Here is a 110,646-nt window from a genome sequence, read left to right on the forward strand (position 1 = left end):
CCGCTCGGGGTCGGTGGTGACGAAGACGACCTGGAGCTTGTCCTGGTCGGCCTTGGGGAGCTGCTTCTTGGCGATGGCGATGTTGCTCATCGTCATGGGGCAGACGTCGGGGCAGTGGGTGTAGCCGAAGTAGATGAGCGTCGGCTTGCCCTTGGTGCGTTCCCGCAGGTCGTACGGCTTGCCCTTGGTGTCGGTGAGGACGAGCGCGGGCTTGGTGAACGGCCGGTCGAGGACGGTGGCGGCCTTGGTGGGGTCGCTGCCGCCGGAGATCTCGGCGATCGATCCGGTGCCCTGGCCCGGGCTCTTGCCGTCGTCGCCGCCGAACCCGACGGCCGCGGTGATGCCGATCGCGGCGACGATCGCGGCGGTGGCGATGACCAGCGGGGTGCGCCGCCCGGGACGGGCCGTACCCGCCCCGGGCGTCTTCTCTGCAGACATGGTGCTTCTTTCGGGATCTCTGGTGGGTGCGGTCGTCAGAGCGAGCGGCGACGGCCGGCGAGGACACCGAAGGCGACACCCGCGCCACCGACGAGGATGCCGAGGATGCCGAGGACGCGGGCCGTGGTGTCGGAGGAGTCGGCGTTGGCCGCCTCCTTGTGCGAGGCCGTCTTGTCCTCGTGCCCGGCCTTCTCGTCCGCGGAGGGGGAGGTAGACGCGGATGCGGAGGCGGACGGGGCGGCGGCACCGCCGTGGTGGTCGGCGGAGGCGGCGGAGAGCTTCAGGACGGGGGCGGGGTTCTGCGGCTCCTCCGCGCCCTCCTTCTGCTCCTCGATCCAGCGCACGACCTCCTTGTTGTCGTACGTCTGGATCGCCTTGAGGACCAGCTGGTCGGTGTCCTCGGGCAGCTGACCGAGGGAGAGCGGGAACTGCTGGAACTGGCCGGGTCCGATCTTCGAACCGTCGGCGGTCCAGGTGACCTTGGAGACGGCCTCGTTGATCGTCCTGCCGTGCAGCTCCAGCGGCTTGTCGAGCTTGCTCCTGGTCACCTCGGCCTTCCAGCCGGGGACGGGCTGCGGCATGACGGAGGCGAGCGGGTGGTCGAGCGGGAAGTTGACCTCGACCTTCACGGTGGAGGCGTTGTCGCGCTCGTTCGGGACCTTGATGTTGACGGTCGCGTAGCCGCCCTTGGCGGCCTCGCCCTCCGGCTGCACGCTCACGTGCGCGAAGGCGGTGCCGGAGAGGGGCACGACGGAGGAGAGGGCGATACCACCGGCGAGGGCGACCCGGGAGAAGGGCAGACGGGAAACGGTCATGGCAGAAGACACTCCAGCTCGGAGAAGGACGGTGGGGTCCGGCACGCCGGAGGAAGGAGAACCTCGACGGACGTGCCGACGGTCGCGGTCCCCGCTCCCGTGGAGCGGACCGCGGCGGACTGCGTCGACCCGCGTCGGCCTGAGCCGGCCTGTGGCAGACCTGTGTCAGGCGGCGAGCACGCAGTCGGCGGCCGGCGGGCCGCGCCTGATCACCGTGTTCCTGAGCGCCTCGGCCACCGCCGGTGGCGAGGAGTCGAAGGCCGTTCGGACCGTCCGCTGCGGCCCGGTGCGGGGAGCCGTCGAGAGCCCGGCGAGCAACGCCCGTACGAGACGGAGCGCGGCCCGCAGCGAGCGGACGAGGGCGCACTCGGCGAGCTCCGTCGCGCCCTGTTCGGAGAGTTCGACGAGGCGGCTGAGGGCGAGGTCCCCGCGGCGCAGCAGCCACCCCGCGGCGAGGGCCGCGAGCAGGTGGCCGAGGAGCATGGGAAGCCCCGGCAGCAGCTCGGCGGGCGCGGCCGCGCCGACGGCCGCGTGTCCCGCGTGGGCGCCCGTCCCCGCGTCCGCCGGGTCGAGTCCGGCCTCGCGGATGACCCGGGCCGCGTCGGCGGAGCCGAGGGACGTGGTCCCCGCGCCGCAGACGAGCCGCGCCGCCATCCGGATGAGGGCGTCGTCCGCCTCGGCGCCCAGGCCGAGCCTGCGCTGTCCGAGGCCGAAGAGGACGTGCAGACCGAGCTGGCCGCCGGCGAGGGCGCCGACGACGAAGCCGAGGGAGCGCTCACGTCCGGTGAGGAGAAGGGTGACGCCGAAGACGCCGAGGAACCCGGCAAGGAGGGACCACAGGGCGATCCCCGCGCAGGCGGCGAGGGCGTGCCCGAGCGCGGACAGCACGACGCAGACCGCGGTGAACACCGCGGCCCTCAGCAGCCGTGGAGCGAGCGCGGGGGCATTCATGGCGGGCCCATCATCGCACCAGCGGACCCACCGGCATGAGGCAGGTCCATAAGGTCGCTCTTGGGGGCCTTCGGGGTGACATACACCGGCCGGAGGGCCCGTTGTATCCGCCGAACGAGCGCTCTTGACGCCTCCGGGGGCTTACGAGGGGTTCCGTCCGGCAATACCTACCGGTAGGTCGGACCGTTGCCGGGAGGCTGGAGCATGAGCATTCTGTGGTCACTCCATCTGCGGCGCGAGGCTGCGAGCGTGCCCCTCGCGCGGCGGCTCCTGATGGGCACGATGGAGACGGCGGGCGTCGATCCGGACGTGTCCTACGAGCTGTCGGTCGCGCTGACCGAGGCGTGTGCGAACGCGGTGGAGCACGGCGGCGGCGCCGGGAGCGGCCGGCCGTACGGGGCGCCGACGGGGGCGTACCGGGTGACGGCGTACCTGGACGGGGAGACCTGTCGGATCGAGGTGGCCGATTCGGGGCCGGGCTTCCCCGGCGCCGAGCTCCCCGCGGCCTCGGCGGACGCCGAGAACGGCCGGGGGCTGCGGCTGATCGAGGAGCTCGCGGACCATGTGCACTTCGGTAACCGGTCGGGCCGGGGCGGCGCGGTGGTCAGCTTCGACAAGATCCTGAAGTGGAAGGACAGCCCTTCCCTGCTCATGGCGTGATCGCCGGAGCACGTACGGGACCTGATCTCCGGAGGGCGTACGAGCGGGATCTCCGGAGGGCGTGCGGGAAGGGGAAGGGCCCCCGCCGGTCGGTCGACGGAGGCCCCTCGTTTCCAACGTACGCGGAGATCAGCCCTTCAGCGCGGCCATCCACGCCTCGACCTCGTCCGCACGGCGCGGCAGCGCGTCCGAGAGGTTCCGGTTGCCGTCCTCGGTGACGAGGATGTCGTCCTCGATCCGGACGCCGATGCCGCGGTACTCCTCCGGCACGGTCAGGTCGTCGGCCTGGAAGTACAGACCCGGCTCGACGGTCAGGCACATGCCCGGCGCGAGGGTCGTGTCGACGTAGGCCTCGGTGCGCGCGGCGGCGCAGTCGTGGACGTCCATGCCGAGCATGTGACCGGTGCCGTGCAGGGTCCAGCGGCGCTGGAGGCCGAGCTCCAGGACGCGCTCGACCGGGCCCTCGACGAGGCCCCACTCGACGAGCTTCTCGGCGAGGACGCGCTGGGCGGCGTCGTGGAAGTCGCGGTAGGCGGCGCCGGGCTTCACCGCGGCGATGCCGGCCTCCTGCGCCTCGTACACGGCGTCGTAGATCTTGCGCTGGAGCTCGGTGTACCGGCCGTTGATCGGCAGGGTGCGGGTGATGTCGGCGGTGTAGAGCTCGGTGGTCTCCACGCCGGCGTCGAGCAGCAGCAGGTCGCCGGAGCGGACGTCGCCGTCGTTGCGGACCCAGTGCAGGGTGGTGGCGTGCGGTCCCGCGGCGCAGATGGAGCCGTAGCCGATGTCGTTGCCCTCGACGCGGGCGCGCAGGAAGAAGGTTCCCTCGATGTAGCGCTCGCTGGTGGCCTCGGCCTTGTCGAGGACCTTGACGACGTCCTCGAAGCCGCGGGCGGTGGAGGCGCAGGCCTTCTCCAGCTCGGCGATCTCGAAGGAGTCCTTGATGAGGCGGGCCTCGGAGAGGTAGACGCGGAGTTCCTCGTCGCGCTCGGCGGTGACCTTGTCGGTCAGCGCGGCCTCGATGCCGGCGTCGTGGCCGCGGACGGCGCGGACCGGTCCCGTGGCCTCCTTGAGGGCGGCGGCGAGCTCGCGGACGTCCTTCGCGGGGACGCCGAGGAGCTGCTCGGCCTCGGTGAGGGAGTGGCGGCGGCCGACCCACAGCTCGCCCTGGCCGTCGAGCCAGAACTCGCCGTTCTCCCGGTCGGAGCGCGGCAGCAGGTAGACCGTCGCCTGGTGGCCGTCGGCCGTGGGCTCCAGGACGAGGACGCCGTCCTGCGTCTGGTCGCCGGTGAGGTACGCGTACTCGGTGGAGGCGCGGAAGCTGTACTCGGTGTCGTTCGACCGGGTCTTCAGGTTGCCGGCCGGGATCACCAGGCGCTCGCCCGGGAAGCGGGCGGACAGCGCGGCACGGCGCGCGGCGGTCTTGTCGGCCTGCGCGATCGGCTCGAGACCCCGCAGCTCGGTGTCGGCCCAGCCGGACTTCATGTTCTCGGCCAGCTCGTCGGACACGCCCGGGTAGAGGCCGTTCTTCCGCTGCTTGATCGCCTGCTGCTCGTCGGTCTCTTCCGGGGTCTCCGGCGTGAGCTCCTCGGCCACGGGTCTGCCTCCTCTTGGTACGACACTGAACCCCCACCATCGTACGGTCGTACGGAAGGGGGCCCAGGGCCGGAAGACCCATTACCGCTGAGTCACCGCGGGTTCACGTGCCGCTCACTCGAAGCGGGCGGCGAGCAGGACCACGTCCTCTCCGTCCACGGCGGTGTCGAGGCCCTCGGGCAGCAGGGTCCGCAGGACGTGGTCGGCGACGGCGCCCGGGTCGCCCCGGTCGGCCTTCGGCACGCTCGCGGCCGCCGCGTGGAGCCGGGCGAAGGCGCGGTCCATGGCGTCGCCGGTACGGCGCAGCAGCCCGTCCGTGTAGAGAAGCACCGTTTCTCCGGGTGCGGGGGACAGCTCCACGCTCGGTGCCTCCCAGCAGGAGAGCATCCCGAGCGGGGCCGAGAGCGAGGTTTCGACGTACTCGGTGCGCCGCTCACCGACGATCAGCGGCGGGGCGTGCCCGGCCCCGGCGAGGACGATCCGGCGCTGCGCGGGCTCGGCGTACGCGAAGAGCGCGGTCGCCGAGCGGGCGGGTTCGGTGAGGCGGAGGAGGAGTTCGAGGTCGGAGAGGACGGCGACGGGGTCCTCGCCCTCCATCACCGCGTACGCCCGCAGCGAGGCGCGCAGCCGGCCCATGGCGGCGAGCGCGCTGGGCCCGGTCCCCGAGACGGAGCCGACGGAGAGACCGAGGGCGCCCTCGGGCAGCGGCAGCGCGTCGTACCAGTCGCCGCCGCCCCGGGGTCCCGTGCGGTGGCGGGCGGCGAGCTGGACGCCGGGGACGCGGGGGAGCCGGCTCGGGAGCAGCTCCTCGGCGACGGTGGCGACCTGGACGCGGGCCCGTTCGACCTGGAGGAGGCGGGCGAGGTGCTCGGTGGCGAAGCGGCCGTAGAGCCCGATGAGGTGGCGCTGGCGGTCGGTGGGTTCGGCGGGCTCGTCGTAGAGCCAGACGGCCGCGCCGAGCCGGCCGGCCTCCTCGGTGGCGAGGGGGAGGGCGTAGCTGGCGGCGTAGCCGAGGCGGGCGGCGACCTCGCGGTGGCGGGGGTCGAGGCCTTCCTCGGTGCGTACGTCCCGGATGGCGATCGGATCGGGGACGCGCTCGGGGTGGACCGGGTCGGGGAGGCCGTCGAGGAGGCGGCCGTAGCTGCTGGTGCCGCGCGGGACGGTCTCGATGGTGCCGAGGTCGGAGTGGGCGAGGCCGAGGCCGATGGTGGCGGCGGGGCCGAGCCCGTCGGCCGGTTCGAGGACGGCCATGCCGCGGCGGGCCCCGACGAGGGCGGCGCCGGCGCCGAGCACCTCGCGGAGGGCCTCGTCGAGGGAGGCGGTCCTGATGAGGCGCTCGGTGAGTTCGTGGAGGGTGGTGAGGTCGGAGACCCAGGTGGCGAGCCTGTCCTGGATCAGCGCCCCGGGCGGGGGGACCGGATCGGAGGGGGGCGCCGCCGCGGGGACCCCGGGGAGGGGCGGCGTAGTGTGCGGTGGCCCGGGAACCGTGGAATCGATTCCAGCCACTTTCGGGATCTGTGGGGCGCTCATGTCAGTCGGCTTTCCGACCGGTGCGTTTGACGCCATAGCATCGCAAACCCCCATGTCATTCTGAGCCGCTCGATGCATCCACATGTACACGCACAAGAGGAACGATGTCCAGCATTGTCCCCACGGGACTTGTGGTGTCCGTGAGGTTGCGCGAGAGGGTTGAAGTGCGCGGCAAGTTGGCCGAAAATTGTCCCCGGTGTGCACCTTTTGGGGTCGACTGGCGTCGTTTCACAGCGCGTCATTCCGAGCGTGCTGGGTACGTAATCGGTGACAGGCAGGGGCAGTTGGAGCTGCCCCGGAACGCGACGCGGAACCCCGGCGTCTTATCTGCCGCAGGCCGCAGCCCGTCACCGAGTGGCGGGGAACGTGTTCTGGCCCGCCCTGGTTCCGTCCCGGCTCCATCTCGTTCTGACCTGGCTCCACCCGGTTCTGGTCCCCGCTCCACTCCGGTTCCGCGTGGCTCCACCTGATGACGGCCCGGCCGGCCCCGCTCCGACGGGGGCCGCACCCCCGCCGACCCGGTACGCGCTGATACGCACGGTGAAGTGTCCTGCACATGGTGTGAAGTGGATTCGGCGTTCAACGGAAAGGAACGAGCGCTCATGCGCGAGATCCTCGGAAGGCGACGCAGGTTCCGGTTCCGGCGCAAGGCGAGGACGGCCCGGCTCGACGCGGCGGTCACCTTCGCCGTCGAGTGGAACTGGCCCGTCCTGCCCGGAGCAGGCCTGAGAGCGACGACCCGTACGGGCGCGGGGGCCGTCTGCCGCTGCCCCGACCCCGACTGCGTGGTGCCGGGCGCCCACCCCTACGACCCCGGGCTGCTCGCGGCCACCACGGACGAGCGGATGATCCGCTGGTGGTGGACCCGGCGCCCGGACGCCCCGGTGGTCCTCGCCACGGGCGGCGGCGCGCCCTGCGCGGTCAGCCTGCCCGCGGTGGCGGGGGCGCGGGCGCTCGCCGCGCTCGACGGGACCGGCATGCGGCTCGGCCCGGTGGTGGCGACCCCGACCCGGTGGTCGATCCTCGTCGCCCCCTACGGCCTCGAACGGCTCGGTGAGCTGCTGTACGCGAAGGACAGCGTGCCGAGCTCCCTGCGGTTCCACGGCGAGGGCGGCTATCTGCTGCTGCCCCCCTCGCTCGCCGGCACCGGACAGGTGCGGTGGGAACGGGCGCCGCTCGCGGGCTCGGCCCGGCCGTGGCTGCCGGACGTGGAGGCGGTGGTCGACGCCCTGGTGGAGGCGAGCACGAGCACACCGGGCGGCGGAAGCCGGCTCGCGTACTGACGGGCGCGGGGCGCCCGCGACCCCGAGGCTCCGGCCGTTCACCCGAACGGGTGTGCCGCGGTCCCACTTCTCCGGGAAACGGGCGCGCGGCCGACCGGGCGCCCGCCGCCCGCCGCTATGTTCACCCCACCGTTCGAGATCTCCAGCCGAGCAGGAACAGGTGGGCCATGAGTCCGGTGAACCTCCGCGTGGTGGGGCTGGGGGCCGCCGTCACGGTCGCCGTCCTGCTGCCGCTCGTCGCGGTGGCGGGGCAGACGGGCGAACCCGTACGACCGGCCGGGGCGGCGGGGGCGGGCGACGCGAAGTCCAGGGATCTGCTGACGGGGCTCGGCCTCGGCTCCCGTACGCCGACCTCCCCGGCCCCCACCGCCGTTCCGCGCGCTCCGGCCGCCGTCTCCCCCACTCCGGCTGCGGCTTCTCCGGTCCCCGACTCTCCCGCCCCGATGTCTCCGGAACGGGTCTCCCACTGTGGGCCGGAACTCGCCTCTCCCGAGGGGGTCGAGGCGCAGACCTGCGTGCTGGCCGAGGGGCCCGACATCTGGGCGCGTACGTACTACCGGAACGCGACCGGCCAGGAAATCGACGCGTTTCTGACCCTCATGGCCCCCGGCGGGCGCACCGTACAGGTCCGTTGCGCGGTCCCCGCGCAGGACGAACCGGGTGCCTGTGAAACGCCCGTGGAGCGTGCTCGGGACAAGGTCACGGCGTATACGGCGGTCGCGGAATTCGCGGGCACGGGCGAGGGTGACAGCACTCCGCTGCTGCTGCGGGCCGGGAGCAACACGGCGGAGCGCGAAGGAAGTTGAGCGTCGACGCCCCGGTGTCTTCCGGAAGCGGACATGGAAAGGCCCGGTCGCTGGCGACGGGGGATGCACCAGCGACCGGGCTTCCAGAACGGTAACAAGAGATCTGCTGTTCGCAAATTCGATCTCGGTTATTCGGACAGGGATTTACCCGCCCGAAGACGCTCTTGTGGCCGAAGTCACCGACCGGTCGGTCTGTCAGTCACCGATACCACCTGGGGTATCAGCTGAGAGTGACCTGACGGTTCGTGAGGCCGCCGCGCGCCCGCCGCTCCTCCGCGGTGAGCGGGGCGTCCGATGCGAGCGCCCCGGCCAGCCGCTCGGCGAACTCGGCGGCCGGCTTCTCGCACTCCTCGGCGGTCATCGACGTCGGCAGGTCCCAGACCGGCACCATCAGACCGTGGGCGCGGAACGAGCCGACGAGCCGGGTGTCCTGGCCGAGGGAGGTGCCGTCGCCGGCCTGGAGGCGGGCCAGCGCGTCCAGGAGCTTCTCCTCCGGGTGCGGCATGACCCAGCGCAGGTGGTTCTTGTCCGGGGTCTCGCACCAGTACGCGGAGTCGACGCTCGTCAGCTTCACGGTCGGGATCGCGGCCGCGTTGGCCCGCTCGAGGGAGGCGGCGACCTCCGGGTCCGCGCCGTCGGCGGACTGCGGGATCCAGAACTCGAAGCCCGAGTGGACCTCCGGGGCGAACGGGGCGTCCGCGTCGAGCAGGTCCTGGAGGCGCGGGCCCTCGGCCGGCACGCGGCGCGCGGGGACCGGGCTGCCCGGCTCGGTCTCCAGGGCGCGCTGGAGCGTGTCGGCGAGGTCGCGGGCGAGGTCGCCGGAGGTGGAGTCGTTCTGCAGGGCGAGCAGGACGGAGCCGTCGTCGCGGCGCAGCGCGGGCCACGCCATCGGCAGCACGGTCGCGAGCGTCACGGAGGGAACGCCCTCCGGCAGCCCGCCCTTCAGGGTGAGCGGCACGGTCGCGGCGGGCACCAGCTCGCGCAGCGCGACCCAGTCGCACTCGCCGGGCAGACCCTCGAAGGGGCGCTGGACGAGCTCGGTCACGGCGTGCGAGGCGGCCCGGCCGTGACACGCCTTGTATCGGCGGCCCGAGCCGCACGGGCACGGCTCGCGCGCGCCGACGACCGGGATCTCCCCGTTCGTGACCTGTGCCTGGCCGGCCTTGCCGGCCTTCGTCTGGGGGCGCTTCTTGGCCATGGTGTGGCTTTCTCCCGATCGCGGCGGTGCGGTGCTTGTTCCGGGCGCGAGCCTAGCCGCACCGACCACCGCCACTCTTCAGGCGGGCCGCGCTGCCGTACGCGGGACACCGGGCCACGGCGCCCCCCGTCAGTCGAGATCGTCGTACGCGTCCAGGATGTCGAAGCGCGAACCGCCACCGCCGCCGACGCGGGCCGCGAAGTCCTCGCGGCGGTGCCCTTTGGTCACCACCACCCAGACCGTGACCTCGCCGGTCGCGCTGTCCCGTACGCCCCAGTCCTGGGCCAGCGCGCTGATGATGTTCAGCCCGCGGCCTCCCCGTGCGGTGACCGAGGGCGTCGACGGCACGGGCCGTGTCGGCCCGCCTCCGTCCGTGACCTCGACCCGGAGCCCGCCCGCGGAATCCACCCGCCAGGCAGCCCGTACATCCCCGTCGCCCCGATCCGCGCGCCCCAGCGGCCTGCCGTACCGACAGGCATTGCTGAGCAGCTCGGAAAGGATCAGCACCGCGTCGTCGACGACCGAATCGGACACCCCGCTGCGGTACAGCTCGTCCCGCATCCGGTGTCTCGCCTCACCCACGCCCGCAGGGCCATGGGGTACGGCCATGCTCGACGACGTGGGCACCTCCTGTGCCACCACCAACGCCACCCCCGAGACCTCCTTTGCCCCACGCCACCGTGTGGATGCCCCAATGGCCTGGACCGGAAACCGGCCAATCCGCGTTCGATGAGGCACTCGTGACGATCGCGTAGGTACGGAACGCGCCGGTGCACGCCCCGTAATCCCCGCGAACCCTTGTGACGTAAGGGAAGGAAGGGGCTGAGCGGGCGGCGAGGGGTCAGCCGCGGCCCAGTTGGGAGAGCACCTGCTTGGGCCGGTTCGTGATGATCGCGTCCACGCCGAGGCGCTCGCAGAGCTCGACGTCCTCGGCGTCGTCCACCGTCCAGACGTGCACCTCGTGCCCGGCCTTCCGCAGCCGCAGGATCACGGCGGGGTGGTGCCGGACGATCCGGATGGAGGGGCCGGCGATGCGCGCGCCCGCGGGAAGCCGTCCGTCGCGCAGCCGCGGCGAGACGAACTGGGCGAGGGAGACGGTGGGGAGCGTCGGCGCCGCCAGGGCGATCCGCTGCAGCGAGCGGGCCGAGAAGCTCATGACGCGTACGGGGGAGTCCGCGGGGGACGCGGGCGCGTCGAGGCCGAACCGCTTGAGGAGCTGGAGGAGCCGCTCCTCGACCTGGCCCGCCCAGCGGGTCGGGTGCTTGGTCTCGATGGCCAGCTCGACCCGGCGCCCGGCGTCGGAGACCAGCTCGAGGAGGCGCTCCAGGGTGAGGACGGAGGTGTACCCGGGGTCTCGCCAGTCGGGGCTCTCACCGGAGTCGTCGCGGCCCTTCCAGGTGCCGAAGTCGAGGGCGGTGAGATGGGCGAGTTCGAGGGCGGAGACGGCGCCGCGGCCGTTCGACGTGCGGTCGACGCGGCGGTCGTGGACGCAGACCAGATGGCCGTCGGCGGTGAGCCGGACGTCGCACTCCAGGGCGTCGGCGCCGTCCTCGATGGCCTTCACATAGGCGGCCAGGGTGTGTTCCGGTGCGTCTTCGGAGGCTCCACGGTGGGCGACGACCTGGAGGGGGACGCGGTTCGGGTGCTGCCGTGCGTGAGTCACGGCGTCATGGTGCCATTGGCGGGGTGCGGCGGGCACACCGGAAGGCGTCCGTTCTGTCCGTATATAAAGGAAGGAGTGCGAACGCACAGCTCCGCCTTACAGCGGCCTGACGTCCTGTGGGAAAAGCTGGTGGAGCACCCTGGACCCAGCAGGTGACCCTGAGGCACCACATCCGCTTGTCGACGAGGAGAGAGAGCTGTGAGCACCGAGAACGAGGGCACGGCGGTTCCGGCGGACCCGACTGCCCCGTCCGCCCCGCCGACACCTCCCTCGACAACGACCCCGCCGGACCCGACGCCATCCTCGGCCCCGGCGACGGACCCGGCGACCGCCCCGACGGCGGCTCAGACCCCGCCTCCGTCGACGCCGCCCTCGGCCACCCCCGACGACGCCCCGACGGCGGTCCAGGCCCCCGTGTCCACGCCCGCCCCCACCCCTCCCCCGGCCCCCGCCCACGCCGGCGCGGCGGGTGGCTGGCCGCCTCCTCCCCCGGCCGTGCCGGCCTGGGGCGCCCCGCCGCCGCCCGCGCACCCCGCCCCCGGGGCGCCGCGCGGGCGGACCGGCGGCCTCGTGGCGGCCGTGCTCGCCGCGGCGCTCGTCGCGGGCGGAATCGGCGGCGGCGTCGGCTACTGGGCGGCGCAGCGTGGCGACGACGGCGTCAGCTCGACGACGGTCTCCTCGGGCGACACCCCGGCGTCCTTCAAGCGGGACCCGGGCACGGTCGCCGCGGTCGCGGCGCGGGCGCTGCCGAGCGTGGTCACCATCCAGGCGAAGTCCGGCGGTTCGCAGCCCGAGGGCGAGGGCGGCACGGGCACCGGCTTCGTGTACGACCAGGAGGGCCACATCGTCACCAACAACCACGTGGTGGCGTCGGCGGCGGACGGCGGCACGCTCTCCGTGACCTTCCCGGACGGCAAGGCGTACGACGCGGAGGTCGTCGGCCGGGCCGAGGGCTACGACGTGGCCGTACTGAAGCTCACGAACGCGCCGAAGGGCCTGAAGCCGCTGCCGCTCGGCGACTCCGACAAGGTGGCGGTCGGCGACTCGACGATCGCGATCGGCGCGCCCTTCGGCCTGTCGAACACGGTGACCACGGGCATCATCAGCGCCAAGAACCGCCCGGTCGCCTCGGGCGACGGTTCCGGCGGCGGCAACTCGTACATGAGCGCGCTGCAGACGGACGCGTCGATCAACCCGGGCAACTCCGGCGGCCCGCTGCTCGACGCGAGCGGCGCGGTGATCGGCATCAACTCGGCCATCCAGTCCACGGGAAGCGGCTTCGGCCAGTCCCAGGCGGGCTCGATCGGGCTGGGCTTCGCGATCCCGGTGAACCAGGCGAAGAACGTGGCCCAGCAGCTGATCAAGACGGGCAAGCCGGTCTACCCGGTGATCGGCGCGACGGTGAACATGAACGAGCGGGGCGAGGGCGCCACGATCGCCTCCCAGGGCTCGGGCGGCACCCCCTCGGTCGTCCCCGACGGCCCCGCGGCGAAGGCGGGCCTGAAGGCGGGCGACGTGATCACGGGCTTCGGCGACCGCCAGATCGACAGCGGCCCGACCCTGATCAGCGAGATCTGGACCCACAAGCCGGGCGACACCGTCAAGATCACCTACGAGCGCGACGGCAAGACCTCCACGGCCACCGTCACCCTCGGCGAACGCACCGGCGACAACTGACCGGCTAGGCTGTCCCCCGCGCGCCCGTGGACACACCGGCGCGCGGGGTGGGTTGCCCGAGCGGCCTAAGGGAACGGTCTTGAAAACCGTCGTGGCGAGAGTCACCGTGGGTTCAAATCCCACACCCACCGCAGGTGAACGGCCCCTGACCAGGTACATCGGTCGGGGGTCGTTCTCGTGTGCGCGGGGTTCCCGCTGCCCTGGTCCCGGGGGCGGGTTCCGGGGCGTCGGGGGCCGGCCGCGGCTCTGCGGATGCGGGACTCGGGTGATGCCGTGATGCTGGAAGGGCTGGAACAGCGGCTAGGAGGGCCAGGATGTCTGTGTTCGACAAGCTCAAGGGGATGCTCAAGGGCCACGAGGATCAGGCCTCCAAGGGCGTCGACAAGGCCGGCGACTACGTCGACGGCAGGACCCAGGGCAAGTACAGCAGTCAGGTCGACACCGCCCAGGAGAAGCTCAGGCAGCAGATGGGCGGTACGCCCCCATCGACGGACCAGGGGCCGGACGCCCCACGGCCGGACACTCCGCCCCGGCAGTAGCGCGGAGGCGTACTGCCCGTCAGGGGCGCCCCGGATGTTAATCCGGGGCGCCCCTTCGGCTCCCCCGGTTCAATGGCCTCCGGGGAAGGGTTGCCGGAGAAAGGGTTCTGTCGTGGTGCGGATCGTGCTCGTGCAGGGGGACATCACCGCCGAGCCGGCGGACGCGATCGTCAACGCCGCGAACTCCTCGCTCCTCGGCGGAGGGGGAGTCGACGGAGCCATCCACCGGAAGGGCGGCCCCGAGATCCTCGCCGCCTGTCAGGACCTGCGCCGCTCGCACTACGGCAAGGGGCTGCCGACGGGTCGGGCCGTGGCGACCACCGCGGGGCGGTTGCCCGCCCGGCACGTGATCCACACGGTGGGGCCGGTCTGGTCGACGGAGGTGGACCGCTCGGAGGAGCTGGCCTCCTGCTACCGGGCGTCGCTCCGGGTCGCCGACGAGCTGGGCGACCGTACGGTCGCGTTCCCCGCCCTCTCCACCGGGATCTACGGCTGGCCGATGGACGACGGGGCCCGGATCGCCGTGGAGACGGTACGGGCGGCCCGTACCGAGGTGGAGGAGGTGCGGTTCGTGCTCTTCGACGCGCAGGCGTACGCGGCCTTCGAGACGGCTCTGGGGCAGGAGGCCCCGTAGGGCCTCCCCGGTCGAACTCGCCTTCCTCTCGGTTCGCTTGTTCGGTGGACCCGGCAGGGGGACTCGCCGTCACGATCTTCCGAGGGAGAGGTTGGCGGAAAATCTGCCGAAACGCTTCCTCCCTTGGGGCGCACCGGTTCTGCCTGTCCTGAACCTGCTCCGCCTCCGGTGAGCTGGGCCTTTCCTCGTACTGACCGGGTTTATCTGCTTGTCCTCACGCTTGCGGGGGAATAAGCCGCTCCGAGGTGGTTCGCCGGGGATTCGGTGGGCAACTCTGGATTCGCGACGTCGAGCAGAAACAACCGGGGCGGTCGGCCAACCGCCTTGAGAACGGCCGTAGTTCAGAGCAGTTCAGAGACCTTCAGAGCAGTTCCGTGCACCAGCACCAGCTTTCAGTTCCCGGAGGAACACACATGGCAAGCATCCGTACCGCCCGCGTCCTCGCCGCTGCCGCCGCCCTGCCCCTCGCCGCCGCGCTCTTCACCGGGGTGGCCCAGGCCGACAACGGCGGGTTCGCGGACGACGGATCGAACACGAGCGTCGCCACGATCATCGGCAGCGGCGTGGGCGGGGACAACTTCGGCAACTCGACCACGACGCAGCAGGTGGCGACCGGTTCCGGTGCCTCGAACCAGAACAACACGGCCAGCGTGAACGGCTCCGCCTTCACGCACATCGCTCAGAACAACGCGGTGGTCAACTTCTACCCGTGGTGGTGACCCCAGCACGGCAGCCGGCCCGACGGGGGGCGTGACCGCGGTGTGAACGACGGCCTGTGCGCCGGTACTTCGGTACCGGCGCACAGGCCGTCCCGCTTGTGCGCGCTCGGGGCGCGGACGGCGTCGGGCTGCGCGCCCCGGGTGTCTCGCGGCCGCGGTACGGGGGCGCGGCCGATCGGTCGCCGGCCTTGACAGGGATCCCGAATCTGACGGACAGTCAGAAAATCTGAGCCGTACCCCTCGCCCCCGGGAGGCCGTCGCCGTGCACCTCGCCCCGACCGAGCGGCAGCTGCGGCTGCGCGCAGAACTCCGCGCGTACTTCCGCGAGGTGATGCCCGAAGGGCCGCCCCCCGCCGCCGACACCGCCGCCCAGCGCCGGCTGCTCCGCCGGATCGGCGCGGACGGGCTCCTCGGACTCGGATGGCCCGAGGAGTACGGGGGGCAGGGCCGCGGCCCCGACGAGCAGTTCGTCTTCTTCGACGAGGCGTACCGCGCGGGTGCCCCCGTCTCGATGGTCACGCTCAACACCGTCGGCCCCACCCTCATGGCCTACGGGACCGAGGAGCAGAAGGCCTTCTTCCTGCCCCGGATCCTGCGCGGCGAGACCGTCTTCGCCATCGGCTACAGCGAGCCCGAGGCGGGTACGGACCTCGCCTCACTCCGCACGAGGGCCGTACGCGAGGGGGACTCCTGGCGGATCGACGGCCAGAAGATCTTCACCTCGAACGCCCAGAACGCCGACTGGATCTGGCTCGCGTGCCGCACCGACCCCGACGCGCCCCCGCACCGGGGGATCTCGATCGTCCTCGTCCCCACCGACGCCCCGGGCTTCTCCTGGACCCCGATCGCGACCGTGGGCGGGCTCACGACCACGGCCACCTACTACGACGGGATACGCGTGCCGGCCGGCCATCTCGTGGGGCCGGAGCACGGCGGCTGGGGGCTCATCACCAACCAGCTCAACCACGAGCGGGTCGCGCTGGCCGCGATCGGCATGCAGGCCGAGGACTTCTTCGCGGCTGTGCTCGACCGCGCTCGCACCCCCGATCCGGTGACGGGCAGGCGCCGTGTTGACGAGCCGTGGGTCCGGATCCGGGCCGCCGAAGCACACGCCCGGCTGGCGGCGACACGCCTGCTGAACTGGCGTTTGGTGGGCGATGTGGGGGCCGGCCGGCTGGCCCCGGGGGACGCGAGCGGCGTGAAGTTCATGGGAACCGAATCGGCGGTGGAGGTGTATCGAATATGTCAGGAGATCGCGGGCGGGGCGGGGACGGTGCGAGCGGGATCGCCGGGGGAGTTCGACGGCGGTGAGCTGGAGCGCATGAACCGCGCCGCGCAGATCAACACCTTCGGGGGAGGGGTGAGCGAGGTGCAGCGCGAGATCGTCGCGAGGATGCGGCTCGGCATGAAGGGGAGGGGTCGGCGATGACCCTCACGGAGCGGAACGGGACAGCGGGACAGCGGGAGACGAGGGACACCCAGCCGGACACCCAGCCGGGCAGGGTGGACGCCCAGCGGGATACGACGGACGCGCTGCCGGACACTTCGCCGGGCACGGCGGACGCGCGGGATACGACGGGCGCGCTGCCGGACACTTCGCCGGGCACGGCGGACGCGCGGGACGCGACGGGTGCGCTGCCGGACACTTCGCCGGGTACGGCGGACGCCCTGTACGAGCGGCTCGCAGGGTTCGCGGGGCGGCCCGCCGCCACCACAGGCATCGGCAAGGATCCGGTGAACCTGCCCATGATCCGGCACTGGTGCGAGGCCATGGGGGACTCCCACCCGGCCTACCGGGGACCGGAGGCCGTCGCACCGCCGACGATGCTCCAGGCCTGGACGATGGGCGGCCTCTCCGGGCACACCGGCCGCTCCTCCGCGTACGAGGAGCTGTTCGCCCTGCTCGACGGGGCCGGATACACGTCCGTGGTCGCGACCGACTGCGAGCAGGAGTACCTGCGTCCGCTGCGGCCCGGCGACGAGATCACCTTCGACACCGTCATCGAGTCCGTGTCGCCGCGCAAGACCACCAAGCTCGGGTCGGGGCACTTCGTCACCACCAGGACGGACGTGCGCGCCGGCGGAGAGCTCGCCGGCACCCACCGCTTCCGCATCCTGAAGTACGCACCGGCCGCCAGGCCCCCGAAGCCCGCCGCACCGGCCGCCAGACGACCCCGGCCCGTGATCAACCGGGACAACGCCGGGTTCTGGGAGGGGGTGGCCGCCCACCGGCTGCTCATCCAGCGCTGCGGGGAGTGCGCCGCCCTCCGCTTCCCCTGGCTGCCGGGGTGCGCCGACTGCGGCTCGCGGGAGTGGGACACGGTCGAGGCGAGCGGCGCCGGGACGGTCTTCTCGTACGTGGTGATGCACCACCCGCCCTTCCCGGCCTTCACCGCGTCCGATCAGGCCGCTGACGCGGCGGGGCCCTACGCGGTCGGGCTGATCGAACTCGCCGAGGGCGTGCGGATGATCAGCAACGTGGTGGGGGTGCCGTACGACAAGGTGCGGATCGGGATGCCGGTGCGGCTGGAGTTCCTGCGGGCCGACGAGGAGCTGGAGCTTCCCGTCTTCCGCGCCGGAGGGGAGGACTGACATGGACTTCACCCCCACCGAGGAGCAGGAGGCCGCCCGCGAGCTGGCCGCCCGGATCTTCGCGGACCTCTCCACCCACGAGCGGCTCAGGGCGGCCGGCACCGGCACCGACGCCGAGCTCTGGAAGGCGCTCTGCGCCGCCGGTCTCCCCGGCGCCGTCGAGGAGACCGGCCTGCTCGGCCTGGTACTCCTCCTGGAGGAGCAGGGCCGGGTGACGGCCCAGGTGCCCTTCGCCGCGAGCTGCGCCTACGGGATACTCGCCGTCACCCGGCACGGTACGGACGGGCAGCGGGCCCGGCTCCTGCCGGGCCTCCGCGACGGTACGACGGTGGTGACGGGGGCCTTCCCGGCGACCGGCGCGGTCACCTCGCGCGAGGGGCGACTCACCGGGGCCGTGGACTGGGTGCCGTGGCTGAGGGACGCCACCCACGTCCTCGTACCGGACGAGGACCGCGCCCTGTGGCTGGTCCGCACCGAGGACGCCCACCGTGTCGATCCCGTCGAGCTCACCGCGCCCTGGTCCGCCGGCCGGCTCGTCCTCGACGGAGCGGTGGCGGAGCGGCTCGGGAGGTCCGCCACCGGGGCGGAGGCCGGTGCCTTTGAGGACGTGCTCGCCGGCGCTCGGATCGCCTTCGCCGGGCTGCAGGCGGGGGTGTGCGCCGGATCCCTTGCCAGGGCCGTGGAGTACACCTCCGTACGGGAGCAGTTCGGCCGCCCGCTCTCCACCCATCAGGCCGTTCAACTGCGCGCGGCCGACGCCCATATGGACACCGAGGCCATCCGGGTCACCGCCTACGAGGCGGCCTGGCGCTTCGACGAGGGTCTGGACGCCGCCGGGGCCGCCCTCACCGCCGCCTGGTGGGCCTCCGAGGCGGGGAAGCGGGTCGTGCACGCCGGGCAGCATCTGCACGGCGGCCTGGGCGCGGACCTCGACCACCCCGTCCACCGGCACTTCCTGTGGGGCCGGCAGCTCGACGCCTATCTCGGCGCCGGGACCGAACTCCTCGCCGAACTCGGCGGGCTGCTCGCGGAAGGAGACCTGTCATGAAAGCCGGGGACGAACTGCCGCCGCTGACCATCCCGGTCACCCGCACCCTGATCGTCGCCGGGGCCGTCGCCTCCCGCGACTACCAGGACGTCCACCACGACGCCGAACTGGCCCGGGAGAAGGGCTCCCCGGACATCTTCATGAACATCCTCACCACCAACGGTCTCGTCGGCCGGTACATCACCGACCACTTCGGCCCCCGCGCGGTCCTCCGCAGGGTCGCCATCCGGCTCGGCGCCCCCAACCACCCCGGCGACACCCTGGTCCTGACCGGCACGGTCACCGGCGTCGAGGGGGACACGGCACACGTCCGGGTCGTGGGTGCCAACGGGCTCGGGCACCACGTCACCGGGACGGTCACCGTGGAGGTGCCCCGATGAGCCTCCGCCACCGGGACGGACTCGGCGGCCGGGCGGCAGTCGTCGGCATCGGCGCGACCGAGTTCTCCAAGGACTCGGGCCGCAGCGAACTCTCCCTCGCCGTCGAGGCGGTGCGGGCCGCCCTCGACGACGCGGGACTCGCCCCCGCCGACGTCGACGGCCTGGTCACCTTCACCATGGACACCAACCCGGAGATCACCGTCGCCCAGGCCTCGGGCATCGGCGAACTCTCTTTCTTCTCCCGGGTGCACTACGGGGGCGGGGCCGCCTGCGCCACCGTGCAGCAGGCCGCACTCGCCGTCGCCGCCGGGGTCGCGGAGGTCGTCGTCTGCTACCGGGCGTTCAACGAGCGATCCGGGCGCCGCTTCGGCTCCGGAGTCAAGCAGCGTGAACCCTCGGCCGAGGGTGCCGCGCTCGGCTGGCAGCTTCCCTTCGGGCTGCTCACCCCGGCCTCCTGGGTCGCCATGGCCGCCCAGCGGTATCTGCACACCTTCGGGTTGACCCCGGACGCCTTCGGTCATGTCGCCGTCACCGACCGGCGGCACGCGGCCCGCAACCCCGCCGCCTACTTCCACGGGAAGCCGATCACCCTCGCCGACCACGCCGCCTCGCGCTGGATCGTCGAACCGCTCCGGCTCCTCGACTGCTGCCAGGAGACCGACGGCGGCCAGGCGATCGTCGTCACCTCCGTCGAGCGCGCCCGCGACCTGCCGAACCCGCCCGCCGTGATCCTGGCGGCGGCGCAGGGCGCCGGGCGGAAGCAGGAGGCGATGACCAGCTTCTACCGGGACGGGCTGACCGGGCTCCCGGAGATGGGCGTGGTGGCCCGTCAGCTCTGGCGGACCTCCGGGCTCGCCCCCTCGGACATCGACGTGGGCATCCTCTACGACCACTTCACCCCGTTCGTGCTCATGCAGTTGGAGGAGTTCGGCTTCTGCGGGCCGGGCGAGGCGGCCGACTTCGTCGCGGCCGACGCGCTCCCGCTGAACACGCACGGAGGGCAGCTCGGCGAGGCCTATCTGCACGGCATGAACGGCATAGCCGAGGCGGTACGGCAGCTGCGCGGCACCTCGGTGAACCAGATACCCGGCGCGGAGCGGAGTCTGGTCACGGCGGGTACCGGGGTTCCCACGTCCGGGTTGATCCTGGGCACGGACGGCTGAGGCGACGGCCCCAGCGGTGGCCGGGCGCGACAGGCGGACCTTCACTCGCGCCATGAGCACACACGCCACGAGCACACACGCCACGAGCACCCATGCGTCGCCCGCCCCCGCGTCAGATCCCGAACGCACCCCCACCTCCACCACGACACCCACCCCCGTACCTTCGTCCGAGTCCCCGGCGCCGACACCGGAGCTGACCCGCTCGCCGTCCGCTCCTGCTCCCGGGGCGGCTCCCGCGCCTGCTGCCGGGGCGCGGGCCGTGGTCGCCGCCCTCCTTGCCGTACTGGCGGGGGCGGCACTGCTGACGGCCCCCGCCCCGGCGTGGGCGGCGAGGGCAGGGGGAGGCGACCCGGCGGTGCCCGCCGCCCCGGTGCGCTTCACCGGCCGGGCCTTCGACACCTGCGACGCCCCCTCCCTCGCGGTGATGAAGGCGTGGCGCAGTTCGCCGTACGGGGCAGTCGGGATCTACTTCGGCGGCCGGGGACGGGGCTGCCCCGTCCAGCGGGAGCTGAACCCCGCCTGGGTCGCGTCCGCGCACGCCATGGGGTGGCGTCTGCTGCCGCTCTTCGTCGGCTCCCAGGCTCCCTGTGTCCTCTCCGCCGCCAAGCGGCCCTTCGCCATCGGCGGCAGCCCCTGGAGCCAGGGCACCCGGGAGGGCGGCGAGGCGGTACGGGCGGCGCGGGCTCTGGGCCTCGACGCGAGCAGCCCGCTCTACCTCGACATCGAGGCGTACCGGCCAGGTGACGCGGACTGCGCCGCGACCACCCTGTCCTTCGTCCGCGCCTGGAACCGGGAGGTACGGCGACTCGGCTACGTCCCGGGCTTCTACAGCAGCGCCGACACGGGGGTGCGGGACATCGAGGCGCAGCGGCGGGCGGGTACGAAGGACCTGCCGGAGGTGATGTGGTTCGCGCGCTGGCTGGGGCGGCCCGCGCTGTACTCCGAGCCGGAGCTGCACCCGGAGGCGTGGATGCCGCACGGCCGGATCCACCAGTACGCGGGGAACGTGGCGGAGTCGTACGGCGGTCACCGTCTCCTCATCGACCGGAACGCGATGGACGCGCCGGTGGCCCGCGTCACGACCCCCGCCCGCGTCACGACCCCCGCCCCGTGACGGCCCCCCAGCCACCCGTCGGCCCCAGCTCCCCGGCAACCGCCGCCCACCCCGGGCCCCAGCCCGTCCGGGCCCCAGCCGTCCCCGGCCATCCCACAGACCGCCACCCAGATGCTCACGCCCCCGCCCCCGACCCTGAGCCGTCCCCGAAGGGTCTCCACCCAGAGGAGGTGCGGCGGTCCCCACCCCTACAACCTGAGGCGGACGGCGGGTCGGGACCTGGGGCCGATCCGCCGGGTACCCCGCCCCTCCTAGCGTGGAGCCATGACTCCGCCACCCTCTGGCCCCGTCTGCGCCGGTGCCTCGCAGTACGCGTCGTACCCGACCTTCTCGTCGTACGTACGGGCGCGCGGGCCCGTGCTCCTGCGCACCGCGCGTTCCCTGACCGCCAACCCCTGCGACGCCGAGGACCTGCTGCAGACCGCGCTGGCCAAGACCTTCGTCGCGTGGGAGCGCATCGAGGACCACCGCGCCCTGGACGGCTACGTCCGCCGCGCGCTCCTCAACACCCGTACGTCCCAGTGGCGCAAGCGCAAGGTCGACGAGTTCGCCTGCGAGGAGCTGCCCGAGCCCGCAGGTCTCCCGGAGCCGGACCCGGCCGAGCGGCAGGTGCTGCACGACGCGATGTGGCGTGCGGTGATGAAGCTGCCGGACCGGCAGCGTCAGATGGTGGTCCTGAGGTACTACGAGGACCTCAGCGAGGCACAGACCGCCGAGGTGCTCGGGGTGTCGGTGGGTACGGTGAAGAGCGCGGTGTCCAGGGCGCTCGGCAAGCTCCGCGAGGACCCGGAACTGACGCCCGTACGGTAGGCGAAGCGGGACGGGCCGGCGCCCGCGCCAGTGAACGCCGGCAATTCCCGTACTCCCGGGTAGTGACATACCGCGTGGTATGTGCGCAGAATCTCCACACCCTTTCTGCCACGTAGCGCCCACCGGGAGGACGCCCCGTGTACAGCACCATGCAGGACGTACAGCTGACCGTGAGCCGCATCCTCAAGCACGGGATGACGATTCACGGGAAGTCCATCATCACCACCTGGACGGGCGAGCCCGAGCCGCACCGCCGCACGTTCGCGGAGGCCGGAGCGCGCGCCCACCAGCTGGCCAACGCCCTGCGCGACGAACTCGGCGTCACCGGCGACCAGCGGGTCGCGACCCTCATGTGGAACAACTCCGAGCATGTCGAGGCGTACTTCGCGATCCCCTCCATGGGCGCGGTGCTCCACACCCTCAACCTCCGTCTGCCCCCCGAGCAGCTGGTGTGGATCGTCAACCACGCCGCCGACCGGGTCGTGCTCGTCAACGGCTCGCTGCTCCCCCTCCTCGCCCCGCTGCTTCCGCACCTGCCGACGATCGAGCACATCGTGGTCGCGGGCCCCGGGGACCGTTCCGTCCTCGACGGCGTCGCCCCCCGCGTGCACGACTACGAGGAGCTGATCGCCGGCCGGGCGACGACGTACGACTGGCCCGAGCTCGACGAGCGTTCGGCCGCCGCCATGTGCTACACCTCCGGCACCACCGGTGACCCGAAGGGAGTCGTCTACTCCCACCGCTCGATCTACCTGCACTCGATGCAGGTGAACATGGCCGAGTCGATGGGCCTCACCGCCAAGGACACGACCCTCGTCGTCGTCCCGCAGTTCCACGTCAACGCCTGGGGCCTGCCGCACGCCACCTTCATGACCGGCATCAACATGCTCATGCCGGACCGTTTCCTCCAGCCGGCCCCGCTCGCCGAGATGATCGAGCGCGAGAAGCCGACCCACGCGGCCGCCGTCCCCACCATCTGGCAGGGACTGCTCGCCGAGGTCACCGCCAACCCCCGCGACCTCTCCTCGATGGCCCAGGTCACCATCGGCGGCGCGGCCTGTCCGCCCTCCCTCATGGAGGCGTACGACCGGCTCGGTGTCCGGCTCTGCCACGCCTGGGGCATGACCGAGACGTCCCCGCTCGGCACGATGGCCCACCCGCCGGCCGGTCTGACCGCCGAGGAGGAGTGGCCGTACCGGATCACGCAGGGCCGTTTCCCGGCCGGCGTCGAGGCGCGCCTCGTCGGCCCCGGCGGCGACCACCTGCCCTGGGACGGCGAGTCGGCCGGTGAACTGGAGGTGCGCGGCACCTGGATCGCGGGCTCGTACTTCGGCGGCATCGACGGCGAGGCCGTCCGGCCGGCCGACAAGTTCAGCGAGGACGGCTGGCTGAAGACCGGCGACGTCGGCGTGATCAGCCCCGACGGCTTCCTCACCCTCACCGACCGCGCCAAGGACGTCATCAAGTCGGGCGGCGAGTGGATCTCCAGCGTCGAGCTGGAGAACGCGCTGATGGCCCACCCGGAGGTCGCCGAGGCCGCCGTCGTCGCCGTGCCCGACGAGAAGTGGGGCGAGCGCCCGCTGGCGACCGTCGTGCTCAAGGAGGGGGCGACGGCCGACTACGAGACGCTGAGGGCCTTCCTCGCCGACGAGGGCGGCATCGCCAAGTGGCAGCTGCCGGAGCGCTGGGCGATCGTGCCGGCGGTGCCGAAGACGAGCGTGGGCAAGTTCGACAAGAAGGTCATCCGCAGGCAGTACGCGGAGGGCGAGCTCGACGTGACCCAGCTCTGACCCACCGGTGGCGACCAGTCGGCACCAACCGGCCCCAGGGGGCTAGTTGGTGCCGATCTTCGCGAGCAGGTCGACGATCCTGGCCTGGACCTCGGCGCTGTTCGAGCGCTCGGCGAGGAACAGGACCGTCTCGCCGGAGGACAACTTCGGCAGCTCCTCCTCGACGAGGTCGGCCGAGGTGTAGACGACCAGCGGGGTGCGGTTCAGCTGTCCGTTCGCCCGCAGCCAGTCGATGATCCCGGCCCTGCGGCGGCGCACCTGCATCAGGTCCATCACCACCAGGTTCGGCCGCGTCTCGGTCGCGAGCGCGACCGCCTCCGTGTCCGTGGCCGCCCGCGCGACGTGCATCCCGCGCCGCTCCAGGGTCTCCGCGAGCGCCTCCGCGATGTCCTCGTTCTCCTCGATCACCAGGACCCGTGACGGGTGCTGCTCGCTGTCGCGCGGCGCGAGCGCCTTGAGGAGTACGGCCGGATCGGCGCCGTACGCGGCCTCCCTGGTCGCCTGGCCGAGCCCCGCAGCGAGCAGGACGGGCACCTCGGCGGCGACGGCGGCCTGGCGCAGCGACTGGAGCGCGGTACGGGTGATGGGCCCGGTCAGCGGGTCGACGAAGAGCGCGGCAGGGAAGGCGGCGATCTGGGCGTCGACCTCCTCACGGGAGTGCACGATCACCGGCCGGTAGCCCCGGTCGCTCAGCGCCTGCTGCGTGGAGACGTCGGGCGCGGGCCAGACGAGCAGCCTGCGCGGGTTGTCGAGGGGCTCCGGGGGCAGCTCGTCGTCGACCGGCCGCGGAGCCGGCCGGTTGGCGACCTCGACGGCGCCACCGGGGCCGTCGAGCGGCTCGGGACCCTCGGCGGAACCCTCCGCGGGCGCTCCTATGGCGTAGGCACGTCCCTCGGACGCCGCGGGACCGAGCCCGAGCGCGGTCTCGGACGGCGGGCCGGACGGTTCGGCCTGCTGCGGGTGCGGCCTGGCCGCGCCGGGAGCCGGTACGGGAAGCGCGACGGGGGCCGGCGGGTCGACCTCCGGCGGGGTGGCGAGCTTACGCCGCCGCCCGGAGCCGTTGGAGTGCGCGCCGGGGGCCTGGGGGGCCGCTGGGACCGATGGGGCCGGATGGGCGGCGGCAGGAGCGGCGGGCGGGGCCGGAGGGGAGGCCGGGGGGACGAAGGGGACGCCCTGCCCGAGGGTACGGACGCTGAACGCCCGCCCCTGAGTGGAGTCCTTGGGCATCGGCAACTCGGGCGGCAGCGGCACGGAACCGGTACCGGTTCCGGAAGCCGTGCTGCTGCTACGAGTTCCGGGCTGCGACTGCGGCCCCGACTGCGACCGCTCCGTCTCCGGCGGCGGAGGCGTGACGGCCCGGCGACGCCCGGTCGGCTCGACGGGAGGCATCGCGGCAGGCATCACAGGCGGCATCGACGGCGGAACGACCGGCGGAACCTGCCCCTGCGGCTGCGGCTGCGTGGGGGTCTGCGTGTGCGGCGGCGCGTGCGGATGGGGCTGCGGAGGCGTGTGGTCGGCGCCCGGGACACCCCGTACGGCCTCGTGCTGTCCCTCGTCGGAGACCGGCAGCGGCCCGGCGGCCGGGGTACTTCCGGGAGCGGTGAACGGACCACCGGCGGAAAGGCCCTCGGGCCCGGCGACGCCCGGCTCAGGCCGGTCCGCGTCGGCGGGCGGGAGCGCGAACGGCGTCCGGGGACCGGCCTCGGCGGCGGCAGCCCGCTCCTGGGCGGCGGCGAGCGCACGCCGCCGACGCCCGCTCGGCTGCCCCTCGGGCACACCCTCACCGGAACCGGAACCGGAAGCGACGGCAGGCAGGGCACGGGCCAGGGCGGGAGCGCCCGAGGGTTCGACGGGGACACCCTGCGGCGGCACGGCGGCGCCGAGCGCGGCCCGCCCCTGCGCGCCCTCGGCCGCGGTCACCACGGACCCCTCGGCGGGCCGGCCACGCCGCCGCCCGGTCGGCTCGACACCGGAGACACCGGAGACACTGGAGGCACCGGAGGTACCGGCCCCGGGACTCACAGCGGTGCCGGGAGTGGCAGGAGGAGCGGACGGGACGTCGACGGCGGCGTTCTGCTGGGCCGGGATCAGCTCGGCGGCACCGGTGGCCTCACCCGTACGGGCACGGCGGCGCCCGCTGGGCTCCGCACCGCCCTCGCGGGCGACCGAACTCTCCAGGAAGGCGTCCGTGGACCCCCGCCGGGCCCGCCGCCTGCCCCCACCGGTGGTCTCCGAACCGTCAACCGAAGGCGCGGTGACGGGCGCGCCGGGGGTCGGAGGCACGGTCACGGGCGCGCCGGGCGCCGGAGGCACCGTGACGGGCGCGCCGACGGCGGGAGGCGCCGTGACAGGCGTACCGGCCTGCATGGGCAGCGCGAGGGCCTCACGGCCTCCGCCGGCCGGTGCGGGCGCCCTGGTCTCCGCCGGGACGGTCCCACGCCCGGCGCCGACCGGCACTTCGACGACGTACGCGCCGCCGCTCGTCCCCGGCACCTCATGGGTCTGCACGACACCGCCGTGCGCCGCCACGATCCCGCGCACGACGGGCCCGTGGACGGGGTCACCGCCGGCGTACGGGCCGCGGACCTCGATCCGTACGACCTCACCGCGCTGGGCGGCCGCGACGACGATCGTGGAGTCGGCGGGTACGGAGCCCTGGGCGCCGGCACGGTTCTTGCCGGTCGCGTCGACGCCGGCGACGTCCGCGACGAGGTGCGAGAGCGCCGTCGCGAGCCGCGCCGCGTCGACCTCGGCCTCGATGGGCGGCGCGTGCACGGCGAACTGGGCGCGGCCGGGTCCGATGAGCTCGACGGCCCCGTCGATGCCCGCGGTCACGACCCCGTCGAGGAGCGCGACGCGCCTGTCGAGCGTCTCCGTGCCGGCGTCCAGGCGCTGGTAGCCCAGGACGTTGTCGACGAGCGTCGTCATCCGGGCGTACCCGGCGGCCAGGTGGTGCAGGACCCGGTTGGCCTCGGGCCACAGCTGCCCGGCGTCGTCGGCGGCGAGGACGCCCAGCTGGGTGCGCAGCTCCTCCAAGGGGCCGCGCAGCGACTCGGCGAGGACGGCCGTGAGCTGTTCGTGGCGGGCGGCGAGGGAGGCGTACCGCTCCTGCTGGGCCTCCCGCTCGGCCGCGTGCCGCTCGGCGCGGTCGGCGAGTTCGGCCGCGCTCCGCTCCTGGAGGTCGGCGAGTTCGGCCGCGTTCCGCCGCTTGATCTCGGCGAGCTCGGCGGCGTGCTCCTCGACGAGCTGCTCGTACGGCCTGCGGTCGGTGAAGGTCATGACGGCGCCGACGAGCTGGTCGCCGTCGCGCACCGGAGCGGTCGTCAGGTCGACCGCGACCTGCTCGCCCTTCTTCGACCAGAGGACCTGCCCGCGCACGCGGTGCTTGCGGCCCGACTTGAGGGTGTCGGCGAGCGGCGACTCCTCGTACGGGAAGGGCTCGCCGTCGGCCCGCTTGGCGAGGATCAGCGGGTGGAGCTCCTGGCCGCCGAGTTCGCCGGCGCGGTAGCCGAGGATCTGCGCGGCGGCGGGGTTGACCAGGACGACCCGGCCGTCGGTGTCCGTGCCGACGACGCCCTCGGCCGCGGCGCGCAGGATCATCTCGGTCTGCCGCTGCGAGCGGGCGAGTTCGGCCTCGGTGTCGAGGGTGCCGGTGAGGTCCCGTACGACGAGCATGAGCAGCTCGTCGCCCGTGTACCCGCTGTACGAGTCATAGGCCTCGCGCCCGTCCTCCAGGCTGGCGCTGGTCACCTCGACGGGGAACTCGCCGCCGTCCGTGCGGCGGGCGATCATCCGGGTCGGCTTGGTGCGGCCGCGCTCGTCGGTGCCTTCGGGGCGGCGCATGGAGCCGGGGATGAGGCGCGAGTCGAAGCCGGGCAGGAGGTCGAGAAGGCCGCGCCCGACGAGTGCGGTGCCGGGTGTCTCGAACATGCCGAGGGCGATCGTGTTGGCGTTGACGACCGTGCCGTTGCAGTTGACGAGCACGAGGCCGTCGGGGAGGGCGTCGAGTATGGCTGCGAGGCGAGCAGCGCCTCGGGATGGCCTGCTGCTCACGAGACGCTTCCTCCCTGACCCACTGCACTTGCCTGTCGCACTTGCCTATCGGCGGACCGGCCCCATCTTGCCTCTCGGGCCGCAGCCTGTCACTGAGGGGAGTCTAAGGGAGCCCCCGGGGGTGGCCCCTGCCTCATCTCCTCCATGTCCCCTCCATGTGCCCTCCTCATCCTCCGACAAGGGGAAGGACGGGCTCCAGGTTCTCCCAGCGGTCGATCTCGCAGCCGTCGGCGCGGGAGAAGCGGGCGTCGACCGTACGGCCCTGCCAGGTGCCGGTGATGTGCGCGACGGCGGGCCCGCCGTACATCTGGGTGCAGAACCGGTTCTCGGGCGCGGCCGTGAACGGGTTCGCGCCCGTCTCCGCGAGCCGGTCGAGCCGCTCGCAGGCGCGCTCACGGTCGGGGTGGTTCCCGCCGGCCCCGCCGTCACACGTCAGCTCGAAGGTGCCGTCGACGTTCGAACGGCCGGTCTCGGAGACCGTCACCGTCAGGGTGTCCGGCGCCGAGAACAGCGGCAGCGAGGGCAGCGGGCCGAGCCCGGCGGCGCCGACGGCGGTGGTGGCGAGGGTCGCGAGGACGAGACTGCGCAGCATGCGGATCTCCAGGAGCGGCGGTGGACGACGGACGGGGGAGCACGTCGTGCCCCGCCCCGTCTAACGCTCCGGGCGCCACGGCGTTGCGCAACCGGGGTGCGCCGGGTGGGCGGCGTCCCGGACGCGGCGCGGCCGCCCCGGGGCTTTGCCCTCGACCCCGAAGGGCTAGTACGGTGAGAATCGATTGGTGACAGCCGGTTCGCCTGTGTCATCATCTGCACGCACACCGCATACGCGCGGGGTGCATGGAGGCGTCGCCTAGTCCGGTCTATGGCGCCGCACTGCTAATGCGGTTTGGGTCTTAAAGCCCATCGAGGGTTCAAATCCCTCCGCCTCCGCCCCTACCGAAGCCCCGGCCCCCAGGCCGGGGCTTCGGCCATTTCCCGACCACCGCTCACCCCACCCCCCCACCCGTGTGACCCCGGTCTCTTTCCCCGTGTTTCCGCCCCCGGGGCCCGGTCGCCGTCCCCTGCCACTGGCCCACCCACCGGGTCGTTTTCGCAGGTCACAAGGGGTGAGGCCAATGGATTTCACATGGCGGCGGCAGTCATGTAATGTTCTTCCTGTCGCCGCGAGCGGGCCGAAAGGCCGGGGAGCGAAGGCAAGAAACAAAAGAACAAGCACTCGTAGCTTAACGGATAGAGCATCTGACTACGGATCAGAAGGTTGCAGGTTCGAATCCTGCCGAGTGCACATGGACAAGAGGCCCGGACGAGAGTCCGGGCCTTTTGCGTTGTCCCGGCCGTCGCGTCGGACAGTCCTCGTACCGGGGCCGTGGGCGCGGTGCTGCCCCGGACGAGAGTCCGGGTGGGGTCAGCCCTGTTCTGCTGGGTTGACGCCGTAGAGGGTGGCGGCTGACCTGGCCTCGTGGGATTCGCAGGATTCCTGTTCGTCGGCCGGGGTCGGCCACAGTGGGATCAGGTCTCGCGCGGTGGGCGAGGGGTCCATGCGGAGGTAGTGGCAGGCGTCGTTGATGCGTAGGGCCAGGGCGTAGACGCCGTCACCCGCCGGCGTGCCGGAGACCGCGGTCACGCTGTCGCCCGCGGCGATCAGGTGCTTCTCCTTCAGGAAGCCCTCGGCGCCCTGCGCGGTGTGCGCGTAGCCCGCGGTCGTCATTGGTCGGTAGAGGTCGGCGGGCTGTTGCGCGAGCAGCACGCCCAGCTGGGCCACGAGGCTGCCGGGTCTGCCGTCGGTCCGTGCGGCCGGGCACGGCATGCCGGACTGCTTCACGCTGTGCGTACCGATGGCGAAGGTGTAGCGGTAGCAGCGGACCGGATAGGCGTCCGCTGCGACGGTCCCGTGGGCCGGGGGGACGAGACCCAGCATCACCTCCGCCGTGTGGACGACGCCGGCGGTCCGGTTCCGCTCGGTGTCGGCGCTCAGGAGCACTCCGCCGTGGGCCTCGACCTGGGCGACGATCGTGCCCTCGGTGAACTGTCCCCCGTACGGCCGGCCCCCGGAGTAGAAGCCCGCGTTCAGGTCTCCGCGCAGGTCCTCGGCGATCTCGGCTGCCTGGGCGTCGACCGCGGACGTGTCCGGAGCGGCGGTCCTCTGGTACAGCAGGGTGCCCGCCACTCCCGTCGCCGCGGCGACGAGCGCGGTCACCGAGAACAGCAGCCCCCGCAGCCTGGCGCCGCGGCCCCGCTCCCGTCCCGAACCGGGCCCGGGCCGGTGGTCCTGTCGGGATTCGGCCACCGGTGTCGTCATGTCACTCCCCCTGTCGGCACGACGTCCCCGGATACCCCGGAACGCCTCGCGCCGCACGATCCTACGGACCTGCCGAACGCGTCCGGAGAGAGAGGCCCCGGGCCGGAGTCCGGGGCCCCTCCCGTCAGGCCGGGACCCGGGTGGGGGCTTCCGTGCGGGGCCGCTGGGGCAGGACCCGGCGGCGGCGGGACGGGAGGCCGAGTGTCGGCTTGGTGACGCTCCAGGCCGCGCCCTTGCAGACCAGTTCCTTGTAGGTGGCGGCCAGTCGGCCCGTCAGGGCCCCCCGGACGGCGCGGTCGTCGGCCGTGACGTACTGGATCAGTCCGTCCTTGCGGCCGAGCGAGATGCACTGGTTGAAGTAGCGGAGCGGAATGTTCGGGAGCTTCCCGCCCGTGAGGCGGGCCGCGATGGCGTCGGCCGCCTGCCAGGCCATCGGGCCGCCCGTGGCGCACGACATCCGCAGCGGCTTGTCGCCGGGGCCCATGGCCATGCCGGCGTCGCCGACGGCGTACACGTCGGGGTGCGAGAGCGAGCGCATGGTCTCGTCGACCACGATCTGGCCCGTGTCGGTGACCTCGAGGGTGGTGGCCCGCGCGATCGGGTGGGCCGCGAAGCCGGTGGTCCACACGGTGACCTCGGCCGGGAGGGACCTGCCGTCGGCGATCGTGACGTGGTCGGCCGCCACGCCGGTGACGGCGGCCTCCTCGTGGACGGTGATCCCGAGCCCGTCGACGACCTTCCGCAGGTGCCGGCGGCCCTTGGGCGAGAGCCAGTCGCCGAGGCCACCGCGGACGGCGAGGGCGACGTCGAGGTCCGGGCGGGCCTCGGCGATCTCGGTCACGGCCTCCAGGCCGGTGAGGCCTCCGCCGACCACGACCACGGTCCCTCCGGCGCCCAGCCGGGCCAGGCGCTCGCGCAGCCGGAGCGCTCCGGGGCGGCCGGCGACGTCATGGGCGTGCTCGGCGGTGCCGGGGACGCCCTGGCTGTTCCAGCCGCTGCCGAGGGCGTACACGAGGGTGTCGTAGGCGAGTTCCTCGGCTTCGTTCGTGCCGGAGGCGGTGACGGTGACGGTCCTGCGGTCCACGTCGACGCCGGTCACCCTCGCGATCTTCAGCTCGACACCGGGGTCGGTGAACATCTCGCTGAGGGGCCGGGGCGGGAGGTCCTGGCCGGCGGCCAGCTGGTGCATCCGGACGCGCTCGACGAAGTCCGGCTCGGCGTTGACCAGGGTGATGGCGACGTCCTCGCGGTGCAGCCGCTTGGCGAGGCGCCCGGCAGCGACGACTCCGGCGTATCCGGCTCCGAGAACGATGATGCGGTGCTGCATGTCCGTGCTCCTGTCTTCCGCTCTTCCGCGGGTTCGCCACCTGAACCGGGCAGCCCGACGATTCCTGACAGGAACCCGGTGTGAAGCAGGTCACACCGCGATCAGAAGGCGTGGAACAGCGGCTCCCCGTGGTCGGCGGCGGCCCACTGGCGGGTCGCGCGCTCGAGCTTGTCGGGGTTGACCTGGCTGCGGAAGGCGACGATGCCCTCGGCGTCGATCTCCGGGCACATGATGCCGATCACCAGGCCGTCGACGACCGCGACCACGGCGGGTGCGCCGTTGGCCGTCGTCATGTGGATCTCGGCGGGCCCGCCGACGAGGGCGCGCTTGGCCGGGCTGGGCTTGAACATGCCCCGCATGAACTTCGCGACCGCGAGGGCGCCCTCGAACGCCTTGGCGCGGGCCGGGACCTTGCCGCCGCCGTCGCCGATCGCCACGGCGTCGTCGGTGAGCATCCGTACGAGCAGATCGGTCTGCCCGCTGGTGGCCGCCGCGAGGAACTCCTCGACGATCCGCCGGGCCGCGGCCTCGTCGATCTCGGTGCGGGACCTGCCGTCCGCGACGTGCTTCTTGGCGCGGTGGAAGATCTGCTGGCTCGCGGCCTCGGTGAGGTCGAGGATCTCGGCGATCTCCCGGTGCGAGTAGCCGAACGCCTCCCGCAGCACGTAGACCGCCCGCTCGTTGGGGGAGAGGCGTTCGAGCAGGGTGAGGACCGCGTACGAGACCGATTCGCGCTGTTCGGCGGTCTCGGCCGGGCCGAGCATCGGGTCTCCGGAGAGCAGCGGCTCGGGGAGCCACTGGCCCACGTAGCTCTCGCGCCGCGCGCGGGCGGAGGTGAGCTGGTTGAGGCAGAGGTTGGTGAGCACCTTCGTCAGCCAGGCCTCGGGGACCTCGATGCGGTCCACGTCGGCGGCCTGCCAGCGCAGGAAGGTGTCCTGCACGGCGTCCTCGGCCTCGCTCGCGGAGCCGAGGAGGCGGTAGGCGATGGCCTGCAGGCGGGGCGCGGCGGCGGTGAACCGGTCCATGTCGTTCACGGTCAGGGCCATGCCCAGGATCCTAACTCCCGCCCCTGCCGCTCGACCGGTGGGCGCACGGCGGGAGTTGATCCGACGGTGTCCGGTCGTGCGGGTGCCGGTGCGGTGGTCGTGCGGGGCCGGGTTGTCGCGTGTCGGTGCCGGCTTCGTCCCAGGTGGGTGCCGGTCTGGTCGAGCGCCGGTCGGGCGCCTTGCCTTGGTGAGCATCCGGGTCGGATGATCGTTCTTTCACTTCGAACGTGGGGGTTGGGGCATGGCACTCTTCGGGAACGCGCACGCGATCGATCCGGCGCAGGCGCAGCAGGACTACGCGCGGCTGCTCGGGCAGGGGGAGCAGGTGCACGCCGCGTACCTGCTGATCCGCGACACCATCTTCTTCACGGACCGGCGGCTCGTGCTGGTCGACAAGCAGGGCATCACCGGCAAGAAGGTCGAGTACCACTCGATCCCGTACCGGAGCATCACGCACTTCGCCGTCGAGACCGCCGGCACCTTCGATCTGGACGCCGAGCTGAAGATCTGGATCTCGGGCAGCCAGCTGCCCGTGCAGAAGACCTTCACCAAGGGCGTCGACATCTACGAGGTGCAGGCGATCCTCACGCAGTTCGTCGCGAAGTAGGCGTACGCACGCACGCGCGGAGCGTCGTCGTGGGGAGGGTTTCTCGGGGGTCATTCCCGGGAAACCCTCCCCTTTTGGGTGAACCTGTCTGATTTGCATGTCAGTTGAATATGCCCTCGGCCTAACTTGCGTGGCGGAGGTGATGATCGATGGATGCGATCGACATCGATGACATGGTGCACGCCGCCACCGGAGCGCCCCTGCGGAGGCTGACCGCCCCCGACGGGACCCACTGGTTCCCCGTGGTGGACGTGGCGAAGCGGCTGGGGTACGCGGGGACACGGGAGGCGCTGCGAACGGTGGCGCTGCCAGGCACGTGCCTGGCGTCCGCGCGCGAGCTCGCCGGAGACGAGGAGTTCCCCGGCCGGAGCGGGATCAGGGCGTCGACGCGGATGGTGAGCCTCCAGGGGCTCGTCCAGCTCGTCGGCGCGTGCCGCAGACCCGAGGCCGGGCCCTTCCAGGCGTGGGTGGCGGAGGTCGTGGCGGCGATCCAGCGGTACGGGGGCTACGGTCTCGAACCCTCGCCCGTGCACTCCGGTTTCGTGCTGCCGCCCGAGCTCGTCGACGTCCTCGTGCGACTCGAGGGCCGGTTCGACGAGCGCTCGCCCGCGTACGCCGAGCACACCCAGTACGCGGAGCTGCTCCGCGAGACCCGGAGGAGCCTCTCAAGGGTCGCCGACTCCCTTGAGCGGCTCTCCGTGCCCCGCCAGCGCACCGGCGCAGCCGTCGCGCTCACCCCGCAGGAGCTCGTCGAGTCCTGGGCCGTCACCGGGGACGTGCGGACGGTCGCCAGCTGCCTCGCCCCCGCCCTGATCCGGGGCGGGGTCCGCTACCGGACGCAGGACGTCACCCGGTGCACCGGGCTGTCCCGCGAGCGCGTCCGGGACTGCGTACGCCTCCTCATCGAACGCGGCCGCATACGGGAGGTCGGCGGGCCGGACGCGGACGGGACGCGGATCTACGTCCTGCCGTGAGGCGGCGGGGGCGGTGGCGCCGCCGGGGGCGCCACCGCCACCACCTGGTACGGGTCCGCGTAGACGATCCTGCCCGGCCGGGCCGACTCCAGGCGTACGCAGGGCACGCCGTGGTCACGCAGGATGCGCAGGTACGGGGCGACCCGGGCCAGCGCCTCGGTCGCCGTCGGGCGGAACCAGGCCGCCGCCCCCGGGTTCAGCCGCGGGTCGTAGACCGTCGGGTCGACCGTCGACGGGTTCGGGAAGTGGGCGTCGTACCAGTCGTTCGAGGAGCGCCAGACCGCGTACTCGGCGGGGGAGAGCCGGCCCTCCCGCGCCAGCGCGTTGGCCAGCCCGAAGACGCCCGGGTGATGGCCCCGGGGGCTCCTCTCCGGGGACTGGAAGCGGATGTGGCGGAGACTGGGTGGCAGGGGAGCTCGCACAGAGGGAGCTTGCACCAGATGCGCCCGAGGGGTGGGTGCGGAGGAGGAACGGCGTGGAGTGGCGGTGTCGGGGGATCACCTGGAACGGAGGGGCGCCCGGCCTGCGGTGGCGGGGCGGCAGGGTCAGCACCCTCGCGTACGGGCAGGAGCTCGCCTTCCGGGCCGTGGGGGCGCGGCGGTGTCCCGGGGCCCGCGGCAACCCCTGTCCCCTGGAGGCGGTCGTGCCCGGCCGGGCCACCGGCGGACGGTGCGCGGAGTGCGCGCGGCTCGACCGGGCCCACTCGGTCGCCGCCGACACCTTCCTGGACGATCCGCAGCCGTACCGCGTGTACCTCGCCTGGTTCGGGCCCGCGATGACGAAGGTGGGCATCACCGCCGAGGCCCGGGGAGAGGCCCGGCTCCTCGAACAGGGCGCCGTCACGTTCAGCTGGCTCGGCCGGGGTCCGCTGATGGCCGCCCGGCGGACCGAGGAGGTGCTGCGGCAGGCGCTTGGCGTTCCCGACCGGGTGGCGTACGAGCGGAAGCGGGCCGCCCGGCACACCCTGCCGCCCGCCCCGGTCCGGGCCGGGGAGGTCGAGGAGCTGCACCGGCGCGCGGGTGCGGTGGGCGGCTGGACGGAGACCCTGGAGCCGCTGGAGTTCGCCCCGCGCGACCACGTCGAGGTCTTCGGCCTCGACGGGCTGCCGCCGCTCGACGGCACCGTCACCGAGCTGGTCGACGGGGGTGTCGTCAGCGGGCGGCTGCTCGCCGCCGCCGGGCCCGATCTGCACCTCCTCGACCCCGGCGGGCGTTGTCTCGCCCTCGACACCCGGCTGATGGGCGGCTGGGTGCTCCAGGGCGCCGGGGCGGGGGACGCCTTCTCCGTGCCGGTGGCGGAAGCGGCGCCCGCCGTCGACCCGAGTACGCAGGGGGAGCTCTTCTGAGGTCGGCGCGCAGCCGAACGTGGGCAGCAGTCGACTCAGGGCAGCAGCCGAAACGAGGCGGCCGGCCACAGCGCACGCGCAGCCACCCCCAGAGCACCGCACACCCCCCGCGCCCCGCGCCGCGCTTCGTAAAGTCTTGGATCCCTTTGCCCTCGGGCCGTGGACAGCCCCGCCCGGCCCCGGCGAGGGTGATCACATGACTCCCCAGCTGGTGGCGGGCATCGAACCGCCCTACTACACCGCCGTGTTCACCTCCGTCCGCCCCGAAGCGCCCGAGGGCTACTCCGCGACCTCCTCCCGCATGCAGGAGATCGTCAAGGAGATCCCCGGGTTCCTCGGCTACGAGACCGCCCGTACCCCCGGCGGCATCGGCATCACCGTCGCCTACTTCCGCGACCTGGAGTCCCTCGACGCCTGGCGGCTCGACACCGAGCACCAGGCCGCCAAGGCGTACGGCCGGGAGCACTGGTACGAGAGCTACAGCGTCCACATCGGCAAGGTCGAGCGGAGTTACAGCTTTGAGCGGGAGTGATACCCCGGCGGACATCCCCGCGCTGCTCGCGCGCCTCGGGATTCCCGGCCTCGTCGACGTGCACACGCACTTCATGCCGCAGAACGTCCTCGACAAGGTCTGGGCCTACTTCGACGCCGTCGGTCCGCTGACCGGCCTGGAGTGGCCCATCACCTACCGCGAGGAGGAGGAGCGCAGGCTCGCCCTCCTGCGTGGCTTCGGGGCGGTCGCCTTCACCGCGATGCTCTACCCCCACAAGCCCGGCATGGCCGCCTGGCTGAACTCCTGGGCCGTCGACTTCGCCGCCCGTACCCCCGACTGTCTGCACACCTCGACCTTCTTCCCCGAGCCGGGTGCCGACCGGTACGTCCGCGAGGCGCTCGACGCCGGGGCCCGGGTCTTCAAGGTGCACCTCCAGGTCGGCGGATTCGATCCGAACGACGCCCAGTTGGACAGCGTCTGGGGAGTCCTCGCCGACAGCGGCACCCCCGTGGTCGTCCACTGCGGCTCCGGTCCCGCCCCGGGCAGGTTCACCGGCCCCGGGCCCATGGGGAGGCTGCTCGCCCGTCACCGCCGCCTGAAGGTGATCGTCGCGCACATGGGGATGCCCGAGTACAGCGACTTCCTCGACCTCACCCAGCGGTACGAGGGCGTCCACCTCGACACCACCATGGCCTTCACCGACTTCAGCGAGCGGCTCGCGCCCTTCCCCGAGGGGGAGCTCAAGCGGCTCGTCGACCTGGGTGACCGGATCCTCCTCGGCTCCGACTTCCCGAACATCCCGTATCCGTACGCGCACCAGCTCCATGCCCTCGAACGTCTCGGGCTCGGGGACGACTGGATGCGGCGGGTCCTCTACGAGAACGGAGCCGCGTTGTTTCACGTGAAACGGTGAGGTCTTCCCTTTCTCAGGGAATTCACAGGAAAGGGAAAGAGGGCTCTCAGCGGCGGCGGCGAGCGTGGGTGCCATGACCGTCACCACACGCCGCCCCGGCACCCGCGCCGACATGTTCCGTGCCGACGGCACCGCCGTCCGCGTCCTCGTCGTCGACGACGAGGCCTCGCTCGCCGAGCTCCTCTCCATGGCCCTGCGGTACGAGGGCTGGCAGGTGCGGAGCGCGGGCGACGGCGCCGCCGCCCTCCGCGCCGTACGGGAGTTCCGGCCCGACGCCGTGATCCTCGACGTGATGCTCCCCGACGCCGACGGGCTCAGCCTGCTCGGCTCGATCCGCCGCGAACTGCCGGACGTCCCGGTGCTCTTCCTGACGGCGAAGGACGCCGTCGAGGACCGGATCGCCGGACTCACCGCCGGCGGCGACGACTACGTCACCAAGCCCTTCAGCCTGGAGGAGGTCGTCGCGAGGCTGCGCGGCCTCATCCGCCGGTCCGGGGCGGCGCAGGCGCGCAGCGAGTCGCTGCTCGTCGTCGGGGATCTGACCCTCGACGAGGACAGCCACGAGGTCACCCGGGGCGGAGAGTCGATCCATCTCACCGCCACCGAGTTCGAGCTGCTGCGCTATCTCATGCGCAATCCGCGCCGGGTGCTGAGCAAGGCGCAGATCCTCGACCGGGTCTGGTCGTACGACTTCGGCGGCCAGGCCAACGTCGTCGAGCTCTACATCTCCTATCTGCGCCGGAAGATCGACGCGGGCCGCTCCCCGATGATCCACACGCGGCGCGGAGCCGGGTACCTGATCAAGCCGGGGGAGTAGCGCCGGTGTTCCGACGTGCACGTCGGCGGCCGTGGTCGCTGCGGACCCGGCTCGTCGTCTCGGCCGTCGCGCTGATCGCGGTCGTCGCGGCCGTCATCGGCACGGTCACGACGATCGCGTTCCGCTCGTACCTGTACGACCGGGCCGACGAACAGGTCCGTACCGTCTCCAACCGGGCCGCGGGCCCGCCGGTCCCCAGGGGCCTCGGCCCCGCCCCGGGCCCGGGCCCGGACCAGGACCTGCTCAGGTTCGTCGAGACCGTACCGACCGGCACCCTCGGCGCGGTCCTGGTGAACGGCCGGCTGACCTCGGCCGGATACTCGGCCGAGGCGGAGACCGAGGACGGCGGTCTGTACGGGGCGATTGTCCGTACCGAACTCGACGCGGCCCAGCGGGCCGCGCTCGCCGCCGTTCCGCGCGACGGGAAGCCGCACACCGTCGACCTGCCCGGCGGGCTCGGCTCGTACCGGGTCGAGTACGCCGAGGGCAGCAAGGGCACGTTCCTCACCGGCATTCCGCTCACCGAGGTCGAGGACGCCCTCTCCACCCTCGTCGTCGTCGAGCTGAGCGTCACGGGAGCCGGTCTCGTCGCGGCCTCGCTCGCCGGGACCGTACTCGTCGGGGTGGCCCTGCGTCCGCTGCGGCGGGTTGCCGCCATCGCCGGCCAGGTCGTCAAGCTGCCGCTGCACAGCGGAGAGGTGGCACTCCATCAGCGGGTCCCGGAGCGAGCGGCCGATCCGCGCACCGAGGTCGGTCAGGTCGGCGCGGCCATCAACCGGATGCTCGACCACGTCCATTCGGCGCTCGACGCCCGCCAGCAGAGCGAGACCCGCGTCCGGCAGTTCGTCGCGGACGCCAGCCATGAGCTGCGCACCCCGCTGGCCTCGATCCGGGGGTACGCGGAGCTGACCCGTCGCGGCGGGGAGGAGTGCGGGCCCGACACCCGGCACGCGCTCGGCCGGATCGAGTCCGAAGCCACCCGGATGACGGGCCTGGTGGAGGACCTGCTGCTGCTCGCCCGGCTCGACGCCGGACGCCCGCTCGCGTACGAGGCCACCGACCTCGTCCCCCTCGTCGTGGACGCGGTCAGCGACGCCCGCGCCGCCGGGCCCGAGCACCACTGGCGGCTCGAACTCCCCGCGGAACAGGCGGCCGTACGGGCCGACGCCGCCCGGCTCCAGCAGGTGCTCGTCAATCTTCTCGCCAACGCCCGTACCCACACCCCGCCCGGTACGAAGGTCACCGCGCGCGTCCGGGCGGAGCGGGGCGTGGCGCTCGTCGACATCGAGGACGACGGGCCCGGCATCCCGCGCGAGCTCCTGCCCTCCGTCTTCGAGCGGTTCGCACGCGGCGACGCCTCCCGCTCCCGGCACGCCGGATCGACCGGCCTCGGACTCGCCATCGTGCGCGCGGTCGTCCTCGCCCACGGCGGCGAGGTGACCGTCACGAGCGCCCCCGGCCGGACCGTCTTCACCGTCCGGCTCCCCGTGGACAAGGCCTCCGGCACGCACTCACAGGCAGGGCACAGGCGCATCACACAGCCGTGACAGCGGCTCCCGCGAGTGTCGGTGTCATGCGAACCCCAACGATCGCGGGGACCCCGTCGGTGGCCTCCGGAAGGTCCGACGCCCTCCCCGCACGGGAACACCTGCCGGTGAACATCGCGGGACGGCCCGTCCTCGACGTGGTGGTCCCCGTCCACAACGAGGAGAAGGACCTGGAGCCGTGCGTCCGCCGGCTCCATGAGCACCTCCTCCGGACCTTCCCGTACGGCTTCCGCATCACGGTCGCCGACAACGCCTCGACCGACACCACCCCCGCCGTCGCCGCGGGCCTCGCGGCCGAGGTGCCCGAGGTGCGCTTCGTACGGCTCGAACAGAAGGGGCGCGGCCGGGCGCTGCGGACGGTGTGGTCGGACTCGGACGCGCCCGTCCTCGCCTATATGGACGTCGACCTGTCCACCGATCTGAACGCCCTGCTCCCGCTGGTCGCGCCGCTCATCTCCGGCCACTCCGACCTGGCCATCGGCTCCCGGCTCGCCCGTTCCTCGCGGGTGGTGCGGGGGCCGAAGCGGGAGTTCATCTCGCGGGCCTACAACCTGATCCTGCGCGGCTCGCTCGCCGCCCGGTTCTCCGACGCGCAGTGCGGGTTCAAGGCGATACGGCGGGACGTCGCCGAGCGGCTGCTGCCGATGGTCGAGGACACCGGCTGGTTCTTCGACACCGAGCTGCTCGTCCTCGCCGAGCGGGCCGGGCTGCGCATCCACGAGGTGCCGGTCGACTGGGTCGACGACCCGGACTCGACGGTGCACATCGTCAGCACGGCGACCGACGACCTGAAGGGCGTCTGGCGGATCGGGCGGGCCCTCGCGACGGGTTCGCTGCCCCTCGACCGGCTGGCCAGGCCGTTCGGGGACGACCCCCGGGACCGCGAACTCAGCGGGGTGCCACGCGGTCTCGCCCGGCAGCTGGTCGGCTTCTGCGTGGTCGGGGTGCTCTCCACCCTCTGCTATCTCGCCCTGTACTCGGCCTTCCGGCTCGGTGTCGGCCCGCAGTTCGCCAACGCCGCCGCTCTCCTCGTCTCCGCCGTCGCCAACACGGCGGCCAACCGCCGCCTCACCTTCGGGGTACGGGGCCGGGACCGGGTCGTCCGCCACCAGGCGCAGGGGCTCGTGGTCTTCGCCATCGGCCTGGCCCTGACCAGCGGTTCGCTCGCCGCCCTCGGGGCGGCGACCGGCGATCCGGCGCACTCGACCGAGCTCGCCGTCCTGGTCGTCGCCAACCTCGCCGCGACCGTCCTGCGTTTCCTCCTCTTCCGGCTCTGGGTCTTCCCCGAGCGGTCCGCCCCGCAGACCTCAGCAAGGAACGAACGATGACCACCCTGTCCCCCGCGGCCCCGGCCGCCCCGGGAAGCGGCCGGCCCCGGCTCACCCGGCTGTGGCGCGGGCGGGCCGAGGACGCCCCCTGGGTCCGGCCCGCCTTCCTCGGCCTGCTGGCCGTGACCACCGTGCTCTACCTCTGGAACCTGAGCGCGTCCGGCTACGCCAACTCCTTCTACTCCGCCGCCGTCCAGGCGGGCGGCGAGAACTGGAAGGCCTTCTTCTTCGGCTCGCTCGACGCGGCCAACGCCATCACCGTCGACAAGCCGCCGGCCGCCCTCTGGCCGATGGCCCTCTCCGTCCGCCTCTTCGGCCTCGGCTCCTGGCAGATCCTCGTGCCCGAGGTGCTCATGGGCGTCGGCACCGTCGCCGTGCTCTACGCGGCCGTACGGCGCCGGTTCGGCGCCGGCGCGGGCCTGATCGCGGGCGCGGCGCTCGCGCTGACCCCCGTCGCCGCGCTCATGTTCCGCTTCAACAACCCGGACGCGCTGCTCGCGCTGCTCATGACGGTCGCCGTGTACTGCGTGCTGCGTGCCCTCGAGCAGGAGCGAGGGGCGGCGAAGTGGCTCGTGTGGGCCGGGGTGGCCTTCGGGTTCGCGTTCCTCGCGAAGACCCTGCAGGCCTTCCTGATCCTGCCGCCGCTCGCCCTCGTGTACGGGGTGTGCGCACCGGGCACGATCGGCCGCCGGATCGGCCGGCTGGCCCTCGCCGGGCTCGCGCTCCTCGTGTCGGCGGGGTGGTGGGTGGCCGTGGTCGAGCTGTGGCCGGCGTCCTCCCGCCCGTACGTCGGAGGCTCGCAGAGCAACAGCTTCCTGGAGCTGACCTTCGGCTACAACGGCCTCGGCCGCATCAACGGCAACGAGGTCGGCAGCATCGGCGGAGGCGGAGGCGGAGGCGGGGGCGGCGGCCGGTGGGGCGAGACCGGGATCGGCCGGATGGTCAACGACTCGGTGGGCGGCCAGATCTCCTGGCTCCTGCCGGCCGCGCTCATCCTGCTCGCCGCGGGGCTCGTCGTCACCTGGCGGGCGCCCCGGACGGACACGGCCCGCTCCGCGTTCCTGGTGTGGGGCGGATCGCTGCTGATCACCCTTGCCGTGTTCAGCTTCATGGCCGGCATCTTCCACGAGTACTACACGGTGGCCCTGGCCCCGTATCTCGCGGCGCTCGTCGGCATGGGTGCGGCCGTGCTGTGGGAGGAACGCTCCCGGTGGCCTGCCTCGGCGACCCTCGCCGTGACGGTGGCGGTGACGGCCTGGTGGGGCTGGACGCTCCTCGGGCGTACGCCGGAGTGGCTGCCGTGGCTGCGCTGGACGGTCCTGGCGGTGGGCGCGGTGGCCGCGCTCGGGCTGCTGTTCGCGGGCCGGGCGGACCGGCGGCTCGGGCTCGCGGCCGCGGGCCTCGGCCTGGCGGCGGGACTGGCGGGGCCGTGCGCGTACACCCTGGCGACGGTGGACGCCGGGCACCAGGGCTCGATCGTGATGGCGGGCCCGGCGGGCGCGGGCTTCGGCGGAATGCGCGGCGGCCCCGGCGGAGGCCGGGACGACGGCATGCGGATGGCGTACGCCTTCCCGGGCGGCGGCCAGGCCCCCGGTGGCCCGGGGCAGGGCATGCGGCCCCCGGGCGGCGGTCAGATGCAGCCCCCGGGCCAGGGGCAGGGCCAGATGCCTGGGACCGGCACCGGCGCGGCCGCCGGCCCCGGCACCCCGACAGGCCCCGGCGCCGACGGTGAGCGGGGAGGCACGGGCGGCGGCATGGGCGGTCTCCTCAACGGCGCCGACGTCAGTGCCGAGGCGACGGCGGCCCTGCTCAAGGACGCCGACGACTACACCTGGGTCGCCGCCGCGGTGGGCGCCCAGAACGCGGCCGGATACCAGCTCGCCACCGAGAAGCCGGTCATGGCGATCGGCGGCTTCAACGGCAGCGACCCCTCCCCGACGCTCGCCCAGTTCAAGCAGTACGTCGCCGAGGGGAAGATCCACTACCTCGTCTCCGCCGGCGCGGGCGGTGGCGGTAGGGCCGGCGAAGGCGGCGGCATGGGCGGAAACGGCACCAGTGCCCAGATCATGGCCTGGGTCCAGTCCACCTTCGAGCAGGTCACTCTCGGCAGCTCCACCTTCTACGACCTGACCCGGCAGAAGGAGCCCGCGCAATAATCCCTATACACCGTACGAGAGCCCTTGTACGGTGTACGAGCCCCAGTCCCGTACACCGTACAAGGAGCCCTGCCCATGACGGCGACGACCGCCGCGACCGAACCGGCCGCCACCGGCGGCCACCCCCACCGCTGGCTCATCCTCGGCGTCATCTGCCTCGCCCAGCTCACCGTGCTGCTCGACAACACCGTGCTCAGCGTCGCCATCCCCTCGCTGACCTCGGAACTCCACGCGACCACCACCGACATCCAGTGGATGATCAACGCGTACTCGCTCGTCCAGTCCGGCCTGCTCCTCAGCGCGGGCAACGCCGCCGACCGCTACGGCCGCAAGAAGCTGCTCGCCCTCGGTCTCGCGCTCTTCGGCCTCGGCTCGCTCGCCGCCGGACTCTCCGAGTCCACCGCCCAGCTGATCGCCGCCCGCGCGGGCATGGGCGTCGGCGGCGCGCTCCTCATGACCACCACCCTCGCCGTCGTCATGCAGATCTTCGACGACTCCGAGCGGGTCAAGGCCATCGCTCTCTGGTCGACCGTCGCCTCGCTCGGCTTCGCGGGCGGCCCGCTGATCGGCGGCGTGATCCTGAACCACTTCTGGTGGGGAATGATCTTCCTGATCAACATCCCGGTCGCCGTCGTGGCGCTCGTCGCCGTCCTCAAGCTGGTCCCCGAGTCGAAGAACCCGCAGGGCGAGCGCCCCGACCTGCTGGGCGCGCTGCTCTCCACCATCGGCATGACCGCCGTCGTGTACGCGATCATCAGGGGCCCCGAGCACGGCTGGCTCTCCGCCCAGGTGCTGGTCCCGGCCGCGATCGGGCTGGCCGGTCTCGGCGCCTTCGCGCTGTGGGAGCTGCGGACCCCGTACCCGATGCTCGACATGCACTTCTTCCGGAACCAGAAGTTCATCGGCGCCATCGGCGGCTCGATCCTCGTCGTCTTCGGCATGGGCGGTTCGCTCTTCCTGCTCACCCAGCACCTGCAGTTCGTCCTCGGCTACGAGCCCCTTGAGGCCGGTCTGCGGATGGCGCCGCTCGCCCTGACGATCGTCGGTCTCAACCTGACCGGCATCGGCCCGAGGATCGTCGTGAAGCTGGGCACCCCGCCGACCGTCGTCCTCGGCATGACCCTGGTGGCCGGTGGCCTGACCTCGATCTCGCTGCTCGGCGGTGGCACGGACGGCAGTTACGCCGGCATGCTGCTCGGCCTGGTCCTGATGGGCGGCGGCATCGCCGTCTCGTCCCCGGCGATGGCCAACGCGATCATGAGCGCGATCCCGCCGGAGAAGGCGGGTGTGGGCGCCGGCATCAACGGCACCCTCGCCGAGTTCGGCAACGGCCTCGGCGTCGCCGTCCTCGGCGCCGTGCTCAACGCCCGCTTCGCCGCGCTCGTCGCCGTGACCGCGAGCTCGCTGCCCGCGGCCCTCGCGGCGGCCGGGAGCGACGCCGAACGGGCCGCGATCTCCGACGCCTTCGCCTCCGGCCTCCAGACCAGCCAGCTGGTGGGGGCCATCGCCGTCTTCGCCGGCGGCCTGGTGGCGGCGGCACTGCTCAAGCGGGCGGAGCGGACGGAGGCCGCGGCGGCGCGGCAGCAGGCTGACCAGACGGACAAGGCGGCTGCATAGCATGGGGGCCGACCGCTGACAGACGGAGGAACGCGATGGTCAAGGCAGCAGACCGGGCCAAGAACCCGGCGCGTTCCAGCGTCTGGCTGGAGGTGAAGGCTCCCCGCAGCGGCGGCGGTCCGGCCGGTCTCGACCGGGACCGGATCGTCGCCGCCGCGATCCGGATGCTCGACGAGGGGGGACTGGCCCATCTGTCGATGCGCAAGCTCGCGGCCGAGCTCAACGTCACCGCCATGTCCCTGTACTGGTACGTGGACACCAAGGACGACATCATCGAGTTCGCCATGGACAGCGTGTACGGCGAGTTCGACCTCGCGGCGGTCGACGCCGCCGACGGCTGGCGGGGCATGATCCGGACGCTCGCCCTGGAATACCGCCGGATGCTGGTCCGGCACCCGTGGATGTCGCCGAGCGCCGGGCAGTACCTGAACATCGGCCCGCACGCGATCGCCGTCGCCACCAAGATCCAGGAGGCGATCGGGGGCACCGGTCTGCCGATCGACCGTCAGCCCAGCGCGACGTCGGCGGTCTTCCAGTTCGTGTACGGCTACGGGACGATCGAGTCCCAGTTCGGGCGGCGCGCGGCGGAGGCCGGGATGTCGCAGGACGACTTCTACGTGGAGTCCGTCAAGGCCTTCCGCGAGAATCCGGGCTTCGTGGAGGCCATCGAACCCATGGCGGAGATCCTCGACGAGCGGGCCTCGCACGGCAGCGTCACGGAGATCTGGGACCGCGACTTCGCCTACGCCCTGGACGTGCTGATCGCCGGCATCGAGACCATGGTTTCCCGTGAAACCAAGAAATGACGGAGCGGCGGGCCGTCCCCTGCCCGCCGCTCCGTTCCCGACCCGGCCGCGCCTCCGCTCGAAGCGCGGCCGGGAGTCTCTCTAGCCTTCCTCCGAGCCCTTCGCCGAGCTGCTCTTGAGGGCGACTTCCTTGATGAACAGGGTCACCACGAAGGCCAGCAGCGCGAAGGGCGCCGAGTAGAGGAAGACATCGGCGACGCCATGTCCGTAGGCGTCCTCCATGACCGTACGGATCGGGGCCGGCAGCTTGTCCATGTCGGGGATGGAGCCGCCCGAGCCGCCCTGGCCCATGGCACCGGCGGCCTTCGGTCCGAGGTCGGCCAGGCCCTCCTTGACGTAGTTCGTGACCCGGTGGGCCATGACCGCGCCGAGCGCCGAGACACCGATCGCACCGCCGAGGGAGCGGAAGAAGGTGACGACGGAGGAGGCGGCGCCGAGGTCGGCGGGGGCCACCTGGTTCTGCGTGCAGAGCACCAGGTTCTGCATCATCATGCCGAGGCCGAGGCCGAGGACCGCCATGAACAGCGCGATGTGCCAGTACGCCGTGTCGTAGCGGATCGTGCCGAGCAGGCCGAGTCCGCCGGCGGCGAGGGCGCCACCGCTGACCAGCCACGCCTTCCACCTGCCGGTCTTGGTGATGACCAGACCGGAGACGGTGGAGGAGACGAACAGGCCCGCGATCATCGGGATGGTGAGGACGCCGGACATCGTCGGCGACTCGTTCCGCGCCAGCTGGAAGTACTGGCTGAAGAACACCGTGCCGGCGAACATCGCGACGCCCACGAAGAGCGAGGCGAGCGAGGCGAGGGTGATCGTGCGGTTGCGGAAGAGGCGGAGCGGGATGATCGGCTCGCTCGCCCTCGACTCGACGAGGACGAAGATCCCGCCGAGCGCGACCGCGCCGAGCACCATCACGGCCGTCTGCCAGGACATCCAGTCGTACTTGTCGCCCGCGAAGGTGACCCAGATGAGGAGCAGGGAGACGGCGGCGCTGATGAAGAAGGCACCGGCCCAGTCGACCTTGACCTGACGCTTCACGACGGGGAGCTTGAGGGTCTTCTGCAGGACGACGAGCGCGATGAACGCGAACGGCACGCCGACGTAGAAGCACCAGCGCCAGCCGAGCCAGTCGGTGTCGGTGATGACGCCGCCGAGCAGCGGGCCGCCGACGGTGGCGACGGCGAAGGTCGCGCCGAGGTAGCCGCTGTACCGGCCGCGCTCACGCGGGGCGATCATCGCGGCCAGGATGATCTGCGAGAGGGCGGTCAGACCGCCGACGCCGATGCCCTGGACGACACGGCAGGCGATGAGCATGCCGGTGCTCTGCGAGAGCCCGGCGACGATCGAGCCCGCGACGTAGATGATCAGGGCTATCTGGACGAGCAGCTTCTTGGAGAAGAGGTCCGCGAGCTTGCCCCAGAGCGGGGTGGTCGCGGTCATCGAGAGCAGCGCGGCGGTGACCACCCAGGTGTAGGCGGACTGGCCGCCGCCCAGGTCGGTGATGATCTGGGGGAGCGCGTTGGAGACGATCGTCGAGGACAGGATGGCGACGAACATGCCGAGCAGCAGCCCGGACAGCGCCTCCATGATCTGCTTGTGCGTCATCGGGGCGCCGCCGGAGGCGAGGTCCCCCTCCTTGGCGCTGCCGCCGCGCACACCGGTCTCTGGTGTGGTCGTCGTAGCCATCAACTTCCTTCGTTCTCAAGCGTGGTGGGCCCGACAGTCCCCGAAGGAATCGCGGAGGCGGGCGAGCAGGCGGGTGAGCAGTTCGACGTCGTCGTCGGACCACTCCGCGAGCGTGCGGGCGAGCATGTCGGTCAGCCGTCGGTCGAGGACGGCGAGCATGTCTTCGCCCGCCCGGGTCAGGTGCAGGATGCGGGAGCGCTTGTCGTCGGGGTCGGGCAGTCGCTCGACCCATCCGCGGTCCACGGTGTGGGCCACATGACGGCTGCTGACGGACATGTCGACGGCCATCAGCTCGGACATCCGGCCGATCCGCATGTCGCCGTGCCGGTGGAGCAGGGCGAGGACGATCGCGGATCCGCCGGGGCACTCGGCCGGCAGGGTCCGCGCGAGTCCACGCTTCACCGCTCCGATGGCGCTCACCTGGCGGGCGAGGTTCTCGTACCGATTGCCTCTGTCCATCAGGCACTCCATGGGATGTCGTTGCTTAGGGCAACCATAGAGATGGATGGTTGCTCCAGGCAAACTAAATCGGTCAAACGGCGCTAAAGAATCGGCAAAGGCAGCCGAGGTGTGGGGCCGGTGTGGGTCGGGGGCGGGATGTGGGCGGTGGGCTTGGGCCCCTCACCCCGACTTCGCTAGGGTCCGGCCCATGGCACACAACCCCCAAGCACCGTACGGCCAGGGTCAGGGCCCCCAGGGGCAGAGCCCCGAGGGTTACGACCCCGCCGGCAACACCCAGATGTTCCGCGCCTTCGTCGACGAGGGTGCCCCGCGGCAGCAGCAGCCTCAGGCCGTGGCCTCCTCGGGCGGCCCGAAGGCCGGCCTGATCGTGGGTGTCGTCGCGGCGATCGTCGTCCTGGCGGTGGCCGCCTGGCTGGCCCTGGGCTGACCGGCCCGTCCTTCACTGAGCCCCGGGTGGGCCGGATCCGCGTCACGCGGACCCGGCCCACCCTTCTTTTCGCCGCGCAATGGGGCGTGCGCTCAGGGGGTGTCCAGGGCGGGTGCGAGCACCGCGAAGGCCTCTCCGATCAGGGCGCCCGGGTCCGCGGAGCTCCCGGCGTCCTCGCCCTCGCTCCACCGGTGCAGCACGGTGTCGAAGGCGGCGAGCGCCATGCCCGCGGCCAGCCGGGGGTAGAGGTCGGCACGGGGGTCGCGCTCCAGACGGGCCGCCAGTTCCTCCGTCAGGTCCTCCCGCCACCGCGCCTGGTGCTCGAGGAAGCGGGCGAGCAGGGCGGGGGTGCGCAGGATCAGCCGGACCACCGGCAGGGCCCGGTCGGCGTGGTCGTCGCAGATCGTCAGGGGTACGGAGACGGCGTGCAGGAGTGCCTCGGAGGGGCGCTCCCCGGCGGGCCGGGCGGCGAGGCCCGCACGCATGTCGGCGCCCATGTCGGCCAGGAACTGGACGACCACGTCCTCCTTGGACGCGAAGTACCGGAAGAAGGTCCGCTTGGAGACCCCGGCGGTGGTCGCGATCTCGTCGACGGTGACGGCGTCGAAGCCCTTGAGGGCGAGCAGCTGGAGGGCCGCCTCGGTGAGCTCGGTCGCGACGAGCTGACGCTTGCGCTGGGCCAGGCTGGCGGCGGTGGGGCCGACGGCTCGGCCGGGAACGTGGCCAGGGGCCTGGCCCGGGCCGTGGGCTCGGCCGGGACCGGGGTGGACTTCGGGGGTGCTCACGGGCGCATCGTAACGCGGTGCCTTCGGCGTCACCAGGGCGCCTCGATGGCACTCAAACGCACACTTGACACTTAGTGACATACGCGGCAGCGTGTGTCGCATGACCAAGAAGCAGCGCTGGACCGCCGACCGGATCCCGGACCAGACCGGGCGGCTCTTCGTCGTCACCGGGGCCAACAGCGGCCTCGGCCTCGCCACCACCAGGGAGCTCGCCCGCCGGGGCGGCCGCGTGATCCTCGCCGTACGGGACGAGGAGAAGGGCCGCCGGGCCGTCGACGAGCTCGTCGCGGCCGGGATCGCGCCGGGCCTGCTCGCCGTACGCCCGCTGGACCTCGCCGACCTCGACTCGGTACGCGCCTTCGCCGGCCGGCTGCGCGAGGAGCACCCCCGCCTGGACGTCCTCGTCAACAACGCGGGCGTGATGGCGCCGCCCCGCACGCTGAGCCCCCAGGGGTACGAGGTCCAGTTCGCGGTCAACCACCTCGGTCACTTCGCGCTCACCGGGCTGCTGCTCGACCTGCTCGCCGCCGGACGGGACCCCCGGGTGGTCACCGTCAGCTCGATCAACCACCGCCAGGGCAGCCTCCACCTCGACGACCTCACGGGCGAGCGCGGCTACGCACCCATGGCCCGGTACAACCAGTCCAAGTTCGCCAACGCCGTCTTCGGGCAGGAGCTGCACCGGCGCCTGAGCGCGTCCGGCAGCCCGGTCCGGAGCCTCCTCGCCCACCCCGGCTACACGGCGACCCGGCTCCAGACCCGGGACACCTCCGGCCTCGTCAAGCTGGTCTTCGGCCGCATCGGCAACCCGTTGCTCGCCCAGCGCCCCGAGCGGGGAGCGCTGCCGCAGCTGTACGCGGCGACCGAACCGGGCCTGGAGGGCGGCGAGTTCATCGGCCCCGACGGCATGGGTGAGCTGCGCGGCGCGCCCACGCGGGTACGTCTCTCCACCGCGGCGGCCGACCCCGGGACGGGCCGCACGCTGTGGGAGCTCTCGGAGCGCCTGACCGAGGTGAGCTTCCCCGTCACCGCCAGGTAGCGGAGACCTTCCGGGTGTCGATCCGCATCCCGAGCGGCACCCGCCAGGAGTCCACGCAGACGGTGTACGTCTCCGTCCGCGCCGCCCCCGCGGCGATCGGCGCGGGCAGGGGCTGGGCGAAGGTGAGCGTCGCCCAGTGGATGCCGAGGGCGCCGATGACGTCGGTGGAGAAGGTGACCGTTCCCGAGCGGGCCGGTGTGCCGCCGCTGTTCCGGAAGGTGACGGTGACCCGCTCGCACCAGCGCCGCTCGCCGTCCGCGAGGACGGGCGCGGAGACGGTGAGCAGGGCGGGAGCGGGAGCGGGCGTGGGGGACGCGGGCGGTGCGGGCGTGCCGGTGCCGGGTGTGGGCCGGGTGGGCGGCGGCGCGGAGGGGGTACGAGGAGGAGTACTGCCCCCGGGTCGCGGGGCCGGAGCCGTACTCGACCCCGTACTCCCGCCCGTATCCGAGGGACCGGAAGCGCCGGGGGCAGGGGGCGAGTCCCGAGCCGCATCGGGTCCGGAGCCGGGCCCCGTGCCCGAATTCCGGTCCAAGGGGTCCGTGTCCGGAGCCGGTGACGGGTACGACGTGCTGGACGTCGTCCCGCTGACACTCGGGCTGTCCAGGGGGATCAGGGTGACCGCCCCGGAGGGTGTGGCCGCGCCCTTCGGTGAGGGGCCGGCGCCCACCGCCGCGTACCCCTCGCCGTCTCCTCCGCCGCCACAGGCGGTCAGCGCTCCGCCGAGGCAGAGCGCCACCGCTACGAGTCCGGGCTTCCTTCGCCTCATGACCGCCAGTTTGTCTGACGGTCCGTCAACAAGGGAGCCCTTCGACGGAACTCAGTCGGCGATGAGGCCTTCGCGCAGCTGGGCGAGGGTGCGGGTGAGCAGCCGCGAGACGTGCATCTGCGAGATGCCGACCTCCTCGCCGATCTGCGACTGGGTCATGTTGGCGAAGAAGCGCAGCATGATGATCTGCCGCTCGCGGGGCGGCAGTTTGGCGAGCAGCGGCTTGAGCGACTCGCGGTACTCGACGCCTTCGAGCGCCGTGTCCTCGTAGCCCAGGCGGTCGGCGAGCGAGCCCTCGCCGCCGTCGTCCTCGGGCGAGGGGGAGTCGAGCGAGGACGCGGTGTACGCGTTGCCCACGGCGAGGCCGTCGACGACGTCCTCCTCCGACACCCCGAGCACGGCGGCGAGTTCGGGCACGGTGGGCGAGCGGTCGAGCTTCTGCGCGAGCTCGTCGCTGGCCTTGGTGAGGGCGAGGCGCAGCTCCTGGAGCCGGCGCGGGACCCGCACCGACCAGGAGGTGTCGCGGAAGAAGCGCTTGATCTCGCCGACGACCGTCGGCATCGCGAACGTCGGGAACTCCACGCCCCGTTCGCAGTCGAAGCGGTCGATCGCCTTGATCAGGCCGATGGTGCCGACCTGGACGATGTCCTCCATCGGCTCGTTGCGGGAGCGGAAGCGGGCCGCCGCGTACCGCACGAGGGGGAGGTTGAGCTCGATGAGCGTGTCGCGGACGTAGGTCCGCTCCGGGCTGTCGGCTGCGGCGCCTTCGGTGTCGAGGGCGCGCAGCCGCAGGAAGAGGGAGCGGGAGAGGGTGCGGGTGTCGAGGGCTCCCGTGGTGACGACCATGGGCGGAGGCGAGGTGTCGGCGCTCGCGGCGGCCTGTACGGGCCCGGTCGCGGTCGGCGCCGTCGTCTGCGTGGGCACGGAAACGGGCGTGAGCGTGAGCACCTTCGAGCTGCCCAGTTCTGTGGACATGCCACCCCCTTGAGGTCGCGGACGGTCGCGGTGGCCGCGACCATCTGAGGAACGCAGCTGCCACCTGAATACCGGCGGCGGGGCTGCGGCAAACTCGGTTCCAGCAGAATGTCACATGTCGGCAACACGCTGTAGTGACTTGTCGACAAGGAGAGTGTGTATTTCCGCAGGAAACAAGGGGTGTGCGGCATTTGGGGCGCGGCAGAACTGCTCCGAACCGGTCTACCCGTTCCGGCTACGCCTCGATCCTGTTTGCGGATCTCAAACGTGCGAAGCTGCGGGCGAGGAGCCTTGACACATGCATCTGGGAGACGCCGAGCTCCTGGCTGATCTGAGACTGGGTCAAGTTGCTGTAGTAGCGCAGCATCAGGATCCGCTGCTCGCGCTCGGGCAGTTGTACGAGCAGATGCCGGACGAGGTCGCGGTGCTCGACCCCGGCGAGGGCCGGGTCCTCGTAGCCGAGCCGGTCGAGCAGTCCGGGCAGCCCGTCGCCCTCCTGCGCGGCCTCCAGGGAGGTGGCGTGGTACGAGCGTCCCGCCTCGATGCAGGCGAGCACCTCGTCCTCGCCGATCCGCAGCCGCTCGGCGATCTCGGCCGTCGTGGGGGAGCGGCCGTGGGCGGTCGTCAGGTCCTCGGTCGCGCCGTTCACCTGGACCCAGAGCTCGTGCAGCCGGCGCGGCACGTGCACGGTGCGGACGTTGTCGCGGAAGTACCGCTTGATCTCCCCGACGACCGTGGGCATGGCGAAGGTCGGGAACTGCACGCCCCGGTCGGGGTCGAAGCGGTCGATGGCGTTGATCAGGCCGATGGTGCCGACCTGGACGACGTCCTCCATCGGCTCGTTGCGGGAGCGGAAGCGGGCCGCCGCGTACCGCACGAGGGGCAGGTTGGCCTCGATGAGGGCCCCGCGCACCCGGTGGTGCTCCGGAGTGCCCGGTTCCAGGTTCTTGAGCTGCCCGAAGAGCACCTGGGTGAGGGCGCGGGTATCGGCGCCGCGGGTGCTCTGGGGCCGGGTGCGCGGGGTCTCCGCGCCGCCTGCCTCGTGCTGGGGCGGGACTTGAGGTGCAGTACTGGCCGGCACGTTCACGCCACCCCTTTGGCTGGTCTTGCTGGTCGACTGGGTCAACTACGGTCAACTCATCCGTCAAAAGCGGTCATAGCATCACAAGACATGTCCACTGTGTGCAAGCACCGCATAGTGACGTGTTGAGGGCATGATGGCGGAAAAAGGCGAGGTCACCCACGGAAAAGGCCCCCCGCCTCGACGGCAGGGGGCCCCGGGGCGAACGAGGGCTAGAAGGCGTAGTCCGCGATCACCCAGGTGGCGAACTCGCGCCACTGGGCGACGCCCGCCTGGTGCGCGGGGTGCTCCAGGTACCGCTGGAGCGCGTCCGTGTCGTCGACGGCCGAGTTGATGGCGAAGTCGTACGCGATCGGCCGGTCGGTGATGTTCCAGTCGCACTCCCAGAACCTCAGCTCCGGGATCTGCCCGCCGAGCGCGCGGAACGCCTCGACACCGGCGACGACACGCGGCTCGTCGCGGGCGACGCCGTCGTTGAGCTTGAACAGGACCAGATGGCGGATCACGGAGGGACTCCTAATTGATGAGTTCGGTCATGAACTGACCGACTCCCTGGGCGGCGCTGGCAATGCCCTCGAACCCTACCTGCACGAGGTCGGCGGCCCTCTCCGGAGACGTGACGATCGTGTACAGCACAAAGACCGAGACCGCGTACAGCACGACCTTCTTCGCTTGCACCACTGATCAGCCCTCCCCAGTTCCCCCGCCGCACGACCGCGCCACTCTAACCGAGCCTTTATGGACCAAGGGCCCGGAGATCGAGGCCTTTTGCCGCCCCCCGTAAGGGTGACGGGCGAGCAGGATGGATGTCGGGCCCGGCGGATCCGGCAGGAATCCGGAGGGCCCCAGGAACCGGCCCCCACTGCGGGGTCCGCGCCGCGAGCTTCCCCCTGACCGCGGCGCAGGACCTGAAGGACCGGTTCTCATCGGGGGGAGCGGCTTGTCCCCCCGATGCCGCTCCCCCCGTCCTACGAAGAAGGCCCCGTCCACGCGCCCGCGTGGACGGGGCCTTTCGCGTACGCGCCCCCTACGGGCACTCAGGGGCCCGGAGATACGCCGAAGGGCCCGGTGCTGATGCACCAGGCCCTTCGATCGAAGCGGTAGCGGAGGGATTTGAACCCTCGGTGACTTGCGCCACACTCGCTTTCGAGGCGAGCTCCTTCGGCCGCTCGGACACGCTACCGAGAGAGAGCTTAGCCGAAACTGCCGCTGCGATGAAATCCGTATCCCGGCGCAGGTGGGAGCCCGGGTCAGCGGGTGCGGAAGAAGGCCGTCAGCTGCTGCGCGCACTCTTCGCCGAGCACGCCGTGGATCACCTCGGGGCGGTGGTTGAGCCGGCGGTCCCGTACGAGGTCCCAGAGCGAACCGGCCGCGCCCGCCTTCTCGTCCGGTGCGCCGAACACCACCCGCTCGACCCGCGACTGGACGAGCGCGCCCGCGCACATCACGCACGGCTCCAGGGTCACGACGAGCGTGCACCCCGTCAGGCGCCACTCGCCGGTCGCCAGGGCCGCGCGGCGGAGCGCGAGCACCTCGGCGTGCGCGGTGGGATCGCCGGTCGCCTCCCGCTCGTTGTGCGCCCGTGCGAGCACGGAGCCCTCGGGGGAGAGCACGACCGCGCCGACCGGTACGTCACCGGCCGACACGGCCGCCTCCGCCTCGGCGAGAGCGAGCCGCATGGCCTCCCGCCAGGGGTCTCGTACGGGGTCGGAGGCCTCGTCCCGTACGGGATCGGTCACCTCCCGTACGGGCTCGGCGGCCATGTCCCGTACGGGGTCGGCCACGGGCCCGCCCCTCGGCGGACCCCCGGGCCTCCCCGAGGGGCCGTTCGTGGCGCCGGTCGTCGGGTCAGGGGCAGGTACAGCGGGTGCCACTAGCGGACGGCCTCCAGGACCTCGGCCGCACCCAGGGCGTCCGCGATCACCGAGAGGGCGTCGCTGTCGAGCGCCAGCAGGTCGGCCGGCGCCACACCGAGGTCGGCCAGGATCAGCCGGTCGCCGACCGGCGCGGCCGGCACGGCCTCGGCGGCGATGCCGGTGTCTCCGTCGTCGTCCGTGGCGCCGTCGAGCGGCTCCCCGTCCTCCGTACCGTCCAGGTCCAGGGACTCGAGCTCGTCGACGATGTCGTCCAGGTCGTCACCGAGGATCTCCCGGGTGAGGATCTCCCCGTACGAGGAACGGGCGGCGGCGGCGCCGTCCGAGACGTAGATACGAGGGTCTTCCTCACCCTCGATCCGTACGATCCCGAACCACGCGTCCTCCTGCTCGATGTAGACGATCACCGTGTCGTCGTCCGAGGCCTCGCGGGCCAGCTCGGTCAGATCCGACAGGGTCTCCACGTCGTCGAGCTCCGTGTCGCTCGCTTCCCACCCGTCTTCGGTGCGCGCGAGCAGTGCGGCGAAGTACACCTGACTCTCTCCCACTGATCAGAGGTGTGACGTTCCGGCGGCGCGCTCCTGATGCCCGCCCAATCGGCATCGTGACAGAAACGGCGCCCACAGGAGAGGTCTTCGGCTCTTGCGTCGTGCATCAGTCTGAACGACCCCGCGATCGGGTGGGCGTGCGACCCCGGCGCACGGAGGGGGCGCACAACGGGCCGTACCGGGGCCGCTCACCAGCGGAGGGGCGGGAGAGGCGGGCGTGGTGGCCTGGCGGGTCTCACCAGCGGAAGGTGCGCATCCGCATGGCTTGGCGCATCCGGGCGGCCCGCGCGCGTCTCGGCTGTACGCGCTCGCGCAGCGCCTTGGCCTCGTTCAGTTCGCGGAGGAACTGGGCGCGGCGCCTGCGGCGCTCCGTGTCGGTCTCCGGGCGAGGTTCCTCGGGGGGCTCGCCACGCTTCTGTGCAAGGTCGGGCATCGGACACTCCACCCCATCGCTGGGTCCCCGTGCCCTCCACCTTCCCCCAGCCGCGTGGGTGGATGCCAGTGCGCGGCGGGCTACTGTTGAGTCATGCGTCTCCACGTCGTCGATCACCCGCTGGTCGCCCACAAGCTCACCACTCTGCGCGACAAGCGCACGGACTCCGCGACCTTCCGCCGGCTCGCCGACGAGCTGGTCACCCTGCTCGCCTACGAGGCCACCAGGGACGTCCGGACCGAGCGGGTCGACATCGAGACCCCCGTCACGCCCACGACCGGCGTGAAGCTGTCGTACCCGCGTCCGCTGGTGGTCCCGATCCTGCGTGCCGGGCTCGGCATGCTCGACGGCATGGTCCGGCTGCTCCCGACCGCCGAGGTCGGCTTCCTCGGCATGATCCGCAACGAGGAGACGCTGGAGGCGTCGACCTACGCCACGCGGATGCCCGAGGACCTCTCGGGCCGCCAGGTGTACGTCCTCGACCCGATGCTGGCGACCGGCGGCACGCTGGTCGCGGCGATCCAGGAGCTCATCAAGCGCGGCGCGGACGACGTGACCGCGGTGGTGCTCCTCGCCGCCCCGGAGGGCGTCGAGGTCATGGAGCGCGAGCTCGCGGGCACCCCCGTCACCGTCGTGACGGCCTCGGTCGACGAGCGTCTCAACGAGAACGGCTACATCGTTCCGGGCCTGGGCGACGCGGGCGACCGCATGTACGGCTCGGCCGAATAAGGCACAGCCGGCTCCGCCGAGTAACACACATCCCGCTCCGCCGAACAGGCGCAGTCGGCTTCGGCGAACAGCTCCCTCAGCACTTTCCTGGAGGTACGGGCGCGGGCTTGGTCAGGGCGACCAGGGCCGCGTCCGCCGTCGCTTTCGGGGCCAGGGTCTTGAAGGCGGTGCCGATGATCAGGTCGACGTCCGCCGTGGCCCGGGTGTCCGTCTTGGTCGTGGCGCCCTTGAGCTGGGTGCCGAGGACCGGGAAGGCGCCCTTGGTGGCGGTCGTGGCGCCGAGCAGCAGGCCGGCGCCGGGGACCTTCTTGTCGTAGGCGGTGGGCGCGTTCCCCACCTTGCCGATCTTGAAGCCGCGCTTCTTGAGCTCGTCCGCGGTCGACTTGGCGAGCCCGCTGCGCGGGGTCGCGTTGTAGACGTTGACCGTGATCTGGGCGGGCTTGGGGAAGGCGGCGGCCGGTGGGGCGGTCGCGCGGGCGACGGGTTTGCAGTCGGCCTGTTTCCCGGCGGTCGTCTTCTTCCCCTCGTCGCCGGAGAAGACGTCGACGAGCTGGAGCGTGCCCCAGCCTGCCGCGCCGAGCACGACCACGGCAGCAGCGGCCGCGAGGACGATCCTGCGCCGACGGTGGGGGCGGCGCATGCGCGGGTAGACGTCCCCCGTGATGCGGTACTTTCCGCCCATTCCGGGGGGAGTGAGCATGCTCATGAACGCAGCGTAATGCCGCCCGTCGGCGATGCCTACTTGATGATCATGTGATCGCGTCCGGATGGGGGCGAACTGACCCCGAAAGGCTCAGCGGGGCGGGCCGGTGGGCGCCGTCTCAGTCCATTTCCAGGACGCGGGCGTGCAGCACCTGGCGCTGCTGGAGCGCCGCGCGGACGGCGCGGTGCAGTCCGTCCTCGAGGTAGAGATCGCCCTGCCACTTCACGACGTGCGCGAAGAGGTCGCCGTAGAAGGTGGAGTCCTCGGCGAGCAGCGTCTCCAGGTCCAGCTGGCCCTTGGTGGTCACCAGCTGATCGAGGCGGACCGGGCGCGGGGCGACGTCCGCCCACTGCCGGGTGCTTTCCCGGCCGTGGTCGGGATACGGCTTTCCGTTTCCGATGCGCTTGAAGATCACACGGAAAGCCTACCGGGCGAGCGGCTCCCGGCGCAGCCACGCGACCCGGGTGCGATGCTGGGACGAACCGTACGCAAGTGGGACAGGGGTCCGTCATGAGCGTGAGCGAGCAGCCGTCGACCAGCCCCTCGGCGGAGATCGCCGCGGGATACGCCTTCGACGGAGCGGCACTCGATCTGGGGGCCCTGCTCTGGGACGGCGTCTGTCACCCGGACGCTCCGGTCCGCATCCCGCTGCCCGTCCTCAACCGTCACGGCCTGGTCGCCGGCGCGACCGGCACCGGCAAGACGAAGACGCTCCAGCTGATCGCCGAGCAGCTGTCCGCGCACGGGGTGCCGGTCTTCCTCGCCGACATCAAGGGCGACGTCTCCGGGATCTCGGCCCCCGGCGTGGACGGCGAGAAGGTCCGCGAGCGGGCGTCCCAGGTCGGGCAGGGCTGGGCGGCCAAGGGCTTCCCCTGCGAGTTCTACGGGCTCGGGGGCATCGGCCCCGGCATCCCCGTGCGCGCCACGGTGACCGGTTTCGGCCCCGTACTCCTCTCCAAGGTGCTCCAGCTCAACCAGACGCAGGAGCAGTCGCTCGGCCTGATCTTCCACTACGCCGACTCCAAGGGTCTGGAGCTCGTGGACCTCAAGGACCTGAGGGCGGTGGTGGCCTTCCTGGTGTCGGACACCGGGAAGGCGGAGCTGAAGGGGATCGGCGGGCTCTCGACGGTGACGGCCGGGGTGATCCTGCGGGCGCTCACGGCCTTCGAGCAGCAGGGCGCGGGCGGGTTCTTCGGGGAGCCGGAGTTCGACACGGCCGAGCTCCTGAGGACGGCGGCGGACGGGCGCGGGATCGTCTCCGTCCTGGAGCTGCCGTCGGTGCAGGACAGGCCGCAGCTCTTCTCGACGTTCCTGATGTGGATGCTCGCGGACCTCTTCCACGACCTTCCGGAGGTCGGCGACCTGGAGAAGCCGAAGCTGGTCTTCTTCTTCGACGAGGCGCATCTGCTCTTCGGCGGGGCGTCGAAGGCGTTCCTGGAGTCGATCACCCAGACGGTGCGGCTGATCCGCTCGAAGGGGGTCGGCGTGTTCTTCGTGACCCAGACGCCGAAGGACGTTCCCCCGGACGTGCTCGCCCAGCTCGGCAACCGGGTGCAGCACGCGCTGCGCGCCTTCACCCCGGACGACGCCAAGGCGCTGAAGGCGACCGTACGGACGTTTCCGAAGTCGCCGTACGACCTGGAGGAGGTGCTCACGGGCCTCGGTACGGGCGAGGCGGTGGTCACCGTACTGAGCGAGGAGGGCGCCCCGACCCCGGTGGCCGCGACCCGGCTGCGTGCGCCGGAGTCGCTGATGGGGCCGATCGGCGCGGCGGAGCTGGACGCGGCGGTGAAGGCTTCGCCGCTGTTCGGCCGGTACGCGGAGGCGGTGGACCGGGAGTCGGCGTACGAGAGGCTGACGGCCGAGCAGCGGACGGCGGAGGCGGCGGCGCTCGAAGCGGCGGAGGCGCGGGAAGCCGGGAAGAAGCCCGGGACGGACGCGAGGGCCCCTCGTCGGAAGGAGGAGCCCTCGCTCGCCGAACAGGTGGTGGGCAGCGGGATCTTCACGTCCCTGGCCCGGTCGATCGGCACCCAGCTGGGCCGGGAGATCAGCCGCTCGCTCTTCGGGACGGCCCGCCGGCGCAGGTGACGGCCGGCCGCCTCACGTGGACGGCCCGCCGGCGCAGGTGACCGTCCACGCCCTCACGCGAGGTGACGACTACTCGGTGACCTCGTGGTGGTCGTCGTGCAGGCCGCCGCCGCTGCCCGCGTCGCCCTCGGTGGGCACGGAGACGACCGGCTTGCGCAGGGAGGAGATGTCGTGGGCGTAGGTGCCCACGGCGTTGGCGATGACGTCGATGTTCACGTCGAAGGCCGTCATGTTGACGTTGTCGAGGTCGTCGCCCGCCGCGTGGTAGTTCACGTCGTAGGCGACGCCCGCCTCGCCGCCGTACTTGGCGGCCTGGGCGGCGGTCTTGACGCCCTCGGCGCCGGTGAAGGTGCCACCGGAGGGGATGCCGACCCCGATGAACGGGCCGTAGTCGGAGCGGCCGGTGAAGTCGGTGCCCTCGTGCGGGACTCCGCTCCTGTCCATGAAGTCGGTGATGTCCCGCTCCAGCTGGGCCGAGCCCTCGGGTCCCGCGTCCTCGCCGACGTTGTCCGAGTTGTCGCCGTCGTAGACGAAAAGCCCGTAGTTCGGCGAGGCGATCATGTCGAAGTTGAGGTAGAGCTTGATCTCCTTCTTGTCCAGCGCCGTACGGGTGTTCACGTAGTGCTTGGAGCCGAGGAGGCCGACCTCCTCCGCCGACCACCAGGCGAAGCGGACCTTGTTGCGGACCTTGTCCTTCGACTGGGCGAGTTCCAGGGCGGCCTGGAGGAGGCCGGCCGAGCCGGAGCCGTTGTCGTTGATGCCGGGGCCCGCGGTGACGGAGTCGAGGTGCGAGCCGAGCATCACGGTGTTGGCTGCGTTGCCGCCCCTGGTCTCCGCGATGACGTTGTTGGTGACGCGCTTCTCCTGGAGCTGGCGGATCTCCAGGGAGAGCGAGACCGGGCCCTTCGCGAGGTCGGCGGCGAGCTTGTCGCCCTCGGCCTGGCTGAGACCGCCGGTGGGTATCTTGCCGGCGGCCGGTTCGCTGAGGGTGCCGGAGAGGACGCCCTCGACGTTGTTGTAGATGACGGCGGCGGCGGCACCGGCCGCGGCGGCCTGCTGCTGCTTGATGGCGAAGGAGCAGCCACCGCGCTTGATCAGCGCGATCTTCCCGGTGAAGGTGCCGGTGGCGTAGTCGGCCGGCTCGCAGCCGGTGGTGCCGTCGGCGTCGAGGGGGACGGCCACGAGGTCGGTGGTGATGCCGCCGACGGGGGTGGACTTGGTGTACGTCATCGCCTTGACGTCGAGCGTCCGGGGCTCGGGGGCGACGACGGAGGCCTTCTCGGTGAGCGTCTCGGTGTAGATGAAGTCGAACTGCTGGTACGAGACGTCGTAACCGGCCTTCTTGAGCTGCGTGTACACGTACGCGGCCGAGGCGTCGTGGCCGAGCGTGCCGGCGGCGCGGTTGCCGCCGGCCGAGTCGGCTATCGCCTGGAACTTCTGCAGGTGCTTGTAGGCCTCCTGGGCGGAGGTTTCGCGGACCAGCTTCTTCGCCAGCTTGGCGGCATCGCGGGCGGGTGCGGCCGCCGGGTCCTGCCCCGCGGTGGCGGGGGAGGAGAGGACCAGGGGGGTGGCGAGGGCGGCGGCGGCCAGAATGGCCGCGGCTCGGCGCTGGGTAGCGTTCACAGAAGTCCTTCCCGTTACGGACGAGGTTGAGGGGAAGTTAGCCATCCGCCGGGCCTCCTGTGAACACCTTCTCCACGATTCCTGTCCCATGAAGCAGGATTGAAATCTGGACGGGTCATTTCCCGGAGGGTTTGGGATCCTTCGCGGATTTCGCCGCTTTCGCGGCCGCCTTCATCTCCTGCTTGTGGGCCCGCACCTTCGCCAGCGACTCCGGTCCGGTGATGTCGGCGGCCGAGCGGTACGCGCCCTCCTCGCCGTACGGTCCCGCCGCCTCCCGCCAGCCCGTGGGCCGTACCCCGTACCGCTTGCCGAGCAGGGCCAGGAAGATCTGCGCCTTCTGCTTGCCGAAACCGGGCAGCGCCTGGAGCCGCGCGAGCAGCTCCTCGCCGGGCGCCGCGTCGGCCCAGACGGCCTCGGCATCGCCCCCGTACTCGTCGACGAGGAACCGGCACAGTTGCTGTACGCGCTGGGCCATCGACCCGGGGTAACGGTGCACGGCGGGCTTCTCGGAGAGCAGCGCGGCGAACTCCTCCGGGTCCCGGGAGGCGATCTCGTGCGCGTCGAGATCGTCCGCGCCGAGCCGGGTGGCGATGGTGTACGGCCCGGAGAAGGCCCATTCCATCGGAACCTGCTGGTCGAGGAGCATGCCGACGAGCGCGGCGAGCGGGGACCGGCCGAGCAGGGCGTCGGCCTCCGGCTGCTGGGCGAGATGGATCTCGGGACTCATACCCCGATCATCCCGCCGGGGCAGCCGGCTCGCCCGGTGGACTCATCCCTTCGCGAAGCCGTCGAGGGCGTCCAGGAGGTGCCTCCGGGTCTCCTCGCCGCCGAGGTGACCGGCGCCCTCGACCACCCGGAGTCCGGCGTCCGGCCAGGCACGGGCGAGCTCCCAGGCGGTGTCGAGGGGACCGGCGAGGTCGGCTCTGCCGTGGACGAGGACACCGGGGATGCCGGCGAGCCGGTGGGCGTCCCGGAGCAGCGCGCCCTCCTCCAGCCAGGCGCCGTGCGCGAAGTAGTGGGAGCAGACGCGGACGAAGCCGAGGCGGGCGTCGTCGACGCGGTCGGTGTACGGGGTGCCCATGCCCTCGAGGGAGAGCACGGCGTCCTCCCAGGCGCACCAGTCGGCGGCGGCCTTCTGCCGTACGGCGAGGTCGGGGTGGTTCATGAGGGCGGCGTACGCGGCGACGAGCCGGTCGGCGCCGGTCTCGGGCCCGTCCGGGATTCCGGCGCCCGAGCGGAAGCGCTCGTGGGCCTCGGGGAAGAACCGCGCGACCCCCTCGTACAGCCAGCGGATCTCGGAGCGGCGGGTGGTGGTCACCCCGTTGAGAACGATCGCGGAGACCCGCTCGGGATGGGCCTCGGCGTACGCCAGGATCAGGGTCGAGCCCCAGGAGCCGCCGAAGAGCAGCCACCGGTCGATCCCGAGGTGCTCGCGCAGCCGCTCCATGTCGGCGATCAGGTGCGCGGTGGTGTTCACGGCCATGTCGGCGGCGGGGTCGCTCGCGTGCGGGGTGGAGCGTCCGCAGCCGCGCTGGTCGAAGAGGACGAGCCGGTACGCCTCCGGGTCGAAGTACCGCCGGCTGTGCGGGGAGGACCCGGAGCCCGGCCCCCCGTGCACGACGAGCGCGGGCCGGCCCGCCGGATTGCCGGAGACCTCCCAGTGGACGAGGTTCCCGTCACCCACGTCGAGCCGGCCCTGGTCGTACGGTGCGGTCTCGGAGTACATCCGACCGATCCTAGGGGGGCGTCTCGCGCGCTACCGCCCCTTGATCCGAACCACCGGGTCCTCGCACCACTCCAGCAGCGACGCCCACTCCCCGTACCCCGAGTCGGGATTGAGGTGCGCGCCGCCCGGTACGTGGTCGAGGTCCAGGCCGAGGGGGACGCCGTAGTGCAGGTCGGCGCCCTCCGGGCAGTACGGGTCGCCGTCGCCGTACACGAGCCGCGCCCCGAGGCCCGTCTCCGTCAGGTCGAGCCCGTCGGCGAAGGCGGCGATCGCGGGGATCGAGGCGGTCACGGGCGGCGACGGCGGGGCGACGAGCAGCACCCGGTCGGCCTCGGGCCTGCGTCCGCCCGCCCGCAGCCAGAGGAGCACGGACAGGCTGTGCGCGAGGACGACGAACTCACCTTCGGCCGGCCGCTCCCCATGCTGCTCCAGGGCGGCGAGCCACTCCCCGAGCACGGGCGCGTCGGGCCGGGGCAACTGCGGATACCGCACCTCGTGCCCCCGCCCGCGCAACTCCCCGGCGAGCCAGTGCTGCCAGTGGCCGGGCGTGCGGTGGTTCTGGTAGCCGTGCAGGATCAGATAGCTGGTCATGACGTGATCGTGCGTTCCGCGCGGCAGCCGGGTCCAGATGGTTCCACGTGGTGGACGGGCGTACGGCCCCCGGCTGCCCCATGGCGACGCGGGGCGTCGGTCACCCGCCCTGGCCCATGGCGACGCGGAGCGACCGTCAGCCGCCCACGTACTCCCTCAGGTGACGTGCCGTCAGCGTGTCCCCCTTCTCGACCAGTTGGGCGGGCGTGCCCTCGAAGACGATCCGGCCGCCGTCGTGGCCCGCGCCCGGACCCAGGTCGATCAGCCAGTCGGCGTGGGCCATGACGGCCTGGTGGTGCTCGATGACGACGACCGTGTTGCCGGCCTCGACGAGGCGGTCGAGGAGGGCGAGGAGCTGGTCGACGTCGGCGAGGTGGAGGCCGGTGGTCGGTTCGTCGAGGACGTAGACCGCGGCCTTCTCCGCCATGTGGATGGCGAGCTTGAGGCGTTGGCGCTCGCCGCCGGAGAGCGTGTTGAGGGGCTGGCCGAGGCGGAGGTAGCCGAGGCCGACGTCCTTCAGGCGGCCGAGGATCGTGCGGGCCTGGCCCTTCGCCGAGAGGGCCGTGAAGAAGTCGTACGCCTCCTCGATCGACAGCGAAAGGACCTCGTGGATGTTCTTCCCGTCCAGCCGGTACGTGAGGACCTCGGGCGTGAACCGCTTGCCCTCGCACTCCTCGCAGACCGAGGCCACGCCCGCCGCGATGGCCAGGTCGGTGTAGACGAGCCCGAGGCCGTTGCAGCGCGGGCAGGCGCCCTCCGAGTTGGCGCTGAAGAGCGCCGCCTTGACGCCGTTGGCCTTGGCGAAGGCCGTACGGATCGGGCCGAGGAGCCCCGTGTACGTCGCCGGGTTCGAGCGCCGCGAGCCGCGGATGGGGGACTGGTCGGCGACGACGACCCCCTCGCGGCCCGGCAGGTTGCCGTGGATGAGGGAGGACTTGCCGGAGCCCGCCACGCCCGTGACCACGGTGAGGACCCCGGTCGGGATCTCGACGCTCACGTCCTTCAGGTTGTGCTGCGTGGCGCCGCTGATGGCGAGGGCGCCGGTGGGGACGCGTACCTCGGGGCGGAGCTTCGCCCGGTGCGCGAGGTGGTTCCCGGTGAGGGTGCCGGAGGTGCGCAGTCCCGGCACGTTCCCGCTGTAGCAGATCTCGCCGCCCGCGGTCCCGGCCCGCGGTCCCAGGTCGACGACGTGGTCGGCGATCTCGATGACCTCGGGCTTGTGCTCGACGACGAGGACGGTGTTGCCCTTGTCGCGCAGCCGCAGGAGCAGGTCGTTCATGCGGCGGACGTCGTGCGGGTGCAGTCCGGTGGTCGGCTCGTCGAAGACGTACGTGACGTCGGTGAGCGGGGAGCCGAGGTGGCGGACCATCTTCACGCGCTGCGCCTCGCCGCCGGAGAGCGTGCCGGACGACCGGTCGAGGGAGAGGTAGCCGAGGCCGATCTCGACGAGCGAGTCGAGCAGCTCGCGCAGCCCGGCGAGGAGCGGGGCGACGGAGGGCTCCTCCATCCGGCGGACGAACGCGGCGAGGTCGCTGATCTGCATCGCCGAGCACTCGGCGATGTTCACCCCGTCGATACGGGAGGACAGCGCGGCCCGGGTGAGCCGCGCGCCCTCGCACTCGGGGCAGGTGCGGAAGACGACCGCCCGGTCGACGAAGGCCTTGATGTGGGCCTGGAGCGACTCCCGGTCCTTGGCGAGGAAGAGCCGCTGGACCTTCGGCACGAGCCCTTCGTAGGTGAAGGTGTTGCTGCCGACCTTCACCTTGCAGGACGGCTTGTGGAGGAAGTCCTCCCACTCCCGCTCGGTGAAGTCCGCGAGCTTCCTGTCGCGCGGGTAGAAGCCGGATTCGGCCATGATCCGCCAGTACCAGGAGTCCACGGCGAAGTTGGGGACGGTGATCGCGCCCTCGTCGAGGCTCTTCTCCCGGTCCACGAGCTGGTCGACGTCGATGTCGGAGACCTCTCCGGCGCCCTCGCAGCGCGGGCACATGCCTTCGGGCAGGTTGAAGCTGAAGGCGCCGGAGGTGCCGATGTGCGGGGTGCCGAGGCGGCTGAAGACGATCCGCAGCATCGTGTACGCGTCGGTGGCGGTGCCCACGGTGGAGCGGGAGTTGGCGCCCATCCGCTCCTGGTCGACGACGATCGCCGCGCTCAGGTTGTGGAGTCCGTCCACGTCGGGGCGGGCGAGGGTCGGCATGAAGGACTGGAGGAAGGCGCTGTACGTCTCGTTGATGAGGCGCTGCGACTCGGCCGCGATGGTGCCGAAGACGAGCGAGGACTTCCCGGAGCCGGAGACGCCGGTGAAGACGGTGAGGCGGCGCTTGGGGAGGTCGACGTCGACGTTCCTGAGGTTGTTCTCCCGGGCCCCACGGACCTGGATGACGTGGTGGCTGTCCGCTGCGACGGGGTGGTTCATGCGTGCGCCCTCCGATGCTCGTCCGCTGGCTCGGGAAGGGTACTCTATACAGCGTACGAAGTTAGCGATAATTGGTCTGACCTGCGAGAACGGAACGACATGGCGGCCTCGAAGGGCAAGAGCAGCAGCGGCGCCGGCGACCCCGCGCGCACCCTGGAACTGTTGTGGCGCGACGGCACCGAGGCCCCGGCCGGCCGCCGGGGCCCCCGACAGGGCCTCACCGTCGACGCGGTCGTCGACGCCGCCCTCGCCCTCGCGGACCGCGCCGGGCTCGACGGGCTCACCATGCGCGCGGTGGCCCAGCACCTCGGCGTGACCCCGATGACGCTCTACACCTACGTCCCCGGCAAGGCCGAGCTCCTCGACCTCATGCTGGACGCCGTCTTCCTCCGTATGGACCGGCCGCCGTTCCGCCCGGAGGAACCCTGGCGGACCCGGGTCACGGCGGTCGCCGACGCCAACCGGGCACTGCACCTGCGCCACCCGTGGCTGGTCGAACTGCGGATCGTACGGGCGCCGTTGGGGCCCGGCGTGATGACCAAGTACGAGTACGAGCTCGGCGCCTTCGAAGGGCTCGGGCTCGACGACGTGTCCCGCGACTCGGCCCTGACGTACGTCCTCGGCTTCGTGCAGTCCGGCGCGCGGGCGGAGCTGGACGCACGGGCCGTGGCCCGCGAGAGCGCGATGTCCGACGGCGAGTGGTGGGCCGCCCACGAACCCCTGCTCACCCGGGTCCTCGACGGGACCCGGTTCCCGCTGGCCGCACGGGTGGGCGAGGCGGCGGCGATCGCGTACGACGGCCTGTACGACGCGGAACACGCGTACCGCTTCGGCCTGGGAAGGGTCCTGGACGGACTGGCGGCGCTGGGCTGACGTCCACGCGCCGGGGGCGTGTGTCAGGGCGCGCAGCCGGAGCGGCTCTCCGGGAGGTGTTTCGGGTGTGCGGCCGGAGCGGCTCTCCGGGCGGGCGTGTCAGGCGCGCAGCCGGAGCGGCGGCTCTACGTCAGGAGTCAGGCGCGCAGCCGGAGCAGCTCCCGTACCCCCGCCTTCAGGCGGTCCGCCGGCAGTTCCTGCTCGACCGCCAGATGGTGCATGACGTCGGGGGAGAACGGCGCGAGCAGCAGATGGGCCAGGAGCGCGCTGTCGGGCCCGGGCCTGAGCTGCCCGATCAGCATGGTGACGTGCGTGTGCATCACCCGGTACGCACCGCTCTGATAGCGCGTGCGGGGCGCGGCGGAGTGCGCGGCCAGCAGGATCTCGCGCTGCTCCCCGATCCGGTCGACGAGCGCGTCGAGGAAGGCGTCGAGCCGTTCGGCGGCCGGGGCACCGGGGCCCAGCGGCGGCGGGCCGCTCATGTACGCCTCCTGGAACCGGCGCTCGCGGTCGTCGAGGAGCGCCCACAGGAGCTGGGAGACGTCGCCGAAGCGGCGGTAGACGGTGCCGACGCCGATGCCGCTGGCGTGGGCGACCTGGTTCATGGTGACGGCGTGCGGGCCGTCCTCGGTGACGATCCGGGCGGCGGCGTCGAGGATCTTGCGCCGGTTGCGGGCCGCGTCGGCGCGCTCGGGGGCGGGGGTGCCGACGGTGGGGAGCAGGCCGGGCAGCGGCGCCGCCGCGCCTCCGGCCTGCGGGTTCTCCGTGCTCATCCGGTCGGCTCCTCTGCCCTGTGCGCCCCGTCTCCCCCGCTCCGGTCGCTGTCGTTGTCGCTCGTACGAAAGTCCGATCCGGCCGCTGTCGGCCGGTAGGTCTCGTCGGTCCCTGAGCTGAGCATACCCGCCCCCCTTGCGAACCGGATAGTGATCCGCTTAGCTTTGGTCCAGAGAAACGGAACGTAATCCGGTTGAGGAGAGTTCGCCATGTCCGTCAAGGTCGCCGTCATCTACTACTCGGCCACGGGTGCCGTCCACCAGCTCGCGCAGGCCGTCGCCGAGGGCGCCGAGAAGGCTGGCGCCGAGGTGCGCCTGCGCCGGGTGCCCGAGCTCGCCCCCGACGCCGCCATCGACTCGAACCCGGCCTGGCGGGCGCATGTGGACGCCACCGGTGACGTGGAGACCGCCACGCTCGAGGACCTGGAGTGGGCGGACGCGTACGCGCTCGGCTCGCCGACCCGTTTCGGCAACGTGGCCGCGCAGCTGAAGCAGTACATCGACACCACGGGCGGGCTGTGGCAGCGGGGCGTCATGGCGGACAAGCCCGCGACCGCCTTCACCAGCGCGCACAACCTGCACGGCGGCAACGAGTCGACGCTGCTCGCGCTCTACAACACGTTCCACCACTGGGGCTCGGTCATCGTCTCCCCCGGCTTCACCGACCCGGCGGTCTACGCGGCCGGCGGCAACCCGTACGGCACCGCCCACCCGGGCGCGAACGGGGCCCCGGAGGAGAACGTCCTCCAGGCCGCCCGCTACCAGGGCGCCCGCCTCACGAAGATCGCGAAGCGCCTGAAGGGCCTGGCCGACGACTGACGCGGGACTGCGATGGGCCACGGACGCGGACGTACCCCTGGGGGATCTCCCCGGGGGTACGTCCATGTCGGGGTCAGGGTCGGGGCCGGGGCGGGTGCCGGAGGGTTTGGAGCCTCGGGCCTCCGGGATCGGGGATCGCTACGCCAGCGACAGAAAGAGCTTCTCGAGCCGGGCGCGCATCGCGTCACGGTCCTCGCCGTTCGCGCGGCCTTCTTCGGCGTCGGCCAGACACTGCTGCAGCCCGGTGGCGATGATCGCGAACCCGGCCCGGTCCAGGGCCCGGGAGGCGGCGGCCAGCTGGGTGACGACCTCCTCGCAGTCCCGGCCCTCCTCGATCATCCTGATCACGCCGGCGATCTGGCCCTGGGCCCGGCGCAGCCGGTTCAGGACCGCCTTGAGCTCCGTACCGGCGAGATCCAGTTCCACAGCTACTCCTCGATCGATACCCCAGGGGGTAATTTAATCCCCGCACGGGGTTCCACGACGACCAAGGATGACAGCTGCCATGAACGCACCCCTCCTGCTCGACCCCGACCAGGCCCGCACCCGGCTGGCCGAACTCACCGTGGTCGACGTGCGCACACCCGCGGAGTACGCCTCCGGGCACGTGCCCGGAGCGCTCAACGTCCCCCTCGACCGGCTCGACCGGGCCGTGCCCGCGCTGCGGGAGGCGGCGGCGCGAGGCGGGCTGCTCGTCGTCTGCCAGTCCGGCGGCCGCTCGGCCGCCGCGTGCGCCCGGCTCGCAGGCCACGGCATCGCCGTCCACGACCTCGACGGCGGTACGAGCGGCTGGGCGGCCCGCGGGCACGGCCTCGAACGCCCGGAGGGTGCCACGGTGAAGCCGGTGTGGGCGATGGACCGCCAGGTCAGGCTGGTCGCGGGCGCGCTGGTGCTGCTGGGCCTCGCCCTCGGGCTCCTCGTCCACCCGGCGTTCCAGCTGCTGTCGGCGGGCGTCGCGGGCGGGCTTGTCTTCTCGGCGCTGACCAACACCTGCGGCATGGCTCTGGTGCTGGGCAGGCTCCCGTACAACCGGAGGAGCACGTGCGCGACGGACGACCTGGACGCGACCCTGACCCGGCTCCGTGAGGGGGACGCACGGCAGGACCGGTGACCGCCCGGGTCACAGGGGGCTGAGGAGCATCAGGATCTCGTCGCGATCGTCCCCCGGCGCCAGCCGCAGGGCACCGGGCCAGCGACCGGTCTCCCGCCAGCCGAGGCGGCCGTAGAACTCCTCGAGCCCGAGGCCGCCGCGCGCGGCCAGCCGGAGCTGTTCCAGCCCCATCTCGTCGCGGGCGATCTCCCGCACGCGGTTCACGAGGGCGGCTCCGATCCCGCGTCCGCGCAGGCCCGTCCGGGTCTGCACGTGGTGGAGCGTCCCCCAGTGGGAGACGAGCGCGAAGGGGTCACGGCGCACGTTCAGCCACCCGGCGAGGCCGCCGCCGGCCCTCGCGACCACGAGGCGGCTCGTCCCGGGCGCGAGGCCCGCGACGAGGGCGTCGACCGCCGGGGCGGCCAGGCCCGCGTCGATGGGAGGGAACGGGAACCCCGCCGCCCCGCCGGCGTTGGTGACCTCGACCCAGCAGTCGACGAGCTCCCGCCGCAGCTCCGGGGTGACGTCGTGGGGATCGGTGACCTGCCGGAGGTCGAGGGGTGCGTTGTCCACAAGGGGATCCTCGCACCCGGCACCGACAGCGCCGGGTGCGGTCCACCCCCGCCCCCAGGGCTCAGTCCTGGCTCGGGCCGATCTCGTCGATCGGGCGGATGACGACCGGGTACTCCGGCGCTCCGGCCGGCTGCGGGCAGCGGGCCACCTGGGCGGCGATCTCCGTGACGCGGTCGAGGGAGGCGCAGTCGAGGACCCAGTAACCGGCGATGACCTCCTTGGTCTCCGCGTACGGGCCGTCCGTGACGACCGGCTTGCCGTCTCCGTCCACCGTCACGAACCGGGTCGTGGACGGGGCGGCGAGACCCTGGGCGTCGACCATCTCGCCGGACGCCGACAGCTCCTCGTTGATCGCGTTCATGTGGTCGAACATCGTCTGGACGTCCGACTTGCTCCACGCGGGACTGTTCGCGGTGGGACGGCCCACCATGGCCTCGTAGTCGGCCTGCGCGCCCTGCACCATCACCAGGTACTTCATGACGTCCTCCTCATGTGGGTACTGCCTCTCGCAGGACAGTCGGAGCCGGGGGCGGGTTCTCGACACGGCACGCGGCGACGGCCGGAAAAGAAGCAGAAATCACCCGCCCGCCCCACTCGCCCCACCCGACCGAGCCGGGCCCGTGGATACGGAGCAGCTCACCGCGAACCGACGGGAGCCGGGTCGACCGGCCGGAGTCAGGACGCGGCGCGCTCGTCCAACGGCCGCCGCCGAAGGGCCGTTTCGGTGAGGTGGGACGGCCGCCAGGCCCCGTCCGGCTGGTAGAGGTTCGTCCCCGGCGGCACGATCGCGTCGATCCGGTCGAGGACGTCGTCCGTGAGCAGGAGGGGCGCGCCCTTCAGCAGGCCTTCCAGCTGCTCCATCGCCCGGGGTCCGATGATGACCGAGGTCACGGCCGGGTGCGCGGCGGCGAAGGCGATGGCGAGCTCGGGCAGGGAGCATCCGATCTCGTCCGCGAGCGCGATGAACTCCTCGACGGCGTCGAGCTTCGCGGCGTTGCCGGGGAGCGCCGGGTCGAAGCGGTGGGGGGTGAGGGCGGGCCGCCCGCTGGTGAGGTCGATCGGCCGGCCCTTGCGGTACTTGCCGGTGAGGAAGCCGGAGGCGAGCGGGCTCCAGGTCAGCACGCCCATCCCGTACCGCCGTGCGACCGGCAGGACGGACGCCTCGACGCCCCGCGCGAGCAGTGAGTACGGCGGCTGCTCGGAGCGGAAGCGGCGCAGCCCGCGCCGCTCGGCGACGGCGTGGGCCTCGACGATCTCCTCGGCGGGGAAGGTGGAGCAGCCGAAGGCACGGATCTTCCCCTGGGAGACGAGGTCGCCGAGGACGTCGAGGGTCTCCTCGATGTCCGTGCGGTGGTCGGGCCGGTGGACCTGGTAGAGGTCGATCCAGTCGGTGCCGAGCCGCTTGAGGCTGTTCTCGACGGCCCGGGTGATCCAGCGGCGCGAGGTGCCGCCCCGGTTGGGGCCCTCGCCGCCGAACGGGAAGTACACCTTGGTGGCGAGCACGGTCTCGTCGCGGCGACGGGGGTCGCGCAGTGCCTTGCCGACGATCTCCTCGGACTCGCCGGCCGAGTACATGTCGGCGGTGTCCACGAAGTTGATGCCCCGGTCGAGGGCGGCATGGATGATCCGTACGGACTCCTGATGGTCCGGATTGCCGACGGCGCCGAACATCATCGTGCCGAGGCAGTAGGTACTGACGTCGATCCCGGTCCCGCCGAGTATCCGATAGCGCATGGGCGCACTCTAGGAACTGGAGTGTGCTCGAAGGCAAGAGGAAGGAGAAGACCTCGGAAGACCTCGGAAGACCTCGGAAGACTTCAGCAGACTTCAGAGGACATCCCGAAGGAAGTCGACGATCAGCCGGTGCAGAGCCCCGGGCCGCTCCAGATGCAGGTCGTGCCCGGCGCCCGGCAGGCTGACGCCGCGCAGTGCGGGCCGGAGCCGGACCATCTCCGCGTACTCGTCACCGCCGATGATCCCGCCCTGTTCGCCCTGTCCGAGGACCGCGAGCGTGGGACAGGCGACGGCCCCCCATTCGTCCCAGAAGGCGCGGGTGGCGTTCTCGTCGAGGGACCCCACCATGACCTCGGGGTCGAAACGCGGCCACAGCCCGTCCGCGCGCTCTTCGAGCCCACGGGCCCACCCCTCCCCTACGGGTTCCGTGCCGCCGCCCAGATACGCGGCGGCCGCCTCCCGCGACGGGAACGGCACCGGCCACGCCCGCAGCCAACTCCCTATCTGCTCCTGGACACCGGGGCCGGCCCCGCCGGGCCCGGCCTCGACGAGGACGAGGGCGCGCGGCAGCCCGGGACGGGCGGCGGCCGTGAGCAGGGCGGTACTCCCGCCGAGCGACTGCCCGACCATCACGGGCCGCGTCAGGCCGAGTTGCTCGATGGCGGCGACGGCGTCGGCGACGTACGCGGCACGCGAGACGTCCCCGGGGTGCCGCTCGCTGCCGCCGTGCCCGCGCTGATCGAGGGCGACGACGCGGTGGCCGGAGTCCCGCAGCAGCCGGGCGGTGGCGTCCCATTCGCCGGCGTGTCCGGCGAGCCCGTGCAGCAGGAGTACGTCGGGACCCGAGCCGCCCCAGTCGCGGCAGAGCAGCCGTACTCCGTCACGCACCACGGACCGCTCCGACCAGGAGGGGAGAGGAGAGGAAGTCATCCGTCCATGATCCCCTGACCCCTACGGGTTGAGGAGCTGGTCGGCGACGGCGGTGCGGGCGTAGAGGACGGAGCGTCCGCTGCGATGGGCGGTGACCAGACCGGCGTTCCGCAGGGCGATGAGGTGCTGGGAGACCCCGGCCGCGGAGAGACCGCACTGCGTGGCGAGCTGGGTGGTGGACGCGGGGGTGTCGAGTTCGGCGAGGAGCAGGGCGCGGGAACGCCCGAGGACGGCGGCGACAGCCTCCGTCGCGTCGGCGGTACGGGGTTCCCAGACGGTGCCGAATCCCCGGGCGGGATAGGCGAGTTGAGGCGGGTCGGGGCGAACGGACCGGGTGAGCACCCGCGGCCAGGCGAAGACGGAGGGAACGAGCAGCAGCCCGGACCCCGCCCGGTCGCGGCTGAGCGAGCAGTGCCGCCGTACGAGACGCAGGGTGCCGTCGTCCCACCGCACTGTCTCGTGGAGCTCGCTCAGGACCCGGGCGGAACCGTGCTCGGCGACCTGTCGGGCCCGGTGGAAGACATCGGCTTCGAGCACCTGCTGGATCCGCGCCCAGTAGGGGGCGAGGGCGAGCTCCCAGTAGGTCTCGATCTCATCGGCGACCTTCAGGAGGGCGGCGGCGGGATCGTCGTACAGAATCCGCGCCCTGGCCCCGGCCCCGCCCTCTCTCGCCAGCATGCCGAGATCGTTCCGTACCTGGTCGGCGGGGGTGCGGCGGATGGCGTCGAGTTCGGCGTCAAGGGTGGGGAAGGGCCCGGCGGGGGTGGGGTTGAGGAAGTCGGCGAGGTAGCCGTCGCGGGGCACGAGCGCGGCGAGCCAGCCCCGGTCGAGCCCGGCCCGCCCGATCCGCGGCCGGACCTGGGCGGCCCAGCGCCGGTGGGGCGCGGAGTCGGGCAGACGGGTGAGGACGCGGTAGCTGGTGACGACCTCCCACATGGGGGAGACGGCGAAGCGCGTCTGGGCGAGGTCGGCGGCGGAGAAGCTGAGCCCGGATTCCACAGTTCGATGTCCTAGGTGGGGGGCGGGTACCGGCACCGGCAGGGCAGCAGGAGTGAGGCCTGGGGATCTGATCCGCTCTGCAGAGGGCGGGGATTGGATTCGGTCTGAGCTTAATCAATGGAGGCCGAAGGTGGGTTTCGCGCAGTCTCCACCCATGCCCTCACCGCTCCCGATCAAGATCCCGGTCCCGTCCTCCTTCCGCGACCTCCCGTCCGTCGTCTGGACGATCTTCGCCGGAACGATCGTCAACCGCCTCGGCTACCTCGTCACCCCGTTCCTCGTCTTCTTCCTCGCCTCGCGCGGAGTGACCGGGGCCGAGACCTCGTACGTCCTCGGTGCCCTCGGCGCGGGCAACCTCCTCGGCCCCGCCGTCGGCGGCATCCTCGCCGACCGCATCGGCCGCCGCCCCACGATGCTCATCGGCCTGATCGGCGCGTCCGCCGCGCAGGGCGCGCTCTTCCTCGCCCCCGGCGTGTGGACGATGGCCGCGGCGGCACTGCTGATCAGCGCGGCGGGCAGCGCGGTGTCACCGGCGGCGTACGCGCTCCTCGCGGACGCCGTCGACAGCGAACGCCGGCAGCGCGCGTACGCCCTCTTCGGCTGGGGTGTGAACATCGGCACCGCCGTCGCGGGCATCCTCGGCGGCTACCTCGCCGCCCGCGGCTACTGGCTGCTGTTCGCGGTCGACGCGGGCTCGATGCTCGCGTACGCGCTGGTGGTGGCGGTCCGCCTGCCGGAGCCCGAGCGCATGACGACCCGGCCCAGGTCCGAGGGGAAGAAGGACGGCATCGGCTACGGAGTGGTCCTCCGCGACCGCCTCGCCCTCCTCCTGCTCCCGCTCTTCGGCGTCCAGCTCTTCGTGTACTCGCTCACCGAGGTCGCCCTGCCGCTCGCCGTCCGCGACAGCGGCCTCTCGCCGGCGGTGTACGGGGCGATGGCGGCGGTCAACGCGATCATGGTGGTGGGTCTGCAGCCCTTCGTGACGGCCCGGCTGTCCCGGTTCCCGCAGCTGGCCGTACAAGGCGCGGGCGGCACCCTGATCGCGGTGGGGGTGGCGCTCACCGGCCTCGCGGACGGCATCGCCGGCTACACGGTGTCGGTCGTCGTCTGGTCCCTGGGCGAGGTCGTCGTCGCCGGCATCGCCGCCGGCGTTGTCGCCAACCTGGCCCCGGCCCACGCCCGGGGCCGCTACCAGGGGGCCTTCAGCTGGACCTGGGGGGTGGCCCGCTTCGCGGCGCTCACGGTGGGCGTCGCGACCTACACGGCCGTCGGCCCGGCGGCCCTGTGGTGGACGGCCCTGGTGGCGGGAACCGTGACGGCGGCGGCGACGGCGGCGCTGACGAACCGGGTCAGGGCGCGTATGGCCCACGATCTCGCGGCATGACCGCGGCGGGTCACTTCCCCCCGGCAAGGGTGTGGGCCACGAGCGCGTTGGCGTGCCCGTGGCCAAGACCGTGCTCGGCCTTCAGCCAGGCGACGAGCTCCATGTGCTGGGTGAGCGGCGAGGAACGGATGAGCTCCTGCCACTCGGAGACCGGCCGGCCGTACTTCTTCTCGATGGAGGGGAAGTAGCTGGCGGGACCCTTGACGACGTTCTCGGCCATGAAGCTCTCCTGGGCGGTGGGGGCATCTGCGAAGTACGACCCGCACCTCACCCGAAACTCATCGCCCCCGGCAGGATCAATCCCGCCGGATGTGCTCAGGATCGATGTGCCGCCGCACCATCGGAACGGAGGCCACCCCGGCCGCGAGCAGCACCCCCAGCGCACAGGCGAACAGCAACGGCAGCCCTTCCCAGTCCCAGTGCACCTCGCCACCCCCGGTGATCAGATAACTGGACTCGGCAAGCCACCCGGTGACGATCGCCGCCCCCAGCCCCACCACCAGCGGCAGCGACACCTGCACCACCTGCACCACCCGCAACGTCCCGGCCCGAGCCCCCAACAAGGCAAGCGCGGTCACCTGCCCCCGCCGCTCCATGGCCCGATCGGCCACGGACACGACAAAGGCAGCCACCCCGATGACGAGCCCGAGCACCATGCCGACGGCGAGAAGACTGCGGATCACGGTGAGCTGAGCGAGAGCGTCGATGACGATGCCGACGGGATCGACGGTGGAGGTGGGCGCGACGGCCCCGATACCGTCGAGGACGGACCGGACGGTGCCGGGGTCGGCGTCGCTGACAAGAACGAGGCTGCCCTCTGCCGGGGTAAGACCTGAAGGAACCAGCGACGGTGGGATGACCAAGCTTGGTCCGAAGAAGTATGAGGGCTGGTAGGCCCGGACCGTGACACTCTCCTTGGGGACAGTGACGTCGAACTTGCGTCCATTGCTCAGGAGGAACGGAAAACTTGTTCCCGGTACGGAGTCTGCGTCGATGGAGAAGTTTTCATCCTTGATTCGGAGCACCTTGTTCTCGACGCAACCCTTCACCTTCTCTACGAAGACGGCAAGTTGCTGACATGTTGCAACCACGGCGTATGTGCTGGGAGCGTCGACATCATGGGATGCGCTCCATGAACGCGAATACATCGCATGGGTCTGTACACCTGCGACCTCGGACACCTCGTGCCGCTGGCTGGCACTCAAGTGACTGAACGGAAGACCGTACTCCTGGACCGGATGGGTGGAGCGGCTCACTTGATCCAGCTCGACGAGCACACCTTGAGTGAGCGAGGCTCCGAAGACCAGCAGTACGAGACCCGTGGTCACCCTCAACGATGAGCCCGGATCGACTTCCGTACGCCGCATCGCCAAGGCCATCGGCAGTGTCTTGGCTGTTCCCGCCAGCCGCCGTGCCAGCCACGCCGTGATCGGCGCGAGCCCGAATACGAGTCCCGCACCGGTCAACAGGACGGCTCCAGGCACCAGGACGGAATTGGCGGACCCACCGGAGGGGTCGCGTCCCATCACGCTGAGCAGGCAGTAACCCGCGATGACCCCGACCCCCGGGATCAGCAGCAGCATCCCCATCTTCTTCGGGGGTTGCAGCTCCCCGGTCCGCCGCACACTGATCGGCGACAGAGCGGCCCGGCGCGCGCTGTACTGCCCCACGATCCAGGCGAGCGCCGGACAGCCCAGCAGGCACACGACAAGGGTGAAGACCGACGGCCGGCCGTCCGCTGGATACCAGTGAAGTCCAGGCAGCCCCACATGCGCCATGACTTCATTGGTTGCGAGGTACCCCATGAGTCCGAGGACGGCTCCGACCGAGGCTGCGGCAACGCTTTCCCCTGCATTGACTCTCAGCGTGTCTTTCTGGCTGAGCCCGACGAGCCGGAGGGCGGCGAGCCGCCGTGCGCGCGTTTCGCCTGAGAGCCGTGCGCAGACGGAGAGGAAGATGACGAGGGGAAGCAGCACGATGCACCCGAGGGTGAATCGGAGAATGGTGAGGGTCGACGGTTCGACGATCTCTCGCGATGGCCAGCCGGTGCCGAAGCCGCCCAGCTCCTCTGCTTCGGTCAACTCGGCCGGCGTGGTGCCGATGTACGCGTACAGGTCCTGGGCGTCGCCCAATCCCTCCGGTGCGATGGTTCCGGTTACGCGACCGGGGACAAGTCCGGCTGCCCTCGGATTGGAGGCCAGAACCTCGGAGAGCCTCGGTGAAACGACCGCCTCTCCGGCCTGCGGAAGCCTCTCGAGCCCGGGGGGTACGGGAGTGGGGCCATGGCCTTTCCGTGCGACGAAGACGCGGTGCAGCGGTTGCGATCCGTAGGGATCCCGGAATTCTTGGTACAGGACGTTGCCGGTACCGGAATCTGGTTGCCGTGCCGCCGTGCGCGCGTCGTGAGCGGTGAGGATCGACGGGATGGTGAGGACGGCGGCAAGGCACGCCACTCCGAGCGCCGAGCCGAGCGCCATCAGGAGGAAGCGGGCCCGTCCTCGGCGCCCACTGCCCCACACCAGGCGCATCCCGAGGAGAAACGGGTTCACACCGCCACCCGTTGGGCCAGAACGCCGTCCGTCATCGTGTACTGCGTATCGGCCTTGCCGGCCACGTCGGCGTCGTGGGTGACGATGACGACGGCCGTCTTCTGCCTTCGTGCCAGCTGCAGGAACTCGTCCAGCACGGCATCGGCATTGGCGCTGTCGAGCGCCCCGGTCGGCTCGTCCGCGAACACCACGTCCGGCCGGTGGACCAGGGCCCGCGCGACTGCCACGCGCTGACTCTGGCCACCGGACAACTTCGAGGTCCTGCGCCGCAACAGATCGCCCATGCCGAGCCGCCCCAGCACCTGCGCCGCCATCGCATGGGCATGCGACTTACTGATCCCGGCAAGCCGGAGGGGAAGCGCCGCGTTCTCCTCGACGGTCAGCTCCGGCAGCAGCTCGCCGTACTGGAAGACGAAGCCGAGGCGCGTACGGCGCAGCGCGCTCAACTCACCGTCGGGAAGGGTGGAGAGTCGCACTCCGTCGAAGGTCACGCAGCCGTTGCTCGGGGGCAGGACTCCCGCGAGGCAGTACAACAGTGACGACTTCCCTGATCCGCTGCTGCCCATGATGGCGGCCACTTCGCCGCGCTTGAGAGTGAAGTCGGCGCTACTGACGGCCTGCTCGGTGCCGTAGAAGAGATCCACGCCCTCGGCGCGGAGAATGACGTCCATCGTGTTCCGCACTCCCTATGCAGAAGGGGAGCCGCTGGTCGACGGCTCCCCGAACCATTGACTGCTAGCGGCGCTTGAAGGACTGGACGGGCGAGCAGTTGTTCGGCCGAAGCGCCCCGCGGTCCCGGCACACTCGCATGTCAGCCGAATTGGTGTAGCGAGTCGCTCCGTCGTAGACGGATTTGTCCAGCGGGACGGTGCGCTTCTGTACGCCCTTGAACCGCTGCCAGCCGTAGGAGTGCGGCCTCACCTCCAGGTAGATGTTGTGGCCGTCGTTTTCATTTAGGTCACGCAACGAACCCTTGAAGTGGAAGGCGCCGCGCTTCTCCCCAGCGGGCTCCCACCGGTACCGCACCTTCTCGAATTGGGCGCCCTCGGTTGACACAGCCTGCCCGAGGGAGTGCCACGAGTCCGCCACTGCCACCCCCATCCCCCCAACGAACAGCCCCACGGCCACCGCCGCCGTAGCCAACTTCCTCATGGACAACCCCTGTTTGATGTGCCGACTGGTCATCACAGAAAGTATCGGCATCACTACACACCGGTGGCCGCAGTAACGTCCCTCCCTTCGATCACCCCCCGATCCAGTGAACGGAGCCTCCTCAGGGTGCCCACGGCGACGGCACGTCCCCGTAGGAGTGATCACCGGTGCGCCTGCGTGAAGGAGGTGCCGGTGGCTTCGAGGAGGCGCGCATGCGTCCTTCCTCTCTCCCCTTGCCTCCCCCCGCCTCCCGCTCCTCGCGACTGCGCCGCGCCCTCGTGTCGTTGGCGGCCGCCGTCGCAGGCGCCGCGTCGAGGCCTGTGGTTCCGTCATCACGGCACCGCTCGCCCGGCCCGTGGCCGCCGACGCCCCGTGTCCCAGCCCCGACCCGGTCGTGTGCCGGGTCCGCGTCCTGCCGATGGGCAATCCCCTCGGCCCCACCGCCGACCAGCTCTACATCAAGTACGGGTCCTGGCAGCAGGTGATCGACGCGTCCATGCGGACCAGCTACGCCGTCGACCGCGAGCTCAGCCTGGAGTACCGCCCCTGCCCCGTGTAGAGGCAGGCGTACGCCGGAGGGCCGGACCGCATCGAGCGGTCCGGCCCTCCGGCGTGTGGCGGGATGCGCGGACGGACCGTCCACGCACGCGCGTACCCGGTGTTACTCCGAGGCGCCATCGCCCGCGGGGGCGACCCATTCGACGAGCTGGACGACGACACCATTGGGGTCGGTCAGCTGGAAGAGGCGCTCGCCCCAGGGCTCTTCGCGCAGCGGCATCGTGATGGGGGCGCCCGCGGCACGCAGTCGGGCCTCCTCCGCGGCGAGGTCGGTGACGGTGAACGCCAGGATCAGACCGGCCGCCTGCTGGTCCCGCTGCTCGGGCGGGAGGACGTCGGTACCGCGACGGAGCAGCACGATGTCGACGGCGGCGTCCTCACGGGTCAGCGAGGCGAAGCCGTCGGCAGCCATGGCGACCTGGTAGCCGAGGTGGGTGGTGAGGAACTCCCGGGAGGCGTCCACGTCGGCGACGGTGAGGGAGAGGGTGGAGGTAGAGACGTTCACGGCAGCTCCTCGGCGGTAGGGCATGGCGGGCGACGGGCGGCAGGCGCGTAGATACGTAGAGAGGTACGCAGCCGGCGTGGATACGTGCGTCAGGGCGGGCGTCAGTACGTGCGGCGCGGCGCGTGGAACCGGTTCCGGGCGGGGGCCTGGCGGTTTCCGGTGCGCGGCAGTTCGCGGGCTGGGCGCGGAGTGGCGCGCACCGGACCGGCCTCCTGGGTGAGGGTGGCGCCGAGCTTGACGGTGGGGAACGGGGCGGCCGGGGAGGTGGTGGCGCTCAGCTTTCGCATGCACGGTCTCCGATCTCGTCCTACGGGGCGATTTTTGCAACGGACGTAACTTTACGCACAGCGCAGAGCATGCGTCAAGCATAATTTTGCACTCGGGGTAAGATTCGCCCATGGGTATCGAGAGTATGGGGCTCCGTGAGTCCAAGAAGCAGGAGACCAGGCAGCTGATCTCCGACCACGCCACCCGGCTCTTCATCGAGCAGGGCTTCGAGCGGACGACCATCGCCGAGATCGCCACGGCGGCCCGCGTCGCCAAGAAGACGGTCACCAACTACTTCCCGCGGAAGGAGGACCTGGCTCTCGACCACCACGAGGCGTTCACGGCGAGCCTGGCCCGCGCGGTCGCCGACCGGGCAGGCGGTGAGTCGGCGCTCGCCGCCCTGCGGCGGGAGTTCGTCGCCGCGGTCGAGCAGTGCGACCCCGTCGCGGGCTTCGCCGGCCCGGAGTTCGCCCGCATGATCGCCGACAGCCCCACCCTGACCGCCCGCCTGCGCGAACTGCACGACCAGCGTGAGGAGGCCCTCGCCGCGGCGCTCGCGGACGGCACCCCCGCCGACGCGCCGGCCATCGCCCCCCGGGCCGCCGCCGCGCTCCTCGCGGCCGGCCACCGCCTGCTGTTCCAGCGCATCCAGGAACTCACCCTGGCCGGCGAGCCCAACGAACGGATCGCGGCCACCGTGGCCCCGGAGGCGGCGTACGTCTTCGACACGCTCGCCACCGGCCTCGGCGACACGAAGGCCTGACCACCCCGCCAACGCCGAAGGGCCCCACCGCGAACGGTGGGGCCCTTCAACGAATTGCCCGGTGAGAGCAATGGCGGAGGATACGAGATTCGAACTCGTGAGGGGTTGCCCCCAACACGCTTTCCAAGCGTGCGCCCTAGGCCACTAGGCGAATCCTCCGCCGCAAACAATACAAGACGTTGAGGGGTGCTCGCGAACGTGATCCAGAAGAAGGATCCGCGGCCGACGGCCGGGGGCGGCGGGGGCCTGGGATCGGGTACCCTTGGCGGAGCCCCTCACGCGGTGCTATCTGACTGAACTCCCCCAGGGCCGGAAGGCAGCAAGGGTAGGTCGGCTCTGGCAGGTGCGTGGGGGGCGCTTGCGTTCCCGGCGGTTCCAGGACCCAACGGCTCCAGGAACCGGCGGCTCCAGGTACGTACCCCCTCCCGAGCCCCACCCCAGTGGCGGTTTTTCCCGGGTTGTCGGTGGGCGCCTATAACCTCGTACATGTGTCGTCTCTCGCGCTCTACCGCCGCTATCGCCCCGAGTCCTTCGCCGAGGTCATCGGGCAGGAGCATGTCACCGACCCGTTGCAGCAGGCCCTGCGGAACAACCGGGTCAATCACGCGTACCTGTTCAGCGGGCCCCGTGGGTGTGGCAAGACGACCAGTGCGCGGATTCTGGCGCGGTGTCTGAACTGCGAGCAGGGCCCCACGCCGACCCCGTGCGGGGAGTGCCAGTCCTGCCGTGACCTCGCGCGGAACGGGCCGGGGTCGATCGACGTCATCGAGATCGACGCCGCCTCGCACGGTGGTGTGGACGACGCCCGTGACCTGCGGGAGAAGGCCTTCTTCGGGCCCGCGTCCAGCCGGTACAAGATCTACATCATCGACGAGGCCCACATGGTCACCTCGGCGGGCTTCAACGCCCTCCTGAAGGTGGTCGAGGAGCCGCCGGAGCACCTCAAGTTCATCTTCGCGACGACCGAACCCGAGAAGGTCATCGGGACGATCCGGTCCCGGACCCATCACTACCCCTTCCGGCTCGTGCCGCCCGGCACCCTGCGGGAGTACCTGGGCGAGGTCTGCGGGCACGAGGGCATTCCCGTCGAGGACGGGGTGCTGCCGCTCGTCGTGCGCGCGGGCGCCGGGTCCGTGCGTGACTCGATGTCCGTCATGGACCAGCTCCTGGCCGGCGCCGCGGCCGACGGTGTGACATACGCCATGGCCACCTCCCTGCTCGGCTATACGGACGGCTCGCTGCTGGACTCCGTCGTCGAGGCCTTCGCCGCCGGGGACGGGGCCGCCGCCTTCGAGGTCGTCGACCGGGTCATCGAGGGCGGCAACGATCCGCGCCGGTTCGTCGCCGACCTCCTCGAGCGGCTGCGCGACCTGGTGATCCTGGCCGCCGTGCCGGACGCCGCCGAGAAGGGGCTCATCGACGCCCCCGTCGACGTGATCGAGCGCATGCAGGCCCAGGCCTCCGTGTTCGGCGCCGCCGAGCTCAGCAGGGCCGCCGACCTCGTCAACAGCGGACTGACCGAGATGCGGGGCGCCACCTCGCCCCGGCTCCAGCTGGAGCTGATCTGCGCGCGCGTGCTGCTGCCCGCCGCCTTCGACGACGAGCGTTCCGTCCAGGCGCGCCTCGACCGGCTGGAGCGCGGGGCGTCCGCCGCGCCCGCGCCCGTCTTCACGCCCGGCCCTCCCGCGCCCGCCATGGGGTACGTGCCCGGGCCCGACGCCCACACCCCGATGGCCCCGCCCCCGCCCGCGCAAGCCTCGCAGGCACCTCCGGCACCCCAGGCACCTCCGGCACCGCAGGCCCCCGCCCCCCCTCCCGTGCAAGCGCAGCGCCCCGAGCCCGCCGCTCAGGCTCCCGCCGCGCCCCGGCCCGGTGCCTGGCCGGGTGCCGCCACTCCCGGCGGCGGCGCCCCCGGCGCCTGGCCCGGCGCCTCGGCCGCGACGGCCCCGGCTCCGGCCGCTCCCGCGCCCGCTCCCGTGCAGGCGCAGCCGACCCCCGCCCCGGCGTCCACCGGCGGCGGGGACATTGCCCAGGTGCGGAACCTCTGGCCGCAGATCCTCGACGCCGTCAAGAACCGGCGGCGCTTCACCTGGATCCTGCTCAGTCAGAACGCCCAGGTCGCGGGCTTCGACGGCACGACCCTCCAGCTCGGCTTCCTCAACGCCGGGGCGAGGGACAACTTCGCCAGCAGTGGCAGCGAGGACGTCCTGAAGCAGGCCCTCGCCGAGCAGTTCCACGTGAACTGGAAGATCGAGGCGATCATCGACCCCTCGGGCGGCGCCTCGCCGCCGCCCGCCGCCACCGGTTTCGGCGGCTCGGGCGGCACCGGGGGCTTCAGCAGCGGCTCGGGAGGCTTCGGCGGCGGTCGGCCGCAGCCGCCCGCCCCGGCGCAGTCCTTCCAGCAGGGCCCGCCGTCCGGACCCGCTCCGGCGCAGGCCCCGGCCGCGCCCGTTCCCTCCTTCCCGCAGGCGTCGGCGCCGGCCGCGACGCACGCCCCCGCGCCCGCGTACACGCCGCCCGCGCCGCAGCCCGTGGCGCCCGAGGACGACGTACCGGAGGAGGACGATCCGGACCTCGTGGACTCCGCGCTCTCGGGGCACGATCTGATCGTGCGCGAGCTCGGAGCGACCGTTGTGGAGGAATACACGAACGAGTAGGGGCGTCTCGCTCGGTGGCCCGCACAAGGGGCATCCCGGTCGGCGGGCTACTCTGGCTGGCGTGAAGGTCCTCGTCATCGGCGGCGGCGCCCGCGAACACGCCCTGTGCCGCTCTCTCTCCCTCGATCCCGACGTCACCGCTCTGCACTGCGCGCCCGGCAACGCCGGAATCGCGGAGGTCGCCGAGCTGCACGCCGTCGACCAGCTGGACGGCGAGGCCGTCGCGCGCCTCGCCACCGAGCTCGGTGCCGAACTGGTCGTCGTCGGCCCGGAGGCCCCGCTCGTCGCCGGTGTCGCCGACGCCGTCCGCGCGGTCGGCATCCCCGCCTTCGGCCCGTCGCGGGAGGCCGCGCAGCTGGAGGGCTCCAAGGCGTTCGCCAAGGACGTCATGGCCGGCGCCGGGGTTCCCACCGCCCGCAGCTACGTCTGTACGACCCCGGAGGAGATCGACGAGGCGCTCGACGCCTTCGGTGCCCCCTACGTGGTGAAGGACGACGGCCTCGCCGCCGGCAAGGGCGTCGTCGTCACCGACGACCTCGCGCAGGCACGGGAGCACGCGCTCGCGTGCGACCGGGTCGTCATCGAGGAGTTCCTGGACGGCCCCGAGGTCTCCCTCTTCGCGATCACCGACGGCGTCACCGTCCTCCCGCTCAAGCCCGCGCAGGACTTCAAGCGCGCGCTCGACGGCGACGAGGGCCCGAACACCGGCGGCATGGGCGCCTACTCGCCGCTGCCGTGGGCCGACCCGAAGCTGGTCGACGAGGTCCTCGCGACCGTCCTCCAGCCGACGGTCGACGAACTGCGCCGCCGCGGCACGCCGTTCTCCGGTCTGCTGTACGCGGGTCTGGCGATCACAAGCCGCGGCGTACGGGTCATCGAGTTCAACGCGCGCTTCGGCGACCCCGAGACCCAGGTGGTCCTGGCCCGGCTGAAGACCCCGCTGGCGGGCGTCCTGCTGAACTCCGCCAACGGCACCCTGGACGACCAGGCCCCGCTGAGCTGGAGCGACGACGCCGCCGTCACCGTGGTCATCGCCTCCCACAACTACCCGGACACCCCGCGCACCGGCGACCCGATCGAGGGCCTGGACGAGGTCGCGGAGAAGGACGCCCCCCACGCGTACGTGCTCCACGCCGGTACGAAGCGGGACGGCGACGCGATCGTGAGCGCGGGTGGCCGTGTCCTCTCGGTCACCGCCACCGGAACGGACCTGGCGCAGGCCCGCGAGCGCGCGTACGCGGCGGTCGGGCGCATCCGCCTTGACGGTTCCCAGCACCGTACGGACATCGCGCGCAAGGCCGCCGAAGCCTGACGGCGCCGCTGATTTCTCGCGCGGCCGTGCGGTGAACCGTACGGCCGCGCGAGCGCCATCACCTTTGCCCAAAGCCATTCCATCGAGTGACGACTCGGCCATCCGGATGACGTCCGCCACAGCCCCAACTAGGGTGCGGCGAAGGCGTTCCGGCACTTGGCCCACCGGCATTGCGATGTCAGTGGCGGGTGCCACAGTGGGGGAGTGAGCAACACCGCCACAGGCAGTCCCGACGAGGGCAGGAGGGGGTGATGTACGGCGTGTCCGGTACTGGTGCCGTTGTCGGCGAGGAGTGGGGCGTGCGCGCCGCGCGCTCCCGGGCCCTCGGCGTCCTCCGGGTCCGCGGCAGGGCCCTAGGCCTCGCCGTCCTCCCGGCCGCCGTCGCCGTCGTCCTGTACGCGGGCGGGGTCACCGGCCATTTCACCGGCCCCGGCTGGGACGCGGCCCGCTGGGTGGTGACCGTCCTCGCGGTCCTCGTCCTCCTCGCCGCCACGGCCGTCGCGCTCGTCGTCGCACGGGCCCGTCCGGCCGCGACGCCGACGGTGGAGCTCTCCGAGAGCGCCGCCCCCGATCTCTACCGGCTCGTCCGGGACCTGGCCGACCGGCTCGACGTTCCGGCACCCGCGGCGATAGCCCTGACGCCGGACTGCGACAGCTGGCTGGAGGACCGCACCCACCGGGCCCACCGCTCGCGGCGCACGTCCGGCGGGGACGGCGAGGGAGACGGCGCCCCGGTCCTCGTCATAGGTTCGCCCTTCCTGTGGTGGATGCGCGTCGGTGAACTGCGCGCGGTCCTCGCCCCCGTCGTCGCCGGTACGGGCCCGGCCGCACACCCCGACATAGCCGCCGCCCGCCGCTTCGTCCGAGGCCTGGACGCCGCCGTGGCCGTGCCCACGACGCCCGGCCTCGACCCGTTCCGCAGACTCGGCGCCCACGGCGTCGGGCAGGTCGCCCGCGTCCTGCTGCGTGCCTGTCGCGGGCACGCGGCCGAGATGGAGCGCGGGGTCGCCGTCGCCGGCTCGGAGCGCGCCCAGGCGGTGGACTACGGCGTACGGATCGTCGCGCAGGAGCAGGTCGGCCTGGCATACGCGGGCTGGGACCGCCTCCTGACCCGGGTCGCGCTGCCCGCGTGGCGCATGGGCCGCTGGCCCGCCCGCCTTGACGCGGGCGTGGTCTCCGCCCTGACCGAGCTCTCCCGCAGGGACCGGCTCGCGGACGGATTCTCGTCCCGCCTCGGCGAGCGCCCCGCCTGCGACCTCCTGGAGGAGCCGGGAGCGGTCGACGAGGCCACCTCGCTGCTCGCCGCCCGTCTCTTCCACGGTGGTCCCGCCGAACCGGGCCCCGACTGGTCGCCGGTGGAGTGGAGCCAGTACCCGGAGGAGGTCGTCGACCGGAAGTGGCGCACCGACGCGGCCCGGCTGCACCAGGTCCTCGACGCCCTCGGCGTGGCCGGCTCGACCGCCGGAGCCCGGTCCGCCACGGAGGGCCCGACCCTGACCCGGGTGATCGACCACCTGTCCACGGCCGACGCCACTACAGCCGCCGAGCCGTCGACCGCCACCGATCCATCGACCGCCACCGATCCGACGCCCGCCACCGAGCCGTCGACTGCTGCCGCCCAGCCGTCGACCGCCACCGAGCCGACGCCCGCTGCCGCCGAGCCGCCGGCCTGCCCCTCGCACGCACCCGGGCCGCCCGTCGCCGACTCCGCCCCCCGTGCCGCGACCGACCCCGGCCCCACGGACCGCGACCACCGCGGCCCCGACCCTATCGGCCGGACGGGCCCGACTGACCTCACCAGTCCCATCGACCTCACCGGTCCCACCGACCCCCACGACCTCCCGCTCCCCGACGAAGACCCCGTCAACCCCGCCGCCGAAGCGCTCGCGGCCGCGCTCAGCGCCCTCCTTGCCCGCGAGGAGGCCGCGAGAGAGGCGCGAGTCGCCGCCACCACCGCGACCACGACGACCACCGCCCCCCCGACCGCACCGGCCACAACGACCCCACCAAACCCGCCGACCCCACCGCCCACACCCACGAGCGAGCCCGCCCCCAAGTCCGCGGAGAAGAGCGACCGGACCGCCGCCCCGCCGCCCCCGGTGGTCGTCAGCGGCCCCGACGGGCCCCTGCCGCTCTTCCCGCTCCAGCCGCCCCGTTCCGGCCGCGATCTGCTCGCCGACCACGTCACCGCGATGGTCTGCTGCGCGGCCGTGGACACCGCCGAGGCCGCCCCCGGCCTGGACTGGCTCGACGGGCCAGCCCTCCTGGTCGGCGGCGAGCGGGCGGCGGACCTCGGTCCCCGCGTCCTCGCCCTCGTCGAGGACGGCGATCCGGAGCCGCTGCGGATCTGGCTGGCCCGCACGGGCGTCCGCCCGGAGAAGCCCGTACGCCTGGTCTGAGGGCCCCTGGAAGCGCGTGAACGACCGCCGATTCCGGAGCGCCGGCTTCCACTCTCGTCAATTCACGACGAACGGTGACGGAGTGCGTGCGTTATGTGATGTGCTGGAGACCGCCACTGACAGAGGCACGAACCAGCGGCACAACCAGAAGCACATCCGAGACACGCATCAGAGGCACTGACCAGCCGACCCGGGGGAGTCGAGGGAGGGGCGCACCATGGGGGCGGACCAGATCAGGCGCTGGGAGTCGGGCGCGCTCGCGCACGCCGTCAGCGATCCCTTCGGTCAGGGCCCGCTGCCCTGGCTGCGCGGCTCCGAGAACTACTTCGACGACACCGGCCAGATGGTCCCCTGGTACGCGGACGAGATCCTGGCCCGGGGCGGCAGCGGCGGCCCGCGCACGGCCGACGACGTCCGGCGCCAGATCAAGGGCTTCGCGTCCGACGGGGCCGTGGCACCGGGCGAGTCGATCGACTTCCACATCACGGTGGACCCTCCGCAGCAGTTCTCGGTCGACATCTATCGGATCGGTCACTACGGCGGCGACGGCGCCGCGAAGATCACCACCAGTCCGCGGCTCCACGGGATCGTCCAGCCGGCCCCGCTCACCGCCGACCGCACGGTCTCCTGCCACCACTGGTGGCAGTCGTGGCGGCTGCAGGTCCCCACCTACTGGTCCATCGGCGCGTATGTCGCGGTCCTCACCACCGTCGACGGCTACCGCTCCCACATCCCCTTCACGGTCCGCGACGACCACCCGGCCGATCTGCTCCTCGTCCTCCCGGACGTGACCTGGCAGGCGTACAACCTCTATCCCGAGGACGGCCGCACGGGCGCCAGCCTGTACCACGCCTGGGACGAGGACGGCCGGCTGCTCGGCGAGGAGGAGGCGGCCGTCACCGTCTCCTTCGACCGTCCGTACGCGGGCGCGGGGCTGCCGCTCCACGTCGGGCACGCGTACGACTTCATCCGCTGGGCCGAGCGGTACGGCTACGACCTGGCGTACGCGGAGACCCGCGACCTGCACGCGGGCCGGGTCGACCCGACCCGCTACCGGGGACTGGTCTTCCCGGGGCACGACGAGTACTGGTCGGCGCCGATGCGCAGGACCGTCGAACTCGCCCGCGACCAGGGCACGTCGCTTGTCTTCCTCTCGGCCAACACCATGTACTGGCAGGTGGAGCTCGGCCCTTCGCCGTCCGGGGTGCCGGACCGGCTCCTCACCTGCCGGAAGCGGCGCGGCCCGGGCCGTCCCGCGCTCTGGCGCGAGGTCGACCGGCCCGAGCAGCAGCTCCTCGGCATCCAGTACGCGGGCCGGGTGCCCGAACCGCACCCGCTGGTCGTGCGGAACGCCGAGCACTGGCTCTGGGAGGCCACCGGAGCCGGGGACGGCGACGAGCTTCCCGGCCTGGTCGCGGGCGAGGCCGACCGCTACTTCCCGCGCACCGCGCTCCCCGAGCACCAGGGCCGCATCCTGCTCGCCCACTCGCCCTACCGGGACGGCGACGGGGCGCTGCGCCACCAGGAGACCTCGCTCTACCGGGCTCCCTCAGGGGCCTGGGTCTTCGCCTCCGGCACGTTCGCCTGGTCACCGGCGCTGGACCGGCCGGGCCATGTCGACGCCAGGGTCCAGCGCGCCACCGCGAACCTTCTCGACCGGATCTGTAAGAGGGACTGACCGGGGCTGACCAGGACTGCCCGGGCCCGCCCGCCGCCGACCGGCCACGGTGCGAGAGAATCGAAGCGCTCCTGGATCAACCTACGCGGAGGAACCGTGTCCGGATTCGTAGAAAAGCCCGAGCCTGTCCAGGTCCCGGGCCTCACCCATCTCCACACGGGCAAGGTGCGTGACCTGTACCGGAACGAGGCCGGTGACCTCGTGATGGTGGCGAGCGACCGCATGTCCGCGTACGACTGGGTCCTTCCCACCGAGATCCCCGACAAGGGCCGGGTCCTCACCCAGCTCTCCCTGTGGTGGTTCGACCGGCTCGCCGACCTCGCCCCGCACCACGTGCTCTCGACGGACCTCCCGGCCGGCGCCCCCGCCGACTGGGCGGGCCGCACCCTGGTGTGCAAGTCGCTGAACATGGTCCCGGTCGAGTGCGTGGCCCGCGGCTACCTGACCGGCTCCGGCCTGGTCGAGTACGAGGAGTCCCGCACGGTCTGCGGCCTCGCGCTCCCCGAGGGCCTGCGCGACGGCTCCGAGCTGCCCGCCCCGATCTTCACCCCGGCCACCAAGGCCGCCGTCGGCGACCACGACGAGAACGTGTCGTACGAGGAGGTCGCCCGTCAGGTCGGCGCGGAGACCGCCGCCCGGCTGCGGCAGACCACGCTCGCCGTCTACAGCCGCGCCCGGGACATCGCGCGCGAGCGCGGGATCATCCTGGCCGACACCAAGTTCGAGTTCGGCTTCGACGGCGAGTCCCTGGTGCTCGCCGACGAGGTCCTGACCCCGGACTCCTCGCGCTTCTGGCCGGCCGACCAGTGGGAGCCGGGCCGCGCCCAGCCCTCGTACGACAAGCAGTTCGTCCGGGACTGGCTGACCTCCCCGGCCTCCGGCTGGGACCGCAGGAGCGAGCAGCCGCCGCCGCCGCTCCCGCAGGACATCGTGGACGCCACGCGCGCCAAGTACCTGGAGGCGTACGAGCTGCTGACCGGCAAGACCTGGTCCGACAGCTTCTAGGCAGCTTCCGGGCGCGGGACGGGAGAACGAGAAAGCCCCCGGTCATTCGACCGGGGGCTTCTTCATGGAGCGGACGACGAGATTCGAACTCGCGACCCTCACCTTGGCAAGGTGATGCTCTACCAACTGAGCCACGTCCGCATGCGCCGTAGCGCGGAGCCAACTATACCCAACGTTCCGGGTGCGTGGCACACCCGGCCGATGTGGGGCTCTTCACAGGCTCTCCGGAGTCTGTGAAGGGGTTTTCTGGGGCTCTCCGGGTACGACGAAGGCCCCGGTTCCTGAGAACCGGGGCCTTCGCACTCCTGAGCGGACGACGAGATTCGAACTCGCGACCCTCACCTTGGCAAGGTGATGCTCTACCAACTGAGCCACGTCCGCATTGCTGCCGCTCAGCTTTCACTGGGCGGTGCGAGCACTACTCTACCTGATCCACAAGAGTGGTCCGGTCGAGCGATGCAGAGCGGGTGACAGGAATTGCACACTGCGCCTTCCCCCTGGAAGGGGGATGTTCTGCTACTGAACTACACCCGCACGCTGCGTGAGGTTCGGCTTTGCGGCCTTGCCCCTCGGCGTGATCCAGACTCTACCGGATCATGGGGGGTGTCATGCAAATCGGCTCGGCGCGAGGCTCGGGGCGGGGTCGGCCCCGCCCCGGCCCGAGGCTCGCGCCGAGCCGGAGCCGCGTTCAGCTCGCCTCGCGGAAGGCCTCGTAGACCCGCTTCGGGATCCGCCCGCGGGCCGGCACCTCCATCTTGTTGGACTGCGCCCAGGCCCGGACCGCCGCCGGATCGGGGGCGAGGGAGGTGTGGGTGTACGTCTCCGCCGAGGCGCTCCGGGTGGCCGCGGCCCTGGCCGGCAGCTTGCGGCCCGCGGCGAGGTACGGCGCGAGAGCCTTGCGGAGTTTCTTTGCATTGGCAGCATTCAGGTCGATCTCGTACATCTTCCCGTCAAGACCGAACGCGACCGTTTCAGCCGCTTCTCCGCCGTCCATGTCGTCGGAGAGAGTGACCACCACACGCTGAGCCACGGATATCGGTCCTTTCCTGCGGCCGGCGCCGCGGAGAGTGCGCTTGTGGCGCCTCTGACGTGCGGCGATGTCGGCCTTACGGCTGTTCCGGGACAATACTGCTTTCTTTCGGATTCCTTTGTACAGCGGCAGGCGTCGCATTGTGAAGCCCTGGCAATTGTTTCAGCGTGTCCCGGTGCAATGAGGTCCGCGATATTTCACTCGAATTTTGCGTGGGTGGGCTCGCGCGTGGGCATGCGTGGTGTTCGTGTGCGGAGACCCCCTGTGACCTGGCTTTTGTAGGATCCTTCAGATCTCTACCCGCGTAGAATTTGGAGGCAGGTACGCTGAGGGAACCGCCCACGCAACACACCACCGGGAGTGCCAGTGGCACGCGTCGTAGTCGACGTCATGCTCAAGCCGGAGATCCTCGACCCTCAGGGGCAGGCGGTGCAGCGTGCACTGCCCCGCCTGGGATTCGCCGGAATCGCCGACGTCCGCCAGGGGAAGCGCTTCGAGTTGGAGGTGGAGGGACCGGTCGACGACGCCGCCCTCGCCCGCATCCATGAGATGGCCGAAACCTTCCTTGCCAACACCGTGATCGAAGACTTCATCGTGAAGGTGGAGTCGTGACCGCACGCATCGGCGTCGTCACGTTCCCCGGAACGCTCGACGACCAGGACGCGCTGCGTGCAGCCCGCCTCGCGGGGGCCGAGCCCGTCTCGCTGTGGCACCGCGACAAGGACCTCAAGCAGGTCGACGCCGTGGTCCTCGCCGGCGGCTTCTCCTACGGCGACTACCTGCGGGCCGGAGCCATCTCCCGCTTCTCGCCGGTGATGGAGACGATCATCGAGCAGGCGAAGGCGGGCATGCCCGTCCTCGGTATCTGCAACGGCTTCCAGATCCTCACCGAGGCCCATCTGCTGCCGGGCGCGATGCTGCGCAACAACCACCTCCACTTCATCTGCCGCGACCAGAAGCTGCGGGTGGAGAACGCGGAGACCGCCTGGACCTCGGACTACACCGAGGGCCAGGAGATCGAGGTCCCGCTCAAGAACATGGACGGCCGGTACGTCGCCGACGAGCGTGTCCTCGACGAGCTGGAGGCCGAGGGGCGAGTGGCCTTCCGCTATCTCGACGTGAACCCCAACGGCTCGCTGCGTGACATCGCGGGCATCACCAACGCCGCGGGCAACGTGGTCGGCCTCATGCCGCACCCCGAGCACGCCGTCGAGCCGCTGGTCGGCACCGGCAAGACGGACGGCCTCGGTTTCTTCACCTCGATCCTCAAGAAGCTGGTCAACGCCTGATGAGCCTCGACACCGTCAAGCACGCGAGCGAGACGCCGGACAGCGAGCAGCCCTGGAAGGAGCTCGGCCTCAAGGAGGACGAGTACGCGCGCATCCGCGAGATCCTCGGCCGCCGTCCCACCGGCGCCGAGCTCGCCATGTACTCCGTCATGTGGTCCGAGCACTGCTCCTACAAGAGCAGCAAGGTCCACCTGAAGCAGTTCGGCGAGAAGGTCCCCGCCAACGACGCCATGCTCGTCGGCATCGGTGAGAACGCCGGCGTCGTCGACGTCGGCCAGGGGTACGCGGTCACCTTCAAGGTCGAGTCGCACAACCACCCCTCGTACATCGAGCCCTACCAGGGCGCGGCCACCGGCATCGGCGGCATCGTCCGCGACATCCTCGCCATGGGCGCCCGCCCGGTCGCGGTCGTCGACCCGCTGCGCTTCGGCGCGGCCGACCACCCCGACACCAAGCGCGTGCTGCCCGGTGTCGTCGCCGGCATCGGCGGCTACGGCAACTGCCTCGGCCTGCCGAACATCGGCGGCGAGGTCGTCTTCGACGAGTGCTACCAGGGCAACCCGCTGGTCAACGCCGGCTGCATCGGCGTGATGAAGCACGAGGACATCCACCTCGCCAAGGCCTCGGGCCCCGGCAACAAGGTCATCCTGTACGGCGCCCGCACGGGTGGCGACGGCATCGGCGGCGTCTCGGTCCTCGCGTCCGAGACCTTCGACGACACGAAGCCGACCAAGCGCCCCGCCGTCCAGGTCGGCGACCCCTTCCAGGAGAAGCTCCTCATCGAGTGCACCCTGGAGATCTTCAAGGAGAAGCTGGTCGCGGGCATCCAGGACCTGGGTGGCGCCGGACTCTCCTGCGCGACGAGCGAACTCGCGAGCGCCGGCTCCGGCGGCATGCGCGTCGAGCTCGACCGGGTCCACCTGCGCGACGCGACCCTCTCGCCCGAGGAGATCCTCATGAGCGAGTCGCAGGAGCGCATGTGCGCGATCGTCGAGCCCGAGCACGTCGAGCGCTTCCTCGAGATCTGCGAGAAGTGGGACGTCATCGCCGTCGTCATCGGTGAGGTGACCGAGGGCGAGCGCCTGGAGATCTTCTGGCACGGCGAGCAGATCGTCGACGTACCGCCGCGGTCGGTGGCCCACGAGGGCCCGACCTACCACCGGCCGTACGCCCGCCCGGAGTGGCAGGACGCGCTCCAGGCCGACGACGCGGGCAAGCTGCCCCGGCCGCAGAACGGCGCCGAGCTGAAGGACCAGGTCCTGAAGCTGGTGTCCTCCCCGAACCAGGCCTCGAAGTCCTGGATCACGGACCAGTACGACCGGTTCGTGCAGGGCAACACGGTCCTGGCGCAGCCCGAGGACGCGGGCATGGTCCGTATCGACGAGGAGACCAACCTCGGCGTGGCCATGGCGACCGACGGCAACGGCCGGTACGCGAAGCTCGACCCGTACACGGGTGCGCAGCTCGCCCTGGCGGAGGCGTACCGCAATGTCGCCGCCTCCGGTGCCAAGCCGCTCGCCATCTCGGACTGCCTGAACTTCGGTTCGCCCGAGGACCCGGCCGTGATGTGGCAGTTCGCCGAGGCCACCCGTGGTCTCGCGGACGGCTGCCTGCAGCTGGGCACCCCGGTGACCGGCGGCAACGTGTCGCTGTACAACCAGACCGGTGAGGTCGCCATCCACCCGACGCCCGTCGTGGCGGTCCTCGGTGTGATCGACGACGTGAACCGGCGTACGCCGATCGCGTTCGCGGAAGAGGGCCAGCTCCTCTACCTGCTCGGCGACACGCGTGAGGAGTTCGGCGGCTCGGCCTGGTCCGAGGTGATCCACCAGCACCTCGGCGGCATGCCGCCGGCCGTGGACCTCGACCGGGAGAAGCTGCTCGGCGAGATCCTGATCTCCGCCTCCCGCGACGGCATGATCGACGCGGCGCACGACCTGTCCGACGGCGGTCTCGTCCAGGCGGTCGTCGAGTCCTGCCTGCGCGGCGGGAACGGCGCGCGCCTGGTCGTCCCCGAGGGGATCGACGCCTTCACCTTCCTCTTCTCGGAGTCGGCGGGCCGCGCGGTCGTCGCCGTCCCGCGCAGCGAGGAGCTCCGCTTCACCGACATGTGCGGTGCGCGGGGTCTGCCGGCGGCCCGTATCGGTGTCGTCGACGGTGACACGGTCGACGTGCAGGGCGAGTTCGAGCTCTCCCTGACGGAGCTGCGCGAGGCGCACGAGGCGACGATCCCGGGCCTGCTGGCCTGAGATCCGTCCGTACGTGAGACAGCCCCCGTCCTCGGACGGGGGCTGTCCGCGTTCACTCCGCCTGTTCGTGGTCCCAGAACGCGTCCGCCTCGTCGATGTCCGCGACGCACTCGTCCACGTCGGTCACCTTGCCGCCGACGATGGTGAAGAAGAGTCCGCCGTCCATCTCGATGCCCCGGTTCCCCCGGTCACCGTGCCACCTGTGCACCGACATGACATGACCGCGGCCGTCCGGGTAGATGCCCTTGGGTTCGACGCGGAAGGTGCCGCCGGTGAGCTCCATGAGCTGCCCGAAGTGGGCGAGGACGTTGTCCGCGCCCTTGAAGTGGCCGGACATGCGGCCGCTGCCCGGTGAGTGGTGGGTGCAGTCCGCGGTCATCAGCGACCGCAGGGCCTCCATGTCCCCCGTGGCGAACGCGTCGTAGCCCTTGCGGACCACGGCTGCGTCAGGGTGCTCAGCCATCGCTCTCATCGACCCCTCTGTACGGGTAGACGCTGTGCGGGAAGACCTCCCCCTCCAGTCTCCGACTACCCTCGCCCTCATGCCACCGGCCAAGAAGCGCCCCCGCAGCTACGACTCCGCGAAGATCCGTGCCGCCGTGCTCGCCCAGTTCGGGCACGTACGGGACGGGGTGCGCGCCCTGCCGCCGGAGGCCCTCGACCGGCCGACCCGGCTCGGCGCGTGGACGGTACGGGACCTGGCGGCGCACCTCGCGTGGATGGTGGACTCCGTGCCGCAGCTCCTGGCCATGCCGGAGGGGGGCAAGGACCGGCTCGCGCTGCTCGACTGGCCGTTCGTCACGGCCGAGGCCGCCGAGCGGATCGACACCCACACCCGGGGCATCGACGCCTCGGACCTGCCCGGTCTGTACGCGCGCGTGGCGGACGACTACGAGCGGGCGGTGGCCGGCGCCGCCGACGGTCGGCTCCTTCCGGTGAGCTTCGGCGCGATGACCCTCGCGGACTTCCTCGTGACCCGTACCGTCGAACTCGTCGTCCACACCGACGACCTGAACGCGGCGACCGGCGTCGGCATCCCGTACGACCGGGGGGCGCTCGCCGCCTGCACCCGGCTGCTCGCCGACGCCCTCGCGTCGAAGGTGCCGGGGGGCGCGGTCGAGGTCCGCGTCCCGCCGTACGCGGTGGTGCAGTGCGTGGAGGGCCCCCGGCACACCCGGGGCACCCCGCCGAACGTGGTCGAGACGGACCCCATGACCTGGATCCGGCTGGCGACCGGGCGGGCGGAGTGGGCGAAGGAGCTGGACGAGGCCAGGGTCGGCGCGAGCGGCGAACGCGCGGATCTGGCGGAGTACCTGCCCCTGATGGGCTGACGGGAGCGCCACCCCCGGCGGGGCTGAGGGAAGCCCCCTCGCGGCGCTGAGGGAACCGACCCGTCCGCCGGTCCGTCCCATCGGCATGCAGACGCCGCGCACCCCCCTCGCAGCCGCCGCCCTCGTCCTCCTCCTCACCGCCTGCGGTACGGAAGGAGGTGCGGGTTCCGGAGCCGGCACCGTCTCCCCCGATCTGCCCGTCGCGGGTACCCACTGGACGATCGGGGCCGTGACGCTCGACGGACGCAGGTCCACGGCCCCGGACGGCGCCCGCGTCGACTTCGAGGAGAACGGCCGCGCCCAGGGGAACAGCGGCTGCAACGGCTTCGGCGCCGCCGTCGCCGTGAACGGGGACACCCTCACGGTCTCCGGGCAGGCGATCACCGAGATCGGCTGCCCCGGCGACCGGCAGCGCTTCGAGACCGAGTTGATGAAGGTCTTCTCGGGCGCGCTCAAGGGAAGGCTGAAGGGTGACGCGCTCACCCTCACCTCCCCCGACGGCCGGAACGTCCTGGAGCTGACGGCCGAGCCGGCCGCCCCGCTGCGCGGCACCACCTGGAAGGTCGACGGGCTCGTCTCCGGGAAGACCGCCGCCGCCTCGCTGCCCGCCGGTGGCGAGGGCAAGGCGCGGATCGTCATCGGCGCCGACGGCCGGGTCTCCGGCAACCTCGGCTGCAACAACTTCTCCGCGACCGCCCGCGTCGACGAGAAGGCCCGCACGCTGACGGTCGAGGGCCCGGCGGCCACCACCCGCATGATGTGCGCGAGCCCGCAGATGACGCTGGAGACGAAGCTGTACGAGCTCCTCGACGGACCGCTCTCGTACCGCCTCGACCACCGGACGCTGACCCTCACCGACGCCTCCGGCGAGGGCCTCACCGCGGTCGCGGCCGGCGGCCGGTAGGCGGTCGGCCGGCCCTCAGTAGGGCAGGAGCCCCGCGTCGATCCGTTCCCACGCCGTCCGCAGGGAGGCGGTGAGACCGGGCTCGGCGGCCGCCAGGTCCGCCTGCTCGCGGGCGTCCCCGCCGAGGTGGAAGAGCTGGTCGCGGCCGGTCTTCCCGCGGTAGTACTTCCAGTCGCCCCGGCGCAGCGCCCGCTCGCCCCGCACCCGCCAGAACAGGTCACGCTCGGGGACCTCGTCGCCGCGCAGCAGGTACCGGGCGAGGCTCGTGCCGTCGAGGGGGTGGGCCGGGTCGGGCCGTGCGCCGGCCAGTTCGAGGAGGGTGGCGGTCCAGTCGGGGGTGAAGACGGGGAGGCGGCTGACCTGGCCGCCGTCGATCCGGGCCGGCCAGCGCAGGATCGACGGGACGCGGATGCCGCCCTCCTGGAGCGAGCCCTTGCCGCCGGTGAGCGGCCAGTTGTAGGAGAACCGTTCGCCGCCGTTGTCGCTGGCGAAGAAGACGAGGGTGTCGCGCTCCCGGCCGGAGCGGCGCAGGGCGGCCAGGACCGTGCCGATCGACCGGTCGAGGTCCTCGACCATCTGCCCGTACTTCTCGACCGAACCGCCGTCCTGGTGCCAGAGCGCCCGTCCGTCGCCCGCCTTGATGCGGCGGGTGATCTCGTCGCTGGTCTCCTTGTCGCCGTCGGCGACCCACGGCCAGTGGGGGGTGGTGAAGTTCAGGTTGAGGAGCCAGGGCCGGTCGTGGTCGCGACTGACGTATTCGCTCGCCCGCTCGGTGAGGATCCGGGTGTAGTAGCGCAGGTCCTTGTAGGCGGCGTCGCCCTCGTAGAGGTCGTACTCGCCGCCGAGGCCGAGCTTCGAGTAGTACTCCAGGGCTCCGCCGAAGTTCCCGAAGAACTCGTCCCAGCCGGACCGGGTGGGGGAGTAGTCGGGGAGGTAGCCGCAGTGCCACTTGCCGATGAGGGCGGTGGCGTACCCCGCGTCGCGGAGCAGCGAGGCGAGCGTGGGATGGATGGGCTCCAGGCCGGCGGACCGGTCGGCGATGGGTTCGGCGAGGCCGCCCTTCGTACGGCCGGGGTAGCGGCCCGTGTAGAGGCTGAAGCGGGTGGGGGAGCAGGTCGCGGAGCCGGAGTAGGCGTCGGTGAAGCGGACGCCCTGGCGTGCGAGCCGGTCGAGGTTCGGGGTGCGGATGTGCGGTGAGCCGTACGAGGAGAGGTCGGCCCAGCCGAGGTCGTCGCCGAGGATGAAGAGGATGTTGGGCCGCGGGGAGTGGCGGCGCGGGCTCGCGGCCCGGAAGTCGCGCTCCTCGGGCGCGGCGGCCGGGGTCGTGGCGGCCTGGGCCGGGGCGGCGGTCGCGCCGACGGCGGCCGCGGCGGCGGCTCCGGCGGCGGCACCGCCGAAGGCGCGGCGGGACAGGGGCGTGGGCATACGGGTCTCCAGACGGGCGCACGGGTACGTCTCCGGTCCCGGCGGCGGCGACCCCGGGCGGAGGCGGGCGGAGGGGAGGGAATGAGACGGGGAAAGGGGTGGGGGAGGGACCGGGAAGCCGGTCAGGCGCAGCGACAGCCGGCGCTCGCGACACGGACGAGGTCCACGTGTCGGCGCTGGACGAGGGTGACCGAGGGGTCACGCAGGGGCTGCATGGGGCTGGAGCTTCGTCCAGCTTCCGCGCACCTGTCAACGGCGTCTCGCACCCCGGGACCGGGTGTGGCGGGCGCGTTGCGGGGGTGTTTCACGAGCTCCGATGACCCCGGGATTGCGAACTCCGTCACATCGCAGGGGTGTCCGGGGCCTGGTACGAGCGTCCGCTCGCCGGGGCGGTCCGGGGTCCGATCCCTTACCCCGCCTGCCTCGTAGGCCCGTCCAGCCCAGAGATGATCATTTGGTGCGATCGCACGAGCGGCGAGAGCTCGGATTTCGCCAATTCGGACCAGTGGTCGAGCCCGTCTACACTCGGAAACGTGCCACGTGGTGACGGTCGACTCAATCACGACCTGCTTCCCGGTGAGAAGGGCCCCCAGGACGCTTGTGGCGTCTTCGGTGTCTGGGCTCCGGGTGAAGAGGTCGCAAAGCTCACGTACTTCGGGCTCTACGCCCTCCAGCATCGGGGCCAGGAATCCGCGGGTATCGCGGTCAGCAACGGCTCCCAGATCCTCGTCTTCAAGGACATGGGCCTCGTGTCCCAGGTCTTCGACGAGACCTCTCTCGGTTCCCTCCAAGGTCATATCGCGGTCGGTCACGCCCGCTACTCGACCACCGGTGCCTCCGTGTGGGAGAACGCGCAGCCGACGTTCCGGGCAACCGCCCACGGCTCGATCGCGCTCGGCCACAACGGCAACCTGGTGAACACGGCGCAGCTCGCCGAGATGGTCGCCGACCTGCCCAAGAAGGAAGGCCGCACCACCCGGGTGGCGGCCACCAACGACACCGACCTCCTCACGGCGCTCCTCGCCGCCCAGGTCGACGAGGACGGCACTCCGCTCACCATCGAGCAGGCTGCCGCGAAGGTCCTCCCCGATGTCCGGGGCGCCTTCTCCCTCGTCTTCATGGACGAGCACACGCTCTACGCGGCCCGTGACCCGCAGGGCATCCGCCCGCTGGTCCTCGGCCGTCTGGAGCGCGGCTGGGTCGTCGCGTCGGAGTCCGCCGCCCTCGACATCTGCGGCGCCAGCTACGTCCGCGAGGTCGAGCCGGGCGAGATGATCGCGATCGACGAGAACGGCATCCGTACCTCGCGATTCGCGGAAGCGAAGCCCAAGGGCTGTGTCTTCGAGTACGTGTACCTGGCGCGCCCCGACACCGACATCGCCGGCCGGAACGTGTACCTCTCCCGTGTGGAGATGGGCCGCCGCCTGGCGAAGGAGGCGCCCGTCGAGGCCGACCTGGTCATAGCGACGCCGGAGTCCGGCACCCCTGCCGCCATCGGCTACGCCGAGGCATCGGGCATCCCCTTCGGCGCGGGCCTGGTGAAGAACGCCTACGTCGGGCGCACCTTCATCCAGCCCTCCCAGACCATCCGCCAGCTCGGCATCCGGCTGAAGCTGAACCCCCTCAAGGACGTCATCAAGGGCAAGCGCCTGGTGGTCGTCGACGACTCGATCGTCCGCGGCAACACCCAGCGCGCCCTGGTCAAGATGCTCCGTGAGGCCGGCGCGGCCGAGATCCACATCCGGATCTCCTCCCCGCCGGTGAAGTGGCCCTGCTTCTTCGGCATCGACTTCGCCACCCGCGCGGAGCTGATCGCCAACGGCATGTCGATCGACGAGATCGGCAAGTCGCTGGGCGCGGACTCCCTCTCGTACATCTCGCTCGACGGGATGATCGAGGCGACGACGATCCAGAAGCCGAACCTCTGCCGTGCCTGCTTCGACGGCGAGTACCCGATGGAGCTGCCGGACCCCGAGCTGCTCGGCAAGCAGCTCCTGGAGACGGAGCTGGCCGCCGGCCCGGCGGCCACCGCGGCATCCGACGCGCTGCGTCGACCGTGAGAACCCGCTGCGCCCCGCAGTACGACACGAAAGTTCCCAGCATGCCTGCTGAATCTTCCAAGCGTGCTCCGCACGCGGGCACCGGTGCCAGCTACGCGTCCGCGGGCGTCGACATCGAAGCGGGTGACCGCGCCGTCGAGCTCATGAAGGAGTGGGTGAAGAAGACGCGGCGCCCTGAGGTCCTCGGTGGCCTCGGGGGCTTCGCCGGCCTCTTCGACGCCTCCGCCCTCAAGCGCTACGAGCGTCCGCTCCTCGCCTCGGCCACCGACGGCGTCGGTACGAAGGTCGACATCGCCCGCCAGATGGGCGTGTACGACACGATCGGCCACGACCTGGTCGCGATGGTCATGGACGACATCGTGGTCTGCGGTGCCGAGCCGCTCTTCATGACCGACTACATCTGCGTCGGCAAGGTCCACCCGGAGCGGGTCGCCGCCATCGTCAAGGGCATCGCCGAGGGCTGTGTCCTGGCCGGCTGCGCCCTGGTCGGCGGCGAGACGGCCGAGCACCCGGGCCTCCTCGGCCCGGACGACTTCGACGTCGCGGGCGCCGGCACGGGTGTCGTGGAGTACGACCGGCTCCTCGGCGCCGATCGCATCCGTACGGGGGACGCGGTCATCGCCATGGCCTCCTCGGGTCTTCACTCCAACGGGTACTCGCTCGTCCGGCACGTGGTCTTCGACCGCGCCGGCATGACCCTCGACCAGCGGGTCGAGGAGCTCGGCCGGACCCTGGGCGAGGAGCTCCTCGAGCCCACGAAGATCTACTCCCTGGACTGCCTGGCCCTCACCAGGACCACGGACGTCCACGCGTTCAGCCACATCACGGGCGGCGGTCTCGCCGCCAACCTGGCCCGGGTGATCCCGGACGGCCTGCACGCCACGGTGGACCGCTCGACCTGGGCGCCGGGCGCGATCTTCGACCTGGTCGGCACGGCCGGTCAGGTGGAGCGCCTGGAGCTGGAGAAGACCCTGAACATGGGCGTCGGCATGATGGCCGTCGTCCCGGGCGAGTCCGTGGACGCGGCCCTGACGACGCTGGCGGACCGGGGCGTCGAGGCCTGGGTCGCCGGCGAGATCACCGAGCGCGGCGCGCACACCACCGGCGCGGAGCTGGTCGGGGACTACGCGAAGTAGCCGGCACGAGCGGTACGAGGCGGCGGGGCGCTCCTGAGGGGCGCCCCGCCCGCGTTCCCCGGGACAAGGGCCGGTCCGGAGCCCGAAGGTGTACGCGGACAGCACAGAAACCCGGCCGGGTGATCCCGGACCGGGTTTCTGCGGTGCGATTCAGAAGGTCAAGCGCGACGCGGGGACGACGTGGGACCGGACTCGTCGTCCTCGTCCTCGTCGTCCGTGTTGTAGAGATCCGCGTACTGGGCGTACGGGTCGTCTTCCTCGTCGTCGTCCTCGAACGGCTCGCCATTCGGCGGCTGACTCGAAGTCGAAGCGCCCAGCTCATTGGCCAGACGCGTCAGGTCCGTCCCGCCGCTGCTGTACTTCAGCTGGCGGGCGACCTTGGTCTGCTTGGCCTTTGCCCGGCCGCGCCCCATGGCTCGACCCCCTCGGTGACGGGGCTCGGTGGCCCCAGAGTCTTGACACGCGTTCATGAGTCGGAACGGACTCTCGACAGAGAGACCGGTCCGTAGAGCTTCAACGGTACCTGTTTCCGCGGGTCTACGGTACGCCGCGCGCATCACATACCCCGGTACAGAACCTTCGAGGAGCTCTTTCCTCGCTGGTCAATCGCGATTTTAACCTCTTCTGGAGGGCCGACCCGCCGAGGGGCGTGAGCGAAGTCTCCCCGGTGGCGGACCGGCCCTCCGTACCGCTGGGCCCGAGGGTCAGCCGCGCCGCGCGTCCGCCATCCGCTGCTCGGCGATCCGGTCGGAGGCCGCGGCCGGCGGGATCCCGTCGGCCTTCGCACGTGCGAAGATCTCGAGCGTGGTGTCGAAGATCTTCGTGGCCTTCGCCTTGCACCGGTCGAAGTCGAAGCCGTGCAGCTCGTCGGCGACCTGGATCACGCCACCGGCGTTGACCACGTAGTCGGGCGCGTAGAGGATCCCGCGCTCCACGAGGTCCTTCTCGATGCCCGGGTGGGCGAGCTGGTTGTTGGCCGCGCCGCAGACGATGCTCGCGGTGAGGAACGGCACGGTCGCCTCGCTCAGGGCGCCGCCGAGCGCGCAGGGCGCGTAGATGTCGAGACCCTCGACGCGGATCAGCGCGTCCGTGTCGGCGACCACGGTGACCTGCGGGTGCTTGTCGGTGATCCGGCGCACCGACTCCTCGCGCACGTCGGTGATGACGACCTCGGCGCCGTCCTCCAGGAGGTGCTCGACGAGGTAGTGGCCGACCTTGCCGACGCCCGCGACGCCGACCTTGCGGCCGCGCAGGCTCGGGTCGCCCCACAGGGTCTGCGCGGAGGCGCGCATGCCCTGGAAGACGCCGAAGGCGGTGAGGACGGAGGAGTCGCCGGCGCCGCCGTTCTCGGGGGAGCGTCCGGTGGTCCAGGTGTTCTCCCGGGCGACGACGTCCATGTCGGCGACGTAGGTGCCGACGTCGCAGGCCGTGACGTACCGGCCGCCGAGGGAGGCGACGAAGCGCCCGTAGGCGAGGAGGAGCTCCTCGGTCTTGATCTTCTCGGGGTCGCCGATGATGACGGCCTTGCCGCCGCCGTGGTCGAGACCGGCCATGGCGTTCTTGTACGACATCCCGCGGGCCAGGTTGAGCGCGTCGGCGATCGCCTCGGCCTCGGTGGCGTACGGGTAGAAACGGGTGCCGCCGAGGGCGGGGCCCAGGGCGGTGGAGTGGAGGGCGATGACGGCCTTGAGGCCGGTGGCGCGGTCCTGGCAGAGCACGACTTGCTCGTGGCCACCCTGCTCCGAGTGGAACAGGGTGCGCAGTACGTCAGCAGGAACGCCGGTCACATCGGTCACGGTGGTGACTCCCAAGTACGAAGCGGCGGTTTCGGTCCTCCCTGCGGGTGGGGGAGGACCAGTTCGGCAAGAGAGTAAGTGCTACCTGGGCGTAGATCGGCCTCAGTGCTCAGGATCACCCCCTCCCGGAGTACCTCCGTGGAAGGATTCGCGACATGTCGGTCGCCTCCTCGGTCCTCATCCCCTACGCGTCCTATCTGCGGGTGTACGAGCCGCTGGCCGCGTTTCCCGAGCCGGAGCGGACCCACTGGGCCGGGTACGCGCGCCGGCCGCGCACGCCGGGGGCGCAGGACGAGCTGCGCCGGTCGCTCGCGGACCTGCTGCCGACCCCGCCGGTCCCGGTGCCGGTACACGAGAGCGGGGAGGCCTTCGTCGCCCATCTGGACGGGGTGGTGGTGATCTGCCCGTGGCGGACCCGGCTGCGGGGGTGGCTGGCGCTCCAGGAGCTGGACGGGCAGTTCCCCGAGTCGGTGCTCGACGCGATGCTGCCGCCGGTGGTGCGCGTTCAGGTGGCGAGCGACTACGAGCGGTGGCTGAGCAGGAACCCGGATGCCCGGCCCTGGATCCGTACGGCGGTCTGGCAGGTGCCGCTGCGCTGGTTCGCGCTCTTCGGGGACGAGGACCGGCAGTACGAGCCGGGGGAGCCGGGCGGTGCGGGGGGCACGGGGCCCGGCCGGGCGCCGGTGCTGCGCTACCGGACGACGATGGCGCAGGCGCGCCGGCGTCTCGCGCGGGCGCTCCGGGCGCTGCGGGAGTCGATCGACGACGGTCCCATGACGGAGGGGCTCATCGAGGTCGGGCGCTGGCTGGAGGAGTTCCATCCGCGGGCGCTCGTGGAGCTGGACTTCGGGGGTCTGGTGCACGCGGTCCCCGAGGAGTGGCTGGCGGGGGACCGGTCGGCGGCGCAGATGGCGGAGGGGATCGAGGCGCTGCGGGCCGGCGACGGCGAGGGGGCGAGCGAGGCGTACGGCCGCCTCGCGGAGCGCTGGCGTGTGGTCAGGGAGCTGCGCTTCGCGAACTGACATCAGTCGGGCATCTTCGTCAGGTCGGTATCGACAAGACATGTCCGACCGGTGTAAATGATCTTCGGGGATGTCCGAATCCCGTCTGCCCGAATCTCGGCGCTCGGGTGTGCGGGTCTTTCGGCACCCGCCGGGCGGGGACGTTGGTCCCGATCCGGGCCTTTGGCTCAAGCGTGACGGACAGCACGTAACGCACCCTTGCGCCCATCGCCCACCCTCGTGCCAAAATAGGACAAGGAGTCCGGGGAGGGTTCCTTCCGTCCATCTATGGGCGGAACGCTCAGCATTGCACTCTATGGGGGGTCTGAGGGCTCCTGATCGCGGCTGTGACTGATGGTCACAGCCGCGTGACTGTCCGTTATGGCATGGTCCATCGACTTCCGCCGCTGATGAACACCTGCGAGGGCAATTCCATCGGTTTGGCCGACGTGGCTGGACGGATGGTGTAGTTGTAGTGCCGAGGACAAGCCGTTCGTCCTATAACCGACTCGGCCCGCTTCTGCCATTTCGGGCAACGCGGGTCAAGGTGCAGAATTTAGAGGAAAGAACCGAGATGGTTCGGTTCTCCCGAGGAGGCCGCTCATGACCGCTCGCACCCCTGATGCCGAGCCGCTGCTGACCCCTGCCGAGGTTGCCACGATGTTCCGTGTGGACCCGAAGACGGTGACCCGTTGGGCGAAGGCCGGGAAGCTCACGTCCATCCGCACCCTGGGTGGACACCGCCGGTACCGCGAAGCTGAGGTTCGCGCGCTGCTGGCGGGCATTCCGCAGCAGCGCAGCGAGGCCTGAGGTCGCGCAAACACCCCGCACCACCCCGTAACACCGGGCCTGTCCGGATCCCCCAATCCGGTCGCCCACCCCTAGCTCTGCCGACGGATTCCTGCCCCAACAGGCCTTCGTCAACGATCGCGCTGGACTCCGCCGGGTCTGGCGCGATCTTCTTTTGTGCCCGACGCCACTCCCCGGGGATCGGTGCAATTGCACATATTAAATCGGGCTGGTGTAGGGAGGGTGTAAGTGCAGGGGTTTCTGAAACTGCCTCAGTGACTCCCGTCACACCGGCGAAGTCTTGCCAAAGAACAGCCTCCCACTTCCCGCGCCGCCCCCAACCCGCCGTTGGTCATGGGTCGCTGGGACTTTCGTCCTCCGTGGTCACGGCCGGCCCCTCGGGCCCCTCGGGCTCCGGGAACTCCATGGCGAGCCGCAGGAGGCGGTGACAGACCACGCAGTGGCGGGTGAGGTGCCCGTAGCGGGACGCGGCCGCCAGATGGGCGCGCAGCAGCGCTCGTGTGTCGTGCCGTGCAGCGGACGCCGCGGCCATGCGCGACCACCTCCGGTGTGGGCCCCCGATTCCCTGATGTACGGGGTACCCGCGGGCGCGTGGCCCCGTCAAGACACGGGAACACAACGAAAGGCCCGCATCGCGTGATGCGGGCCTTTCGTGAAAGCGATCCTGACGGGACTTGAACCCGCGACCTCCACCTTGACAGGGTGGCGAGCTAACCAACTGCTCCACAGGACCTCGTTCGCAACCTCTGCGAAGTGGCTGCGAGGAAGACTGTACAGCAGGTCAGCGGTCCGGTCGAACTCACCGGCGGACGGGACCGTCCGGCCGGCCGGGGCCGAACCGCCGGAGCGGTCCGGCCCGGACCGTCAGGGTGCCGCCGCGTCGATCGCCTTCACGATCCGCTTGTCCGAGACCGGGTACGCCGTGCCGAGCGCGTGCGCGAAATAGCTCACCCGCAGCTCCTCGATCATCCAGCGGATGTCGGTGACCTCGGACGGCACCGGGCGCCCCTTCGGGAGCTGTTCGAGGAGCCAGGCGTACTCGTCCTGCATCTCCTGGACCTTCTCCATCCGGGTGGTGTCCCGCTGCACCCCGGTCGGCATCTGCTGGAGCCGCCGGTCCACCGCCACGAGGTAGCGCATCAGGTCGGGCAGCCGCTTGAGCCCCGTACGGGTGACGAAGCCGGCCGGCATCAGCCAGGCCAGCTGCGCGCGCACATCGGTCAGGTTGTTGATCAGTGCCAGGCTGTTCGTCGACTTCAGCCGGCGCTCGCAGGCCTGCCAGGCCGCCAGGATCTGCTGGACCTGGCCCACCGTCCGTACGGTCGTGTCGACGAGGTCCGCGCGGACCTTGTCGTACAGCTTCCGGAAGGACTCCTCGTCCCACGCCGGGCCGCCGTTGTCCGCGATCAGCCTGTCCGCGGCGGCGGTCGCGCAGTCGTCGAAGAGGGCCTGGATCGAGCCGTGCGGGTTCGAGGACAGGGCCAGCTTCTGCTGGTTGGTCAGCTTGTCCGAGGCGAACTTCGCCGGGTTCACCGGGATGTTCAGCATGATCAGCTTCCGGGTGCCCCGCCACATCGCCCGCTCCTGCTCGGCCTCCGTGTCGAAGAGCCGGACGGCGACGGTCGCGCCCTCGTCCACGAGCGCCGGATACGCCTTGACCGGCTGGCCGCCCCGCTTGGTCTCGAAGACCTTCGTGAGCGTCCCGATCGTCCAGTCCGTGAGCCCCGTGCGCTCCAGGGAGGGCCCGGAGCCGTCAGGGCCCGCCGTGGCGGCCGCCGCGGCCTGTGAGAGGGCCTTGCGGGCCTTGGGGCGCAGCTGGAGCCGCAGGGTCTCCAGGTCCTTGTCCTCGGCGAGCTTCCTGCGCCGCTCGTCGACGATCCGGAACGTCACCTTGAGGTGGTCGGGGACCTTCGCCCAGTCGAAGTCCTCGGCCGTGACCGGGACGCCGACCATCCGCTGGAGCTCGCGTGCGAGCGCCCCGTCCAGGGGCTCCTGCACGGGCACCACGGCGTCCAGGAAGCGGGTCGCGAAGTTCGGCGCGGGGACGTAGTGGCGGCGGATCGGCTTCGGCAGGGAGCGGATCAGCTCCGTGACGACCTCCGCCCGCAGACCGGGGATCTGCCACTCGAAGCCCTCGTCCGTCACCTGGTTGAGCACCTGGAGCGGGATGTGGACGGTCACGCCGTCGGCGTCCGCGCCCGGCTCGAACTGGTACGTCACCCGGAACTTCAGCGGCCCCTGCCGCCAGGAGTCCGGGTAGTCGTCCTTGGTGACCCCGGCGGCCTTCTCGTTGATGAGCATCTCGCGCTCGAAGTCGAGGAACTCCGGCTCCTCGTGGCGCTTGTGCTTCCACCAGGAGTCGAAGTGGGCTCCCGACACGACGTGCTCGGGGACGCGCTTGTCGTAGAAGTCGAAGAGGGTCTCGTCGTCGACGAGGATGTCCCGGCGGCGGGCCCGGTGCTCCAGCTCCTCGACCTCGGTGAGGAGCTTGCGGTTGTCCGCGAAGAACTTGTGGTGGGTGCGCCAGTCGCCCTCGACGAGCGCGTTCCTGATGAACAGGTCGCGGGAGACCTCGGGGTCGATCCGGCCGTAGTTGACCTTGCGGTCGGCGATGATCGGGACGCCGTACAGCGTCACCTTCTCGAAGGCCATCACGGCCGCCTGGTCCTTCTCCCAGTGCGGCTCGCTGTACGTCTTCTTCACCAGGTGCTGGGCGAGCGGCTCGATCCACTCGGGCTCGATCCGGGCGTTGACCCGGGCCCAGAGGCGCGAGGTCTCGACCAGCTCGGCGGACATGACGAAGCGCGGGGGCTTCTTGAAGAGCGCGGAGCCGGGGAAGATCGCGAACTTGGCGCTGCGGGCGCCCAGGTAGTCGTTCTTCGCGCCCTCCTTCACGTCCTTCATGCCGATGTGCGAGAGCAGACCGGCGAGGAGGGACATGTGCACCGACTGCTCCGGCGCGTCCTCCTCGTTGACGTGGATGCCCAGCTGCTTCGCGACCGTCCGCAGCTGCGCGTAGATGTCCTGCCACTCGCGGATGCGCAGGAAGTTCAGGTACTCCTGCTTGCACATTCGGCGGAACGACGACGAGCCGCGCTCCTTCTGCTGCTCCCGGATGTACCGCCACATGTTCAGGAAGGCGAGGAAGTCGCTGGTCTCGTCCTTGAACCGGGCGTGCTGCTGATCGGCCTGCGCCTGCTTCTCCGCCGGCCGCTCGCGCGGGTCCTGGATGGAGAGCGCGGCCGCGATGACCATGACCTCGCGGACGCAGCCGTTCTTGTCGGCCTCCAGGACCATCCGGGCCAGGCGCGGGTCGACGGGGAGCTGGGACAGCTTCCGGCCCTGCGGGGTGAGCCGCTTCTTGGGGTCCTTCTCGGCCGGGTCGATCGCGCCCAGCTCCTGGAGGAGCTGCACGCCGTCCCGGATGTTCCGGTGGTCCGGCGGGTCGATGAAGGGGAACTTCTCGATCTCGCCCAGGCCTGCCGCGGTCATCTGCAGGATGACGGAGGCCAGGTTCGTACGGAGGATCTCGGCGTCCGTGAACTCCGGCCGCGAGAGGAAGTCGTCCTCCGAGTACAGCCGGATGCAGATGCCGTCGGACGTACGGCCGCAGCGGCCCTTGCGCTGGTTGGCGCTGGCCTGGCTGACCGGCTCGATCGGCAGCCGCTGCACCTTCGTGCGGTGCGAGTAGCGGGAGATGCGGGCGGTGCCCGGATCGATCACGTACTTGATGCCGGGGACGGTCAGGGACGTCTCGGCGACGTTCGTGGCGAGGACGACCCGGCGGCCGGAGTGCGCCTGGAAGACCCGGTGCTGCTCGGCGTGGGACAGGCGCGCGTAGAGGGGGAGGATCTCCGTGTTGCGGAGCTGCCGCTTGAGGAGCGCGTCCGCCGTGTCCCGGATCTCCCGCTCGCCGGAGAGGAAGACGAGGACGTCGCCGGGGCCCTCGGACTGCAGCTCGTCGACGGCGTCGCAGATCGCGGTGATCTGGTCCCGGTCCGAGTCCTCGCTGTCCTCCTCGAGGAGCGGCCGGTAACGGACCTCGACCGGATACGTACGCCCGGAGACCTCGACGATCGGGGCGTCGCCGAAGTGGCGGGAGAAGCGCTCCGGGTCGATGGTCGCGGAGGTGATCACGACCTTGAGGTCGGGGCGCTTGGGAAGCAGCTGGGCCAGATAGCCGAGCAGGAAGTCGATGTTCAGGGACCGCTCGTGGGCCTCGTCGATGATGATCGTGTCGTACGCGCGCAGCTCGCGGTCCGTCTGGATCTCGGCGAGGAGGATGCCGTCCGTCATCAGCTTCACGAAGGTCGCGTCGGGGTTCACCTGGTCGGTGAACCGGACCTTCCAGCCGACGGCCTCGCCCAGCGGTGTCCGCAGCTCCTCGGCGACCCGCTCGGCGACCGTACGGGCCGCGATCCGGCGGGGCTGGGTGTGCCCGATCATGCCCCGGACGCCCCGGCCGAGCTCCAGGCAGATCTTCGGGATCTGGGTGGTCTTTCCCGAGCCCGTCTCACCGGCGACGATCACGACCTGGTGGTCGCGTATCGCCTCCAGGATCTCGTCCTTCTTCTGCGAGACGGGCAGCTGCTCGGGATAGGTGACCTCGGGCACGCGTGAGGCGCGCCCGTCGACACGCTCCTTGGCCTTGGCCGCCTCGGCGGCGATCTCGTCCAGGACGGCCGCGCGGGCCTCGGGCTTGCGGATGCGGCGGGCGCCTTCGAGACGGCGGCCGAGCCGGTGGGAGTCCCGCAGCGAGACCTCGGCCAGGACGGACTGGAGGGCGGCGAAGGAAGTAGACATACGGAATCCAGGATCGCACCTGCGGCCGAGAAGCGGCGAACCGATTTACGAGTGGCCTCGCCGGGCGCCGGTGATCGGGTGCGTACTATTTCGGGCACGCCGACCGGACCGGAGAGGTTTCGCATGTTCCGCACCACCCGCGCGCTGGCGGCGTTCGCCGCGCTGACGGGCCTGGTGCTCGGTCTCCTGGTCTGCGGGACGGCGGTGAGCGTCCCCGCGGGGAGCCCGGTCGTCACCGGCGCCGCCGTGCCCGGCTGTGATCCGGGTCATCCCGCCGACGAGGGGGCCGAGGGTCCCGTCGTACCGCCGCGCGCGCATGGCTTCGCCGAGCTGCTGCCGGCGCTCGCCGCCGACCGGACGACGCCGTGCGGGGTCCGGCAGCCGGAGCCGGACGGCCGGGCCGCGAAGCCCGGCCGCGAGCCACCCGCGCGCGTACCGCCTTCGCCGGTGGAGCTGTCGGTCCTGAGGGTCTAGAGAGACGGCCTCCTCAGCCGTCCACACCTCTGATCCCTTCAGGAGCACTTCCGCATGTCCAAGGCCAAGCCCATCGCCCTCGTCTCCGGGGTGGCCGTCGCCGCCGCGCTGCTCGGCGTCGTCTCCTTCACCGCCACCAAGCCCTCGTCCCCGGGCTCCTCCGGCTCCTCGGCCGTCGCCGAGGTGTCCGCCGACCCGTCCGCCGGCGTCTATCCCGAGCTGGAGGCGTACGCCCGCCGCGACGCCTCCGACAAGCTGGCCCTCGGCCGGGCCGACGCGCCCGTCGTGCTCATCGAGTACGCCGACTTCAAGTGCGGCTACTGCGGGAAGTTCGCCCGGGACACCGAGCCGGTCCTGATCGAGAAGTACGTCGACAACGGCACCCTGCGCATCGAATGGCGCAACTTCCCGATCTTCGGCGAGGAGTCCGAGGCCGCCGCCCGCGCCTCCTGGGCGGCCGGGCAGCAGGGCCGGTTCTGGGAGTTCCACAAGGCCGCCTACGCGGAGGGCGCCAAGGAGAAGGGCTTCGGGAAGGACCGCCTCGCCGCCCTCGCGAAGGAGGCGGGCGTCCCCGACGCGGCCCGGTTCGCGAAGGACACCGAGGGGGCGGCGGCCCGCGAGGCCGTCCGCGAGGACCAGGAGCAGGGGTACGGCCTCGGCGCCACCTCCACCCCGTCCTTCCTGATCAACGGCCGGCCGATCGCGGGCGCGCAGCCCCTGGAGACCTTCACGGAGGCGATCGAGGCGGCGGCGAAGAGCGCTGCCGCGAAGGCCACGCCGGGCACGTCGGGTGCGCCGGGCACGTCTGCCACGTCGGGCGCGTCGGGCGCGTCGGCCGCCCCGGGCACGCCGTGACCTCCGGCATCGGATACTTCGCCGCGTTCCTCGGCGGCCTGCTCGCCCTCCTCAGCCCGTGCAGCGCCCTGCTCCTGCCCGCCTTCTTCGCGTATTCCATCGACACGCGCGCGAAGCTGGTGGCCAGGACCGGCATCCTCTACGCGGGCCTGGCCACCACCCTCGTCCCGCTGGGCGCGGCCGGCTCCTTCGCCGGTCGCCTCTTCTACGGCCACCGGGACCTCCTCGTCACCGCCGGCGGCTGGCTGATCATCGGGCTCGGCGTCCTCCAGATCCTCGGTCTCGGCTTCGCCTCCCGCCGGATCGCCGAGGCGAGCGGCCGGATCCGGCCCACGTCGGCGCTCTCCGTCTACGCCCTCGGCCTGGTCTACGGCCTCGCGGGCTTCTGCGCGGGCCCGATCCTGGGCAGCGTCCTGACGGTGGCCGCGCTGAGCGGCAGCCCGGCGTACGGAGGGCTGCTCCTCGCGGTGTACGCGCTCGGCATGGCGGTCCCGCTGTTCGTCCTCGCGCTGCTCTGGGAGCGGTACGACCTGGGCCGGCGGTCCTGGCTGCGCGGCCGGCCCATCCGGCTCGGGCGGCTCACGCTCCACTCGACCTCGCTGCTCTCGGGCCTGTTCTTCGTGGCCCTCGGGGCGCTCTTCCTGGTCTTCGACGGGACGACGGCGCTGCCGGGCCTGCTGTCGGTGGACGCCTCGTTCGCGGTGGAGCAGCGGGTGGCCTCCCTCGGCCGGGCGGTCCCGGACTGGGCCCTGCTCGTGGCGGTGGTGGCCGTGGTGGCGC

Annotated in this window: 106 protein-coding genes, 9 tRNA genes and 1 other RNA gene (2 of these 116 only partly in view); 57 read left to right on the plus strand and 59 right to left on the minus strand. The window is 71.8% G+C overall.

The window, feature by feature from the left end:
* From ACZ4VK_RS23140 to ACZ4VK_RS23150, 3 genes are all read right to left on the minus strand, one after another.
* A protein-coding gene (locus ACZ4VK_RS23140; RefSeq protein ID WP_468354957.1) for an SCO family protein crosses the window boundary here: on the minus strand, positions 1–438 show its 5' portion. 285 nt of this gene lie to the left of the window's left edge; only the first 438 of its 723 coding nucleotides appear in the window; the start codon lies at positions 436–438; its stop codon lies off the left edge, out of view.
* Between the two features lie 35 nt (positions 439–473).
* The gene (locus tag ACZ4VK_RS23145) at positions 474–1,253 is read right to left on the minus strand and encodes a YcnI family copper-binding membrane protein (RefSeq protein ID WP_468354960.1); all 780 of its coding nucleotides are present in this window, start codon (positions 1,251–1,253) and stop codon (positions 474–476) included.
* A gap of 165 nt (positions 1,254–1,418) precedes the next feature.
* Positions 1,419–2,204, minus strand: a complete 786-nt coding sequence (locus ACZ4VK_RS23150; RefSeq protein ID WP_468354963.1) for a hypothetical protein — start codon at positions 2,202–2,204, stop codon at positions 1,419–1,421.
* 204 nt (positions 2,205–2,408) lie between these two features.
* Between ACZ4VK_RS23150 and ACZ4VK_RS23155 the strand changes: the two genes are divergently transcribed.
* The gene (locus tag ACZ4VK_RS23155; protein WP_468354966.1) at positions 2,409–2,864 is read left to right on the plus strand and encodes an ATP-binding protein; all 456 of its coding nucleotides are present in this window, start codon (positions 2,409–2,411) and stop codon (positions 2,862–2,864) included.
* 129 nt (positions 2,865–2,993) lie between these two features.
* On the opposite strand, the gene ACZ4VK_RS23160 is transcribed toward ACZ4VK_RS23155, so the two are convergent.
* Positions 2,994–4,457, minus strand: a complete 1,464-nt coding sequence (locus ACZ4VK_RS23160) for an aminopeptidase P family protein (protein WP_468354969.1) — start codon at positions 4,455–4,457, stop codon at positions 2,994–2,996.
* Positions 4,458–4,571: 114 nt separating this feature from the next.
* Positions 4,572–5,963 (minus strand): PP2C family protein-serine/threonine phosphatase, encoded by a 1,392-nt coding sequence (locus tag ACZ4VK_RS23165; protein WP_468354972.1) that lies wholly within the window; start codon positions 5,961–5,963, stop codon positions 4,572–4,574.
* A gap of 626 nt (positions 5,964–6,589) precedes the next feature.
* Between ACZ4VK_RS23165 and ACZ4VK_RS23170 the strand changes: the two genes are divergently transcribed.
* Entirely contained in the window at positions 6,590–7,270 is a 681-nt protein-coding gene (locus ACZ4VK_RS23170; RefSeq protein WP_468354975.1) for a bifunctional DNA primase/polymerase, read from the plus strand.
* Positions 7,271–7,437: 167 nt separating this feature from the next.
* Positions 7,438–8,076: a hypothetical protein gene (locus ACZ4VK_RS23175; RefSeq protein ID WP_468354978.1), complete on the plus strand. Its 639-nt coding sequence runs from the start codon at positions 7,438–7,440 to the stop codon at positions 8,074–8,076.
* 220 nt (positions 8,077–8,296) lie between these two features.
* On the opposite strand, the gene ACZ4VK_RS23180 is transcribed toward ACZ4VK_RS23175, so the two are convergent.
* The 3 genes from ACZ4VK_RS23180 to ACZ4VK_RS23190 form a co-directional block, all read right to left on the minus strand.
* Positions 8,297–9,274, minus strand: coding sequence for a DUF5926 family protein (locus ACZ4VK_RS23180; protein ID WP_468354981.1), 978 nt, complete (start codon positions 9,272–9,274; stop codon positions 8,297–8,299).
* Positions 9,275–9,403: 129 nt separating this feature from the next.
* On the minus strand, positions 9,404–10,012 hold the full coding sequence (locus ACZ4VK_RS23185) for an ATP-binding protein (RefSeq protein WP_468354984.1): 609 nt from the start codon (positions 10,010–10,012) through the stop codon (positions 9,404–9,406).
* Positions 10,013–10,115: 103 nt separating this feature from the next.
* On the minus strand, positions 10,116–10,937 hold the full coding sequence (locus ACZ4VK_RS23190) for a glycerophosphodiester phosphodiesterase (RefSeq protein WP_468354987.1): 822 nt from the start codon (positions 10,935–10,937) through the stop codon (positions 10,116–10,118).
* Between the two features lie 198 nt (positions 10,938–11,135).
* Here ACZ4VK_RS23190 and ACZ4VK_RS23195 point away from each other — a divergent pair, with 198 nt between their 5' ends.
* The 13 genes from ACZ4VK_RS23195 (at position 11,136) to ACZ4VK_RS23255 (ending at position 23,403) form a co-directional block, all read left to right on the plus strand.
* Positions 11,136–12,614 (plus strand): S1C family serine protease, encoded by a 1,479-nt coding sequence (locus tag ACZ4VK_RS23195; RefSeq protein ID WP_468354990.1) that lies wholly within the window; start codon positions 11,136–11,138, stop codon positions 12,612–12,614.
* A gap of 46 nt (positions 12,615–12,660) precedes the next feature.
* Positions 12,661–12,745, plus strand: a tRNA-Ser gene (locus tag ACZ4VK_RS23200).
* A gap of 183 nt (positions 12,746–12,928) precedes the next feature.
* Entirely contained in the window at positions 12,929–13,153 is a 225-nt protein-coding gene (locus ACZ4VK_RS23205) for an antitoxin (RefSeq protein ID WP_468354993.1), read from the plus strand.
* A 112-nt stretch (positions 13,154–13,265) separates the two neighbouring features.
* The gene (locus ACZ4VK_RS23210; protein ID WP_468354995.1) at positions 13,266–13,787 is read left to right on the plus strand and encodes an O-acetyl-ADP-ribose deacetylase; all 522 of its coding nucleotides are present in this window, start codon (positions 13,266–13,268) and stop codon (positions 13,785–13,787) included.
* Between the two features lie 413 nt (positions 13,788–14,200).
* Complete coding sequence (locus ACZ4VK_RS23215; protein WP_468354998.1) at positions 14,201–14,506, plus strand: hypothetical protein; 306 nt, start codon at positions 14,201–14,203, stop codon at positions 14,504–14,506.
* Positions 14,507–14,768: 262 nt separating this feature from the next.
* Positions 14,769–15,935, plus strand: a complete 1,167-nt coding sequence (locus ACZ4VK_RS23220) for an acyl-CoA dehydrogenase family protein (RefSeq protein ID WP_468355001.1) — start codon at positions 14,769–14,771, stop codon at positions 15,933–15,935.
* On the plus strand, positions 15,932–17,098 hold the full coding sequence (locus ACZ4VK_RS23225) for a bifunctional MaoC family dehydratase N-terminal/OB-fold nucleic acid binding domain-containing protein (protein WP_468355004.1): 1,167 nt from the start codon (positions 15,932–15,934) through the stop codon (positions 17,096–17,098). Before ACZ4VK_RS23220 ends, ACZ4VK_RS23225 begins: the two co-directional genes overlap by 4 nt.
* Position 17,099: 1 nt before the next feature.
* Positions 17,100–18,146: an acyl-CoA dehydrogenase family protein gene (locus ACZ4VK_RS23230; RefSeq protein ID WP_468355007.1), complete on the plus strand. Its 1,047-nt coding sequence runs from the start codon at positions 17,100–17,102 to the stop codon at positions 18,144–18,146.
* A complete protein-coding gene (locus ACZ4VK_RS23235; RefSeq protein WP_468355010.1) occupies positions 18,143–18,526 on the plus strand; it encodes a MaoC family dehydratase in 384 nt (127 codons plus the stop codon). Before ACZ4VK_RS23230 ends, ACZ4VK_RS23235 begins: the two co-directional genes overlap by 4 nt.
* Positions 18,523–19,689 carry a lipid-transfer protein gene (locus tag ACZ4VK_RS23240; protein WP_468355013.1) on the plus strand — a complete coding sequence of 389 codons (1,167 nt, stop codon included), beginning with the start codon at positions 18,523–18,525 and terminating at the stop codon, positions 19,687–19,689. Before ACZ4VK_RS23235 ends, ACZ4VK_RS23240 begins: the two co-directional genes overlap by 4 nt.
* 52 nt (positions 19,690–19,741) lie before the next feature.
* Positions 19,742–20,803, plus strand: a complete 1,062-nt coding sequence (locus tag ACZ4VK_RS23245; protein WP_468355016.1) for a DUF1906 domain-containing protein — start codon at positions 19,742–19,744, stop codon at positions 20,801–20,803.
* A gap of 264 nt (positions 20,804–21,067) precedes the next feature.
* Positions 21,068–21,613 carry a SigE family RNA polymerase sigma factor gene (locus ACZ4VK_RS23250; protein ID WP_468355019.1) on the plus strand — a complete coding sequence of 182 codons (546 nt, stop codon included), beginning with the start codon at positions 21,068–21,070 and terminating at the stop codon, positions 21,611–21,613.
* Between the two features lie 137 nt (positions 21,614–21,750).
* Positions 21,751–23,403 carry a long-chain fatty acid--CoA ligase gene (locus tag ACZ4VK_RS23255; protein ID WP_468355022.1) on the plus strand — a complete coding sequence of 551 codons (1,653 nt, stop codon included), beginning with the start codon at positions 21,751–21,753 and terminating at the stop codon, positions 23,401–23,403.
* A 42-nt stretch (positions 23,404–23,445) separates the two neighbouring features.
* On the opposite strand, the gene ACZ4VK_RS23260 is transcribed toward ACZ4VK_RS23255, so the two are convergent.
* Both ACZ4VK_RS23260 and ACZ4VK_RS23265 read right to left on the minus strand, forming a co-directional pair.
* Positions 23,446–27,456 (minus strand): PAS domain-containing protein, encoded by a 4,011-nt coding sequence (locus tag ACZ4VK_RS23260; RefSeq protein ID WP_468355024.1) that lies wholly within the window; start codon positions 27,454–27,456, stop codon positions 23,446–23,448.
* Between the two features lie 166 nt (positions 27,457–27,622).
* A complete protein-coding gene (locus ACZ4VK_RS23265) occupies positions 27,623–28,048 on the minus strand; it encodes an SSI family serine proteinase inhibitor (RefSeq protein ID WP_468355027.1) in 426 nt (141 codons plus the stop codon).
* A gap of 247 nt (positions 28,049–28,295) precedes the next feature.
* Here ACZ4VK_RS23265 and ACZ4VK_RS23270 point away from each other — a divergent pair.
* Both ACZ4VK_RS23270 and ACZ4VK_RS23275 read left to right on the plus strand, forming a co-directional pair.
* Positions 28,296–28,386: transfer RNA gene (locus tag ACZ4VK_RS23270), tRNA-Ser, on the plus strand.
* A gap of 282 nt (positions 28,387–28,668) precedes the next feature.
* Positions 28,669–28,741, plus strand: a tRNA-Arg gene (locus tag ACZ4VK_RS23275).
* 120 nt (positions 28,742–28,861) lie between these two features.
* On the opposite strand, the gene ACZ4VK_RS23280 is transcribed toward ACZ4VK_RS23275, so the two are convergent.
* The 3 genes from ACZ4VK_RS23280 to sigJ form a co-directional block, all read right to left on the minus strand.
* A complete protein-coding gene (locus ACZ4VK_RS23280; protein WP_468355030.1) occupies positions 28,862–29,755 on the minus strand; it encodes a hypothetical protein in 894 nt (297 codons plus the stop codon).
* Positions 29,756–29,879: 124 nt separating this feature from the next.
* Positions 29,880–31,082, minus strand: coding sequence for an NAD(P)/FAD-dependent oxidoreductase (locus ACZ4VK_RS23285; protein WP_468355033.1), 1,203 nt, complete (start codon positions 31,080–31,082; stop codon positions 29,880–29,882).
* Between the two features lie 101 nt (positions 31,083–31,183).
* A complete protein-coding gene (sigJ, locus tag ACZ4VK_RS23290; protein WP_468355036.1) occupies positions 31,184–32,128 on the minus strand; it encodes an RNA polymerase sigma factor SigJ in 945 nt (314 codons plus the stop codon).
* A 241-nt stretch (positions 32,129–32,369) separates the two neighbouring features.
* On the opposite strand from sigJ, the gene ACZ4VK_RS23295 reads away from it, so the two are divergent.
* Positions 32,370–32,735: a PH domain-containing protein gene (locus ACZ4VK_RS23295; protein WP_030549674.1), complete on the plus strand. Its 366-nt coding sequence runs from the start codon at positions 32,370–32,372 to the stop codon at positions 32,733–32,735.
* Between the two features lie 149 nt (positions 32,736–32,884).
* Positions 32,885–33,709, plus strand: coding sequence for a BRO family protein (locus tag ACZ4VK_RS23300; protein ID WP_468355040.1), 825 nt, complete (start codon positions 32,885–32,887; stop codon positions 33,707–33,709).
* Here ACZ4VK_RS23300 and ACZ4VK_RS23305 read toward each other — a convergent pair.
* Positions 33,694–34,131 (minus strand): hypothetical protein, encoded by a 438-nt coding sequence (locus tag ACZ4VK_RS23305; protein ID WP_468355043.1) that lies wholly within the window; start codon positions 34,129–34,131, stop codon positions 33,694–33,696. The two genes, ACZ4VK_RS23300 and ACZ4VK_RS23305, sit on opposite strands and share 16 nt — an antisense overlap.
* Positions 34,132–34,184: 53 nt before the next feature.
* Between ACZ4VK_RS23305 and ACZ4VK_RS23310 the strand changes: the two genes are divergently transcribed.
* From ACZ4VK_RS23310 to ACZ4VK_RS23350, 9 genes are all read left to right on the plus strand, one after another.
* Positions 34,185–35,054: a DUF2797 domain-containing protein gene (locus ACZ4VK_RS23310; protein WP_468355046.1), complete on the plus strand. Its 870-nt coding sequence runs from the start codon at positions 34,185–34,187 to the stop codon at positions 35,052–35,054.
* 196 nt (positions 35,055–35,250) lie between these two features.
* On the plus strand, positions 35,251–35,586 hold the full coding sequence (locus tag ACZ4VK_RS23315) for an antibiotic biosynthesis monooxygenase family protein (protein ID WP_468355049.1): 336 nt from the start codon (positions 35,251–35,253) through the stop codon (positions 35,584–35,586).
* Complete coding sequence (locus ACZ4VK_RS23320; protein ID WP_468355052.1) at positions 35,573–36,460, plus strand: amidohydrolase family protein; 888 nt, start codon at positions 35,573–35,575, stop codon at positions 36,458–36,460. The genes ACZ4VK_RS23315 and ACZ4VK_RS23320 overlap by 14 nt, the downstream gene beginning before the upstream one ends.
* Before the next feature lie 73 nt (positions 36,461–36,533).
* Positions 36,534–37,277 carry a response regulator transcription factor gene (locus tag ACZ4VK_RS23325; RefSeq protein ID WP_468355055.1) on the plus strand — a complete coding sequence of 248 codons (744 nt, stop codon included), beginning with the start codon at positions 36,534–36,536 and terminating at the stop codon, positions 37,275–37,277.
* Between the two features lie 5 nt (positions 37,278–37,282).
* Positions 37,283–38,824 carry a sensor histidine kinase gene (locus tag ACZ4VK_RS23330; RefSeq protein WP_468355058.1) on the plus strand — a complete coding sequence of 514 codons (1,542 nt, stop codon included), beginning with the start codon at positions 37,283–37,285 and terminating at the stop codon, positions 38,822–38,824.
* 26 nt (positions 38,825–38,850) lie between these two features.
* On the plus strand, positions 38,851–40,152 hold the full coding sequence (locus ACZ4VK_RS23335) for a bifunctional glycosyltransferase family 2/GtrA family protein (RefSeq protein WP_468355061.1): 1,302 nt from the start codon (positions 38,851–38,853) through the stop codon (positions 40,150–40,152).
* A complete protein-coding gene (locus tag ACZ4VK_RS23340) occupies positions 40,149–42,308 on the plus strand; it encodes an ArnT family glycosyltransferase (protein WP_468355064.1) in 2,160 nt (719 codons plus the stop codon). The genes ACZ4VK_RS23335 and ACZ4VK_RS23340 overlap by 4 nt, the downstream gene beginning before the upstream one ends.
* Positions 42,309–42,383: 75 nt before the next feature.
* Positions 42,384–43,925 (plus strand): MFS transporter, encoded by a 1,542-nt coding sequence (locus ACZ4VK_RS23345; protein WP_468355067.1) that lies wholly within the window; start codon positions 42,384–42,386, stop codon positions 43,923–43,925.
* Positions 43,926–43,960: 35 nt separating this feature from the next.
* The gene (locus tag ACZ4VK_RS23350; protein ID WP_468355070.1) at positions 43,961–44,731 is read left to right on the plus strand and encodes a TetR/AcrR family transcriptional regulator; all 771 of its coding nucleotides are present in this window, start codon (positions 43,961–43,963) and stop codon (positions 44,729–44,731) included.
* Between the two features lie 81 nt (positions 44,732–44,812).
* On the opposite strand, the gene ACZ4VK_RS23355 is transcribed toward ACZ4VK_RS23350, so the two are convergent.
* Positions 44,813–46,336 carry an MDR family MFS transporter gene (locus ACZ4VK_RS23355; protein WP_468355344.1) on the minus strand — a complete coding sequence of 508 codons (1,524 nt, stop codon included), beginning with the start codon at positions 46,334–46,336 and terminating at the stop codon, positions 44,813–44,815.
* Positions 46,337–46,432: 96 nt separating this feature from the next.
* Positions 46,433–46,876, minus strand: a complete 444-nt coding sequence (locus ACZ4VK_RS23360) for a MarR family winged helix-turn-helix transcriptional regulator (protein WP_468355073.1) — start codon at positions 46,874–46,876, stop codon at positions 46,433–46,435.
* A gap of 190 nt (positions 46,877–47,066) precedes the next feature.
* On the opposite strand from ACZ4VK_RS23360, the gene ACZ4VK_RS23365 reads away from it, so the two are divergent.
* A complete protein-coding gene (locus ACZ4VK_RS23365; RefSeq protein WP_468355076.1) occupies positions 47,067–47,306 on the plus strand; it encodes a hypothetical protein in 240 nt (79 codons plus the stop codon).
* Between the two features lie 92 nt (positions 47,307–47,398).
* Here the strand turns inward: ACZ4VK_RS23365 and ACZ4VK_RS23370 are convergent, their stop codons facing one another.
* A complete protein-coding gene (locus tag ACZ4VK_RS23370; protein WP_468355079.1) occupies positions 47,399–48,091 on the minus strand; it encodes a TetR family transcriptional regulator in 693 nt (230 codons plus the stop codon).
* A 100-nt stretch (positions 48,092–48,191) separates the two neighbouring features.
* Here ACZ4VK_RS23370 and ACZ4VK_RS23375 point away from each other — a divergent pair, with 100 nt between their 5' ends.
* Entirely contained in the window at positions 48,192–49,130 is a 939-nt protein-coding gene (locus tag ACZ4VK_RS23375; protein WP_468355082.1) for an oxidoreductase, read from the plus strand.
* On the opposite strand, the gene ACZ4VK_RS23380 is transcribed toward ACZ4VK_RS23375, so the two are convergent.
* The 9 genes from ACZ4VK_RS23380 to ACZ4VK_RS23420 form a co-directional block, all read right to left on the minus strand.
* The gene (locus tag ACZ4VK_RS23380) at positions 49,117–49,896 is read right to left on the minus strand and encodes a hypothetical protein (RefSeq protein WP_468355085.1); all 780 of its coding nucleotides are present in this window, start codon (positions 49,894–49,896) and stop codon (positions 49,117–49,119) included. The two genes, ACZ4VK_RS23375 and ACZ4VK_RS23380, sit on opposite strands and share 14 nt — an antisense overlap.
* A 51-nt stretch (positions 49,897–49,947) precedes the next feature.
* Positions 49,948–50,871, minus strand: a complete 924-nt coding sequence (locus ACZ4VK_RS23385) for an RNA polymerase sigma factor SigF (protein ID WP_468355088.1) — start codon at positions 50,869–50,871, stop codon at positions 49,948–49,950.
* 235 nt (positions 50,872–51,106) lie between these two features.
* Positions 51,107–51,952 carry an RNA polymerase sigma factor SigF gene (locus tag ACZ4VK_RS23390; RefSeq protein ID WP_266894342.1) on the minus strand — a complete coding sequence of 282 codons (846 nt, stop codon included), beginning with the start codon at positions 51,950–51,952 and terminating at the stop codon, positions 51,107–51,109.
* Positions 51,953–52,164: 212 nt separating this feature from the next.
* Positions 52,165–52,458: a Dabb family protein gene (locus ACZ4VK_RS23395; RefSeq protein WP_468355092.1), complete on the minus strand. Its 294-nt coding sequence runs from the start codon at positions 52,456–52,458 to the stop codon at positions 52,165–52,167.
* Positions 52,459–52,468: 10 nt separating this feature from the next.
* A complete protein-coding gene (locus ACZ4VK_RS23400; protein WP_468355095.1) occupies positions 52,469–52,633 on the minus strand; it encodes a hypothetical protein in 165 nt (54 codons plus the stop codon).
* A gap of 417 nt (positions 52,634–53,050) precedes the next feature.
* Positions 53,051–53,135 (minus strand) — tRNA-Ser (locus ACZ4VK_RS23405).
* A 67-nt stretch (positions 53,136–53,202) separates the two neighbouring features.
* Positions 53,203–53,715 (minus strand): tRNA adenosine(34) deaminase TadA, encoded by a 513-nt coding sequence (tadA, locus tag ACZ4VK_RS23410; RefSeq protein WP_468355347.1) that lies wholly within the window; start codon positions 53,713–53,715, stop codon positions 53,203–53,205.
* A gap of 110 nt (positions 53,716–53,825) precedes the next feature.
* A complete protein-coding gene (locus ACZ4VK_RS23415) occupies positions 53,826–54,359 on the minus strand; it encodes a tRNA adenosine deaminase-associated protein (RefSeq protein WP_468355098.1) in 534 nt (177 codons plus the stop codon).
* A gap of 250 nt (positions 54,360–54,609) precedes the next feature.
* Positions 54,610–54,807, minus strand: a complete 198-nt coding sequence (locus tag ACZ4VK_RS23420) for a hypothetical protein (RefSeq protein ID WP_389684666.1) — start codon at positions 54,805–54,807, stop codon at positions 54,610–54,612.
* Positions 54,808–54,900: 93 nt separating this feature from the next.
* Between ACZ4VK_RS23420 and upp the strand changes: the two genes are divergently transcribed.
* On the plus strand, positions 54,901–55,536 hold the full coding sequence (gene upp / locus ACZ4VK_RS23425; protein ID WP_468355102.1) for a uracil phosphoribosyltransferase: 636 nt from the start codon (positions 54,901–54,903) through the stop codon (positions 55,534–55,536).
* A gap of 76 nt (positions 55,537–55,612) precedes the next feature.
* Here upp and ACZ4VK_RS23430 read toward each other — a convergent pair whose 3' ends face one another.
* Complete coding sequence (locus ACZ4VK_RS23430; RefSeq protein ID WP_468355105.1) at positions 55,613–56,242, minus strand: LytR C-terminal domain-containing protein; 630 nt, start codon at positions 56,240–56,242, stop codon at positions 55,613–55,615.
* A 115-nt stretch (positions 56,243–56,357) separates the two neighbouring features.
* On the minus strand, positions 56,358–56,654 hold the full coding sequence (locus tag ACZ4VK_RS23435) for a type II toxin-antitoxin system VapB family antitoxin (protein ID WP_015034993.1): 297 nt from the start codon (positions 56,652–56,654) through the stop codon (positions 56,358–56,360).
* A 95-nt stretch (positions 56,655–56,749) separates the two neighbouring features.
* Between ACZ4VK_RS23435 and ACZ4VK_RS23440 the strand changes: the two genes are divergently transcribed.
* Entirely contained in the window at positions 56,750–58,327 is a 1,578-nt protein-coding gene (locus ACZ4VK_RS23440; RefSeq protein WP_468355108.1) for a helicase HerA-like domain-containing protein, read from the plus strand.
* Between the two features lie 69 nt (positions 58,328–58,396).
* Here the strand turns inward: ACZ4VK_RS23440 and ACZ4VK_RS23445 are convergent, their stop codons facing one another.
* The 5 genes from ACZ4VK_RS23445 to ACZ4VK_RS23465 form a co-directional block, all read right to left on the minus strand.
* Positions 58,397–59,950, minus strand: coding sequence for a M28 family metallopeptidase (locus ACZ4VK_RS23445; protein WP_468355111.1), 1,554 nt, complete (start codon positions 59,948–59,950; stop codon positions 58,397–58,399).
* A gap of 115 nt (positions 59,951–60,065) precedes the next feature.
* The gene (locus tag ACZ4VK_RS23450) at positions 60,066–60,677 is read right to left on the minus strand and encodes an HhH-GPD-type base excision DNA repair protein (protein WP_468355114.1); all 612 of its coding nucleotides are present in this window, start codon (positions 60,675–60,677) and stop codon (positions 60,066–60,068) included.
* Between the two features lie 42 nt (positions 60,678–60,719).
* Positions 60,720–61,676, minus strand: coding sequence for a prolyl aminopeptidase (gene pip, locus ACZ4VK_RS23455; protein WP_468355117.1), 957 nt, complete (start codon positions 61,674–61,676; stop codon positions 60,720–60,722).
* Between the two features lie 30 nt (positions 61,677–61,706).
* Positions 61,707–62,267 carry an RBBP9/YdeN family alpha/beta hydrolase gene (locus ACZ4VK_RS23460; protein ID WP_468355120.1) on the minus strand — a complete coding sequence of 187 codons (561 nt, stop codon included), beginning with the start codon at positions 62,265–62,267 and terminating at the stop codon, positions 61,707–61,709.
* 136 nt (positions 62,268–62,403) lie between these two features.
* The gene (locus ACZ4VK_RS23465; protein ID WP_468355123.1) at positions 62,404–64,683 is read right to left on the minus strand and encodes an ATP-binding cassette domain-containing protein; all 2,280 of its coding nucleotides are present in this window, start codon (positions 64,681–64,683) and stop codon (positions 62,404–62,406) included.
* A gap of 99 nt (positions 64,684–64,782) precedes the next feature.
* Here ACZ4VK_RS23465 and ACZ4VK_RS23470 point away from each other — a divergent pair, with 99 nt between their 5' ends.
* On the plus strand, positions 64,783–65,556 hold the full coding sequence (locus ACZ4VK_RS23470) for a TetR/AcrR family transcriptional regulator (RefSeq protein WP_468355126.1): 774 nt from the start codon (positions 64,783–64,785) through the stop codon (positions 65,554–65,556).
* Between the two features lie 137 nt (positions 65,557–65,693).
* Here the strand turns inward: ACZ4VK_RS23470 and ACZ4VK_RS23475 are convergent, their stop codons facing one another.
* Entirely contained in the window at positions 65,694–66,329 is a 636-nt protein-coding gene (locus tag ACZ4VK_RS23475) for a TetR/AcrR family transcriptional regulator (protein ID WP_468355129.1), read from the minus strand.
* Positions 66,330–66,539: 210 nt separating this feature from the next.
* On the opposite strand from ACZ4VK_RS23475, the gene wrbA reads away from it, so the two are divergent.
* The gene (gene wrbA, locus ACZ4VK_RS23480) at positions 66,540–67,148 is read left to right on the plus strand and encodes an NAD(P)H:quinone oxidoreductase (RefSeq protein ID WP_468355132.1); all 609 of its coding nucleotides are present in this window, start codon (positions 66,540–66,542) and stop codon (positions 67,146–67,148) included.
* A gap of 138 nt (positions 67,149–67,286) precedes the next feature.
* Here the strand turns inward: wrbA and ACZ4VK_RS23485 are convergent, their stop codons facing one another.
* Entirely contained in the window at positions 67,287–67,574 is a 288-nt protein-coding gene (locus ACZ4VK_RS23485) for a metal-sensitive transcriptional regulator (RefSeq protein ID WP_389684675.1), read from the minus strand.
* Between the two features lie 79 nt (positions 67,575–67,653).
* On the opposite strand from ACZ4VK_RS23485, the gene ACZ4VK_RS23490 reads away from it, so the two are divergent.
* A complete protein-coding gene (locus tag ACZ4VK_RS23490; RefSeq protein ID WP_468355135.1) occupies positions 67,654–68,259 on the plus strand; it encodes a rhodanese-like domain-containing protein in 606 nt (201 codons plus the stop codon).
* A 9-nt stretch (positions 68,260–68,268) separates the two neighbouring features.
* Here ACZ4VK_RS23490 and ACZ4VK_RS23495 read toward each other — a convergent pair whose 3' ends face one another.
* The 5 genes from ACZ4VK_RS23495 to ACZ4VK_RS23515 form a co-directional block, all read right to left on the minus strand.
* Positions 68,269–68,811, minus strand: a complete 543-nt coding sequence (locus ACZ4VK_RS23495; RefSeq protein ID WP_468355138.1) for a GNAT family N-acetyltransferase — start codon at positions 68,809–68,811, stop codon at positions 68,269–68,271.
* Between the two features lie 61 nt (positions 68,812–68,872).
* Positions 68,873–69,289 (minus strand): YciI family protein, encoded by a 417-nt coding sequence (locus tag ACZ4VK_RS23500; RefSeq protein ID WP_468355141.1) that lies wholly within the window; start codon positions 69,287–69,289, stop codon positions 68,873–68,875.
* Positions 69,290–69,486: 197 nt separating this feature from the next.
* Positions 69,487–70,545 (minus strand): aldo/keto reductase, encoded by a 1,059-nt coding sequence (locus ACZ4VK_RS23505; RefSeq protein ID WP_468355144.1) that lies wholly within the window; start codon positions 70,543–70,545, stop codon positions 69,487–69,489.
* Between the two features lie 93 nt (positions 70,546–70,638).
* A complete protein-coding gene (locus ACZ4VK_RS23510; protein ID WP_468355147.1) occupies positions 70,639–71,475 on the minus strand; it encodes an alpha/beta fold hydrolase in 837 nt (278 codons plus the stop codon).
* A gap of 21 nt (positions 71,476–71,496) precedes the next feature.
* Positions 71,497–72,474, minus strand: coding sequence for an ArsR/SmtB family transcription factor (locus tag ACZ4VK_RS23515; RefSeq protein ID WP_468355150.1), 978 nt, complete (start codon positions 72,472–72,474; stop codon positions 71,497–71,499).
* 154 nt (positions 72,475–72,628) lie between these two features.
* Between ACZ4VK_RS23515 and ACZ4VK_RS23520 the strand changes: the two genes are divergently transcribed.
* On the plus strand, positions 72,629–73,858 hold the full coding sequence (locus ACZ4VK_RS23520) for an MFS transporter (protein WP_468355153.1): 1,230 nt from the start codon (positions 72,629–72,631) through the stop codon (positions 73,856–73,858).
* 10 nt (positions 73,859–73,868) lie between these two features.
* Here the strand turns inward: ACZ4VK_RS23520 and ACZ4VK_RS23525 are convergent, their stop codons facing one another.
* From ACZ4VK_RS23525 to ACZ4VK_RS23540, 4 genes are all read right to left on the minus strand, one after another.
* Positions 73,869–74,078: a DUF4287 domain-containing protein gene (locus tag ACZ4VK_RS23525; RefSeq protein ID WP_468355156.1), complete on the minus strand. Its 210-nt coding sequence runs from the start codon at positions 74,076–74,078 to the stop codon at positions 73,869–73,871.
* A gap of 76 nt (positions 74,079–74,154) precedes the next feature.
* Positions 74,155–76,407 carry an FtsX-like permease family protein gene (locus tag ACZ4VK_RS23530; RefSeq protein WP_468355159.1) on the minus strand — a complete coding sequence of 751 codons (2,253 nt, stop codon included), beginning with the start codon at positions 76,405–76,407 and terminating at the stop codon, positions 74,155–74,157.
* Complete coding sequence (locus ACZ4VK_RS23535) at positions 76,404–77,078, minus strand: ABC transporter ATP-binding protein (protein WP_468355162.1); 675 nt, start codon at positions 77,076–77,078, stop codon at positions 76,404–76,406. Before ACZ4VK_RS23535 ends, ACZ4VK_RS23530 begins: the two co-directional genes overlap by 4 nt.
* 64 nt (positions 77,079–77,142) lie before the next feature.
* The gene (locus ACZ4VK_RS23540) at positions 77,143–77,592 is read right to left on the minus strand and encodes a hypothetical protein (RefSeq protein WP_468355165.1); all 450 of its coding nucleotides are present in this window, start codon (positions 77,590–77,592) and stop codon (positions 77,143–77,145) included.
* Between the two features lie 385 nt (positions 77,593–77,977).
* On the opposite strand from ACZ4VK_RS23540, the gene ACZ4VK_RS23545 reads away from it, so the two are divergent.
* Positions 77,978–78,118 carry a hypothetical protein gene (locus ACZ4VK_RS23545; RefSeq protein WP_468355168.1) on the plus strand — a complete coding sequence of 47 codons (141 nt, stop codon included), beginning with the start codon at positions 77,978–77,980 and terminating at the stop codon, positions 78,116–78,118.
* 102 nt (positions 78,119–78,220) lie between these two features.
* On the opposite strand, the gene ACZ4VK_RS23550 is transcribed toward ACZ4VK_RS23545, so the two are convergent.
* Entirely contained in the window at positions 78,221–78,622 is a 402-nt protein-coding gene (locus tag ACZ4VK_RS23550) for a VOC family protein (RefSeq protein WP_468355171.1), read from the minus strand.
* 101 nt (positions 78,623–78,723) lie between these two features.
* Complete coding sequence (locus ACZ4VK_RS23555; RefSeq protein WP_468355174.1) at positions 78,724–78,909, minus strand: hypothetical protein; 186 nt, start codon at positions 78,907–78,909, stop codon at positions 78,724–78,726.
* A gap of 110 nt (positions 78,910–79,019) precedes the next feature.
* Between ACZ4VK_RS23555 and ACZ4VK_RS23560 the strand changes: the two genes are divergently transcribed.
* Complete coding sequence (locus ACZ4VK_RS23560; RefSeq protein WP_468355177.1) at positions 79,020–79,652, plus strand: TetR/AcrR family transcriptional regulator; 633 nt, start codon at positions 79,020–79,022, stop codon at positions 79,650–79,652.
* A gap of 71 nt (positions 79,653–79,723) precedes the next feature.
* Here ACZ4VK_RS23560 and ACZ4VK_RS23565 read toward each other — a convergent pair.
* A tRNA-Ser gene (locus tag ACZ4VK_RS23565) sits at positions 79,724–79,811 on the minus strand.
* Positions 79,812–79,918: 107 nt separating this feature from the next.
* On the opposite strand from ACZ4VK_RS23565, the gene ffs reads away from it, so the two are divergent.
* From ffs to ACZ4VK_RS23595, 6 genes are all read left to right on the plus strand, one after another.
* An RNA gene (gene ffs, locus ACZ4VK_RS23570) (signal recognition particle sRNA small type) lies at positions 79,919–80,017 on the plus strand.
* 123 nt (positions 80,018–80,140) lie between these two features.
* The gene (locus ACZ4VK_RS23575) at positions 80,141–82,309 is read left to right on the plus strand and encodes a DNA polymerase III subunit gamma and tau (RefSeq protein ID WP_468355180.1); all 2,169 of its coding nucleotides are present in this window, start codon (positions 80,141–80,143) and stop codon (positions 82,307–82,309) included.
* A gap of 61 nt (positions 82,310–82,370) precedes the next feature.
* Positions 82,371–83,621 carry a phosphoribosylamine--glycine ligase gene (purD, locus tag ACZ4VK_RS23580; protein ID WP_468355182.1) on the plus strand — a complete coding sequence of 417 codons (1,251 nt, stop codon included), beginning with the start codon at positions 82,371–82,373 and terminating at the stop codon, positions 83,619–83,621.
* 251 nt (positions 83,622–83,872) lie between these two features.
* Complete coding sequence (locus tag ACZ4VK_RS23585) at positions 83,873–86,020, plus strand: M48 family metalloprotease (RefSeq protein ID WP_468355185.1); 2,148 nt, start codon at positions 83,873–83,875, stop codon at positions 86,018–86,020.
* Between the two features lie 217 nt (positions 86,021–86,237).
* Complete coding sequence (locus tag ACZ4VK_RS23590; RefSeq protein WP_468355189.1) at positions 86,238–87,698, plus strand: N,N-dimethylformamidase beta subunit family domain-containing protein; 1,461 nt, start codon at positions 86,238–86,240, stop codon at positions 87,696–87,698.
* Between the two features lie 96 nt (positions 87,699–87,794).
* Entirely contained in the window at positions 87,795–88,703 is a 909-nt protein-coding gene (locus ACZ4VK_RS23595) for a phosphoribosylaminoimidazolesuccinocarboxamide synthase (RefSeq protein ID WP_468355192.1), read from the plus strand.
* Between the two features lie 65 nt (positions 88,704–88,768).
* Here the strand turns inward: ACZ4VK_RS23595 and ACZ4VK_RS23600 are convergent.
* From ACZ4VK_RS23600 to ACZ4VK_RS23615, 4 genes are all read right to left on the minus strand, one after another.
* Positions 88,769–88,844: transfer RNA gene (locus tag ACZ4VK_RS23600), tRNA-Gly, on the minus strand.
* A gap of 167 nt (positions 88,845–89,011) precedes the next feature.
* Positions 89,012–89,084 (minus strand) — tRNA-Gly (locus tag ACZ4VK_RS23605).
* Between the two features lie 81 nt (positions 89,085–89,165).
* Positions 89,166–89,237, minus strand: a tRNA-Gly gene (locus tag ACZ4VK_RS23610).
* A gap of 154 nt (positions 89,238–89,391) precedes the next feature.
* Positions 89,392–89,733 carry a histone-like nucleoid-structuring protein Lsr2 gene (locus ACZ4VK_RS23615; RefSeq protein WP_468355195.1) on the minus strand — a complete coding sequence of 114 codons (342 nt, stop codon included), beginning with the start codon at positions 89,731–89,733 and terminating at the stop codon, positions 89,392–89,394.
* A 366-nt stretch (positions 89,734–90,099) separates the two neighbouring features.
* Here ACZ4VK_RS23615 and purS point away from each other — a divergent pair, with 366 nt between their 5' ends.
* The 3 genes from purS to purL are packed head-to-tail and all read left to right on the plus strand — an operon-like array spanning position 90,100 to position 93,271.
* Positions 90,100–90,345 (plus strand): phosphoribosylformylglycinamidine synthase subunit PurS, encoded by a 246-nt coding sequence (purS, locus tag ACZ4VK_RS23620; protein ID WP_017240564.1) that lies wholly within the window; start codon positions 90,100–90,102, stop codon positions 90,343–90,345.
* Positions 90,342–91,022 carry a phosphoribosylformylglycinamidine synthase subunit PurQ gene (gene purQ / locus ACZ4VK_RS23625; RefSeq protein ID WP_030318250.1) on the plus strand — a complete coding sequence of 227 codons (681 nt, stop codon included), beginning with the start codon at positions 90,342–90,344 and terminating at the stop codon, positions 91,020–91,022. The genes purS and purQ overlap by 4 nt, the downstream gene beginning before the upstream one ends.
* Entirely contained in the window at positions 91,022–93,271 is a 2,250-nt protein-coding gene (gene purL, locus ACZ4VK_RS23630) for a phosphoribosylformylglycinamidine synthase subunit PurL (RefSeq protein WP_468355200.1), read from the plus strand. Before purQ ends, purL begins: the two co-directional genes overlap by 1 nt.
* 52 nt (positions 93,272–93,323) lie before the next feature.
* Here purL and ACZ4VK_RS23635 read toward each other — a convergent pair whose 3' ends face one another.
* Positions 93,324–93,734: a nuclear transport factor 2 family protein gene (locus ACZ4VK_RS23635; RefSeq protein ID WP_468355203.1), complete on the minus strand. Its 411-nt coding sequence runs from the start codon at positions 93,732–93,734 to the stop codon at positions 93,324–93,326.
* Positions 93,735–93,813: 79 nt separating this feature from the next.
* On the opposite strand from ACZ4VK_RS23635, the gene ACZ4VK_RS23640 reads away from it, so the two are divergent.
* Together ACZ4VK_RS23640 and ACZ4VK_RS23645 are read left to right on the plus strand one after the other, a co-directional pair.
* Positions 93,814–94,602 (plus strand): maleylpyruvate isomerase family mycothiol-dependent enzyme, encoded by a 789-nt coding sequence (locus tag ACZ4VK_RS23640; protein ID WP_468355205.1) that lies wholly within the window; start codon positions 93,814–93,816, stop codon positions 94,600–94,602.
* Between the two features lie 85 nt (positions 94,603–94,687).
* The gene (locus ACZ4VK_RS23645; RefSeq protein ID WP_468355207.1) at positions 94,688–95,506 is read left to right on the plus strand and encodes an META domain-containing protein; all 819 of its coding nucleotides are present in this window, start codon (positions 94,688–94,690) and stop codon (positions 95,504–95,506) included.
* Between the two features lie 15 nt (positions 95,507–95,521).
* Here ACZ4VK_RS23645 and ACZ4VK_RS23650 read toward each other — a convergent pair whose 3' ends face one another.
* Complete coding sequence (locus ACZ4VK_RS23650; protein WP_468355210.1) at positions 95,522–96,931, minus strand: sulfatase-like hydrolase/transferase; 1,410 nt, start codon at positions 96,929–96,931, stop codon at positions 95,522–95,524.
* Positions 96,932–97,053: 122 nt separating this feature from the next.
* Complete coding sequence (locus ACZ4VK_RS23655; protein WP_468355213.1) at positions 97,054–97,146, minus strand: putative leader peptide; 93 nt, start codon at positions 97,144–97,146, stop codon at positions 97,054–97,056.
* A 318-nt stretch (positions 97,147–97,464) separates the two neighbouring features.
* Between ACZ4VK_RS23655 and purF the strand changes: the two genes are divergently transcribed.
* Both purF and purM read left to right on the plus strand, forming a co-directional pair.
* Positions 97,465–98,991 (plus strand): amidophosphoribosyltransferase, encoded by a 1,527-nt coding sequence (gene purF / locus ACZ4VK_RS23660; RefSeq protein WP_389684701.1) that lies wholly within the window; start codon positions 97,465–97,467, stop codon positions 98,989–98,991.
* 41 nt (positions 98,992–99,032) lie between these two features.
* Positions 99,033–100,127 carry a phosphoribosylformylglycinamidine cyclo-ligase gene (purM, locus tag ACZ4VK_RS23665; RefSeq protein ID WP_468355216.1) on the plus strand — a complete coding sequence of 365 codons (1,095 nt, stop codon included), beginning with the start codon at positions 99,033–99,035 and terminating at the stop codon, positions 100,125–100,127.
* A gap of 158 nt (positions 100,128–100,285) precedes the next feature.
* Here purM and ACZ4VK_RS23670 read toward each other — a convergent pair whose 3' ends face one another.
* Both ACZ4VK_RS23670 and ACZ4VK_RS23675 read right to left on the minus strand, forming a co-directional pair.
* Entirely contained in the window at positions 100,286–100,540 is a 255-nt protein-coding gene (locus ACZ4VK_RS23670) for a DUF3073 domain-containing protein (protein ID WP_468355219.1), read from the minus strand.
* 291 nt (positions 100,541–100,831) lie between these two features.
* Positions 100,832–101,923 (minus strand): Leu/Phe/Val dehydrogenase, encoded by a 1,092-nt coding sequence (locus ACZ4VK_RS23675; RefSeq protein WP_468355222.1) that lies wholly within the window; start codon positions 101,921–101,923, stop codon positions 100,832–100,834.
* A 155-nt stretch (positions 101,924–102,078) separates the two neighbouring features.
* On the opposite strand from ACZ4VK_RS23675, the gene ACZ4VK_RS23680 reads away from it, so the two are divergent.
* Positions 102,079–102,945, plus strand: a complete 867-nt coding sequence (locus ACZ4VK_RS23680) for a DUF8083 family protein (RefSeq protein WP_468355225.1) — start codon at positions 102,079–102,081, stop codon at positions 102,943–102,945.
* 582 nt (positions 102,946–103,527) lie between these two features.
* Positions 103,528–103,734: a developmental transcriptional regulator BldC gene (gene bldC, locus ACZ4VK_RS23685; RefSeq protein ID WP_003949541.1), complete on the plus strand. Its 207-nt coding sequence runs from the start codon at positions 103,528–103,530 to the stop codon at positions 103,732–103,734.
* Positions 103,735–104,065: 331 nt separating this feature from the next.
* On the opposite strand, the gene ACZ4VK_RS23690 is transcribed toward bldC, so the two are convergent.
* The 3 genes from ACZ4VK_RS23690 to hrpA form a co-directional block, all read right to left on the minus strand.
* Positions 104,066–104,266, minus strand: coding sequence for a DUF6274 family protein (locus ACZ4VK_RS23690; protein ID WP_389684705.1), 201 nt, complete (start codon positions 104,264–104,266; stop codon positions 104,066–104,068).
* Positions 104,267–104,393: 127 nt separating this feature from the next.
* A tRNA-Asp gene (locus tag ACZ4VK_RS23695) sits at positions 104,394–104,467 on the minus strand.
* 131 nt (positions 104,468–104,598) lie between these two features.
* Positions 104,599–108,537 (minus strand): ATP-dependent RNA helicase HrpA, encoded by a 3,939-nt coding sequence (gene hrpA / locus ACZ4VK_RS23700; RefSeq protein ID WP_468355229.1) that lies wholly within the window; start codon positions 108,535–108,537, stop codon positions 104,599–104,601.
* Positions 108,538–108,660: 123 nt separating this feature from the next.
* Here hrpA and ACZ4VK_RS23705 point away from each other — a divergent pair, with 123 nt between their 5' ends.
* The 3 genes in view from ACZ4VK_RS23705 to ACZ4VK_RS23715 are tightly spaced (at most 54 nt apart) and all read left to right on the plus strand, a layout consistent with a single transcriptional unit that may run on beyond the window.
* Positions 108,661–109,011 carry a hypothetical protein gene (locus tag ACZ4VK_RS23705; RefSeq protein ID WP_468355232.1) on the plus strand — a complete coding sequence of 117 codons (351 nt, stop codon included), beginning with the start codon at positions 108,661–108,663 and terminating at the stop codon, positions 109,009–109,011.
* A 54-nt stretch (positions 109,012–109,065) separates the two neighbouring features.
* On the plus strand, positions 109,066–109,866 hold the full coding sequence (locus ACZ4VK_RS23710; protein ID WP_468355235.1) for a DsbA family protein: 801 nt from the start codon (positions 109,066–109,068) through the stop codon (positions 109,864–109,866).
* Positions 109,863–110,646: the 5' portion of a cytochrome c biogenesis CcdA family protein gene (locus ACZ4VK_RS23715; protein WP_468355238.1), read on the plus strand. It continues 59 nt past the right edge of the window; the window shows 784 of its 843 coding nt (coding positions 1–784); it begins with the start codon at positions 109,863–109,865; its stop codon lies off the right edge, out of view. Before ACZ4VK_RS23710 ends, ACZ4VK_RS23715 begins: the two co-directional genes overlap by 4 nt.

Source organism: Streptomyces sp. NPDC028711 (assembly GCF_055565415.1).

What these genes read in the sequence shown, in the direction of transcription:
- ACZ4VK_RS23245 (WP_468355016.1), top strand. Translation starts at nt 19,742, where the DNA reads ATGAGCACACACGCCACGAGCACACACGCCACGAGCACCCATGCGTCG.
- ACZ4VK_RS23545 (WP_468355168.1), top strand. Translation starts at nt 77,978, where the DNA reads ATGGGCAATCCCCTCGGCCCCACCGCCGACCAGCTCTACATCAAGTAC.
- bldC (WP_003949541.1), top strand. Translation starts at nt 103,528, where the DNA reads ATGACCGCTCGCACCCCTGATGCCGAGCCGCTGCTGACCCCTGCCGAG.
- purL (WP_468355200.1), top strand. Translation starts at nt 91,022, where the DNA reads ATGAGCCTCGACACCGTCAAGCACGCGAGCGAGACGCCGGACAGCGAG.
- ACZ4VK_RS23650 (WP_468355210.1), bottom strand. Translation starts at nt 96,931, where the DNA reads ATGCCCACGCCCCTGTCCCGCCGCGCCTTCGGCGGTGCCGCCGCCGGA.
- ACZ4VK_RS23635 (WP_468355203.1), bottom strand. Translation starts at nt 93,734, where the DNA reads ATGGCTGAGCACCCTGACGCAGCCGTGGTCCGCAAGGGCTACGACGCG.
- pip (WP_468355117.1), bottom strand. Translation starts at nt 61,676, where the DNA reads ATGTACTCCGAGACCGCACCGTACGACCAGGGCCGGCTCGACGTGGGT.
- ACZ4VK_RS23145 (WP_468354960.1), bottom strand. Translation starts at nt 1,253, where the DNA reads ATGACCGTTTCCCGTCTGCCCTTCTCCCGGGTCGCCCTCGCCGGTGGT.
- ACZ4VK_RS23560 (WP_468355177.1), top strand. Translation starts at nt 79,020, where the DNA reads ATGGGTATCGAGAGTATGGGGCTCCGTGAGTCCAAGAAGCAGGAGACC.
- ACZ4VK_RS23215 (WP_468354998.1), top strand. Translation starts at nt 14,201, where the DNA reads ATGGCAAGCATCCGTACCGCCCGCGTCCTCGCCGCTGCCGCCGCCCTG.
- ACZ4VK_RS23225 (WP_468355004.1), top strand. Translation starts at nt 15,932, where the DNA reads ATGACCCTCACGGAGCGGAACGGGACAGCGGGACAGCGGGAGACGAGG.
- ACZ4VK_RS23430 (WP_468355105.1), bottom strand. Translation starts at nt 56,242, where the DNA reads ATGAGCATGCTCACTCCCCCCGGAATGGGCGGAAAGTACCGCATCACG.
- ACZ4VK_RS23280 (WP_468355030.1), bottom strand. Translation starts at nt 29,755, where the DNA reads ATGACGACACCGGTGGCCGAATCCCGACAGGACCACCGGCCCGGGCCC.
- ACZ4VK_RS23350 (WP_468355070.1), top strand. Translation starts at nt 43,961, where the DNA reads ATGGTCAAGGCAGCAGACCGGGCCAAGAACCCGGCGCGTTCCAGCGTC.
- ACZ4VK_RS23315 (WP_468355049.1), top strand. Translation starts at nt 35,251, where the DNA reads ATGACTCCCCAGCTGGTGGCGGGCATCGAACCGCCCTACTACACCGCC.
- ACZ4VK_RS23510 (WP_468355147.1), bottom strand. Translation starts at nt 71,475, where the DNA reads ATGACTTCCTCTCCTCTCCCCTCCTGGTCGGAGCGGTCCGTGGTGCGT.
- ACZ4VK_RS23295 (WP_030549674.1), top strand. Translation starts at nt 32,370, where the DNA reads ATGGCACTCTTCGGGAACGCGCACGCGATCGATCCGGCGCAGGCGCAG.
- ACZ4VK_RS23465 (WP_468355123.1), bottom strand. Translation starts at nt 64,683, where the DNA reads ATGAACCACCCCGTCGCAGCGGACAGCCACCACGTCATCCAGGTCCGT.
- ACZ4VK_RS23250 (WP_468355019.1), top strand. Translation starts at nt 21,068, where the DNA reads ATGACTCCGCCACCCTCTGGCCCCGTCTGCGCCGGTGCCTCGCAGTAC.
- ACZ4VK_RS23170 (WP_468354975.1), top strand. Translation starts at nt 6,590, where the DNA reads ATGCGCGAGATCCTCGGAAGGCGACGCAGGTTCCGGTTCCGGCGCAAG.
- ACZ4VK_RS23365 (WP_468355076.1), top strand. Translation starts at nt 47,067, where the DNA reads ATGGCACACAACCCCCAAGCACCGTACGGCCAGGGTCAGGGCCCCCAG.
- ACZ4VK_RS23470 (WP_468355126.1), top strand. Translation starts at nt 64,783, where the DNA reads ATGGCGGCCTCGAAGGGCAAGAGCAGCAGCGGCGCCGGCGACCCCGCG.
- ACZ4VK_RS23535 (WP_468355162.1), bottom strand. Translation starts at nt 77,078, where the DNA reads ATGGACGTCATTCTCCGCGCCGAGGGCGTGGATCTCTTCTACGGCACC.
- wrbA (WP_468355132.1), top strand. Translation starts at nt 66,540, where the DNA reads ATGTCCGTCAAGGTCGCCGTCATCTACTACTCGGCCACGGGTGCCGTC.
- ACZ4VK_RS23380 (WP_468355085.1), bottom strand. Translation starts at nt 49,896, where the DNA reads ATGAGGCGAAGGAAGCCCGGACTCGTAGCGGTGGCGCTCTGCCTCGGC.
- ACZ4VK_RS23355 (WP_468355344.1), bottom strand. Translation starts at nt 46,336, where the DNA reads ATGACGCACAAGCAGATCATGGAGGCGCTGTCCGGGCTGCTGCTCGGC.
- ACZ4VK_RS23450 (WP_468355114.1), bottom strand. Translation starts at nt 60,677, where the DNA reads ATGAGTCCCGAGATCCATCTCGCCCAGCAGCCGGAGGCCGACGCCCTG.
- hrpA (WP_468355229.1), bottom strand. Translation starts at nt 108,537, where the DNA reads ATGTCTACTTCCTTCGCCGCCCTCCAGTCCGTCCTGGCCGAGGTCTCG.
- ACZ4VK_RS23505 (WP_468355144.1), bottom strand. Translation starts at nt 70,545, where the DNA reads ATGCGCTATCGGATACTCGGCGGGACCGGGATCGACGTCAGTACCTAC.
- ACZ4VK_RS23585 (WP_468355185.1), top strand. Translation starts at nt 83,873, where the DNA reads ATGTACGGCGTGTCCGGTACTGGTGCCGTTGTCGGCGAGGAGTGGGGC.
- ACZ4VK_RS23500 (WP_468355141.1), bottom strand. Translation starts at nt 69,289, where the DNA reads ATGAAGTACCTGGTGATGGTGCAGGGCGCGCAGGCCGACTACGAGGCC.
- ACZ4VK_RS23420 (WP_389684666.1), bottom strand. Translation starts at nt 54,807, where the DNA reads ATGCCCGACCTTGCACAGAAGCGTGGCGAGCCCCCCGAGGAACCTCGC.
- tadA (WP_468355347.1), bottom strand. Translation starts at nt 53,715, where the DNA reads ATGGCCGCCGAGCCCGTACGGGAGGTGACCGATCCCGTACGGGACGAG.
- ACZ4VK_RS23520 (WP_468355153.1), top strand. Translation starts at nt 72,629, where the DNA reads ATGCCCTCACCGCTCCCGATCAAGATCCCGGTCCCGTCCTCCTTCCGC.
- ACZ4VK_RS23460 (WP_468355120.1), bottom strand. Translation starts at nt 62,267, where the DNA reads ATGACCAGCTATCTGATCCTGCACGGCTACCAGAACCACCGCACGCCC.
- ACZ4VK_RS23690 (WP_389684705.1), bottom strand. Translation starts at nt 104,266, where the DNA reads ATGGCCGCGGCGTCCGCTGCACGGCACGACACACGAGCGCTGCTGCGC.
- ACZ4VK_RS23300 (WP_468355040.1), top strand. Translation starts at nt 32,885, where the DNA reads ATGGATGCGATCGACATCGATGACATGGTGCACGCCGCCACCGGAGCG.
- ACZ4VK_RS23175 (WP_468354978.1), top strand. Translation starts at nt 7,438, where the DNA reads ATGAGTCCGGTGAACCTCCGCGTGGTGGGGCTGGGGGCCGCCGTCACG.
- upp (WP_468355102.1), top strand. Translation starts at nt 54,901, where the DNA reads ATGCGTCTCCACGTCGTCGATCACCCGCTGGTCGCCCACAAGCTCACC.
- ACZ4VK_RS23375 (WP_468355082.1), top strand. Translation starts at nt 48,192, where the DNA reads ATGACCAAGAAGCAGCGCTGGACCGCCGACCGGATCCCGGACCAGACC.
- ACZ4VK_RS23265 (WP_468355027.1), bottom strand. Translation starts at nt 28,048, where the DNA reads ATGCTGCGCAGTCTCGTCCTCGCGACCCTCGCCACCACCGCCGTCGGC.
- ACZ4VK_RS23680 (WP_468355225.1), top strand. Translation starts at nt 102,079, where the DNA reads ATGTCGGTCGCCTCCTCGGTCCTCATCCCCTACGCGTCCTATCTGCGG.
- ACZ4VK_RS23705 (WP_468355232.1), top strand. Translation starts at nt 108,661, where the DNA reads ATGTTCCGCACCACCCGCGCGCTGGCGGCGTTCGCCGCGCTGACGGGC.
- ACZ4VK_RS23285 (WP_468355033.1), bottom strand. Translation starts at nt 31,082, where the DNA reads ATGCAGCACCGCATCATCGTTCTCGGAGCCGGATACGCCGGAGTCGTC.
- ACZ4VK_RS23155 (WP_468354966.1), top strand. Translation starts at nt 2,409, where the DNA reads ATGAGCATTCTGTGGTCACTCCATCTGCGGCGCGAGGCTGCGAGCGTG.
- ACZ4VK_RS23655 (WP_468355213.1), bottom strand. Translation starts at nt 97,146, where the DNA reads ATGCAGCCCCTGCGTGACCCCTCGGTCACCCTCGTCCAGCGCCGACAC.
- ACZ4VK_RS23490 (WP_468355135.1), top strand. Translation starts at nt 67,654, where the DNA reads ATGAACGCACCCCTCCTGCTCGACCCCGACCAGGCCCGCACCCGGCTG.
- ACZ4VK_RS23525 (WP_468355156.1), bottom strand. Translation starts at nt 74,078, where the DNA reads ATGGCCGAGAACGTCGTCAAGGGTCCCGCCAGCTACTTCCCCTCCATC.
- ACZ4VK_RS23150 (WP_468354963.1), bottom strand. Translation starts at nt 2,204, where the DNA reads ATGAATGCCCCCGCGCTCGCTCCACGGCTGCTGAGGGCCGCGGTGTTC.
- ACZ4VK_RS23345 (WP_468355067.1), top strand. Translation starts at nt 42,384, where the DNA reads ATGACGGCGACGACCGCCGCGACCGAACCGGCCGCCACCGGCGGCCAC.
- ACZ4VK_RS23325 (WP_468355055.1), top strand. Translation starts at nt 36,534, where the DNA reads ATGACCGTCACCACACGCCGCCCCGGCACCCGCGCCGACATGTTCCGT.
- sigJ (WP_468355036.1), bottom strand. Translation starts at nt 32,128, where the DNA reads ATGGCCCTGACCGTGAACGACATGGACCGGTTCACCGCCGCCGCGCCC.
- ACZ4VK_RS23230 (WP_468355007.1), top strand. Translation starts at nt 17,100, where the DNA reads ATGGACTTCACCCCCACCGAGGAGCAGGAGGCCGCCCGCGAGCTGGCC.
- ACZ4VK_RS23475 (WP_468355129.1), bottom strand. Translation starts at nt 66,329, where the DNA reads ATGAGCACGGAGAACCCGCAGGCCGGAGGCGCGGCGGCGCCGCTGCCC.
- ACZ4VK_RS23440 (WP_468355108.1), top strand. Translation starts at nt 56,750, where the DNA reads ATGAGCGTGAGCGAGCAGCCGTCGACCAGCCCCTCGGCGGAGATCGCC.
- ACZ4VK_RS23235 (WP_468355010.1), top strand. Translation starts at nt 18,143, where the DNA reads ATGAAAGCCGGGGACGAACTGCCGCCGCTGACCATCCCGGTCACCCGC.
- ACZ4VK_RS23645 (WP_468355207.1), top strand. Translation starts at nt 94,688, where the DNA reads ATGCAGACGCCGCGCACCCCCCTCGCAGCCGCCGCCCTCGTCCTCCTC.
- ACZ4VK_RS23240 (WP_468355013.1), top strand. Translation starts at nt 18,523, where the DNA reads ATGAGCCTCCGCCACCGGGACGGACTCGGCGGCCGGGCGGCAGTCGTC.
- ACZ4VK_RS23205 (WP_468354993.1), top strand. Translation starts at nt 12,929, where the DNA reads ATGTCTGTGTTCGACAAGCTCAAGGGGATGCTCAAGGGCCACGAGGAT.
- ACZ4VK_RS23180 (WP_468354981.1), bottom strand. Translation starts at nt 9,274, where the DNA reads ATGGCCAAGAAGCGCCCCCAGACGAAGGCCGGCAAGGCCGGCCAGGCA.
- ACZ4VK_RS23360 (WP_468355073.1), bottom strand. Translation starts at nt 46,876, where the DNA reads ATGGACAGAGGCAATCGGTACGAGAACCTCGCCCGCCAGGTGAGCGCC.
- ACZ4VK_RS23540 (WP_468355165.1), bottom strand. Translation starts at nt 77,592, where the DNA reads ATGACCAGTCGGCACATCAAACAGGGGTTGTCCATGAGGAAGTTGGCT.
- ACZ4VK_RS23710 (WP_468355235.1), top strand. Translation starts at nt 109,066, where the DNA reads ATGTCCAAGGCCAAGCCCATCGCCCTCGTCTCCGGGGTGGCCGTCGCC.
- ACZ4VK_RS23335 (WP_468355061.1), top strand. Translation starts at nt 38,851, where the DNA reads ATGCGAACCCCAACGATCGCGGGGACCCCGTCGGTGGCCTCCGGAAGG.
- ACZ4VK_RS23555 (WP_468355174.1), bottom strand. Translation starts at nt 78,909, where the DNA reads ATGCGAAAGCTGAGCGCCACCACCTCCCCGGCCGCCCCGTTCCCCACC.
- ACZ4VK_RS23385 (WP_468355088.1), bottom strand. Translation starts at nt 50,871, where the DNA reads ATGTCCACAGAACTGGGCAGCTCGAAGGTGCTCACGCTCACGCCCGTT.
- purM (WP_468355216.1), top strand. Translation starts at nt 99,033, where the DNA reads ATGCCTGCTGAATCTTCCAAGCGTGCTCCGCACGCGGGCACCGGTGCC.
- ACZ4VK_RS23590 (WP_468355189.1), top strand. Translation starts at nt 86,238, where the DNA reads ATGGGGGCGGACCAGATCAGGCGCTGGGAGTCGGGCGCGCTCGCGCAC.
- ACZ4VK_RS23340 (WP_468355064.1), top strand. Translation starts at nt 40,149, where the DNA reads ATGACCACCCTGTCCCCCGCGGCCCCGGCCGCCCCGGGAAGCGGCCGG.
- ACZ4VK_RS23640 (WP_468355205.1), top strand. Translation starts at nt 93,814, where the DNA reads ATGCCACCGGCCAAGAAGCGCCCCCGCAGCTACGACTCCGCGAAGATC.
- ACZ4VK_RS23670 (WP_468355219.1), bottom strand. Translation starts at nt 100,540, where the DNA reads ATGGGGCGCGGCCGGGCAAAGGCCAAGCAGACCAAGGTCGCCCGCCAG.